Origin of the sequence: Lysobacter sp. M15 (assembly GCF_022662515.1) — a bacterium.
In the GTDB taxonomy this organism is placed as follows: domain Bacteria; phylum Pseudomonadota; class Gammaproteobacteria; order Xanthomonadales; family Xanthomonadaceae; genus JAKPBU01.
Genome location: NZ_JAKPBV010000009.1, coordinates 1 through 113,987, shown reverse-complemented (window position 1 = coordinate 113,987; position 113,987 = coordinate 1). Strand labels below are relative to the sequence as shown.

Sequence of the window (113,987 nt, the reverse complement as noted above, 5' to 3'; positions counted from 1 at the left end):
ATTCGACAAGCTGCTGCTCGGGCACCTGCGCAGCCTGCGCGCGCTGCTGGGCGGCGAGTCGGTGACCTTGGTGGAAGACGTGGTGGAGGCGGCGCAACGCGTGCTCGACGCCGCCGAGCCGTCCGCGCCGCTGATGATGCTCGACATGAGCCAACGCACCCTCACTGCCACGTTGCAACGTATGGCGACCACGCAGCTGCAATCGAGCGCGGCCTGAGGCCGCCGGCACCGGGAACCGCGCGCCTAGCGTTCGTCCGGCTCCGCGCCGACCGATCTCAGATACGCCTCCAGCCCCCGCGTCCTGTCGTCCTCGAAGCTCTGCCCGGTCTCGGCCAGGGTCGCGATGCGGTCGGGCCGAAAACTGCGGAAGTCCGCGCGCAGGCGGCACCAGGCGCCCAGGGTCCAGCTGCCGCCCCAGAACGCGAGGCATAGCGGCTCGACCTCGCGGCGCGTGACCGCCTCGTGCTGGTCGCGATAGTCGAGCAGCAGCACTGTGCGCGCCTGGATCGCGCCATGCAGCCGGTCGATCAGGCCGGTCGCTTCGATGCGATTGGGCAGTTCCGGCGCGAAGATCCGCGTGCGCCGGCCGCGCTCGCGCAGGTCCGGCGGTAGCACCGCATTGATCTTCAGCAGGGCCGCGCGGGCCCCCCTGCCCAATCGCTCGCCGCCGAACGCGCGCACGAAGCGCGTGCCCACGACCAGCGCTTCGAGTTCATCGGCGTTGAACATCAGCGGCGGGATGTCCGCGCCCTTGCGCAACACGTAGCCCACGCCGGCCTCGCCCTCGATCGGCACGCCCGACAGCTGCAGGTCGGCGATGTCGCGGTACACCGTTCGCAGCGACACGCCCAACGTCTCGGCGATCCGGCGCGCGGGCTGTGCGGACCGGCGTCCACGCAGTGCGTGGATGATCAGGAATAGGCGGTCGGCTCGGCGCATGCGGCATGATCGGATGGCTCCGCTGCAGGTTCAATCGACTTTCGCATTGCCGCCAGCCGGTCATGCCTGCTCCAATCATGCCTGTTCCGATCATGCCGGCTCAACGCAGTTCCGAGCGCGCGGTCGGCACCAGCCGCAACATCTGTGGTGGCGCGGTCAGGCCATCGCCCAGCGCCTGGGCCCAGGCCGGGCTCGCACGCAGCGCCTGCAGATGCGTATCCATCTGCGCCACGTCGTCGAAGCGTGCGATCCAGACGAACACGCGCACGTCTTCGCGCACCGGCAGGCGGGGGAACGTATTGGCGCTTGCGTCGGTGACGTAGCGGGCGATGAGGTTGGCGCCATGCTGCTGCAGCAGCGGTGCGAGCTGGCGATCGAACCGCAGGGCGAAGCCCAGTTCCGCCGACGCGTCCAGCGAGCATATCCCCAGGCACAGCGCGCCGGCCGACGCGGCAGCACCGATGGCAGGGCGAGGCGCCGCCGTCGGCATCAGGCCCGCGTCGGCAGCGGCCGCGCGCAACAGCAGCACATTGTCGCTGTCGATCATCGTGGCATTGGCCTGCTCGCGATGGCGTTGCCACACCGGGCCGAAGTAGAACGCCTGCAGCGCTTCGCGCCGCGCGTCCATCGATGCAAAGCCGCGCAGCCAGACAAACCGGTCCGGATCGTCCAGGTCACGGAACTGGCCGATGACGTGCATTCCGACCGCTTCCTGGGTCTCGACGAATTCGCGCTCGAACAGCTCGATCAACACCTCGCGCTGGCCCGGCTGGAGCGCGTACTGGCGCAGCTCGATCACGTTGTCCTCGTGCACCAGGCGCCCGTCGTCGCCCAGGAGCCGGAACCACATATGCCAGTTGGTTTCCCAGGTGGCGCCGTCATCCACCGAGAACGCCTGTTGCCAGTGCGCACCGTGGGTGCTCGCGTGGCTCCACTCGAAGCGCACGCGCACCGGCTGTCCCTGGTGCACATCGTTTCCATAAAACGTGCCCACGCCGTTCTCGAAGCGTCCGGCGACCGGTGGATCGAGCCTGCCGCTGCGGTTGCTGGCCCAGTGGATGCGCCATTCGGACGCGGCGGGGTCGTACAGCCGCAGGGCCAATCCTTCGTAGCCGCCGTCCCAGTCCGTGTGGAACTCCTCCAGGTTGCCGACCCCGCCCAGCAGCGGGCGGCATTCGTCCTGCGCCTCGAACAGCTCCCAGTCGCTGCTGCCGGCCAACCGTTGCCGCAGGCGCTGGTTGTGGACCTGCCAGCGGCCATGGATGAAATCGAAGTCGTGGCGTCCGTCGCGTGCGGGCATGGATCGGTTCCGGAATTGATTGGGGACGGGGCCGGCCAGGGCCGGGATCGCAGCGTGCGCCCGGGCTGCTGCCAACCTGCTGTCAGCAGCCGGCTGGCTTCGGCGAGAATGTCCGCTTTCCCGCACAGGAGTGCCGATGCCCACGCCGGCGCCGAGTTCCCCGAGCCGCGATCCCAGCCCGAGCCTGGCGGACTTCATCGAGGTCTATCCGCGTGCGCTGGATGCGCAGACCTGCGCGGCGATCGTGGCGCGCATGCGCCAACGCAGTGACGCCCTGCAGCCGGGGCGCGTCGGAGGCGGCGTGTTTCCGGAACTCAAGCACAGCCGCGACGTGCAGATCACCGGCAATGCGGACTGGCGCGACGTGGACCAGTCGCTCAACGTGGCGGTGTATGCCGGCCTGCTGGCCTATCTGCGCAAGTATCCGCAGGCGCTGATCGCGCCGCTGATGCTGCAGAAGCCGGGCGTGGACGGCGCGCCCCGACGCCTGTCGGCCGAAGACGTGTCCGCGATGGACGACGCCGGCCTGGGCGAACTGGTGCGCACATGCCTGCGCCCGGGCGCGATCAATCTGCAGTGGTACCAGGCCGACGAAGGCGGCTATCCCTACTGGCACTGCGAGCTGTATCCCCGCGATGCCAGCGGCGAAACCCTGCATCGGCACCTGCTATGGACGATCTACCTCAACGACGCGTTCGACGCGGGCGAAACCGAATTCCTGTTCCAGCAGCGCAGGATCAAGCCGGCGGTGGGCGACCTGCTGATCGCGCCGACCGCCTTCACCCATACCCATCGCGGCAACCGTCCCGGCGGCGGAGACAAGTTCATCGCCACCAGCTGGATCCTGTTCCAGCGCGCCGAGCAGCTGTTCGCGCCGCCGCGCTGACCTCAGGCGGGGCGGGCTCGGCTTTTCGCCAGTGGCTACTCGGGCGGATGGTTCAGCACCAGCCAATACAGCCCCACCTGCTTGACCGCCCATACGAACTGTTCGAAATCGACCGGTTTGCGGATGTAGCTGTTGGCGCCGAGCGCGTAGCTGGCATCCACGTCGAAGGGTTCGGTGCTGGTGGTGAGCACCACCACCGGCAGGCTGCGCGTGGCTTCGTTGGCCCGGATCGCCTGCAGCACCTCGCGACCGTCGACCTTGGGCAGGTTGAGGTCGAGCAGCACGATCGAGGGCAGCTTGGCCGGATCCCGGCCGGCATGCGCACCGCGCGCGAACAGGTAGTCCAGTGCCTCGACGCCGTCGCGTACCACCTCCAGGCGCGAGTCCAGCTTGGCTTCGGAGAAAGCGATCCGGGTCAGTTCGACATCGTCCGGATTGTCTTCCACCAACAGAATGTCCTTATCCACCGCTGGGCGCTCCTTCCTGCATGACCGGCAGTTCGACATGGAACACGCTGCCCGCGTCAACCGCCGACTCGGCGCGGATGCGTCCGCCGTGCCGCTGCGCGATGCACTGGGCGATCACGAGACCGAGGCCCGCGCCGGACCCTTCATCGACCCCGTGCAGCCGCTGAAAGGGCTCGAACAGCTTGCCGGCGTACTGCATGTCGAAGCCGACGCCGCGGTCGCGCACCCGCAGCTGCACGATCTCGCCGATCCGTTCGCCCTCGACGTCGATCTCCACCCGCTCGCGTGGCGCAGAGAACTTCCATGCGTTATCCATCAGCTGGGCCAGCATGCGCTTGAGGTAGTGCTCGTCGCCCTGCACGGACAGGCCAGGGCGCACCTGGATCTGCGCGGCGCGTCCTGGGTGGGCGTCCTGCAGCTCGGCGCCGACCCAGTCGGCGAGCATGCTCAGGTCCACCTGCTCGAACCGGAGCGGTGCGCGACCGGCCGAGGAAAGTTCCTGCAGCGAGTCCAGCATCGCGCCCATGCGCGCGGCCGAATCGCGGATGCGCTTCAGGTAATCGCGCCCGGCATCGTCGATGCCGCTGGCGTGCTGCCCGGCCAGGACCGCGAAGCTGTCGATCGCGCGCAGCGGGGCGCGCAGATCGTGCGCCAGACCCTGCGAAAGCGCGTGCTGCTGATGGAGCTGCGCTTCGAGAGCGGCTTCGGCCGCGCTCGCACGCGCTTCGGCGTCCGGCAGCGTGCCGGCGGCGGCCTGGTTGTGGGTGGGGTTGCGCATGACTCGAGGGTCCGGGGTTACCCCGCGTGCCGGCCAGTGTCCAAAGCCATGTGTGTAGGTCAGGTGGACGCAGGGTCAAGCGCCTGCCCCCCTGTTCACGCACAATGCGGCGATGGACTGGCAGCAGCTCGCATTCTTGTTGATCCTCGCCGGCGGACTGTACCTGTTCGTCAGCGAGCGGCTGCGGGTGGACGTGACCGCGATGCTGATCCTGCTGGCGCTGGTGCTGACCCGGGTGCTGGACGCGAAACAGGCGCTGTCGGGCTTCGCCAGCGAGCCTGCGATCATCGTCGCGGCGGTGTTCGTGATCTCGGGGGCACTGGCCGCCACCGGTATCACCGAGCGGCTGGGCCTGTGGATCGGACGCGCGGCCGGGGCCAGCGAGGCGCGCGGGGTGGCGGTGGTGATGCCAGCGGTGGCGGCGCTGTCGGCCTTCACCCACCACGTGATGGTCACCGCGATGATGCTGCCGATCGTGCTGCGCCACGCGCGCGAGGCCGGCCTGCCGGCTTCGCGCCTGCTCATGCCGATGTCGCTCGCGGCCTCGCTCGGCACCACGCTGACCCTGGTGAGCGCGCCGGCGTTCCTGCTGGCCGACAATCTGATCGAGCGCACCGGGGCCGAGGGCCTGGGCATCTTTTCGATCACGCCCATCGGCATCGCCCTGGTGCTGGTCGGTATCGCCTACATGCTGCTGGCCAAGTGGGTCCTGCCCAAGCACAGCGGCGAGCACGACGACGGCGGCTACCTGCGCCTGGACCGCTACCGCACCGAGCTGCTGGTGGTGAGGGAATCGCGCTGGAACACGCGCACGCTGGGCGAGCTGCAGAAGGCGTTCGGCGATACCTTCCGCCTGATCGGCTGGGTACGCGAAGGCGAACTGCGCAAGGACCTGGGCGCGACCAGCCCGCTGCTGGCGGGCGACATCCTGCTGGTGGAAGCCGCCGCAGACGATCTGATGACCCTGCACAAGGATCCGGGCCTGGACCTCAATGCGGTCGCGCGCTTCGGCGATACCGTCACCGGCGAGGGCGAAGCCCAGCTGGTGCAGGCGGTGGTGGCGCCAGGTTCGGAATTCATCGGCCGCAGCGTACGTGAGCTGGACTTCTCGCGACGCTTCCACGCGGTGATCGCCGGCCTGTGGCGGCGCGACGGCTCGATGGGCCTGCGCCTGTCGGATGCGCGCCTGCGCGAAGGCGACCTGCTGGTGCTCTGGGGCAAGACCGCGCGCTTCGCCGAACTCGCCGCGCACCATGGGTTCCTGATGCTGGTGCCGTTTGCCGGCGAGGTGCAGCGGCGGGTGCGCGCACCGCTGGCGCTGGTGATCCTGGGCGCAACGATCCTGGCCGCGGCCACCGAATGGCTGTCGCCTCCGCTGGCCTTCCTGCTGGGCGCGGTGGCGATGGTGGCCACGCGCTGTCTCGACATCGAGCAGGCGTATCGCGGAATCGATGTGCGCATTTTCGTGATGATCGCCGGCGTGATTCCGCTCGGCATCGCGATGGAGCAGACCGGCACCGCCGACCTGCTCGCGAGCGGGCTGCTGCAGGTCGTGGCGGGCTGGAGCCCGCTGGCGGTGTTGCTGGTGATGTTCAGCGTGGCCGCGCTGCTGACCCAGGTGATGTCGGATGCCGCCACCACGGTGCTGCTGGGGCCGATCGCGATCTCGCTGGCGCAGTCGCTGGGCCTGCCGCCCACGCCATTCGTGGTGTGCACGGCGCTGGGCGCGGTCGCGTCCTTCCTGACCCCGATCGGCCATCACGGCAACCTGCTCATCCTCGGGCCGGGGCAGTACCGCTTCGGCGATTTCCTGCGCATCGGCCTGCCGCTGACGGTCCTGATCGGCCTGGTCAGCGCCTGGATGGCGCGCTGGCTGTGGCTGGGCGAGTCGTTGCTGCCGACGCTGTGGGGTGGCGTCTAGCCGTTCGCGCGCAGCCGTCAGCTGCGCCCGACCTCGTAGAACGCCCGGTGACGCAGCAGCGCGCGCAGGGCCAGACCCGCGACCACGGTGCCGACCGGGAAGAGCAGCAGCATCGGCACGCTCGACACGATCGCGAGCTGCTGCGCCCAGGGGCGGCGCACGAATGCGTGCAGCGCGACGAACACCACCGCTGCAGCGGTGGCGTAGTAGCCGAGCGCGATCCGCGTTACGGCGCCCTGATCGAACCCGCGCTGCAACTCGCCGATCGCCAGCAACAGCAGCGCGAACAGCAGCCACAGCCCCGCCGTGGCCGCAACCCAGCCCCAGCCGGGATACGCGCGGCCGGGCACGATCCAGATCTGCCTGCGTGGCGCCGGTTGGCCGGACATGCCGCGCGTCAGCGGCCGGTCTGTGCCGCGTCCAATCGCCGCGGCACATCCGATGCAGGCAAGCCCAGCTGCAGGGCCAGGTTTACCCATCCGTCCCCGCTGGCGACATACAGATAGGCGAGGTCGACGGGCGCGTCGTTGAGATAGACCTGCCAATAGGTCTTGCCATCCGACGCCTGGTAAGGCTCGGCACTCTGGCCTTCCCAGATCCGCCCGATCTCCACCCGTTCAACGCGCGAGGGTTGCGAAGCCTGGTCTCCGCACGGCGCACAGAACCCATGCACGACCTGGTTGCGCGCCAGCACCTGCATGGCCTGCGCCGCCTGCTGCACCGTGACGTACGAGTACTGATCTGCCCGTGCCGGCAGCGCGAGACATGCCGTGGCGAACACCATCGTCGGCAGGGCCTTGCGCATGGCGCCGCTCCACGTGAAGTCGGCGGCCATCATGCCAAGCGCGTGTCGCCGGAGCCACCGCTTTCGGCCACCGCGCCGCGCGGGTGCGGTCAGGGTTGTGGGCGCTTGCGGTAGACCACGATGATCACTAGATCCTCCTCGCCTCGCTGGAACAGCGCGTGCGTGCTGCCATCACGGGTCAGCACAGCGTCGCCCACCGCGACTTCGCGGCGCTGGCCATCGAGCAGCAGCTCGCCGCGTCCGGACAGGACGTAGTAGATCTCGTCCTTGTCGTTGCGGTGCTCGCCGATGCTGGCCCCGGGATGCAGCGCGCGCTGGCGGAAGACGATGTCGAAGCCGCTGGCGTTCTCGAAGAACGGATACGCGGTGGTGGTGCCACTGCCTTCGTGCGGGCCAGGTTGTTCGATGGCGATGTCGCGCGCCTGCTGCACGTACGAATCGCTGCGCTCGCCGCTTGGCGGAACAGCGGGCGCCTGCGCCGCCGATGCGGCCGAGCCTACGGAAAACGCCGCGATCGCGAGGATCGTGGCTGCGAGAAACGGCCGACTCCGGGAAGGGTTCATCGTCCACATCTCTGCGATCTGCCGGCAGGTCAGCGCGCGAGCCAGCCGCCGTCGACCGGGATGATCGCGCCGTTGACGTAGTCCGACGCGGGCGAGGCGAGAAACACCGCTGCGCCGCCGAGGTCGCGTGGCTCACCCCAGCGTCCGGCGGGGATGCGGTCGAGGATGGCCTGGTTGCGCGCCTCGTCGGCGCGCAGCTGCGCGGTGTTGTCGGTGCTCATATAGCCCGGCGCAATGGCGTTGACATTGACGCCCTTCGATGCCCATTCGTTGGCCAGCAGGCGGGTGATGCCGGCGAGCCCGCTCTTGCTGGCCGTATACGACGGCACGCGGATGCCGCCCTGGAACGAGAGCATCGAGGCGATGTTGATGATCTTGCCGCGACCGGCCGCGATCATCTTCCGGCCTGCCGCCTGGGCCAGGAAAAACGCGCTCTTGAGGTTGACGTCGATGACCTCGTCCCAGTCCTGCTCGGTGAAGTCCACCGCATCTGCGCGCCGGATCAGACCGGCGTTGTTGACCAGGATGTCGATCGCGCCGAGTTCGGCGACGGCATCCTCGACGATGCGCGCGATCGGCTCGAGGGTCGACAGATCGGCCCGCAGTGCGAGGAAACGACGGCCCAGCGCCCGCACCTGTTCGGCGGTGGCGGCGGACTCGCCGGTGCTGACCGCGGCAATGTCGGCGCCCGCTTCGGCCAGCGCGAGCGCGATCGCCTGGCCGAGGCCGCGGCTGGCGCCGGTGACGAGGGCGACCGTGCCGTCGAGATTGAACGGATTGTCGGTCATGGCGTCACTTCAGCTGGCAGATGTCGAGCACGTGCATGTCGGTGTAATCGAGGTTCTCGCCGCCCATCGCCCAGATGAAGCAGTAGTTGCGCGTCCCCGAGCCCATGTGGATCGACCATGGCGGCGACACCACCGCCTCGCCGTCGGCGACGACGATATGGCGCTGCGCATCGGGCTGGCCCATGAAGTGGTAGACGCGGTCGTTTTCGCCCAGGTCGAAGTAGAAATAAACCTCGGAGCGGCGGTCGTGCAGGTGCGGCGGCATCGTGTTCCAGACGCTGCCCGGCTTGAGGATGGTCAGCCCGAGCAGCAGCTGCGAGGACTGGCAGGTCGCGGGCACGATGTACTGGTAGATCGTGCGCTCGTTGCTGGTTTCCAGCGCGCCGCGTTCCAGCGGCACGGCGCTGTCGATCGAGATGTGCTTGACCTCGAAGCGCGCGTGCGCGGGCGTCGACGCGAGGTAGAACTTCGCGGGAGTGCCGGCATCGTCGGAAGCGAAGCTCACTTCCTCGCTGCCCATCGGCACGTACAGGCCGTCCTTCGGTGCCAGCGCGTGCGCGGTGCCGTCGACCGTCACGGTGCCGCGGCCGGCGCCGACGTTGACGATGCCCAGTTCGCGACGCTCCAGGAACGGACGGCCCTTGGCCGATTCCGGCTCGCTCTGGCGCGGCAACGCCACCGCCTTGGTCACCGGCGCGACCCCGCCGATCACGAACCGCTCGTAATGGGTATAGCTGAGGCGGATGGCGTCTTCGGCGAACAGCCCGTCAAGCAGATACAGGTCGCGCAGCTCGTCGTTGCTGATGTCCTGCATCACACCGGGGTGGGTGGCGTGGTAGGTCTTCTGGTACACGCAGGGGTCTCCCGATCGCTGCCGCACCGACGCGCTGTCGGGCCGCTTTTCGTTGTCGATGCCGGCCATTCTACGCGCGCTGGTAACCGGTGTCATTTCGCACTGCGCAATACCCGCGGCACCCCGCTCCTGATCGCATTTCAAGGCCGTCCCAGCCGTCCGGCTCAGCTGGCCGGCGGCTGGCACGAGTCGCGGATGACCAGATGCGGACGCACGCTCGCCGCCGGGCGCGAAGCGGCGCCCTCGGCCGACTGGATCAGCATCGCAGCCGCGATCCGGCCGGTATCGCGGGTGTCGCGGCGCACCGAGGTCAGCGGCGGCCACAGCCGGGACGCCAGCGGACTGTCGTCGTAGCCGATTACCGACAGCTCGCGCGGGATGCTGATGCCGTCGCGCAGCGCGACCCGGTACACCCCGGCGGCCATTTCGTCGTTGCCGCAGAAAATCGCACTGGGACGGCGTTTGCCGCCGAGCAGCTTTTCCGCGGCGGCAACGCCGGACTCGAAGGTGTAGCCGGCCTCGACGATGCGCGCCTTCGGCAGTTCGATGCCGCGCCTGGACAGGGCGTCGATGAAGCCGCCGGTGCGCTCGATCGCGGAGCGGTAGCTGGCCGGCCCGGTGATCAGGGCGATGTCGCGGTGGCCGAGCGTCTGCAGGTAGTCGGCGGCTTCGGCCGCGCCGTCGCGGTCGTGGGTGATGACCATGCGCGAAGGCTCGTCCAGCGCCACCGCGGCGATCCGCGTGTAGCGGCAGCCGATCTCCTGCAACATGTCCGCCAGCGCCTGGTCCTCGGACACGCGCGGCACCAGCATCACCCCGTGCAGCTTCTGCTGCTGGACGAAGCGGCGCACACCGTCGATATAGCCGGGGCTACGGCTGTCGCAGGGATGCACCACCAGTTCGAAGCCGGAATCGCGCAGCGCATCGAGCGCGCCGTATTGCATGTTGACGATGAACTGCGCGGTCGGGTTGTCGTAGACCATGCCGATCAGGAACGAGCGCCGGAACGCCAGCCCGCGCGCCATCGGATCGGGCACGTAGCCGAGCTCGCGCATCAACAGCTCGACCTTGTCGCGCGTATCCGGCCGCACCAGCGGCGAATGGTTGATGATCCGCGAAACGGTCTTCTTCGACACGCCGGCGAGCCGGGCGATGTCGTTGATGGTGGCGACCTTGCCATCGGGCATGCGGCCCGACGCGACGCGGGCGCGGGGGCTGGAAGAAACAGGCTTCTTGCGTGCGGCCATGGCGATCGTGGCGACCGGTGTCAGGCGCCGATTCTACCGGTCCGGCGGCGGGAAACCGGCATCGAAGCGCGCGCGCACTCGAAGCGCGCAGGCCACGTCAGTCCAGCGCCCGGTAGCGGAAGTCCAGGAAGCGCACCCGGCCCCGGCCGCTGGCGTACAGGCCAGGGCGCAGCGACAGGAACTTGCCGGCGACGTTGTGGTGGTAGCCGGAGACTTCCATCTGCACGCCGTACTTTTCCCAGTGGCGCCCATCGCGGCTGTGATGGAGGGTGACGATGTGGCGATCGTTGCGCAGCCGCAGCCACAGTTTGCCGCCCTTGCCCGGCGCCAGTCCTTCCGCCGGACGCTCCTCGCCGTAGCGGTGCATCACAAACGCCTCGCCGTTGGATCCCAGGCCGGCATAGAGGCGGTCGCTGTAGAACAGCACCAGGCCGCCGATGGCACCTGCGCCGATCTCCATTTCGACCTCGACCTCATAGGCGCGGTCGCCGGGGATCAGCGTCAGCGGCGAACTGTCGCGCGGCGCGCTGCCCTTGCCCTGCAGCACCAGCGCCTCGCCATCCAGCGTGGCCCTCTGCATTTCCCCGGGTGCCGGATCGAAAAACGCCCATTGCGCGCCCAGCTGGCGGCCGTCGAAGCGGTCGGACAAGGCCATGCCATGCGCGCCTGTCGCCTCGCCCGCCGGCTTGCGCAGAGGCCGGCTCAGGTCGCCGCCCTTGGCCGCGAACCAGCCGTCGTCGGTCCATTCCACGGGATCCAGCAGCGCCTGTCGGCCCAGGGTCCAGAAATTCTTCTCGTAGCCGTGATACATCACCCACCATTGGCCGGCCACGTCCTCGACCAGGGTGGCATGGCCACGCGACCACCAGTGCTCGTCGGCCGAGCGGGTGCGCACCACGGGATTGTTGGGTGCGTTCTGCCAAGGCCCGTGGATCGAGCGCGAGCGCGCCACGATCACCATGTGTCCGGTCGGGGGACCGGCGGTGCCGCCGACCGCGGTGATCATGTAGTACCAGTCGCCGCGGCGGGTGATCTTGGGCCCTTCCTGCGAATAGCTCTCGACCACCCAGTCCTCGGGATAGCGCCAGCCGTCGTAGGCATGCTTCACCGCGCCGATCGTGCGCAGGCCGTCGTCGCTGAGCTGTACGTAGTCGCCATCGGACAGGAACAGGTAGCGCTTGCCGTCCTCGCCGACCGCATGCCCGGGGTCGATGTGATCGGGCAGCTTCAGATCGACCGGCTCGCTCCACGGCCCGCGGATGTCGTCGGCCCAGACCACGTAATTGCTGCGGCCGGCATCGGTCCGCCCGGGAAAGTAGATGTAGTAGCGGCCGCCGTGGTGGACCAGATCCGGCGCCCAGATCGAACCGACGCTGGTGGTTATGGCATGGCCGATCGGCTGCCAGTTGACCAGGTCGCGCGAGTGCCACAGCGGCAGCCCGGGATAGGCATCGAACGACGACAGCGTGAGGTAGTAGTCCTCGCCCACGCGCAGCACCGATGGGTCGGGGTGGTCGCCGGCCAGGATCGGATTGAGGAAGCTGCCATCGCCCAGGTCGGCCTGGCGCTGGCCTTCGATGCCGCGCGCCCAGCCGCCCGCATCGCGCGGCGGCGCGGCGCTGGCGGTGAGCATCGACCCGAGCAGCCAAATCCCGATCGCGGGAAGCAATCCTTGCAATGCTCTTGTTTGCATAAGCGTCCTACGCCTTCAACAGTGCCGGCAGCCACAGCGACAGCTCCGGCACGCCCGCGACCACCAGCAACACCGCCACCGCCGCCAGCCAGAACGGCCAGATCGACTTCAGGCTCTCACCGATGCCGATTCCGCCGATGGCGGTGCCGACGAACAGCACCGAGCCCACCGGCGGCGTGACCAGGCCGATGCCGCCGGCCAGCACCAGCACCGTGCCGAACTGCAGCGGATCGACACCGAACGCCTTCGCCACCGGCAGGAAGATCGGCGTGCAGATCAGGATCATCGGCGCCAGATCCATGAAGGTGCCCAGCAGCAGCAGGATCAGCACGATCAGGAGCAAGACCGTATAGCGGCTGTCGGCGACCGCGCTGAGCAGCTCCACCGCCGCCGCTGGAACTTCCAGGTAGGCGAGCAGCCATCCGAACAGCGCCGCGGTCGCGATCACGAACAGGATCACGCCGGTGGTGCGTGTCGCGTGCGCCACGGCCTGCACGAACCCACGCAGGTCGAGCGCGCGGTACACCGCCACGGTCACCAGCAGCGCGTACACCACCGCAACCGCGGCGCTCTCCACCGCGGTGAATACGCCGGCGCGGATGCCGACGAAGATCAGCGCCACCAGGCCGAGCCCGGGCAGCGCCGACAGCAGCCGCAGCAGGACCGCGCGCAGGCCGGGGAACGGCTCGACGCCATAGCCGCGGCGGCGCGCGACCACATAGCCGGTGACCATCAGTGCGAATGTCATCAGCAGCGCCGGAACGATGCCTGCGGCGAACAGGTCGGCAATCGAGATGCCACCGCCGACCGCGGCCGAGTACAGGATCAGGTTGTGCGAAGGCGGCACCAGCAGCGCCACCAGCGCAGCGGTGATGCTGACGTTGACCGCGAAGTCGCGGTCGTAGCCGCGGCGGACCATCTGCGGAATCATGGTGCCACCGACCGCGGACACATCGGCGATCGCCGAGCCGGACACACCGCCGAAGAACAGCGACGAGAGGATGCTGACCTGGCCGAGCCCGCCGCGGACCCGCCCGACCAGCGCCGCGGCAAGACTGATCAATCGCTCCGAGATCCCGCCGCGCATCATGATTTCGCCGGCGAAGATGAACAGCGGGATCGCGATCAGCGACGCGCTGCCGATACCGGCGCCGACCTGCTGCACCAGCACCACCGAAGGCAGGTCGAGGAAGAACAGGAGCAGCAGCGAGGACGCGGCCAGCGAAAAGGCGACCGGTACGCCCAACAGCAGCAGCAGAACGAAGACTCCGAACAGCAGCACGATCGCCATCCTCAGCTCCCGTCCTGGGTGCGCTCGCCGGTGCATGCGAGTACGCAGTGCAGCAGCGCGAACACCACCATCAGCAGCCCGCCCAGCGCCAGCGGCAGGTAGCCGATGCTCTGCGGCAGCGCGGCGCCGGCCATGCGCACATCCAGGCCGTCGAGCAGCAGACGCGTGCCCCACCATGCCAGGGTGGCACCGATCGCCGCGATCACCGCGGCGCCCAGCACATCGCAGGCGCGATGCAGCGCGGGCGGCAGTCTTCGTGCGAGCAGATCGAAGCGGAAATGGCGCTGCTCGAGCACGCCGGCTGCGGCACCGAAGCTCATCGCGGTACTCAACAGCAGCAGGGTCACCGGTTCGGTCCAGCTCGGCGAATCATTGAGCACGTAGCGGGCGATGACCTGCCAGGCCTGCACCGCGACCAGGCCGAGCAGGGCGATGCCGGCGATGGCCACGGCGAACGACGCCAGGCGTGTCAGCGCGCGCTGACATCGTGTCAGGTTGGATTCGCGTGCTTCTGGGCTCATGTCTCTCTCAGGCGAATGCGCGGATGCGGCGATACAACGGGGCGATCTCCGGCCGGCGCAGGTAATCCTCAAGCAGCGGTGCCGCCGCGCTGCGGAAGGCGGGGACGTCGACGTTGTTGAATGCGACGCCATGCGCGGCCACCGCCGCGCGCGCGCTGCGCTCCGAGGCATCCCACAACCGCCGCATCACCGCCACCGAGCCGCGTGCGATGTCCAGTAGCAGCGCGCGATCGGCCGGCGTCATTGCATCCAGGCAGCGGCGCGAGATCAGCAGCACGTCGGGGGCGTATGAATGCTCACTCTGCGACCAGTAGCCCGCGGCTTCGAAGTGACGGCTGGAATGAAAGCTGCGCATGTTGTTCTCCGCGCCGTCGATCAGGCGGGTTTCCAGCGCCGAGAAAACCTCGCCATAGGCCAATGGCGTCGGGTTGGCGCCGAACTGGCGCAGCAGTTGGAGGAAGATGTCCGACGGCGGCACCCGGAACTTCAGCCCCCGCAGGTCGGCGGGCGTATGCAGTGGCCGTCGGGTGTTGTAGAAGCAGCGCGCACCACTGTCGTAGATCGCCAGCCCGACCAGGCCACGCGCCTCGAACCCGCGCAACACCGCCGCGCCGACATTGCCATCGAGCGCACGGCGCTGGTGCGCGACGGACTCGAACACGTACGGCAGGCACAGCGCTTGGGTGAGCGGAAATGCATTGTTGAGCGCGCCGCTGTAGACGCGGGTGATGTCGATGGCGCCGAAACGCGCCATGTCGATGGCTTCCGATTCCCGCCCGAGCTGACCGGAGTGGTACAGGCGGATGCGCAGGCGGCCACCAGTCTCGCGCGCGAGCGTTTCGCCGATCCACTGCACTGCTTCGACCGTGGGGTATCCGTCGACATGCACGTCGGTGGCGGTGAGCACGCCGGTGCCGCGCGCCAGCGCCGCAGGTAGCGGGGCGGCGCAGGCCAGGCCGAACCCGGCGGCGAAGAGGCGGCGGCGATCAATCACCCGGAGCCACCCACAGCCGCGGCCGCGACTGCCCGGCCTTCGATCTCGCCATGCCCGTCGAAACGCACCAGCGCGGTCTGGCCCACGGCGATATCGTGGATACCGGTGGCATTCCCGGTCGCGACCAGATCGCCGGCGCGCAGCGGCCGGCCGCGCTGGGCTGAGCGCGCCAACGCGAAGGCATAGGCAGCGCGCAGGCCGCCCGGCAGGATCGTGGCCCCGCCGATACCGACGCGCTCGCCGTCGATCCAGGTTTCCGCGCGCAGACCATGCTCGTCCAGGCGCGTCCATTCGGGGATCTCGCTGCCGATGAGCAGGCCGTTGTTGTTGCCGAAGTCCGACACCACGACGCACGGTCCCAGCGCGTTGATCGTCGCCAACGGGCTGCTCGCAATCTCGATGCCGATGTGCAACGCAGCCGGAAGCGCTTCGGCTTCCTGCGCGCTCCACTCGGACTTGTCCCCGGGCGCATCGGCCAGCAGGCGCAATACGTACTCTGCCTCGACCGCGCCGAAACCGCCGGCGAACACCGGCAGCTCGACGCGACCGTCGGCCTGCCATACCTGACGGCGGAAGATCGGCCCGAGCAGGCGCTCGTCGCCGGAGGCATCGCGCCGCTGCGGCTGGATATAGCCAACCTTCCATCCGACGACCTGGTCGGGCCAGCGCGCGATCGCATGGTCCTGGACCCGGTAGGCGGCGACCAGGTCGGCAGGAATCGCGCCGGGAAATTCCGCCAGCGCGCGGCCTTGCAGGCGCGCGGCAACGAAATGCGCAGCGATCGCGGCTTCCTCCGCGTCCATCGCGTCGACGCCCCTGTCCTGGTTGTTGCTCAAGCTGGCACCTCCTGATCGCCCGGCCAGATGCTGCGGTGCACATCGCGGCACCGCCGGTGTTTCGTATATGGTAAACCGGTGTCATTTTCAATGTGCAGTGCGGCATGCCGGCGCCTGCATCACGCTTTGCGGATGCCAATCAGGAGAAACCATCGATGATGCGCAGGGCGCCATTCCCGACGGCGATATGCCGGCTTGTCGTCTGCCTGCTGGCCCTGCTGTCAGGGGTGGGTCTCGCGTTGGCCGCATCCCCCGCCGCGACCCCGGCGTTCCCCAGCGCCCAGGGCTGGGCCGCGCACACGCCCGGCGGCCGCGGCGGTAGGCTGATTCGGGTGACCACGCTGGCGGCCGAGGGGCCGGGCTCGTTCGCCGAAGCGGTGAAAGCATCCGGGCCGCGCATCATCGTGTTCGAGGTCGGCGGCGTCATCGACCTGGGGCTCAAGGAGCTGCGCATCGCCGAGCCGTACCTGACCATCGCCGGCCAGACCGCGCCACAACCCGGGATCACCCTGATCAAGGGCGGGCTGACCATCGCCACCCACGACGTGATCGTTCGCCACATCCGGGTGCGTCCGGGCGACGGCGGCCTGGCGAAGATGTCCGGCCACGACATCGATGCGATCACCACCGTGCGCGGCGCGCGCGATGTGATCGTCGACCATTGCTCGCTGAGCTGGGCGACCGACGAGAATCTGTCGGCTTCGAGCACCCGCTTTGCCGGTGAGGACGAGCGGCAGTGGATGGAGGCCGCATCGCGCCGCATCACCTTCAGCAACAACATCATCGCCGAAGGCCTGGCCCACGCGACCCACGCCAAGGGCGAGCACTCCAAGGGCTCGTTGATCCACGACCACGTCAACGACATCCTGATCGTCGGCAACCTGTATGCGCACAACTACGAGCGCAATCCGCTGTTCAAGGGCGGCGCACGCGGCCAGGTGATCAACAACCTGATCTACAACCCGGGACAGCGCGCGATGCACTACAACCTGATCGCGGAGGAATGGGTCGGCCATCCGTACTCGCGCGGACAGGTGACCGCGCGCGGCAACGTGATGCGCGCCGGCATTTCCACCGGCGATCTGGCGTTGTTCACCGTCGGCGGTTCCGGCGATCTGGACCTGTTCCTGGATGACAACCTCGCCGTCGACCGCATCGGCCGGCCGCTGCCGCAGCAGGGCCGCTATACCACCGCCCCGATCGAGGTCGATGCGCCGCAACGCGCGCCGGCGCTGCCGTTCGGCGTGACGCTGCGGCCGGCGGTTGAAGTACAGGACGCGGTGATCGCAGAAGCCGGCGCCACGCCATGGGCGCGCGACGCCGTCGACCGCCGCCTCGTCGCCGACACGATCGAAGGCCGCGGCGTGATCATCGACAGCCAGGACCAGGTTGGCGGTTACCCCAAACCCGAGCCGACCCGACGGCCGTTCGTCGAATCGGAATGGAACCTGGACACGATGGAGCCGCTGCAGCCCTACGAGCGCGGCGAGCCGCTGCGCTGAGGACCGGTATCGTGGATTCGGGAATGCGCAACCGGATGTGCGCGGCCGCGGAAAAACGATGGCGGCCACTGATGTACGCGGCGGCCCTGGGCCTGATGCTCGTTGGCACTGCCGACGCCGCGACGCCTTCGTCCGACACGCCAGAGGAAGTGGCTTCGCGTGTCTGGCTGTGGCCGGGCCGGGTCGCACCGGGGTCCGAACGGGTCGCGGCCCAGCAAGCCATCGTCGAACGCAGCAGCGACCCCGCGTTGCCCGATCGCATCATCACCGGTGTGACCCAGCCATACCTGGTCGTCCATCGGCCCAGGCGTCCCAACGGCGCCGCGCTGCTGGTCGTACCGGGCGGCAGCTATCGGCGCGTGGTGCTCGACAAGGAAGGCTCGGCGCTGGTGCCGGCGTTCGCCGACGCCGGCGGCGTAACCCTGTTCGTGCTGCGCTACCGGCTGCCCGGCGATGGCCATGCGCTCGCGCGCGAAGCATCGCTCGCGGACGCGCAGCGCGCGCTGCGATTGATCCGCGCGCGCGCCAGTGAGTGGGGCGTGGATGCGCATCGGATCGGCGTGATGGGCTTTTCCGCCGGTGGCCACGTGGCCGCCAGCCTCGGTACGCGCCATGCCGAGGCGGCGTACGCGCCGTTGGATGCCATCGACCGCGCCAGCGCGCGGCCGGACTACATGCTGCTGGTCTATCCCGTGATCGACATGGGCACGCATGCGCATCCCGAATCGCGCGCACGGCTGCTCGGCACGGCGCCGACGCCTGCGCAGATCGCGGCGTACTCGCTGCAGCATCGGGTCGGCGCGGATACCCCACCCACCTTTCTCCTGCATGCCGCGGACGATCCATCGGTGACGGTGGACAACGGCCTGCTGTTCTTCGATGCGCTGCGCCGCGCCGGCGTGCCCGCCGAACTGCATGTGTATCCACACGGGGGCCACGGCTTCGGCACCCGCGGGATCGCCGGCACGCCGCTGGCGGCATGGCCGCGACTGGCACTGGACTGGATCCGGTCACAACCCGGGAAGATGCGATGACGCCCGCCGATCACGTTGCCAATCGTCGACGCCGCGCACTGCTGCAGGGCGCTGCCGCGCTGGGCGCGAGCATCGTCTTGCCGCGCTGGGCACACGCCGCCGTCGAAGCGGAAAGTCCCGTCGCGGCGACTCGCAGCGGCCGCGTGCGCGGTTATATCGACCGCGGGGTGCGGGTGTTCAAGGGTCTTCCTTACGGTGCCGATACCGCACCACGCCGCTTCCTGCCGGCATTGCCGGAACCCGCCTGGAAGGGAATGCGTGACGCTGTGGCGTACGGCGCGGCATCGCCACAGACGGGCGCCGGCGAACCCACGTCGGAGGACTGCCTGTATCTGAATGTCTGGACCCCGGCCCTGCGCGACGGCGGCAAGCGGCCGGTCCTGGTCTACATCCACGGCGGCGGTTACAACAACGGGTCCGGCAGCGACCCGCTCTACGACGGCGGCAATCTGTGCCGCCGCGGCGGTGTGGTGGTGATCACCGTCAATCATCGCCTCAATGCCTTCGGCTATCTGTACCTGGGCAGGCTCGGCGGCGCGAAGTTCGCGGCCTCGGGCAACGTCGGCCAGCTCGATCTGGTGCAGGCGCTGCAATGGGTGCGCGAGCACGCAGCCGAGTTCGGTGGCGATGCCGGCAACGTGACCGTGTTCGGCCAATCCGGAGGCGGGGCCAAGATCGCGACCCTAATGGCGATGCCCACGGCGAAGAGCCTGTTCCACCGCGCATGGACAATGAGCGGCCAGCAGGTCACCGCCGCCGGCCCCCGTGCCGCCACCCAGCGCGCCGAACGCTTCATCGAAGCCGCGGGTCTTGCGCCGGGCGACATCGATGGCCTGTTGCGGCTACCGGTCGGGCGTCTGCTGGAAGCCACACGGGTGCGCGACTTGTCCCGGGTCGAGGAAACCAGCCTGTACTTCGGTCCGGTGATGGACAGCGGCGGCCTGCCGGTGCATCCGTTCTGGCCGCAGGCGCCGGCGCAATCAGCCCACATCCCGATGGTGATCGGCAATACCCGCGACGAAACCCGCGCGTTCCTCGGCTACGATCCACGACACTTCGAACTGAGTTGGGAGGAGCTGCCGGCAAACATCGAACGGCATCAGTTTGTCGACATCGATCCGCGCACGGTCGTGGCCGAGTACCGGCGCATGTATCCGCAGTACACGCCGTCGGAGGTGTTCTTCGCCGCCACGACCGCAGGCCGCTCCTGGCGCGGCGCGGTGGAGGAGGCCGAGGCGCGGGCCCGTCAGGCTGCTCCGGGTCGCGCGTCGACCTGGACCTACCAGCTTGACTGGTATCCGCGCGGTGGCGACGGCGAAAAATTGCGAGCCTCCCATACCCTCGACATTCCGCTGGTATTCGACAACATCGATCAGCCGGGCGGGCGCACCGGCTCGGGCGACGGCGCGCAACGCATGGCGCGCTGGATGAGCGATGCCCTGCTGGCCTTCGCCCGCACCGGCAATCCGAACCACGCCGCGCTGCCCGCGTGGAAGCCGTACTCGCTGGAGCGTCGCGAAACCATGGTGTTCGACGATCCCAGCCGGCTCGAGAACGATCCGCGCGGCGACGAGCGCCGGCTGTACCAGCGCGTGCCGTTCGTACAGCGCGGAACGATGTGAACCCATGACTGTGAGGAAACTCGATCGATGAGGTTGGTAAGCGCAACTCTCGCCGCCGCCCTGCTTGCTGCCGCCGGCCTTGCGTCTGCGCAGCAGACGCCACCTGCTGCCGCGCCCATTCGCGCCGACAAGATCATCCTGGTTGGCGACTCGACCACTGCGGTGCAGAGCGGCTGGGGATCGTCGTTCTGCTCGCACCACGTCAGCTCCTTCATCGCCTGCGTGAATCTTGCACGCGGCGGGCGCAGCACGCTGAGCTACCGCGCCGAGGGTTCGTGGGACATCGCGCTGGCGGAGATGAAGGTCGGCCGCTACGACGGTGTCTGGGTGCTGGTGCAGCTGGGGCACAACGACCAGCCCGGCAAGCCGGGCCGCTCGACCGACATCGCCACCGAGTTCCCGGCCAACCTGCGACGCTATGTCGAGGAGATCCGTGCTGCCGGCGCGCATCCGGTCCTGCTCACTCCGCTGACCCGGCGCGCTTTCAAGGACGGCCGCCTGCTCGACGACCTCAGGCCCTGGGCCGACGTGATCCGCGGAATTGCGAACGACATGCAGGTACCACTGGTCGACCTGCACGCCCGAAGCGTCGCTGCCGTGCAGGCGCTCGGACCTGCGCAGTCGATGCGCTTCGCGCAGGCCCCAGCTTGGTCCTGGATGTACGCCGCCGCGCAGACCGGCACCACCGTGGATCACGATGCGCCTGCGCTGCCCGTAGCTTCGCCGGACCCCACTGGCCGGCCTCTGCTCGGCCAGCCGAAGCGGCAATTCGACTACACCCACCTCGGTCCGGAAGGCGCGGATTTCTTCGCGGCGATCGTCGCCGACGAGCTCAGCCACGCCGTCCCCGAACTGCGTGAGCGGATCTATCCGTAATACCGGAGCCGATCATCCACTAAAGCGGCAGCCACGAATGCAACTGCAGATTCCTCGCTGCTGGCCCCGCGCCGTCTGCACGCCGGGCCAGCACGCGCAGACGGATCAGAACTTGTAGCGGAATCCGAGCTTGTACACGCGACCGGTGTGATCCCACTCGTACCGGCGCATGGCGTCGATATCGGTCCACCGATCCTGGTAATCGTCGGTCAGGTTGAGCGCTTCGAAGGTCACATCGAAATTGTCGGTGAGCTTGTAGCCCATCGACATGTCGACGTTGAAGGTGTCGCCGAATCCTTCGAAGCGGTTGCGCGTGCCGCTGGTCCCGGTCAGATAGTCGTCGCGATAGGCCACCGAGACGCGTGCGTCGAAGCGGTCGTTTTCGTAGTACGCCGTGAAGTTGTACGAACGCTTCGACAGGCCGAACAGGCGTTCGGTGACGATTTCGTCGCCGAAGGTGTAGTCCACTTCCGAATCGACCCAGGTGTAGTTGCCGGTGAATCCCAGGTTGCGGAGGAACGGTGTGTCCGGCGCAAACACCGACATTGGCAGCTGGAATCCCAACTCGGCACCGCGCAGGCTGCCACCGGGGCCGTTGTCGATCGTGCGGATCTCCCAGAGCCGGCCTTCCGGATCCTGTCCGGCCGGCGAGGTCGGATTCAACAGCGACAGCGGCAGGCCGGTGGAGGCATAGGTGCCCTCGCGCTCGGTGGCGATCGGGCGCGATTCGATGTCCTTGTGGAACAGCGCCAGCGACAGCAGCGCGCCATCGGCGAAATACCACTCCAGCGAGGTGTCCAGCGCGGTGGCGCGGGTCGGATCCAGGAACGGGTTCTGGTAGGAAATGCGGTAGTTGAATGCATCGACGGCGCCGCCGGGCGACAGATTGCCCAGCCCCGGACGGGTCATCACTTTGGCCGCCGAGAAGCGCCAGGTCAGCTCGGGCGTGATCGAGAACGCGACGTTCAGCGACGGCAGGAAGTCGGAGTACGACGGACGTCGCACGGTCACGAACTCGCCGGAGTTGTAGCCGCGCGAGGTCTGCTTGGTCTCGACGTAGCGCGCACCGATGTTCCAGCGCAGGTCGTGTCCACCGAGCTCGTTGTAACCGTTGAGCTGCACGAAAGCGCCGGTATCGGCTTCGGCCACGCTGCGGATGTTGCCCTGGTCCTGGCTCAGCGGCTGGCCGGCCAGGTCGATGAAGTCGGCCCAGGCATCGAGGTCCGGGATGGTCCAGGTGGTGGTGGAGCCTCCGCCGACATCGTCGTCGAAGTGATAGCTCTCCGAAAGATCACCCGTGGCGGGGATCCCATAGAAGTCGTCAACGCCATCTCCGTCCGGGTCGCAGTCGTAGAGCCCCGCCGCGCAAACGCCCGCATCGCGGATGCCGCCAGAGGTCTCGAAGGTGAACTTGCGGTAGCTCAGGCCCGCTTCGAGCGAGTAGTTGGTGTTGAAGGTCCACTCGATGTCGGCATTGAGGGTGCCGAGCTTGTGGCTGGTGTCGGTCGGCCGGTCGCGGAACTCCGACATCTGGAAGTTGGCGGGATCGTTCACGTCGGGGCCTTTGTAGGCCAGCAGCGGCTGCTTGTCGTCGCTGTAGTCGTAGACGAAACCGTCGTAATCGCGATCGTCGTACATGAAGGTGATCTCGTGCGGAAACTCCAGCCGCGACGACGCACTGCCGGCGAGCACATGGCCGACGACCGAGTCGTTGAAGTTGTGCTCGACATCGAGCGTCCACTGGTTGAACGTGGTCGTCCAGACCTTCTCGAAGTTCTCGGTGCGCACCCAGGCGTTGTCCACCGTCATGCCGGTGATGTTGTTGGTGGCCGGGTCGTAGGTGTAGTCGACCACGTCCATGTCGTCTTCGTTGCCGCGAAACAGTACTTCCAGATACTTCTCGCCGCGCGCGGCCTCGAGCCTGGAATGCAGCACGTCCAGCTTCATGCGGGTGTCGGCGCTTGGACGGAACTCCAGGCTCCCGGTCACGCCGATACGCTCGCGATCCACCTTGATCTCACCGTAACGGGGAATGCGCGGATGAAAGCCGTCAGCGACCTGGACGCATCCCGCGTCGGTCGGGTTGGTGCCGCAGTCGACGCCACGCACGGAGCGGAAGTCCGCTGCCTGCCAGCGCACCGTGTTCTGGCCCAGTTCCAGGGTCGTGTCGTCCGAGTACGCCGCGGACAGCGACACTGCCCAGACATCTTCAGGATCATGATAGGCGTACAGCGCGGCCACGCGTGGAGCGACCTCGTCGACCAGATCGTTGTACTGCGCCTGCCCCGAGACCACGAACGTGGAGCCGCGCTTGTAACCGAACGGCTGCCCGGTGTTGAGGTCGACCACGGCGCCGAGCGAGCCTTCGTCGAGGTTCGCCTGCGCGGTCTTCTGCACTACGACCGAGTTGAACAGCTCCGAGGCGAATACGTTGTAGTCGAAGTCGCGCCCGCGATTCGGCCCGCCCTCGCCACCGGTCGCGGCGATCGCTTCGATGCCGTTGATGCGCACGCGGGTGAATTCGCCCGACAGACCGCGCACCGAGATGTTGCGGCCCTCGCCCGACTCGCGCGTGATCGTGATCCCGGGGATGCGCTGCAGGGACTCGGCGATGTTCTGGTCGGGAAAGTCGGCGATATCTTCCGCAACGATCGCGTCGATCGCGTTCACGGCATCGCGCTTGAGTTCCACTGCCTTGTTGAGGCTCGCCCGGAAACCGGTGACCACCACTGTGTCCAGCTTGGTGGGGTCTTGCGGCTGTGTGCCCGCCTGCGCGGCAGCCGGAGCGGCGTCTTGTGCGGCCGGTTGGCTGGGGGCGGCCGGGTCCTGGGCCAACCCGGCGAATGCCGTCATCTGCAAGGCCAGGCCGATCGCGGCGGCCAGCAAGGTAACCGGTGTCTTTTTTGCTGAGAGCTGGTGATGCATCAGGATCCCCTCCCGTATGAACAGCTGCTTGTATCGTGCGGTGTTGACTGACCCGCGGCGCTTGCTATCGTGTCAGAACGCTCAATGACACCGATGGTCAAAACCCTAGCAAAAGGAATGCGCGAAGGCATGCTGCGCTGCGCCATCAGCCCCTGGCGCACTCTGGCGCGGGGTCAGGGCCGCGGTGGCCGCGGGTCGCCAGGTGAGGAGATGCTGTGAAGCTACGGGTCGTATGTTTCGGAGAACTGCTGCTGCGCCTCTCGGCGCCCGGACGCGAGCGCTTGCTGCAGACGCCCGGGCTTGAGGTCCACGTCGGCGGCGCGGAAGCCAATGTCGCGGTTTCGCTCGCCCGCTTCGGCCACGAGGCGGCGATGGTGAGCACCGTCCCCGGCAATGCGCTGGGCGAAGCTGCGGTAGGCGAACTGCGCCGCCATGGCGTGGATACCGGCCACGTGCGCGCCGGCGCGGGTCGCATGGGCCTGTACTTCCTCTCGCACGGTGCGCTGCACCGTCCCAGTGAAGTCCTGTACGACCGTGCCGACTCGGCATTCGGCCGCTCGGCCGACTACGACTGGGAGCGCCTGCTCGAAGGCGCGCACTGGCTGCATCTGTCCGGCGTCACTCCCGCGCTGGGCGAGGCCACGGCGCAGGCGACCCTGGCTGCGGCGCGCGCCGCGCGCCGGCGCGGGGTCATGGTGTCGTTCGACGGCAACTTCCGCCGCAAGCTATGGCAGGCCTGGGACGGCGACGCAGCCACGCTCCTGCGCCAGATCTTTGCCGAATGCGATCTGCTGTTCGCCGATCACCGCGACATCGCGGTCGTGCTCGGGACGCACGCGGGCAGTGAAGGCGAAGCCGCCGTCGCCGAAGCGGCCGCCCAGGCGTTTTCCGCGTTTCCGCATCTGCACTGGCTGGCCAGCACGCTGCGCACCCAGCACAGCGTGGACTGGCATTCGCTGTCGGCACTGATGTTCGGACGCGGAGGTGAGCGATATCGCGGCCCGGATTACGAATTGCGCGCGATCGTCGACCGCATCGGCACCGGCGACGCGTTCGCGGCCGGCGTTCTGCACGGCCTGTTGAGCGAGATGGAGCCGCTCGGGGGGCTCCGCTTCGGCCTGGGCGCGGCCTGCCTCAAGCATTCGCTGCCGGGCGACTTCAATCTGTCGACGCGCGAGGACGTGGAGGCATTCGTCGCCGAGGCCGGGTTCCACGTGCGACGCTGAAACCCGTTGCTTACGCCTCAGCCGCCGAACAGATCCGCCTGCGGCGATGGCATGCGCGGGGCGATAAAACGGCCCGCATCCAACGGCGGCAGCCGCGCGTAGGCAAGTTTGCGATAGACCCGCGCAAAACGTGCCGCGATCAGATCGGCGAACGGACCTTCTCCGCGCATGCGCGTGCCGAAGCGGCTGTCGTAATCCTTGCCGCCGCGCATCTGCCGGATCAGGCTCATCACGTGCGCGGCGCGCTCGGGGAAGTGCAGCTGCAGCCACTCGCGCCAGACCTCCTTGAGTTCGTGCGGCAGGCGCAGCAGCACGTAGCCGGCATCGCGCGCACCCGCCTCGCGTGCGGCCTCGAGGATGTGTTCCAGGTGCCGGTCGCTGATCATCGGGATCACCGGCGCCACCAGCACGCCGACTGGAACCCCGGCTTCATGCAGCGTGCGGATCGTCTTGAGCCGGGTATGCGGCGCGGCGGCGCGCGGCTCCAGCTTGGACGAAAGGCCGTTGTCGAGGGTGGTCACCGACACATGCACGCTGACCAGGTTCTGCGCGGCCATCAGCGCGAGCAGGTCGAGATCGCGGGTGATCAGTGCCGACTTGGTGACGAAGGACACCGGATGCCGGCACTCGGCCAGCACCTCCAGGCACTCGCGAGTGACCCGGTAGCGGCGCTCGATCGGCTGGTAGGCGTCGGTATTGATGCCCAGGGTGATGGTGCTGGGTACGTAGCCGGGCTTGGCCAGCTCATGCCGCAGGCGCTCGGCGGCATTGGTCTTGGCGAACAGACGCGTCTCGAAATCCAGCCCCGGCGACAGGTCCAGGTAAGCGTGCGACGGACGCGCGAAGCAATAGACGCAGCCATGTTCGCAGCCGCGATAGGGATTGACCGATTGCGAGAAGCCGATATCCGGCGAATCGTTGCGGCTGATGATGCTGCGTGCGCGTTCCTCGGTAACCTGGGTGGCGAGCGGCGGCAGCAGATCGGTCTCGTCATGCGCGTACAGCGAGCCCCAGCCGTCGTCCTCGCCGCGACTCACGGTTTTCTCGAAGCGCCCGCTGACATGCGACGCGGCGCCGCGCCCCTTGATCGCGGACGCACCAGGCATCCGCACCCGGCGAGCGCCGAATTTGCTTTCCCCGGCCATCGGGCTAGCCTACGCCGGCCGCGTCGCAAACAGCGCGACGACGACAGGACCGACGCACATGCTGGAAACGATCCGGGAGCTGTGGGGCGCGTTCTGGACGATCCCCCACATTCGTCTTTACCTCACCGCTGGCTGGCTCAGCTACCTGATCGGCCTGGGGTTCTGGATCGTGCTGCAGAAGCGCGAGCCGGCCGCGACCCTGAGCTGGCTGATCAGCCTGGCGGCCCTGCCCTATCTGGGCTTCCTGATCTATTACGTGTTCGGCCCGCAGAAGATCACCCGGCATCGCGCCCGGCGTCGCCGGCACCGCGTCGCGCTGCCGCGATACGCCGGTGCGGAGGGAAATGACGAGGCCCAGGAACTGCGCAGCCTCGCCCAGGCCACGACCGGGATCGCACCCACCACCGCGCGCGCCGTGCGCCTGCTGGTGGACGGCGGCGCGAAGTATCCGGCGTTGCTGGGCGACATTGCCCAGGCGCAGGATCACGTGCACCTGGAGTACTACATCTACAACCCCGACCGCAGCGGCATCGCGCTGCGCGACGCACTGATCGATCGCGCGCGTGCCGGCGTGCGGGTGCGGCTGCTGCTGGACGCGATGGGCTCGAAACAGGCCAGCCGCCGGTTCTTCGCCCCGCTGCAGGAGGCCGGCGGCGAGATCGCGTGGTTCCATCCGGCGCGTCCATGGCTGCTGTGGAAGCGTCCGTGGTTGAACCTGCGCACGCATCGCAAGATCGTGGTGATCGACGGTCGCATCGCCTACACCGGCGGCATCAACATCACCGACGAGCAGGACGAGCGTCTGCGCAAGGATGCGTATCGGGACCTGCATCTGCGCATCGAAGGCGACGCGGTGCGCGCGCTGCAGGAAGTGTTCGTCGAGGACTGGGCCTACGCCACGGAGCGGCGCGATTTCGTCGGAGATGTCGCACGTGCGACGCCCGAGCCGCAGGGCGGGCCGATCGATACCCAGGTGCTCACCTCCGGCCCGGATTCGTCGTGGGAAGCGATCCATCGCCTGCACGTGGGCGCGATCCACGCCGCCAGCCAGCGGATATGGCTGGTGACGCCCTATTTCGTGCCGGGCGAGGCGGCGATGATGGCCCTTACCTCGGCGGCCCTATCCGGACTGGACGTGCGCCTGCTGGTGCCAAAGATGAGCGACAGCAGACTGGTCACCTGGTGCGTGCGTTCCTACTACGACGACCTGCTGGCGGCCGGCGTCAAGGTTTACGAGTACGGCCCGCGCATGCTGCACAGCAAGGCCCTGCTGGTCGACGACAGGATCGCGTTGATCGGCAGCGCCAATTTCGACCATCGCAGCTTCCGCCTGAATTTCGAGGTGTCCTTGCTGTTCGACGATCCAGGCATCGCCGCGGAGCTGGCGCAGCTGATCGAAACCGAATTCGCGCACGCCCCGCGCGTGCGCGAGGACCGCAACCGCCCGCTGCTGACGGCGCGCCTGCCCGAGGCGCTGGCCCGGCTGATGTCGCCTCTGCTCTAGGGGCGCCGCGAGCAGCCTGCCCGCCGCAACTTTCCTTCGCGCCGCCGCGGCGGCGGAGGACCTCCGTTCGGTTGCAGCCCCACGCTCATTCCATGGCGCGTCCACCCTGCGTCTCGCGCTAGACTTCGCCTACCCGACCCGGAGCCCGTGCCATGCCCTGGCTGCTGATCCTGCTGGCGGCCGCCGCGTTCGCGGTCGCCTTCGTGACCACGTCGATGGCGCTGGCCGTCGTCTGCCTGCTCGCCTCGCTGATACTGGTCGTGGCCGGGGTCATGGCACTGCTGGCCCAGCGCCTGGGCAGCCGCTCGCGCGACGAGGTGGCGATGATCGATCCGGCCGAACTGCGGCGCCTTCGCGAGCAAGCCGACGCACGCCGCAATGCCGCGCAATCCGGTGGCGATGCGCCATCGGCGTGATGCCGGTGCGATGACCCGGCTCAGCGTCAACGTCAACAAGATCGCCGTGCTGCGCAACTCGCGCGGCGGCGCGCTGCCCGACGTGGTCGAAGCCGCACGCGCCTGCCTCGATGCCGGTGCGCACGGGATCACCGTGCATCCGCGGCCCGACGCGCGCCACATCCGCGCCGACGACGTGCTGGCGCTGGCGCAGCTCACCCGTGCGTACGGCGTGGAATTCAACCTCGAAGGCAATCCGTTCGCGCCGCCGCGCGCGGGCTACCCGGGCTTTCTGGCCCTGTGCGAACAGGCGCGGCCGGCGCAGGCGACCCTGGTACCGGACGGCGATGGACAGCTGACCTCGGACCACGGTTTCGACTTCGCCCGCGATGCCGATGCGCTGCAACCGCTGGTCGACGCGCTCAAGGCGCTCGACTGCCGGGTCAGCCTGTTCGCCGATGCCGGAAGCGCGGTGGAGCGCGCGGCGCAGATCGGCGCGGATCGCATCGAGTTGTACACCGGTCCGTATGCCGAGGCCTTTGCGCAGGGGGATGCCGGCGCCGTGATCGCCGCATGCGCCGACACCGCGCGCCGGGCCCAGGCGGTCGGGCTCGGCGTCAACGCCGGGCACGATCTCGACCAGCACAACCTCGCTGCCTTCCTAGCCGGCGTGCCGGAGGTGCTGGAGGTCTCGATCGGTCATGCCCTGATCGGCGAAGCGCTCTACGCCGGACTCGATGCCACCGTGCGCGCCTACCTGCGGATCGTCAGCGGTGCTTTGAGTTCCTGACCCAGCGGGCGATTGCGCCGCTCGAACGCCGGAGACGCGTCGCTAGTGGCGCAGGAAACCGATGCGCTCGACCTCGGCATTGCGTGCCGCCGCCAACACCTTGGCCACGATTCCGTAATCGGTCTCGTCGCTGGCGTCGATCTGCAGCGTTATGCGTGCCTGCGCATCGCGCGCGACCTCGGCCTGCAGCATCGCGCGCAGCGTCGGCAGTGGCGTCGCATCGCCGTTCCAGTACACCTGCCCGGCAGCGTCGATGCGCAGCACGATGGGCGCGTCCGTTTTGATCGGCTGCGGCGGTGACATGCCGGGCAGATCCAGGCGGATCGGCTGGCTGACCACCGGTGCGGCGATCATGAAGATCACTAGCAGGACCAGCATCACATCGACCAGCGGGGTGATGTTGATCTGGGCGACGCTGTGCTGTGTGGACGGCATCGAATAAGCGGCCATATCGTTCCCCTGGCGAGGCGGGACCGTCTCCCGCAGCCATGGCGATACCCCCGCGCACGTGTGCGGCGCGTGAGGGCGGCGCTCCTCACAAAGCGGACAAAAGAAAACGCCGCCCGGACGGGCGGCGCAAAGGACTTGCTGGTCAGGTAAGCGTCGGTCCGGCGCGCTGCAGTGCGCTGGACCATGCCTGTCTTGCGGGTCTACTTCTTGACGAAACCGATCTTCTGCATCTGCGCATTGCGCGCGCTGGCCAGGACTTTGGCCAGGATGCCGTAGTCGGCGTCGTCCGCGGTATCGATCTCCAGCGTGGGCTGGTTGTTCGGATCGCGTTCGACCTCGGCTTCCATCATGTTGCGCAGGGCGGACAGCGGCGTCGGGCTGTCGTTCCAGAACACCTGCCCCGCGCTGTCGATGCGCAGCCGGATCGGGTCGGGCGGATCCTGGGTGGTCGGAGGCGGGTTGAGTGAGCGCTGCGGAAGGTCGATGTCGATCGGGTACGACATGATCGGCGCCGTCACCATGAAGATGATCAGCAGCACCAACATCACGTCCACCAGGGGCGTGACGTTGATGTCAGCCATCGGCCCGCCGCCACCACCTGTTGAGAATGCCATCTTCTATCTCTCCTCAGTTGGGACGTTCGCGGGTGGCGACGTAGCCGACCTTGCGCATGCCCTGGGCCTGGGCGATGTCGACCACCTCACGGATCGTGCGGTACTTGGTGGTCTGGTCGCCGCGCAGGTTGATCGCCGGTTGCGGCGTCTTCTGCGCTTCCACCGACAGCTGGCTTTCCAGCAGGCCCTTGTCGATCGGCTGGTCGTTCCAGTAGATCTTCCCGTCGTCGGTCACGGCGATGGTGATCGGCGGCACCGGCGGCACCGTGTCGTCCTTCTTGTCCAGGTTGGCCTGCGGAAGCTCCACCTTGACCTTATGCGACATCAGCGGTGCCGTGATCATGAAGATGATGAGCAGCACCAACATCACGTCCACGAGGGGCGTGACGTTGATCTCGGACATCGGTGCACCGCTTTCGGTGCCGCTACTGAAGGCCATGTCGGGACTCCGTCAGTTCGTCAGGCTCAGCGCTTGACCGCGACTTCGCCCACGCGTGCACCGGTGGCGAAGAAGTCGTGCAGGTCGTGCGCGAAGGTGTCGAACTTGTTGTTGGTGACGCGGTTCAGGCGCACGAAGAAGTTGTACGCCAGCACCGCCGGGATCGCCACGAACAGACCGAGCGCGGTCATGATCAGGGCCTCGCCCACCGGTCCTGCAACCGCATCGATCGAAGCCTGGCCGGTGGCGCCGATGCGGATCAGCGCGCCGTAAATGCCCCACACGGTACCGAGCAGGCCGACGAACGGCGCGGTCGAACCCACGGTGGCGAGCACGGTCAGGCCGCTTTCCAGGTTCATCGATTCGCGGGTCACGGCCTGGCGCAGGGCGCGGTCCACGAATTCCGAGCGGTTCAGCGACTCGACCAGGCGCGAGCCTTCATGACGCTGATGGTGCGCGGCGGCCTGGGCGGCATCGAGCGCGATCTTCGAGAACGGTTCGCGACGCGGCTGCTCTTCCATGTAGCGGATCGCGTCCTGCGCGTTCGGCGTCTCCCAGAACGTGCTGACCACGCGGTCGGCACTCCGGCGCAAGGCCAGGTTCTTGAAGAAATTGATCACGATCCAGTAGATCGAGGAGGCGGACATGATCAGCAGCGTGATCAGCACCGCCCAGGACACCGCATAGGCACCTGGGTCGGCGGTCATCTCCGCCAGCAGATGGTCGACACCCATCTGCGTCAGAGCCTGTGCGGCATTGCCTCCGGCCGGGGCCGCGGCGTTAGTGGTTTCCTGCAGCATGACGCTTACCTTTGATGTTGTGGTGTGGAGAAGACAGCTGATGCGATGGAACGTGGAGCGAGGTGAAATCCGCAGAACCCGGCACGCGCCGGTGCGGCGTTACTGAAGCCGGTCTACTGCAACTTGAAGTCCACCGGAACGCGGACGCGACCGGCAGCCTTCTGGCCATTCTTGATCGACGGGTTGAATCGCCATTTGCGCGCGGCGTCCATCGCGGCGCGATCCAGATCGCGGTTGCGGCTGGATTTCTCCACCGACACGTTGGTGACGTTGCCGTTGGCGTCCACGTCGACGATCAGGATGACGGTGCCTTCCACGCCCTGCTGGTAGGCGCGCGGCGGGTACTTGGGCGGATTCATGTTCTTGGACGAAATGTCCACGCTCGCGCCGATGTCCGGCTGCGGCGCCGGGGGTGCCGGCGGTGCGGGCGGCGGCGCCTGGATGTCCACGGCGGCTGGCTCGTCGAACACCACCGGCGGCTCCTCCGGCGGCGGCGGGATCGGCGAAGGCTGCGGCGGCGCCAGCTGCTTGATTTCCTGCGGCTTGGGCGGTTCCGGCGGCGGCGGGGGCGGCGGGGGCGGCGGCGGCGGCGGCTCGATGATCACCACGCGGGTGACATCTTCTTCCTGCTGTTGCTGTCCCGGTGGCGCCACCGGTGCGAGCAGCAGCAGCAGCGCGGCAAGGTGCACGGCGACCACGAAGGAATAGCCAGCGATGCGCGGCCAGTTCAGGCCGACATCGTCATCATTTTTATCGGTCGTCCGCAGGCGTTGGGTCATGCGAGGGAAGCTCGGGTGGGGCCCGGTGCCGAGGCGCCGGAGGAGGTGAAGGTCCCGTCACGTGGAGGCGGCGGGAACCTCGAAGCTTATAACAAACCTGTAATCGGTTACCAATGCCGCAACCGAGTAATTACTTGGTACCGATGATCCGTTTGGCGTCTTCGGGCTTCTTCACGCCCTTGGCGAGCGCCTGTTTCGCGGCCTCCCTGGCCTCGGCGGTGTGGCCCTCGTTGCTGAGCGCGCGCGCCAGGTTGAGATAGGCCTCACCGTTGGGCGCAATCGGCGCCGCTTTCTTGAAGGCCTCGATCGCGGGGCCGGCCTGGTCGGAAAACCAATAGGCCTGTGCCAACGCGGTATAGACCTGGTGATCCGGCTTCAGGATGCCCTTGGACATGCCTTCGTTGATGACGGCGATGACCTCCTTGTCCTTGCCACCTGCATTGCTGTACATGGCGAACAGGTTGCGGTAGTCCTGTTCCTCGGTCAGCTGTCCGCTGCTGCGCAGCTTTTCCAGGATCGCCGCGGCCTTGTCGTCCTGTCCGGACTGCATGTAGGTCGCGGCCAAGTTCAGCTGTGCCTGCTTGTCGTCAGGGTTGCCGGCCCCCAGCTGTTCGGCGAGCTTGCTGGCCTCCTCGGGCTGGCCCATGTCGGCGTACGCGCCCATAAGCAGCTGGGTCCAGTCCGCGCGCGGCTGCGGCGCCCCGGCCAGCGCCAGCTTCAGTGCTTCGACCGCTTCGGGATAGCGCTTGAGGCGGTACAGGGCATTGCCCTTGAGCGCCAATGCGTCGGGCGTCTGGCTCTTGGTCTGGGTCAGGAACTGATCGACCGTCGCCAGGCTCTGCGCGTACTGCTTTTCCTGCATCTGCAGTTGCGCGATCAGGAACATCGCTTCGAAATGCTCGTTGTTGTTCAATCCGTTGAACTCGATCGCCTTTTGCAGGTAGGCCATCGCCTTGGCGTTATCCGCATTGAGCTGGCTCGCGCCTGCCAGGCGCGCCGCCACCGACTTCTCGTAGGGGTTGGTTTCCGGATCGGCGATCAGTTCATCGGCCAGTGTCAGTACTGTGGTGTTGTCCTTGGAGTTGAAGGCGTCGAACTGCTGCTTCAGCTTGGGCACGTGTTTCGGTGTGGCCTTGCCTTCTGGCTCGATGCGATCGGCTTGGGGGTAGCGCGCGGCGACTTCCGCCTGCTCCGGCGTCTTTTCCGTGGAATCGGACTCTTTCTGGGCCTCGCGCTCCTTCTGTGCTCGCTGTTCCTCAAGCGAGCGAGGCGCTTGCGGAGCGGCGGTTGCCACCCCGCACAGGGACAGGGCGGCGAGCAGAGCGAGGACCAATTGACGGGTTTGCGGTTGGGACATTGTTCACCTGTGGAGACGTACGCCGCCGGGCAGGCCCGGTTGGGGGCGTGCACGCTAGCAGATTGGCGCGGATCGATTGCTAGACCCGCGTTATGTGAAACGTTTTCAGCCGCATTTCGGGCGCCGGCCTGCCGCCTGTGCCTGCTGGTAGGCCGGGACCAGGCTCGCGGCACGCGACTGCAGTTCGCCGATGCGCGCCTGAGGGTCGGGGTGGGTGGACAGCCATTGCGGTGGGCGGCTGCCGCCGGCCGCGATCATGTTCTGCCACAGGCTGACCGCGCCGCGCGGATCGAAACCAGCCCGTGCCATGAGCTGCTGGCCGACCACGTCGGCTTCGCTCTCCTGGGCGCGTGAGCCGGGCAGCAGGAAGCCGGTCTGCGCCAGCACGCCGCCGCCCTGCATCGCCGCATTGCCGACGCCTTCGCCATAGCGGGATCCGAGGATCGCGCCGACTACCTGCAGCGCCCCGGAGGCGCCCGCCTGGCGGGTTAGGCGCTCATCATGATGGCGGGAGACGACGTGGCCGATCTCGTGCGCGATCACGCCGGCGAGCTGGTCCTGGTTCTTCGCGACACTGAAGATGCCCGTGTAAATGCCCACCTTGCCGCCGGGCAGGGCGAACGCGTTGGGGTCGTTGTCGACGAACACTGCACTTTCCCAACCGCCGCTGCGCCACTCGGCAGGCAGCTGGCTGACGATAGCGTTGGTTACGCAGGACACGTAGCTGCGCTGGGCGCTGTTGCTGGTCTGCGGCTTTTGCGACTTGAGCTGCGCGAAGGCCTGCGCGCCGAGTTGGTTGAGCTGCTGCTGGGAGACGGCGCCGACGTACTGCTTGCGCCCGGTCGGCGAGGTCGTGGTGGCGCAGCCGGCGACGGTGGCTGAAACGGCGGCGGCCAGGACTAGGGCCGGTAGCTGCGGCTTCATGGGCATTCCTCGGCGAATCGGGGCCGCTAGGCTAGTCCCGCATGCGGTGAAGTCCGCGTTGGCGCGCGGGCGGGCGTTCAGCCACCCGCCACGATCGGCGCTGAAACGCGCCGTCGCACGCCGCCAACGCGGCCGCGTTCTACACGTCCAGATTCGCGACCTTGAGCGCGTTGTCCTCGATGAACTCGCGCCGCGGCTCGACGACATCGCCCATCAACGTGCTGAATATCTGGTCGGCCGCGACCGCATCCTCGATCCGCACCTGCAACAGACGGCGGGTATCCGGGTTCACCGTGGTGTCCCAGAGCTGCTCGGGGTTCATTTCGCCCAGGCCCTTGAAGCGCTGGATCTGGCGGCCCTTGCGGGCTTCGTCCAGCAGCCAGGCCTGGGCCTGGGCGAAGCTGGCGACGGGCTGGGTCTTGTTGCCGCGCACGATCTGCGCGCCTTCGCGGACCAGGCCATGCAGGGCCGCGGCGGCATCGCGCAGCGGGCGCAGTTCGCCATGTTCGAAAATCGACAGCGGCAGCACCTGCGTCAGTTCCTCGCCCATGTGCCGACGGATGATCAGCAGCGCGACCGGGCGCGATTCGTTGGCCGCCTGCAGCACCAGCCGGTACCGGGGCTGGCCCAGGCCGCCGCGATTGAGCCTGGCCTCCAGCGCGGTGAGTTCATGCGCCTCGTCGGTGTTGAGCGCCAGGCTTTGCGCGTCGAGCGGAGTGAAGTCGATCAGCGATTCGAGCACGATCGGGTCGAAGCGGTGCGCATTGCGGGCGATCGCGGCGCGCGCGCCGGCATAGGCCAGCAGCAGCTGCTCCAGGGCCATGCCTTCGATCGCAGGCTCGTCCGTCGCCGGGATCAACCCGGCCCCTTCGACCGCGTTGCCGGCCAGGTAGGCGTCCAGCGCCGCATCGTCCTTCAGGTAGAGCTCCTGCTTGCCCTGCTTGAGCTTGTACAGCGGCGGCAGGCCGATATAGATGTGGCCGCGCTCGATCAGGTCGGGCATCTGCCGGTAGAAGAAGGTCAGCAGCAGGGTGCGGATGTGCGAACCGTCCACGTCCGCGTCGGTCATGATGATGATGCGGTGGTAGCGCAGCTTGTCGGGGTTGTATTCGTCGCGGCCGATGCCGGTGCCCAGTGCGGTGATCAGGGTGCCGACCTCGGCGCTGGCGAGCATGCGGTCGAAGCGCGCGCGCTCGACGTTGAGGATCTTGCCGCGCAGCGGCAACACCGCCTGGTTCTTGCGATTGCGGCCCTGCTTGGCCGAACCGCCGGCCGAGTCGCCCTCGACGATGAACAGTTCCGACAGCGCCGGATCCTTTTCCTGGCAGTCGGCGAGCTTGCCCGGGAGCCCTGCGATGTCCAGCGCGCCCTTGCGCCGGGTAAGGTCGCGCGCCTTGCGCGCGGCTTCGCGCGCACGCGCGGCGTCGACGATCTTGCCGGCGATCGCGCGCGCTTCGTTGGGATGCTCCTGCAGGAACTCCTCGAGCCGTTGGCCGAAGGTGGATTCCACCACCGGGCGCACGTCGGAGGAGACCAGCTTTTCCTTGGTCTGCGACGAGAAGCTGGGGTCGGGCACCTTCACCGACAGCACGGCGATCATGCCCTCGCGCATGTCGTCGCCTGACAGCGAGACCTTGGCCTGCTTGGCGATCCCGTTCTGTTCGATGTAGTTGCTCAGGGTACGGGTGAGCGCGGCGCGGAAGCCGATCAGGTGGGTACCGCCGTCCTTCTGCGGAATGTTGTTGGTGAAGCAGAACATCGTTTCCTGGTAGGCGTCGGTCCATTGCAGGGCGACGTCCACGGTGATCCCGTTCTGCTCGCCGGTCACCGAGATCACGTTGGGATGCAGCGGCGTCTTCAGCTGCGCCAGATGCTCGACGAAGGAGCGGATGCCGCCTTCGTACTGGAACACGTCGCGTTCGCCCTCGCCGCGCTCGTCGAGCAGCGTGATCTTGACGCCGGAGTTGAGGAACGAGAGTTCGCGCAGGCGGCGCGCGAGGATGTCGTAGTGGAATAGGGTGTCGGTAAAGATCGCGTTCGAGGGCCAGAAGCGCAGCAGCGTGCCGCGCTTGTCGGAAGCCTCGAGCTGGCGCAGCGGATACACCGGCTCGCCGAGCGCGTATTCCTGCTGGTGGTGGAAGCCGTCGCGCCAGATGTCCAGGGTGAGCTTTTCGCTGAGCGCATTGACCACCGACACGCCAACGCCGTGCAGGCCGCCGGAGACCTTGTAGCTGTTGTCGTCGAACTTTCCGCCGGCATGCAGCACGGTCATGATGACCTCGGCCGCGGATACGCCCTCTTCCTTGTGGGTGTCCACCGGAATGCCGCGTCCGTTGTCCCAGACCGATACCGAGCCGTCCTCGTGGATGGTCACCACGATGTCATCGGCATGACCAGCCAAGGCTTCATCGATGGCGTTGTCGACCACCTCGAAGACCATGTGGTGCAGGCCGGTGCCGTCGTGCACGTCGCCGATGTACATGCCCGGGCGCTTGCGCACGGCCTCCAGGCCGCGCAGCACGGTGATCTTGCTGGAGTCGTAACCGGTCTGGCCCGCAGTGGTCTGGCCAGGATTTTCGGGTGTGTTGTTTTCCGTCATGCGCTCTGTTCGGCGCGGAACCGCGCTGCAGCGGGCCGCGACACATTAGCTATAGGGATTGAAGCGGAAAATTATACCAGTGGGGCCGGCTCGGCGGGCCCAACCTCCTGGATATTTCGCATAAAACGTTAATGCTGTAGCGAGCCGCCCTCGGCGTGTAACACTTTTCCTTGTTCCACGTGGAACAAATCGAACCCGGTGCCGGCGAGCGCGGGCGGGACTTCGGTGCCGGTGATGAACACCTGCGCATCGCTGGCGCGTAACCGCTGCAGCAGGCGCCGCTGGTGTGGCAGATCCAGCTCCGAGGCAAGGTCGTCCAGCAGGACCAGGGGCCATTGTCCACGACGGGCGGCGAAATCCTCCGCCTGCGCCAGCAGCGCCGCCAACGCAGTGAGCTTGCCCTGCCCTCGCGAAAGCGCTTCCTGATCGGGACGCTGCGCGTGCGTAATCCGCCAGTCGGCCCGGTGCGGCCCGACCGATGTGAAACCGGTGACGAGGTCGCGCTCCCGCGCGAGCAGCAGAGCATCGGCGAGGGACAGCTGCTCGCGCCGCCACCCCGGCTGGAACGCGAATGCCGCCTTCCCCAGCCCAGGCGCCAATTCACCCGACGCCGCCCGCAGCCGGGGTTGCAGACCATCCAGGTAGAGCTCACGCCGCGCTGTCAGCACTTCGCCCATTTCGGCCAGCTCCTGATCCCAGACCTGGAACTGATCCACCCCGGCGCGCAGCTTCAGCAGCGCGTTGCGCTGCTTGAGGGCCCGGCTATAGCGCCGCCAGAGCCCCAGAAAGTCCGGTTCCACGTGGAACAAACCCCAATCCAGATACCGGCGTCGGGTTTCGCCGCCCCCGCTGATCAGCGCATGGCTGCCGGGTTCGAAGGTGAGCGCCGCCAGCGCCGCGCATAGCTCTCCAAGCTGGCTCACCGACGCGCCGTCGAGTCGGCCGCTCCAGGTCTGTCCCGCATGCCGCAGCCCGGCCCGACGGATACGTCCTCCGGGCTCGTCCCATTCGGCAAAGACCTCCAGCGCGTCGCGGCCGGTCCGCACCAGCCCGTCCCGAACCCGCCCCCGGAAACTGCGTCCATAGGCCAGCAGGTGCAGGGCTTCGAGCACGCTGGTCTTGCCTGCGCCGTTTGGTCCGACCAGCACGTTGAGCCCTGGTCCCGGCCGCAGATCGGTCGGTTGTAGGTTCCGCAAGCCCGCTATCGTCAGGCGAGTGATTCGCATCAGGCTACAGCCGGTCCATCGCTAACCGCCCATACCCGGTGCGCTTGGCTCCGGCATGGAGCCGAGGGTGGGCTCCAAACGACTTCGCCCGGCGCGGACCGGGCGAAGCAGGTTGGTTCCACGTGGAACGCGGTGCGCATCAGAGCCGCAGCGGCATCACCACATGCCGGCTGCGCTCATTGCCGGCTTCCCGGACCAGCGCCGAGGAATTGGCGTCGCGCAGCTGCAGGATCACGTGCTCGTCGCGCAGGGCAGTGAGGGCATCGAGCAGGTAATTGACGTTGAAGCCGATCGCTAGCCCGTCGACCTTGGTTTCGGCCTCGACCTCTTCCTGCGCTTCTTCCTGCTCGGGATTGTGGGCGCTGATCTTCAGCTGCCCGGGCGAGACCTCGATCCGCACCCCACGATACTTTTCGTTGGACAGGATCGCCGCGCGTTGCAGGGCCGCACGCAGGGTTTCGCGGTCGATCTTGACCTCGCGGTCGGCGCCGATCGGAATCACCGCCTCGTAATCGGGGAACTTGCCGTCGATCAGCTTGCTGGTGAAAGTCACATCGTCGCGCTTCACCCGCAGGTGGTTGCGGCCGACTTCCAGCTCTAGGCTGCGATCGCCGCCCTCGAGCAGGCGTTGCAGCTCCTGCACGCCCTTGCGCGGCAGGATGATCTGGCGCTTGCCGGCGCCTTCCAGCGCGGCCTCGCACAGCGCAAGCCGGTGTCCGTCGGTGGCCACGCAGCGCAACGAGCTGTCACGCAGATCGAACAGCAGGCCGTTGAGGTAATAGCGCACATCCTGCTGGGCCATGGCGAAGGCGGTGCGTTCGATCAATTCCTTGAGCGCAGCCTCGGGCACGGAAACGCGTTCGGTGGCCTCGACTTCGTCGATCGAAGGAAAATCGTTGGCCGGCAGGCTGGCCAGGCTGAAGCGCGAGCGCCCGGTCTGGACCGTGATCTTGTCGCCCACCTGGTTGACCGCGATCTTGCTGCCGTCGGGCAGGGCCCGGACGATGTCGAACAGCTTGCGCGCCGGAATCGTGGTCTCGCCATCCTGCGCATCGTCGACCGGGCTGCGCGCCACCATCTCCACCTCCAGGTCGGTGCCGGTCAGCGAGAGCTGGCCGCCCTTGACCTGGACCAACAGATTCGCCAGCACCGGCAGAGTCTGTCGCCGCTCAACGACATTGACGACCTGGGCCAGGGGCTTGAGCAAGGCTTCGCGCTGCAGGCTGAAACGCATCGGATGGATCCCCGGCTGTTGCTGTTGGGAAGAGTGAAAATCAAAGACAGTGGTAGTGCTTGGGCCGGTCCGCAGCCGGTATAACTCTGTTAACTCGTTGATTATTATGCATTAATTCTACCGGCAACCATGCGGATAAGGGGCTGCGCGGGGCCTGCACAAGCTGTGGATGGTTTTCGGCAGCGGGGCCAGGACCCGACTTGTCCACAACTTGTCCCGCTGCGCAACCCGGGACTGTCCACAAGATCTGCCGACGCGCCCGCAATGGCGCACAGCATCTTGAGATCGACCGCGGGAAACCCGTCGCCATGCTAGTGCAAGGGCAGGGCGGTGGCTAGCCGATGGCGGGGGCAGGGATGCCTCTGGACGGGCGCAGACGCGGGCATCCGATCGGCACGTTATTCGCTCAATTTGCGATTGAGCTTTTCCCAGTCTTCCTTGAGCTTGCCGTCGGTCTCCATCAGCGTGCGGATCGTGCGGCAGGCATGCAGTACGGTGGTGTGGTCGCGACCGCCGAAGGCATCGCCGATCTCGGGCAGCGAATGCTCGGTCAGGTCCTTGGCCAGGGCCATGGCCATCTGTCGCGGACGCGCCAGCGAGCGGGTGCGCTTGGCGCCGAGCATTTCCTTGATCTGCAGCCCGTAGTAATCGGCCACGACCTTCTGGATGTTGCCGATGCCGATCGCCTGCTGCTGCGCGCGCAGCAGATCGCGCAGGGTTTCCTGGGCGAAGTCGGGGGTGATCGCGCGGCCGGTGAAGTTAGCGCGCGCGGCCAGGGTATTGAGCGCGCCTTCCAGGTCGCGCACGTTGCTGCGCATCTTCTTCGCGATCAGGTGGGCGACGTCCTCGGGAATCTGCGCGCCGCGCTCGCGCGCCTTGGACAGCACGATCTGGGCGCGGGTCTCGAAATCGGGCGGGTCGATCGCCACCGACAGACCCCAGCCCAGGCGCGACTTCAGGCGCGGCTCGAGCCCCTCTACCTCGCGCGGGTAACGATCGCAGGTGAGGATGATCTGCTGGCGTCCGTCGAACAGCGCGTTGAAGGTGTGGAAGAATTCTTCCTGGGTGCGGTCCTTGCCGGCGAAGAACTGGATGTCGTCGATCAGCAGGGCTTCGATCCCCTGGAACTGGCGCTTGAACGCCTCCATGCCGCCGCTGGACTTGTCGTACAGCGCCTTGGTGAAGGCATTCATGAACTGCTCGCTGCGCAGGTACATCACCCGCATCGCCGGATTGGCCGCACGCATGGCGTTGCCGGCGGCGAACATCAGATGGGTCTTGCCCAGGCCCGTGCCGCCGTAAAGCAGCAATGGGTTGTGGGCGCGATCGCCGGGGGTCTGCGCCGCCTGCCACGCAGCTGCGCGCCCGAGCTGGTTGCTGCGGCCTTCCACGAAGTTGTCGAAGGTGTAGTGGCTGTCGAGATTGCCGTGGAACGCGGGGTCGGCCACCCGCGGCTGCGGGACCATGCTCGCCACGATGGGCGCCACGGCACGCCGCAGCGACCCGATTTCCAGGCTCACGTCCGGCGAACCGGAGAAATGGGCCAGCAGCTCGCGAATCCGCGCCAGATAGCGGGTGCGGACTTCCTCCATGACGAAGGCATTGGGCGCGTACAGGACGAAGCCGTCATCGCGGCGACCGGGCTGCAGCGGCTTGAGCCAGGTGTGCACATCCTCGGTCGGGAATTCGGCTTCCAGGCGTTCGAGGCAACGGGGCCAGGCATCCATCAGGCGAGCAATACCGAAAAGAAGGCCGCGCGATGCGGGCATCGCGGAGCGGAAACTAGGGATGCGGCAGGGTAGCACCGGGGCGGGCGGAGTGGGAAGTTATCCACAGGACGGACAAGGGTGCAGGGCGCCCCGCACCTTGACCGCCCACGTATCGGAGCCTAAACTTTCTGGTTCTCTACGTCCGCATTACCTAAAGAGTCGCCGCCATGGCCACCAAGCGCACCTATCAGCCGAGCAACCTCAAGCGCAAGCGCGACCACGGCTTCCGTGCCCGCATGAAGACCGCCGATGGGCGCAAGATTCTTGCGCGTCGCCGCGCCAAGGGCCGCAAGCGCCTCACTGCCTGACGGCAGCATCGCGCCGGCCCGGACGCGGCCGTCGATTTCGTGAGCCCCGGTTTGCAAGGCACTCGGCAAGACAGCCCGCAAGCCACCCCGACCCGCGCCGCAAACGCGGGTTTTTCTGCGTCCGCGCGCGTGCGCGCCAAGACCGAGTTCGCTCGCACCTTCGCCCAGGGCCGGCGCATCGCGCATCCGCTGCTGGTGCTGCACGTCCTGCATGACGCGGAGCACCCCGGTCCCGGCGCGCGCCTGGGCCTGGCGGTGTCGCGCAAAGTCGACCCGCACGCCACCGGACGCAACCGGATCAAGCGGGTCCTGCGCGATGAATTCCGCCGTAGTCGCGGCGCGCTGCCGCCGGGAGCCTATGTCGTGGTGGCGCGCGCGGCGGCGCGTGCAGTGGACAATGCTGTGCTGCGCGAGGCGTTCGCTTCGCTCCTGCAACGCGCCGCCGCGTTGCCGCTTTCCGCCGTGACCGGCACAATGCCGGCCCAATCCCCGAGCGCGGACTGATCGCGTGTCCTACGTGATCGCGTTGGCCTGTCCGTCCGCCACCCCTTCGGCGTCTTCCGTTGCGACGCGCCCCCCGCCTTTCCCGACCCCTTTCGCATGAACCAGACCCGCACGTTCCTGATCTTCGCCTGGCTGATGGTGGCCGCCATGCTGTGGATGGCGTGGGGACAGGACAAGGCGGCGCAGCGCGCGACCACGTCCGCCGCTCCGGCACCTACCGCTTCCGCCACCGGCTCGGTGCCGCAGGCGCCCAGCGCAGCGCAGATACCGCAGGCCCCAGGCGCACCGACCCCGCAACCGGGAGCGCGCGCCGCGACCACCGCGCAGACCGTCACGGTCACGACCGATGCCCTGCGCCTGACGATCGACGGCGGCCGAGTGCGCAGCGCCGAACTGCTGCGATATCCGCAGACGACCGAGAAGAACAGCCCGCCGGTGAAGCTGTTCGACGACAACCCCGCGAGCCACTTCGCCGCCGAGAGCGGCTGGGTCAGCAGTGCCAACGCCGCGCCCTCGCACGAGCGCGGCTTCGTGCCCGAGCAGCACCGTACCAATTACGTATTGCCGCGCGGCGTCGACAGCATCGCCGTGCCGTTCGTCTGGCATGGTCCGAACGGCGTGACGATCCGCCGCGTGTACACGCTCCAGCGCAACGATTTCGCGATCCGCGTACGCGACGAGGTCGTCAACGCCGGCGACGCGCCATGGCAGGGTTATGTCTACCGCCAGCTGGTACGCGTGCCGCCGGTGGTGAAGTCTGGCTTCACCCATCCGGAGTCCTACAGCTTCCACGGCGCGGCCTGGTACAGCAATGCGGACAAACTTGAGAAGCGTAAGTTCGACGACTTCGGCGACGGGGTCCTGAGCAAGGAAGTCACCGGCGGCTGGGTGGCGATGCTGCAGCACCATTTCTTCAGCGCCTGGATTCCGGCGGCGAACGATGTCGCTACCTACTCCCTGGATACCACGCGCGCAACCGACGGCACCCAGTATCTGATCCGCGAAGTCGGTCCAGGCGTGAGCGTCGCGCCGGGCGCCAGGGCCGCGACCGAGGCGCGTCTGTGGGTCGGGCCGAAGCTGGTCAAGGGGATCCAGGCGCAGGACGTGCCGGGGCTGGAGCGCGCGGTCGACTTCAGCAGCTACGGCTGGCTGGCCTGGATCGCGGAACTGCTGTTCTCGGTGTTGTCCTGGCTGCACGGCATCTTCGGCAACTGGGGCTGGGCGATCGTCGGTCTGGTGGTGATCGTCAAGGCGCTGCTGTTCCCTCTCTCGGCGGCGCAGTACAAGTCGGCGGCGAAGATGCGCAAGTTCCAGCCGCGCGTGCAGCAACTGAAAGAGCGCTACGGCGACGACAAGCAGAAATTCCAGCTGGCGCTGATGGAGCTGTACAAGAAGGAGAAGATCAACCCGGTCGGCGGCTGCCTGCCGGTGCTGATCCAGATGCCGATCTTCCTGGCGCTGTACTGGACCCTGCTCGAGGCGGTCGAGCTGCGGCATGCGCCGTGGATCGGCTGGATCCAGAACCTCACCGCACCCGATCCGTATTTCATCCTGCCGGTGATCAACATCAGCGTGATGTGGCTCACCCAGAAGCTCACGCCGATGGTCGGCATGGACCCGATGCAGCAGCGCATGATGCAGCTGATGCCGCTGGTGTTCGGGGTGATGATGATCTTCTTCCCGGCCGGCCTGGTGCTGTACTGGGTCACCAACGGATCGCTCGGCCTGCTGCAGCAGTGGTGGATGCTGCGCAAGTACGGCGACAAGTCCGGACCGGCGCCCGAGGGTGGCAAGGCCAAGGCCGCCGCCACGAAGTGATGCAAACGAACCGCCGCAAGGCGGCTTCGTCGTCCCGGCCCGGCTCTGCGACCATGGCGCCATGAGCACCACCATCAGCCCGGTCACCGACACCATCGTGGCCATCGCCACGCCGGCAGGCAGCGGCGGCGTCGGCATCGTGCGCCTGTCGGGGCCGCGCGCGGTGCAGATTGGCGAAACCGTGTGCGCACGAGCGCTGACGCCGCGTCGCGCGTATCACGCGCGGTTTCGTGGTGCGCAGGCCGAAACGATCGACGACGGCATCGCCCTGTATTTCGCCGCACCAGCCAGCTACACCGGCGAGGACGTGGTCGAGCTGCAGGCGCATGGCAGTCCGGCGGTGCTGCGGGCGCTGATCGCAGCCTGCTGCGCGCTCGGCGCGCGGATGGCGCGGCCAGGCGAATTCAGCGAACGCGCCTACCTCAACGGCAAGCTCGACCTTGCCCAGGCCGAGGCGGTCGCCGACCTGATTGCGGCGGGCGATGCACGCGCCGCGCGCGCGGCGCGGCGCGCACTCGACGGCGAGTTCTCCCGACGCGTCGATACGCTCGCCGACAGCCTGCTCGCGATCCGGGTGCACGTGGAGGCGGCGATCGACTTCGCCGACGAGCCGCTCGACACCCTAGGCGGCCAGGCCCTGCATGGTCGTCTGGAGGACGCGAGCCATCAGCTCGATGCCCTGTTGCAGGCCGCCGAGCGCGGGCAGAAGCTGCGCGACGGCCTGCATGCGGTGATCGTCGGCCCGCCCAATGCGGGCAAGAGCTCGGTGCTCAATGCATTGGCCGGCAGTGAGCGCGCGATCGTCACCGACATCGCCGGGACCACCCGCGACCTGTTGCGCGAAACCGTGCGGGTGGACGGGGTGGAGCTGACCTTGGTGGACACCGCAGGGCTGCGCGAAGGCGGCGATGCGATCGAACGCGAAGGCATGCGCCGGGCCCGGGACGAGCTGCAGCGCGCGGATCTGGCAGTGGTCGTTCTGGATGCGTGCGATCCCGAGGCCGGATGGGAAGCGGTGCGCGCGGCCGTCGCCGATGTGCCGCGTCTGCTCGTGGTGCACAACAAGGCGGATCTCGTGCCCGCGGCGGCTACGGCGGACTCCGGCATCCGGGTCTCGGCGCTGACCGGATTCGGACTCGAAGCGCTGCACGCGCAGCTGCGCGAAGCGTCGACGGGCAGTGGCGAGTCGGCAGAGGAGGGCGCATTCACCGCGCGCGCGCGCCACGTCGAGGCCTTGCGCGCCGCCGCGCTCGCGCTCGTCCAGGCGCGGACCGCACTCGCCACCGAGACGCTCGACCTCGCGGCCGAGGCGCTGCGCAGCGCCCACGATGCGCTCGGCGACATCACCGGCCGGACCCTGCCGGACGACCTGCTCGGCCGGATCTTCGCCACGTTCTGCATCGGCAAATAGGTTGGACATCCTGTAACGCGAGCTTGCGTCGCAAGCACCCAGGCATCCGCAGACGGCGAGCGATCCGTTCCCACGCGGGCCGGCAAGGCACCGGGATGTGCGATCGAACAACCGCAACGGAAGAATGGCGAGGAAGCTAACGCGCCAGCGGCGACGCGCCATACCAGTGCAGGCGCTGGGCGTTAGCGGCCGTCGGACCGAGGATCAGCAGCGCCGGCGATTGCACCGCGTGTCGTGCAGCCAGTTCCGGTAGCTCCGACAGCACGCCGCAGATCGTGCGTTGCTGTGGCAGGCTGCCATTCTCGACCAGGGCAAACGAGGTATCCGGCGGCATGCCGTGAGTCAGCAGCTGCTCGCGCAACGTGGGCAGCTCACGCACACCCATGTAGATCGCAAGCGTCTGCCGGCCGGCGGCGAGCGCAGTCCACTCTTCATCGCTGAAGCGGATCTTGCAGTGCGCGGTGAGCAGCCGCAGAGACTGCGCGTGATCGCGATGGGTCAGGGGGATGCCGGCATAGGCGGCGCAGGCCAGCGCGGCGGTGATGCCCGGAACCACGCGGTACGGCACACCGTGCCCGCGCAGGAACTCGATTTCCTCGCCCCCGCGGCCGAATACGAACGGGTCGCCGCCCTTGAGCCGCACCACGTGCGAACCGTTGCGTGCGTGTTCGAGCAACAGTTCGTGCGTGCGCTCCTGCGGCACGTGCAGGCCGCCGCCCTGCTTGCCGACGTCGATCATCTCCGCGTCGCGTCGCGCCATGGCCAGAACACCGGGAGACACCAGGCGATCGAACAGGATCACGTCGGCCGTGTTCAGCGCGCGCAGCGCGGCCAACGTCAGCAATTCCGGATTGCCTGGGCCGGCCCCGACCAGGGTCACGCTGCCGACACCGGAAGCAATGGTGTCGGCAGCCTCCAGCGCATCGCTCAATACCTGGCCGGCGTCGGTGACCCGCGCCTGTTCGACCAGGCGCGGGACCTCGCCGCCCAGTATCTCCTCGTAGAAGCGGCGTCGCCGCGACAGAGTGGGGAAGCGCTCGCGGATCCGCGAACGAAACCCTTCCAGCAGCCGGGCCAGCGGCCCCAGGGACTGTTCCAGCGACGCTTCCAGCCGCTCGCGTACCCGCCGCGCAAGCATCGGCGCCGCGCCGCCCGAGGAAATCGCAATCACCAACGGTGTGCGGTGGACCGTCGCCGGAACCTGGAAGCTGGAAAGCTCCACGCTGTCGACGACATTGACGAAGACGTTGTGCGCTTCGGCAGCGGCGGCCACCTGCCGGTTGACGGCGACATCATCCGTGGCGGCAATCACCAGGCGCTGGCCCGACATCCAGCCGGGTTGAAACGGACCGGGCAGATGCGCGATGCGTCCGGCGCTGCACCATGCCTGCAGCGTCGCGGTGAGCGTCGGCGCACCCACGCTGAGTCGCGCTCCCGCGTCCAGCAACAGCTGCGCCTTGCGTTCGGCGATCGCCCCGCCACCGACCAGCAGGACCGGACGGTCGTGCAGGTCGGCGAAGAGCGGAAACAACGTCCTGCTCATCGGGCGCTAGGCCGTTTCGGTCGCGCCGCCCAGGGACAGGGCCGTGTCGTCTTCCACCTCTTCTTCCTCGGGCAGCGCCCAGGCCAGCCATTCCCGGCGCAGCGCGGCCAGCATCAGCCACGCAGCGGCCGAAATGCCGCCGAAGACCGCGAAGCCGACCCAGTAGCTGCCCAGATTCTCCTTGGCGGTGCCCAGCGCCATCGGCAGATAGAAACCGCCGATGCCGCCCGCGGCGCCGATCACGCCCGACATCAATCCGGCCTTGCCGACCCAGCGCTGCGACACCAGCTGGAACGATGCGCCATTGCCCAGGCCGAAGGCCACGTACAGGGCCACCAGCAGCGCAATGCCGCCCTGGACGCCGGGCTTGAACACGGCGAAACCCACATCGCACACGGCGATCGCTGCCAGCAGCACCAGCAAGGCGCGCACACCGGACACCTTGTCGGCGATCCAGCCGCCGACCGGCCGCAGCATCGCCCCGGTGAATGCCAGCGCTGCCATCCACAGTCCGGCGTGCACCTGCGAAAGGCCGTACATGTCGATCAGCAGCGGGCTGACGTAGGACGACATACCGACAAAGCCGCCGAACGTGATCGAGTAGATCAACATCATCGCCCAGGTGTCGCGTTCGGCGAACACGCTCCGGTAGCGCCGCGGCAGCACCGCGACCACGAACAGGGAACCGATCACCGGCAACAGCAGCATGCCGGGCTTGCCGCCCAATCCGAACAGACCGGCATTGACGATCAATACCAGCACGACCAGTACCCCCAGCGTGGCGGCGAACCCCGTGGCGGCACGCGGCACGCTACCGGATTTGGGCGCACGATCCTGCGCCCATAGCAGCAAGGCCCCGGCGGAAAGCGCCAGCAGCGGCAACGCCGCCGCCATCGAGTGTTGCCAACCCACACGCTCGGCCAGGGTCGGAAACAGGAAGCCATCGACCACTGCGCCGATATTGCCGGCCGCGGCCAGGCCCAGCACCAGTCCCTGCACATTCGGCGGATAGCCGCTGCCGGCCATCGGCAAGGCCACGGCGAAACTGGCCCCACCCATGCCCAGCAGCACGCCCAGCACCAGCAGCAGGGTCAACGAAGGCATCGTTGGCAGAAACAGCAGCACCGCCGACGGAATCGCGGACAGCACGATGCCGAGCAACGCCAGTCGCCGGCCATCCATGGCCTGGTACAGGTTGCCGAAGGTCACCCGCAACAACGCGGCCGACAGCACCGGCACCGCGGTCAGGAACGCCTTCTGCGACGGCGACAGTCCCAGGTCGCCGCTGATCGATTGCGCCAGCGGGCCGTACATCACCCACACGGTGAAACCGGTATCGAAATACAGGAAGCAGGCAAGCAGCGACTTCCAGTCGCCACCGCGCACATGGCTCAGTACATGTTTCATTTAACGACCTCCTCACCCAGTGATTCCGCGCCAATGCGACCCGTCCGCTTCACGGTGGCGGATGCCGTGAAGCGCGCTCCCACTGCCGGGTGCGTAGCCGCGATGTCCCGCCTGGTGTCATCGACACCGGGACGTCGACTGCAGGCGACGATGACCTCGATCTGCCGTAGCAACGTCGCGGGCATGGCGGCTTCGCCGGCGAGCACGCGCGCGGTCCAGGCTGCAGTGCCGAGGGCGTCTGGTGCCGGGAGCGCAACGGTGCCGCAGGCTTCGCCGTTGGAAGCGATTACGGTTTGCGCCGAACCATCGGCCAGCCATTCGACCGCGACCTGGCGCCGGGGGTCCGCCGCGGCTTCCCCCTCGGTGCCGCGCGCGAGCAGCACGCCGGGCGCGGGCGGCGGCGCAACCGCGTTGAACAGCTCGAACAAGGTGTCGCGATACGGCGGATGCGTGTAATTGACCAGGCGTAATGCGGGCGCTGTGAACGGGTTGAGCAGCTTGACCACCGTATGCGCCGAGTTGCGCTGGGCGATGCGTTCGCGCAGGGCGAGCAGGCGGGCCAGTGGCGGCGACAGCACCTCGATCGGGACGAATGCGGGCCGCTGCGAGACGAGCGCCGCTGCCACCTCCGCCTGCGATGCGCAGGCGCCGATGCCGAGTTCGGCAAATACCGAGGCGCTGCTGACGCGGCCATAGCCGTCCGCCCCGTCGCCATGCACCAGCACCGGCACGCCGCGCGCGGCCAGCGACATGGCCAGCAGCGGCACCAGGTTCGGCAACCGGCGCGCGCCGTTGTAGCTGGCGATCACGACGGGCGTGCTGGTCGTCGCGGCAGGCGGCGCAAGCCGCATCGGCGCCAGGGTGGCGTGCGCGGCGTCGAGCATGCCGCTAAGTTCTTCGGCGGTTTCGCCCTTGATGCGATACGCGATCAGCAACGCGCCCAGGCGCAGCGGATCGATTTCGCCGGCCAGCATGGCGGCGAACACGCCGCGCGCCTGTTCGCGCGACAGCGCACGCGCTGCGCGCGCGCCACGGCCGAGTTCGCGCAGCATGGCGGTGATGTCCAAAGCGGCGCCGGTCATGTGACGGGCTCCGCGTGCTCGCGGATCATCCGCCTGAGCTCGGGCACGCACGAACCGCATTGGGTTCCGCAGCGCAATGCGGCCTGCAATCCCGGGAGCATGTCGGCGACCCGGCCGCGGGGCGCGGCCAGCCACTCATGGATGGCCTGCTCGGTGACGCCGATGCAGTTGCAGATCGTGCGGCCACGCGGTCGGTGCGCCGCCGGAGCGGACCGCGAGGGCAGCAGCAGCAGGCGGCCAAGCGCGGAAATCGGCTCGCCGCTGGCCAGCATGTCCCTCAGCCAGCCATAGGCCGAGACGTCGCCGGCGAGCGACACGGCGGTCAGGCGCCCGTCGTCGATGCGCAGGCGGCGCGTCGAGCCGCGCCGCGCATCGTTGTAGCTGAGTACCCGTGCACGATCGTCGAGGCCGAACAGACGCTCCACTTCCTGCATCTGCACCGCGGAGGCAGGTTCGTGCGCAGCCACGCGCCACACCAGCCCATTGCGTTCGCGTCCGAACGGAACGCAGCTGGCGTAGGCGTAGTCCGCATAGCCGGCGCGCAGACGCTGCTGCGATGTCAGCCAATCCTCGTCGGGAAGATAGCCCGCCACCACCCATTGCCACGGCAGATCGGCCTTCAGCAGCTTCACCGCGGCGTGCTTGAGTTCTGGCTGCCTGGACGTCGGATCGAGCGCGGGCGTCGTCAGCCCGTTGACGCCCAGCGCCGAGGCGCGGCTGGAGCGGCCCCCCACCCATTCGCCGCCCCAATGCATCGCGACGAACGTGCTCCCCGGTTGCAGGCTGTCGTCCAGGCGCACGCGCATGACCTGGCTGGCACGGCGCGAGGTGACATAGACGAAATCGTGTTCGCCGACGCCGATGCGTGCGGCATCGTCCGGATGCACGTCGATCGCCGGTTCCGGCGCATGTCCGAACGATTGCGTCACCGTGCCGGTGCGGCTCATGCCGTGCCATTGATCGCGCAGGCGGCCGCTGCCCAGGGCAAAGGGATAGCGACGATCGGCCGGCTCGGCCAGCGCGCGCGGGCCCGCAGCGACGAAGCGCGCGCGGCCGTCGGGCGTGGCGAAGACGCCGTCGCCGTACAGGCGCGGCTTGCCGGTGGTCTCGCCCTGCGGCAACGGCCACTGCTGCGGGCCTTGCGTGTCCAGCATCGCGTACGACAGGCCGGTGATGTCGAGATCGCGGCCGCGGGTACTCTCGCGGTGTTCGTTCCAGACGTCTTCGGGCGTGTCGTACGCAAACAGGCTCGGTCGTCCCGGGCGCAACCGCGGCTCCAGTCGCTGCGCGATGTCGCGTGCGATCTGCCAGTCCGCACGCGACTGCGCATACGCGGGCACCGCGGCGCGTACGCGCGAGATGCGGCGTTCCGAATTCGTCACCGAGCCGTCCTTCTCGCCCCAGGTGCTGGCCGGCAGCAGCACATCGGCGTAGGGCGCGGTGGCGGTGCTGGCATAGGCGTCCTGCAGCACGACGAACTCTGCCCGCTCCAGCGCACGACGGACCATACGCTGGTCCGGCAGCGACTGGGCCGGATTGGTGCAGGCAATCCACAGCGCACGGATCGCGCCGTCTGCGGCCGCTTCGAACATTTCCACGGCGGTCCTGCCCGGCAGTTCCGGAACCGAGGGCACGCCCCACAGCGCCGCGACTTCCGCGCGATGCACCGGATTGGCCAGGTCGCGATGGCCGCCGAGCAGATTGGCCATGCCGCCGACCTCGCGCCCGCCCATCGCATTGGGCTGGCCGGTAAGCGAGAACGGACCGGCGCCGGGCTTGCCGATCTGGCCGGTGGCCAGGTGCAGCTGGATCAACGCGGCGTTCTTGTCCGTACCGGAAGTGGATTGGTTCAGGCCTTGGCAGTAGAGCGACAGCGACGGGCCATCGGCGAACCAGCGCGCGGCGGTCACGATGTCCGCCTGCGGCAATGCGCAGGCGGACGCCGCGCGCGCCGGCGTCCATTCGCGCGCCAGCGATTCCAGGTCGGCAAAGCCGTGGGTGTGCGCGGCGATGTAGTCGCGATCGATCAACGATTCGTCGATCAGCACGTGCAGCATGCCGAGGAACAGGGCCACGTCGCTGCCCGGCGCCAGCGGCAAGTGCAGGTCGGCGGCTTCGGCGGTATCGGTGCGGCGCGGATCGGCCACGATCAGCCGCACCGCTGGATTGCGCGCGCGCGCATCTTCGAACCGGCGGAACAGGATCGGGTGCGCGAATGCGGGATTGGCGCCGGCGACGAACACCGTGCGGGCGTGGTCGAGATCCTCGTAACTGCACGGCGGCGCATCCGCACCCAGCGTGCGCTTGTAGCCGGCGACGGCCGAGCTCATGCACAGCCGCGAATTGGTATCGATGTTGTTGGTGCCGACCAGCCCCTTCGCCAGCTTGTTGAAGACGTAATAGTCCTCGGTCAGCAGCTGGCCGGAGATGTAGAAGCCCAACGCGTCCGGGCCGTGCGTTTGGACGATGTCGCCGAGCCGCGCGGCGACGTAATCGAGCGTGTCGTCCCAGCTTGCCGCGATGCGCGGCTGGCCGCGCTGGCGGCGGAACTCGGGCCGCAGCGCGCGCACCTGCGCGTAGACCTCGGGCACGGCGGTGAGATGCAGCGTCGATCCCTTGGAGCACAGGCGGCCGAAGTTGGCCGGGTGCGTTTCGTCGCCACGCACGCCGACGATGCGCGCATGGCCGTCGACGCCGGTTTCGCTTTCGATCACCACCCCGCAACCGACCCCGCAGTAGCAGCAGGTCGAGCGCGTCTCGCGTCGCGGCGGCGGGATGTAGGAGGCCGCGACGTTCATACTCAGGCGCTACAGGCCAGCGCCACGGGCGAGTCCTGCGCGAACAGCTCGTCGCGCCGCAGATACACATCGCCATCGTGTTCGCGCACCTGGAACACCTGCGCGCAGCCGACGTCGGGCGCGACCGCCTGGCCATCGTCCAGGCCGATGTTCCAGCCATGCAGGGGACAGGTCACGCTGCGGCCGTGCACGATGCCTTGCGACAACGGCCCGCCGCGATGCGGGCAGCGGTCGACGACCGCGAACACATGATCGTCCTGGGTCCGGAACAGGGCGACATCGTCGCGGCCTTCGCGCCTCACGATACGCGCGCCGAGCACGGGGATATCCTCGCGTGCGCACACGCGCAGCCAGTCGTGGCGGTCAGTCATGGCAAGCCTTGCACAGGCAGCTAGTCCGCATAAGCCAGGTCCTCGAGGCGGATGGGAATCGGCTTGAACTGGCGCAGGTCGACCTGCGCCTTGGCCGGCTCGTGCCAGGGGTCCGGCTCGTCGCGCAGGGCGTCGCGCAGGCGCGCGTACAGCGCTCGGCGGCCTTCGGCGTCCTCGAGCACGCGGCGCTTGCAGTAGTCCAGTCCGACGCGGCCGATGTAGTGCACCGTGCGCTCGAGGTAGAACCCTTCCTCGCGGTACAGCTGCAGGAACGCGCCGGCGTACTCGAGCACCTCCTCGTGCGTCTTGAGCTTGCAGAAGAACTGCGCGACCTCGGTCTTGATGCCGCCGTTGCCGCCGACATAGATCTCCCAGCCGGAATCCACGCCGATCACGCCGACGTCCTTGATTCCGGATTCGGCACAGTTGCGCGGACAGCCCGACACCGCCAGCTTGACCTTGTGCGGCGCGTACATGCGCCACAACGCCCGCTCCAGCTCGATGCCCATGCGGGTGGAATCCTGGGTGCCGAAGCGGCACCACTCCGAACCCACGCAGGTCTTCACCGTGCGCAGCGCCTTGGCGTAGGCATGGCCGCTGGGCATGTCCAGGTCGCGCCAGACGCCCTGCAGATCCTCTTTCCTGACCCCGAGCAGGTCGATGCGCTGGCCGCCGGTGACCTTGACCGTGGGGATCTGGTACTTGTCGACGACATCGGCGATGCGGCGCAGCTCGCTCGCGCTGGTGATGCCGCCCCACATGCGCGGCACCACCGAATAGGTGCCATCGCGCTGGATGTTGGCATGCGCGCGTTCGTTGATGAAGCGCGACTGCGGCTGGTCGCGCGCCTCGTGCGGCCAGGTACTGGTCAGGTAGTAGTTGAGCGCGGGGCGGCAGCTCGCGCAGCCGTTGGGCGTCTTCCAGCCTAGGTACTGCATCGTCGCCGTCATTTCGGTGAGATGTTCCTCACGGATCGCAGCGCGCACTTCCTCGTGGCTGTGCTCGGTGCACGGGCACATCGGCTTCTTCTTCGGCGCGGCCGAATATTCCCCGCCCAGCGTGCTGGCCAGGATCTGTTCGACCAGGCCGGTGCACGAACCGCACGAACTCGACGCCTTCGTGTGCTTGCGCACGTCGTCGACGGTGAACAGGCCCTTGCTCCTGACCGCCGAAACGATCGTGCCCTTGCACACGCCGTTGCAGCCGCAGACCTCGGCATCGTCCGCCATCGCCATGGCGCGGTCTGCGCCGCCGTGTCCGGTGTCGCCGAGATTGTTTTCCCCGAACATCAGCGAATCGCGGATGTCGGCAACGTTGCGGCCATCGCGCAACAGCTTGAAATACCACGAGCTGTCGGCCGTATCGCCATACAGGCAGGCGCCGATGAGCTTGTCTTCCTTCAGGACGAGTTTCCGGTACACGCCGCCGATCGGGTCCGAGAGGATGATTTCCTCGGTTCCTTCGCCGCCCATGAAATCGCCGGCGGAGAACAGGTCGATGCCGGTGACCTTGAGCTTGGTCGACAGGATCGATCCCGCGTAACGGCCGATGCCGAAGCGTGCCAGGTGGTTGGCGCAGACCTTGGCCTGCTCGAACAGCGGCGCCACCAGTCCGTAGGCGACGCCGCGATGGCTGGCGCACTCACCGATGGCGTAGACGCGCGGATCGTAGGTCATCATCGTGTCGTCGACGACGATGCCGCGATTGCAGTGCAGCCCGCACTGCTCGGCCAGTTCGGCATTGGGGCGGATGCCGATCGCCATGACCACCAGCTCGGCGGGGATCTCCTCTCCATCGGCGAAGCGCACGGCACGCACGCGGTTGTTTTCGTCGCCGAGCAGGGCCTCGGTCTTGCGCGCCATCGCAAAGGCGATGCCGCGTTGTTCCAGCGAAATCCTGAGCAGGCTGGCTGCAGTCGGGTCGAGTTGCCGCTCCATCAGGTGATCGAGCAGATGCACCACGGTGACGTCCATGCCGCGATGCTTGAGCCCGTTGGCCGCCTCCAGCCCCAGCAGGCCGCCGCCGATCACGACCGCGCGTTGATGTTTCGCCGCCGCGGCGATCATCGCCTCGGTGTCGGCGATGTCTCGATAGGCGAGCACGCCGCCCAGCTCGCGCCCCGGGATCGGCAGGATGAAAGGCGTCGAACCGGTGGCCAGCAACAGGCGGTCGTACTCGGCCTCGGTGCCGTCCTCCGCGATGACACGACGCGTCGCCCGATCGATGCGGGCGACTTTCTTTCCGGCGTGCAGGGTGATGCCGTGCTCCCGGTACCAGGCCCAGTCGTTGAGGACGATCTGTTCCAGCGTCTGTTCGCCAGCCAGCACTGGCGAAAGCAGGATCCGGTTGTAGTTGGGATGCGGTTCTGCACCAAAGACGGTGATGTCGTAAAGATCTGGCGCGAGTTTCAGCAACTCTTCCAGCGCGCGGACGCCGGCCATGCCGTTGCCGACCAGCACCAATCTTGGCTTTTTCTGGGTATTCATTCGCTATGCCCCGTTTGCCGAAACCCGCCCCGTGACCTGAAGGGCAAGCCCGACGATGGCTTCAGTAAGACCACTCGACCTGCAACCACGTCTTGCGCGTGTCGGTAGCGAATTGGTCGGCCCGGTAATCGGCGTACTTGGCCAGCAGGTTGAACTTGCCGACCTTGGCGGTTGCGATCAAATCCAGTTCATCACCGTAATCCTGCGACAGGCGATCGCTGTCGAACTGGTGCCAGACGGCGTTCACGCCGACGTTGCTGAGCTTTCCGAGCTGCTTGCGATTCCAGCCGAGCGAAAAATACGCATCGTGCAACCCATCGGGAGGCGTGGTCAGGAACTGGTCGGCCCAGCCGTGGAATTTGTGCCCGGTGGCCAGCGGCGTCTGGAAGCTGGTCAGTGCCAGACCCGTGTCCGCTCCCAGCACCTCGTAGCCGGCACCCAGCCGGACCATGCCGATATCCACCCCGCCATCGGCCAGCCAGTACTCTGCGGAATAATGGTTTGGGTTGTTGTGATAGTCGCTTTGCGCGGCGTAACTGAGCGCGTAGTTCAGTTTGACGGCGGCGAACGGACGCACGCCCGCAAAGCGCAGGCCATAGGTCTGGCTGGACAATCGCCGCCCGGACACCGCGACTTCGTCCTGGTCGATCAGATAGGTGAACGTGCTCAGCGTTCCCCACGGCGTCGGGTAGGAAAGGTTGGCCAGAAAGTTGTCGCCATCGACCGCCTGCTGGCGCGCTCCGGTCCCATCTTTCCCCCAGATCGTGCGCACGCTCCAGACGTAGCTGGCATCCAGCTTCAACTTGCCCGGGCCGATCCATTCCACCCGAGCCGCGTCGAACGTCTGCTCGTTGTCGCGCCAGCCAACCGCGCCGACAAAACGCTGGTCATCCAGATTGATGCGCTGACGGCCCACGGTCAGCACGGTGTTGCTGAATCCCTTGTACTGGACCTGCACCCGGTTCAATTCAACATTCTCGGGGTCGGCCACCAGCGGGTAGGCCGTCTTGCCGTTGAGCCCGCTGTTGTAGTGCTCGTCGATCGCTATTGTCCCTTCGGCTTCGGCCAGGAACGCGAATGCCCCGTTGCTGATCTCCGCGCCTACGCGTCCACGCAAGGTGATCGCCTCCGCATCGTGGGCAAGACCCGCCTGCTCCACGCCCTCCTGGCGCAGACGCAGATCGACGATGGGCACGATCGTGGTTTCGGCCGCGACTGCGGGGGTGGACAGCAGCAGACCACTGGCGATGAAGACGAATTTGCTGCGCATGAAACCCTCGCGTCGTGAAGAACGTCTGCTGGAAACAAAAAAACGGCGTGCCCCCAGCTTTCGCTGGAAAGACGCCGTTGTCTGTGCAGTAAGCAGGCCGCCGTTGGCCGCGCTACGAGATTCGGATTGTGGCGGGCACGCCGTTGCGCCCACACGGAACTACAGAGCAATCAACGTGCCAATTGCCCGCTGCGCCGGACGCACCGATGCATCCGCAAGGAATTCAAGCACTTGCGCGTCAAACGTGGGGTGGCTGCCAGGCGCAGAATCGGCCTGCGCATTGCCTTTTGCACCATCTAGGCGCCTGCGATGCACTGCTATTGTGCACTGCAGCATCCGCTGTTCTCCGAAACGAAGGAAGAAAGCGCGGCGCACTGCACTCGTAATCCCCTGACCCCAACCCCTCTCCCGTTGGGAGAGGGGCTTCAAAACCGGCTGCGGCAAAGATCAACTCCAGCGCGCCCCGTCGAACAATGCGCTGTGCCGCGTGTCGCCGGTCGGAACCGGCACCTCCAGCCACGTTGCCGCCTGGCGATAGGTCTCGACGCGGCGGACATTGTCCAGCAGTGCGGCGTCGGTCTCGTGGCTGGCGGCCGGCAGCCAGCCCCAGCGGCGAAACTGGTGCAAGAACCAGCGGCCGTCCGAGCGCCAGGGGAAATTGACCTCGCCGTCTGCATGGAAGCGCAGCGATTGCGCCGGGTCGTCGCGATCCGAAGGCAACAGGCAGGCTGCGATGCGTTCGGCCGGCAGGCCGATCACCTCCGGGTCGGCGAGCCAGTCCACCGCCTGCTGCCTGTTTGCCGGTACGTCCAGCCAGCGGCAGGCCTCCAGCAGCGTGGCGGTCAAGGCGGCCGCCGTCTCCGGCTGCAGGGCCGCGAACTCGCGGCGGCAGGCCAGCACCTTTTCCGGATGCCCCGGCCAGAGCTGTCCGCTGCGAATCACCCGTCGACCGGCGCCGAGCACCTCGGCCTGCGCTGCCCAGGGCTCGCCCGCGCAGTAACCATCCAGTTCGCCGCGTGCCAGCGCTGCGGGCATCTGCGGCGGCGGCAGGGTCACGCTTTGAATGGATGCCATCGGGTCCACGCCTTGCGCGGCCAGCCAGTAGTACAGCCACATGGCATGGGTGCCGGTGGGGAAGGTTTGCGCGAATACCGGCCGCCGCGGCAGCGCGGCCAGCAGTTCGTGCAGCGGCGCGCCTTGTTCCAGCCCCTGCGCCAGCGACGGCGACAGGGTGATGGCCTGGCCGTTCTGATTGAGGGTGAGCAGGATGGCCAGGTCGGCGCGCGGACCGCCGATGCCGGTCTCGACGCCGTAGACCAGGCCCGTCAGTGCGTGCACCGCGTCCAGCTCTCCCGACAGCAGCTTGTCGCGGATGGCCGCCCATGAGGCCTGCCGCTGCAGTTGCAGCCGCAGGCCGTACTTGCGATCCAGTTCCAGCCGCACGGCCGCGACCAGCGGCGCGCAATCGATCAGCGGGATGTAACCCACCTGCAGGATCCGCGATCCGGTGTCGTCGTGAACAGTCATGCGTGCCTCATCCCAACAAATCGGCCAAGGCGATGATCCGGCGGGCCACGTCCGCCAGCTTCAGACCGTGCTTCATCGCCTGCTGGCGCAGCGCGGCGTACGCCTCGCTCTCGCTCATGCCGCGCTTGTCCATCAGCAGACCCTTGGCGCGCTCGATCAGCTTGCGGTCGCCAAGCTGCTGCTGCACTTCATCCAGCCTGCGGCGCACCTGCGACTGCTGCTCGAAGCGCGCCAGCGCCACCTGGATGATCGGTGTCAGCCGCGCCGGCGCCAGTCCGTCCACGACATAGGCGGTGACCCCGGCTCCGACTACCGCGCGGATCAACTGGTCGTCGCCGTCGGCCGAGAACATCACCACCGGCCGCGGCGCGTGGTGGTGCACCACTGCCAGCTGTTCCAGCGTGTCGCGCGAAGGCGAATCGACGTCGATGATGATCACGTCCGGCTGCTGCAATTCCACCGCCTTGAGCAGCGCCCCGGCCGCTGCCACTTCTTCCAATACTTCGTAGCCTGCAGCCAGCAGCGCGTCGCGCAACTCGCCAATCGGCTTCTCGGTATCGTTGACCAGCAGAATGCGCAGCATCGCAGGCGAGGTCGGGGTCGGGAATCGACCCCATGTTGCCATGCAGCATAAGCGCTCGCGAGCCCTCTTTTCCGGCGGGAGATCCCATGCCGCTGTTCCCGCTGTTCGCCGATCTTTCGGACCGCGAGGTGCTGGTGGTGGGCGGCGGCGAGGTCGCCACGCACTAGGTGGAGGCGCTGCTGTAGGCCAGGGCGCAGGTGCAGCCACGCCTATGTGCTCGACGTTGCGCTGTCGCAGTGGCTGGCGCAGATCCCGCCGCGGCGCCGCGAGGGCGATTTCGCGCCGGCCTGGCTGGACGAGGTCTGGCTGGTCGTGGCCGCCACCGACGACCGCGCCTTCAATGCCCGGCGGGCGGCCGAAGCCGGCCGGCGCCGGCGCCTGGCCAATCTCGTCGATGATGCGGAGCTGTCGACGTTCCAGGCCCCGCGATCATGGATCGCGCGCGCGTGCTGAGCGCGTTTTGCATCGGCAAGTGGCGAAGTGCCCGTGGCTGCCAGACACGGATCGGCACTTCCGGACGCGCGCCGTCACGCCAACGCGAACAGAAATGGCGTGACCTTCGTCACGTATTTTGCCCTCTACAGAGCGCTGAAGGGCCGCAACACCGGGCAGTCGGGGCGAAGAGTTGACAAACGCCGCGGCCTGTCGCGTCCTTGGCACACATGCGCGCAGATGCATGGATTTGGGGGAGACACCATATGTCGTGGGTAATGAATTCCGGTTCCCGGCGCGCAGTACGCGCCTCGGTGCTGGTGCTGGCCTTGTGCGCGATCGGTGCGTGCAAGAAGGAACAGGCGGCAGATCAGCCCGGTGCCGAGCAGGCGCCTGCCGCGCAACAGCAACAGGCGCCGCCACAGCAGGCGGTTTCCTCGCAGGTGGCGGCGATGGGCGTCGATCAGCTGCGCGAGGCGGCCAACAAGGCGCTCAGCGAGCAGCGCCTGTACGCGCCGGCCGGCGACAACGCCATGGAGTACTACGTGGCCCTGCGTGACAAGGCGCCCACGGATGCCGCGGTCGCCAGCGCCCTGACCGATCTGATGCCCTACGCGCTGATTGCAGCCGAGCAGAGCATCGCCCGGGACGATCTCGGCGAAGCCCAGCGCCTGCATGCGCTGATGGAGAAGGTCGATCCGCAGGCCCCGGCCCTGCCGCGCCTGAAGCAGGGCATCGCCGACGCCCAGACGACGCTGGCCCAGCGCACCGCCGCAGCCGAAGCTCAAACCGAGGAGGAGGCCAAGCGCCAGGCCGACCTCGAACGCGAACGCCTGGCCGAGCAGCAGCGGGCGCAGCAGCAGGCCGCGCAGCAGCTCGCCGCGCAGCAGGCTGCCGAGCAGACCGCTGCCACCCAGCGTGCCGCCGAACAGCGCGCGGCCGAGCAACGTGCCGCCGAACAGCGCGCGGCCGAACAGCGCCAGGCGCAGCAGCCTGCCGCTCCGGCAAGCCCGCCACCCGCGGCATCGGCGCCGGCATCCACGTCGACCGCATTGCGCGCCATCAGTACCCCCGCGCCCGTGTACCCGCCCAGCGCCCTGAGGCTGGAGCAGTCCGGCGAGGTGCTGGTGGAGTTCACGGTGGATACCGACGGCACCGTCACCAATGCCCGCGTCGTGCGCGCGACGCCGCCGCGTGTTTTCGATCGCGCTGCGATCAGCGCCGTGAACAAGTGGCGATTCCAGCCGGTCGCCAGTTCGGTGACCACGCGCCGGACGATCGCGTTCAACCCTGGCGGCTGACAGACTCGTCGGTGAGCAAGAGCCCGACAACGCCGGGCTCTTGCTTTCTGCCGTCCTTCAGGCGGAGATCGCCAGTTTCTCCTGCCGGTAACGCCATACCGCCGCCAGCCACAGCAGTGCGGCCAGCGCCAACGAGGCGGCCAGGTACACCGCCCACTGCTCCGGTACCGCCGATTCGCCGCGGGTGACCTTCTGGATCAGCTGGTTCTGCGACAGGAACGGCACCGCGTACTGCCACAGCGCCGTGTCCTTGATCGGGTAGGCCATCAGCGCGTAGGCCGGCAGCATCGGCAGCATCATCAGCCAGATGATGTGGCTCTGTGCCTCCTTCATGCTTTTGGCCGCCGCGGCCAGGCAGGTCAGCAGGGCGGTGCCGATCAGCACCAGCGGCAGCAGGATCAGCAGCAGCTTGCCCATCGCTGCGAAGCTCACGTCCAGCGAGACCGTCGCGCCGGTGGCCAGGCTGGCACTGGCCTTGAACGAGAGCAGGATCAGCAGCATCGAGACGACGCCCAGCAGCACCGCCGCGGCCATCTTGCCGCTGACCAGCGCGCCGCGCGATGCCGGGGTGGCCAGCAGCGGCTCCAGCGACTGCCGCTCGCGCTCGCCCGCGGTGGTGTCCATCGCCAGGTGCGAGCCGCCGATGAAGGCGAAGATGGTCAGGATCATCGGCAGCAGGATGGTCATGAACATGCCGCTCTTGGCTTCGGGCGTGGCCAGGTCGCGGGTGCCGGTATTGAGCGGCGCAGCGACCATCGGGTTGATCCCCCGCGCCAGCAGGCGCAGCGAGCCCACGGTTTGCCCGTACTGGTTCAACGCCTCGCGCACGCGTGCGGCGGGCACGTCGGCATTGCGACGGGTGGTGTCGGTCACGATCTCGACCTTGGCCGGCTTGCCGGCGCGCCAGTCGCGGGCGAACTCCGGATCGATCGCCAGTGCCACGTCTTCCTGCTGCGAACGGATGCGGGCCTCGATGTCGGTAGGCGCGGCTTTGGCATTGATGCCGTTGCCGGCGAGGTAGGCGATCAGATTGGGTGCGCGTTCGATGCCGACCACGGGAAGCTCCAGCGGCTTGTCCAGCTGGGTTTCCTTGCGCAGTTCCGAGAGCTTGCCCATGCCCAGGAAGATCACCGGGTACAGCAGCGGCGCCACCAGCAGGGTGAGCAGCAAGGTGCGCCGATCGCGGGTGAAGTCGCGCAGTTCCTTGCGCATCACCGTCAGCATGGTGCCGAGGAAGGAAACCTTGTTCATGCGTGCAGTCCCTCTTCGCTGCCGATCAGTTTGACGAAGGCGTCCTCGAGGTTGTCCTCGCCGGCGGCGGCGCGCAGTTCGTCGGTGCTGCCCTGGGCCACGACCCGGCCGTGCGCGATCACCACGATGCGATCGCATAGCGCGGCGACCTCCTGCATGATGTGGCTGGAGAAGATCACGCAGCGCCCTTCGGCGCGCAGTTCCTTCAGGAATCCACGCAGGCCGCGCGTGGTCATCACGTCCAGGCCGTTGGTGGGCTCGTCCAGGATCACGTTCTTCGGGTCGTGCACCAGCGCGCGCGCGATCGCGGTCTTGGTGCGCTGGCCCTGACTGAAGCCTTCCGTGGCGCGATCGAGAAAGTCCTCCATCTGCAATGCGCTGGCCAGCTTCGTTGTGCGTTGCGCAATCTCGCTCGCCGACATGCCGTGCAATTCGCCGAAGTAGGTGATGTTCTCGCGCGCGCTCAGGCGCTTGTACACGCCGCGCGCATCCGGCAATACGCCCAGGTTGCGGCGCACCGTGTTTGGATCGGCAGCCACGTCCACGCCATCCACCAGCACGCGTCCATGCTCGGGCGTCATCAGCGTGTAGAGCATGCGCAAGGTGGTGGTCTTGCCGGCGCCGTTGGGACCGAGCAGGCCGGTGATCTGGCCGTCGAATGCGGTGAAGCCGACGTCGTCCACCGCGACGACCCTGTGTTTGTCCTTGCCCCGGCCGGGGAAGGTCTTGCGTAGAGATTCTGCGACGATCATCGGATCAGTCCTGTTCGTATGGGGTGGCAGTCCCGCGGCGCGGCGCGCTCACGGTTCCCAGCCGTTGAAGCTGGTGAACGGCGCCACGTAATTGAGTTGCTCCAGGCATTTGCCATCCAGTGCCCTGGCATCGGCCTTTTCGACGAACTGCGCGAACAACTTGGGCATGCAGCCGGCGCCGATCACGTTATGACCCTGGCCGCGGAGCACGAACAGGCGCCCGTTCGGCAGGGTCTTCACCACTTCCCGGCCATAGCGCGGCGGGGTGACCGGGTCGAATTCGCCGGCCAGCACCAGGGCCGGCACCTTGGTCGCCAGCGCGGAATGGAAATCGCTAGGCATATCGCCCCTGGGCCAGGGCTTGCACATCGCCGCCATGACGACCGGCATCTGGTTGCCGAGCACGGTATTGGCGTCTTCGGCACGCACGACCATGCTCTCGCCATCTTCGCTGCAGATCACCGATAGCTGCATGCCTGCGGCGATGCTTTCCTGCATATCCCCCTGCATCAGCTGGGCCAGTGCCATCAGCCCCGCGTGGCGCCCGTTGTTGGCCTCGTGGATCAGCTTGGGCAACAGCGCGCCCGCCGCCGGCATGTAGGCGTACATCCGGACCAGGCCGGCCACGGTCTCGGCACGCAGCACGCCCTCGACCTGTTCACCGCTGGATGCGTCGCGATACTGCACGGTCACGGGCGCGGCGCGCAGCTGGGCGAGCAGCGCATCGAGTTCGGCGCGCGGGTCGCCGAGCCGGCCCTTGCACGCCGGTGCCTTGCTGCACAGCGCGAACTGCAGGGCCAGCGCGTCGTCCAGGTTGCGGGCGAAGATGTTGCCCAGCTGCAGCGTGTTGGGCACGGGCGCATCCAGCACGATGCTGCGGATGGCCTGCGGATGCCGCATCGCATACTGCTGCGCCACGCGGGTGCCGTAACTCACGCCGACCAGGTTGACCTGGTCAACGCCGATGGCCGTGCGCACGGTTTCCAGATCGGCCACTGCGTCGGTCGTGGTGTAGCGGCGCAGGTCGGCCTTTGCGGACAGCTTGGCCACGCACGCCGAGGCCAGGGCCTCCAGTCTCGCGGGCGAGGTGTCTGCATCGTCGTCCACGGCGCACTCGAGCGGATTGGACTGGCCGGTGCCGCGCTGGTCGACCAGGATCACGTGCCGGTGCTTGCGCACTTCGGCGAATGCGCGGTCGAGCATGGGATAGCTCTCCACCGCCGACTGGCCGGGCCCGCCCGCGAGGAAGAACACCGGGTCAGGGGCCATGTCGGTTTCGCTGCTGGGCGGCAGCCAGGCGATGTTGAGCGCGATCTTGCGGCCATCAGGCCGGCGCGGATCCTCGGGCACGGTCAGGCGGGTGCACTGGGCTTCCAGCGCGTTCCGGGTCCAAGGCGAGCTGAGGCTGCACGGCTGGAAGGCGAGCCGGCCCAGCGTGCGCGGCTTGACGGGCGCCGCGACAGGCACTGCCGGTTCGGACTCCGGAGCCGCGCGGCTCGCGTCGGCGTCCGGTTTCCACATCCTGTAGCCGATCACCGCGGCCACCGCGGTCAGGGCGAGGAATGTTCTGGTCTTGCGCGACATCATGGAGCGGGCCTCTTCGGGTTCGAACAATGGTGGTAGAGGACAATAGTCGTCCGGTGTTCGGACGGGTGGGTCAGCCCTCGTCGGGCAGGAACAGGTCCTCGATGCGCTTGCGGAACAGGCGTGCGATCCGGAACGCCAGCGGCAGGCTCGGGTCGTACTTGCCCGTTTCCAGGGCGTTGATGGTCTGCCGCGACACGTCCAGCCGCTCGGCCAGCTCGCCCTGCGACCAGCCATGCAGTTCGCGCAGTTCGCGCAGGCGGTTGTTCATCCGTAGCGGCGCCGCAGCCACAACCGCGCCAGCATGTAGCTGCCGACCTGCACCAGCAGGACTGCGACCAGCGACGTTTCCGCGCGCGGCGCGATGCCGGATTCCTCACCCAACAACAGTGCGCCGAGCCCGACCAGCATCGTGGCGATTGCCGACAGCGCCAGCGCCTCGACTTCCACCTTGCGCTCGAGTTCGTCGGATTCGCGCAGGTAGCGCAGGTACAACAGATAGATGAAGGCCATCGGCACCAGCGGCAGCAGGCGCAAGGCGATGCGTACCGCGTCGGGCCCTCCGGTCGGCAGCCAGCGTGGCAACAGCATCAGCACGATCACCAGCAACAGCGGCGGGACGGAACGCAGGTGATAGCGAACGTTGGCGGGACGCATACGGGACCTCAGCGATAACGCCGCGCCACCAGCACCTTGGCGATGCCGTAGCACAGGCAGATCAGCGGAAACACCCAGATCATGGCGATGTCGGCGGGCACGGCGATGAGCTTGGCCAACTGCAGGAAACCTGCGGCCAGGTAGGCCAGGGACACCAGTGCGGTCGCGATCGACACCGCTTCCAGTTCGATCCGCTGCTGCAGCTCGTCGATCTCGCGGATGTAGCGCACGACCGCGCGCAGGGCCAGGACGATCGGCACCACTGGCGTCAGTGCGATCAGCGCACGCAGCCAGACCGGGTCGTCGATCCGCCTGAGCAGCCAGACGGAGGCGATCAACACCACCACATAGGCCGCCATGGCCGGCAGGAAGGCGCGTAGATAACGCTGGCGTTGCGCCGGCGTCGCACTGTCGCAGGCTTCGGGCGACCACCATGCCAGCAGTCCAGCCAGAACGCAGGCTGCCCCGGCGCCGCTCACCACCCCCAACACAGTCGCACCGATCGGCGCTCCCAGGCCACGGGCGGCCCAGGCGCCCGCAACCAGGGCGAGGCCGGTCAGGCACAGGGCGAGGGCGATACGGCGCTGGCGGGTCATGGGACAGGGCTGTCAAGCGTGCTTGACAGGAAGCCTAGAGGGCCGGCCACGGCCTTGTCAAGCACCCTTGACAGGGCTGGTGGCGGAGCGCTGTCCTGCTGTTGACGTAATTTCTGGCGGTGGGCGAGTCCGGCGGTGCTTGCGAAGCACGGGTTCGCCCGCTGGTGAGCGCCACGCGCGCTGCGCATGGCGGGAGATCCGCTGCGAATCCTATTTGCTGCTGACGTATTTCTCGCGGCGGATCTGCGGCACCGGCAGGCCGCGGCCCTTGAGGTGCTCGAAACAGGCATCGACCATGTTCGGGTTGCCGCACAGGTAGGCGATGTCGCCTTCCGCATTCGGTGCGAATTCGTCGAGGAAGTTCTGCACGTAGCCGTGGCGTACATCCGGGTGCGCCTGCGGAGAGCCTGGCGCCGGCAATTCGCGCGAGAAACAGGGAACGAAGCGGAAGCCCGGGTGGGCCTGGGCGAAGGCGCGGAACTCGTCGCCGTACAGCAGCTCGCCCGGATTGCGGGCGCCGAACAACAGGACCACTTCCACGCCGCGCTCGCCGATCAGCTTCTCAATCGAAGGCAGCATCGCGCGATACGGCGTGACGCCGGTGCCGGTGCCGACCAGCAGGTAGCGGCGGTTGGTATCGGCGGGCATCAGGCAGAAGCGCCCATAGGGCCCGCTGGCATCGACGGTTCCGCCGAACTCGAGCCCTTCGAACAGGGCGGTCGCCGCCCCGCCGGCAACGTAACTCACCGCGATCTCCACCGACTCGCCCGGTCCCAGGGCGTGATCGTGTACGGTCGCCAGCGAGTAGGACCGCTTGGTCGGGGTGCCGTCGGCATAGTGGAAATGCACCTGGACGAACTGGCCGGGAATGAAATCCAGCGGCAGGCCGTCGGCGCGGACGAATCCAAGATGGGCCACGCTCGGGGCCAGCATGCGCCGCGACACCAGCTGCAACGGGAAATGGACAATAGCCAAATGCGGTTTCCGCTTCGGGGCCTGCAACAGGCAGGCGGTGCAACGCACCGTGGCCGGAGCGTCGCGAACGAGCCGCCTATACTACCGGCCCCGCCGCACGTGCTGCGGCCCAGGTGATACATGAGCTCCGGAAATTCCATGGAAACGGCGCCCGCGGCGCTGCCGGTGCCAGCTCTTCGGGTGCATGAGCTGCGCAAGACCTACGACAACGGCGTCCACGCGCTCAAGGGCGTCTCGCTCGAAGTGGCCCCCGGCGACTTCTACGCCCTGCTCGGGCCCAACGGCGCGGGCAAGTCGACCCTGATCGGGATCGTCTCCTCGCTGGTCAACAAGAGCTCGGGCGATGTGTCGGTGTTCGGCGTGGACATCGCCCGCCAGCGCGATGCGGCCATGCGCCTGCTCGGCCTGGTGCCGCAGGAACTGAACTTCAACATGTTCGAAAAGCCGCGCGACATCCTGGTCAACTACGCCGGCTTCTACGGCATCCCGCGCGCCCAGGCGCTGGTGCGCGCGGAGGAAGAGCTCAAGCGCGCGCAGCTGTGGGACAAGGCCGACAAGATGAGCCGCACGCTTTCTGGGGGAATGAAACGGCGGCTGATGATCGCGCGCGCCATGATGACCCGGCCCCGGCTGCTGATCCTCGACGAGCCCACTGCCGGCGTGGATATCGAGATCCGGCGCGGCATGTGGAAGACCCTGCGCGAGATCAACGCCGCCGGCACCACCATCATCCTCACCACCCATTACCTGGAGGAGGCCGAAAGCCTCTGCCGCAACCTGGCGATCATCGACAAGGGCGTGATCGTGGACCAGGGGCCGATGAAGTCGCTGCTGGCCAAGCTCGATGTGGAGGGCTTCCTGTTCGACATCGAAGGCGCACTGCCGCAGACATTGCCGGCGATCGACGGTGCCACGCTGGTGGCGGTGGACGACCACACGCTGGACCTGGACATGCCGCGGGCCATGGACCTCAACCGTGTGTTCGCCGCGCTCAACGAAGCCGGCATCCGCGTGCGCTCGATGCGGACCAAGTCCAACCGGCTGGAAGAGCTGTTCGTGCGCCTGACCGGCCAGCACGTCGATGCGGAGGCCGCGGCGTGAACGCATCGCAGGTTCCCGTGACCGAAGGCGGCAGCACCGCCAGCCGCAACTGGGTCGCGCTGCTCACCATCATGCGCCGCGAGGTGATGCGCATCCTGCGCATCTGGGGCCAGACCCTGGTGCCGCCGGCGATCACCATGACCCTGTACTTCCTGATCTTCGGCGGCCTGATCGGCTCGCGCGTAGGGGAGATGGACGGCATCCGCTACATGGATTTCATCGTCCCCGGGCTGGTGATGATGAGCGTGATCCAGAACAGCTACGGCAACATTTCCTCCAGCTTTTTCGGCGCCAAGTTCGGCCGCCACGTCGAGGAACTGCTGGTCAGCCCGATGCCCAGCTGGGTGGTGCTCGGTGGCTATGTCGCCGGTGCGGTGCTGCGCGGGCTGATGGTCGGGATCATCGTGCTGTGCATCGCCATGTTCTTCACCAAGGTGCGGCTGCCGCACCCGCTGGTGACCCTCTCGACGGTACTGCTCGGCGCCACCATCTTTTCGCTGGCCGGTTTCGTCAACGCGGTCTACGCCAAGAAGTTCGACGACGTGGCGATCGTGCCGATCTTCATCCTCACGCCGCTGACCTACCTGGGCGGCGTGTTCTACTCGGTCAAGCTGCTGCCCGACTGGGCTCAGACCCTGACCCTGGCCAACCCGATCTTCTACATGGTCAACGCCTTCCGCTACGGCCTGCTCGGCGTGTCCGACGTGCCGCTGTGGATCGCGTATGCGCTGATGCTGGGCTTCGTGGTCGGGCTGGCGACATTGGGACTTTGGTTGCTCAAGCGCGGGGTTGGTTTGCGGAGCTGAACGCGGCGCGGCACACTAATGCCCGGGCGTGGGGACGCCCGTCACTCCAAGGGGACACCGACATGACGTTGGCGAAGGGATGGCTGCTCGGCCTGTTGGCCGTCGGCCTGGGCGCGATCGCGCACGGCGCTGCCGCGCAGGGACAGGAAGAAGCACAAAAGCAGGCGCAGGCGCTGGTGGCCTCGCTGAAGTTCCGCGATGGCGAGGTCGCGGTGCCGGGTGCGGAGGCGCGCTTCCGGCTGGACCAGAATTTCCGCTATCTCGAGGCGGCCGATGCACGCAAGGTGCTGGAGCAGCTCTGGGGCAATCCGCCCGACGACACCGTGCTGGGCCTGGTGGTGCCGCGCGGACGCGGCGTGCTGGACGAGCAGGGCTGGGCGGTGGTGGTGACTTATTCCGACGACGGCTACGTTTCCGACGACGACGCGGCCGAGATCGACTACGCCGAGTTGCTGCAGGAGATGAAAGACGGCACCAGTGAAGAGAACGCTGCGCGCAAGGAGGCCGGCTATGGCGGCATCGAGCTAATCGGCTGGGCCGAGCCGCCGCACTACGATGCCACCACCAAGAAGCTGTACTGGGCCAAGGAGCTGGCATTCGAGGGCAGCGAAGGCCGCACGCTCAATTACGACATCCGCGTGCTCGGGCGCCGCGGTTACCTCAGCCTCAATGCCATTTCGGGCATGCAAGGCCTGAAGGACGTGCAGGCAGGCATGCAGCGGCTGTTGCCGCAGGTCGAGTTCGACCAGGGCGCGCGCTACGCCGACTACGACAGCAAGACCGACAAGGTGGCGGCCTATGGCATCGCCGCGCTGATCGGCGGCGGCCTGGCGGCGAAGGCAGGGCTGTTCGCCAAGCTGGGCGTGCTGCTGCTCGGGCTCAAGAAGCTGCTGATTCCGCTGGCGTTGGTCGCTGTGGCCTTCGGCAAGAAGATCTTCGGGCTGTTCAAACGCGACCGGACGAAAACCGCGACGGTCAGCTGAAGGCCAGTACTCGAGAAAGGAACGCTACGGCCCGCCATGCGCGGGCCGTTTGCGTTCAGGGCAGGCGGAAGAACGCGCGCGCGCTGGCCACGGTGGCCGATGCGGTGACCTCGAGATCCTCGTCGCGGTCGCGGGCCAGTTCCTCGACGATATGCGCCAGGTACATCGGTTCGTTGCGGCGGTGCGAAGGCTGCGGCTTGACGGTGCGCGGAAGCAGATAGGGCGCGTCGGTTTCGACCATCAGCCTGTTCGCCGGGATGTGCTTCACCAGCTCGCGCAGGTGCAGGCCGCGGCGCTCGTCGCACAGCCAGCCGGTGATGCCGACGTACCAGTCCTGGTCGAGGTAGTCGAACAGCTCTTTGCGGGTGCCGGTGAAGCAATGCACCACGGTTGGGCCCAGCCTGCCGTCGAAGTTCTTCATCACCGCCATGAAGTCGGCGTGCGCGTCGCGCTGGTGCAGGAACAGCGGCTTGCCGCGGCCGTTGGCGGACAGATCCGCGCCGATCTGCAGCTGGCGTTCGAAGGCCTTGCGCTGCGCCGGCCGCGGCGAGAAGTCGCGGAAATAATCCAGGCCGGTTTCGCCCACCGCGACCACCTGCGGATGCGCGAGCAGCGCGCGCATCTCGGCGTCGCATTCGTCGGTGTATTCGATCGCGTGGTGCGGATGCACGCCGGCGGTGGCAGACAGGAAGCCCGGGTGCTGCAGCGCCAGCGCCAACGCCTTGGGCGAGTGTTCGCGGCTCGCGCCGGTGACCACGATCCGGTCCACGCCCGCATCGCGGGCGCGTTGCAGCACCGCATCGCGGTCGTGATCGAAGCTGTCGTGGGTGAGGTTGGCGCCAATGTCGATCAGTTGCATCGGGCAAGTCTAGCAATGCAGTCAACGACTAAAACGAGATGAGAGCGACCCCGGATCGGGTCCGGGGCAGGCTCTCGGTCGCGAATGCTCCGTGCCTTCTCGCTCTAATCGGTGGAAGCATCGCGGCCGAGGCCGCTCCCACAGGCGTAAGCAGTCAGTTCAACTGACAGCTCGAAGGTTGGCTCGAAGTGAACAGCGCGCTGCTCGCCCATTCGGGATGATCGATGAAGGGATTGCGATTGCCCTGGAATTCGTAGATCACTTCGTTGCGCTCGCGTTCGGCTGCGTCGGGCGGATCGGTCTGGTGCCAGGCCAGCAGAGTCGAGAGCAGGCCCATGTAGGCAGGCGAGGCCGAGGTCATGACGATCCTGCTGCGGTCGTTGGTCAGCTCCAGATCGGGTTCGGATTGTCCGGTGTTCGAATCGTCGCCGCCTTCGTAGCGGATCGCCATGTACATCACCGCGCGTGCCATGTCGCCCTTGCGGTGGCCCCAGACCTCGAACGAGCCGCCGTTGCCGTCGGGGCCTTGCACCCAGTTGGAATTGCCCGGATACACGCCGCTACCGCCGCCGTAGCCGTTGTTGGCCTCGGTCGCGCGCTCGCCGCAGCCGCCGGACTGGGTGCATGCCGCATACGGCTTGTTGCCGCGGTCGGAGTTGAAGCTGGTGTCGCTCAGATACAGCATGTGGGTATCGGTATACGGCGCGTACGGCAGGCCCTTGTCGCCGGTGGCGCTGCCGAAGCCGAGCGAGTTCGGCCAGGTGTGCTCGCGGTTGTAGGTGATGCCGGTGCCGGTGCCCGCGCGCTCGCTGCCCTTGAGATAACTGCGGTTGCGGTAGACGTCGAGGATGCGGCCGGCGTTGTTCGGATCCTCGTCGGCGAGCTCCAGGATGTCCCAGGTGTCGGTGCTGCTGGCGCTGTAGGGGTAGACGGTGTGGTTGCGGATCGTCTCGTGCAGCGAGCAGCGCAGCTGCGAGGCGCTGGAGGTGTTGACCCGCGCGTAGTAGTCGCCGGGCGTGCTTCCAGACGCGATGTCGAAATCGATCGCGGTGTCCTGCACCGGATGCGTGCCACCGCTGTCGCTGACCTTGCTCGCGACCACGGTGAACAGACAGCCCTCGCCAGCCGTGAGCGTAGCTGCGGGATCAATCGAAAACGTGCTGCCGCTGCTGGCATGCGACAGCGCGACGTTCCCGGACGTGGCGCAGGCCAGGGTGAAGGCGCCGCTGACGAGCGACACGCTTTCGCTGAAGCTCACCGAGAGATTGCCCGTGGCCGGAAAATCGGTGGCGCCCTGGACGGGCGTGGTCGCGGTGACTGCCGGCGGCGTGTTGCTGGCGGAACTGAAGCTCTGGCCGTTGTTGCAGCGGCCGAAGGTCTGGATGGCCGAGCTGCGCCAGCTGAAGTTGCCGTAGCTGCTGCCGCTGCCGCCCAGCTGCAGCGAAGTGCCGGCGGCGGTGGAGCCGCTCTCGGCGACCGGCAGGTTGCTGCTGGTGCGGCCGGCGGCGGGGCCATTGCTGGCGGTGATCTGGCCCTCGTAGCTCAGGAACTGCACCACTTGCCCGCTGGCGTTGACCAGGGCGAAACCGTCGTTGGCCCCGTTCTGGATGCCGTTGCTGGGATAACTCAGCGTGGCGATGCGCACGCTGGCGCCGCAGGTCACGAGGCTGCCGGCCGGGACCGCATCGTTGTCGTAGGTGGTCGCGGCCGAAGGCGTGGAGCCGTTGTACAGATAGATGCGGTACCCGCTGAGCGACTCGCCTGCGGTAGCCACCACTTCGATGCGCTCGCCGGTGTCGCCGCTGGAGGTGGCGTCGTCGTAGTGGAATTCGTTGATGAACACGGCCGCGTGCGCGGGCTGGCCGATGAGCAGTGCGGCAAGCGCGCAACAGGCGAGAAAGGCATGCCGGTGGAAGGGCGCGGGACGGCGCATACGAAGTCCTTTTCGTCAGGGGAACCCGGAATCTAGCCGCGATGTATGACCATCGTCATCTTGCCCTGCAACAGAACTGCACGCGTCGGCGCGCATCCCGAGGCGACCGATTGCACAATGCGCTGCCCGGGAGCCGCCGTACGGCGCCGCAGATTCGTTCCAGCGCATATGGCGGCTTCCGCAGATCTCTTTCCCATCTCGTCACTGTTGCCGCAGGTCCGTGCATCGCTGGCCGCGCATCCGCGTCTGGTGCTGGAAGCGCCGCCCGGCGCCGGCAAGACCACGCAGGTGCCGCTGGCGCTGCTCGACGCGGATTGGCTGCAGGGCAGGAAGATCGTGATGCTGGAGCCGCGCCGCGTGGCCGCGCGCGCCGCGGCCGCGTTCATGGCCCGCCAGCTTGGTGAGGACATCGGTGACACGGTCGGCTACCGGATCCGTTTCGAGAACCGGATCTCGGCCCGCACCCGGATCGAGGTCGTGACCGAAGGCATCCTGACCCGGATGCTGCAGGACGATCCCGAGCTTGGCGGCACCGGTCCCGGCAGCATCGGCGCGCTGCTGTTCGACGAATTCCATGAGCGCCATCTCGCCGGCGACCTGGGGCTGGCGCTGGCCCTGGACGTGCAGGCAGGCTTGCGCGAAGACCTGCGCATCGTGGTGATGTCGGCCACGCTCGACGGCGAACGCATGGCGCGATGGCTGGACGCCCCGCGCCTGTCGAGCGCGGGACGCAGCTTTCCGGTCGAGATCGCCTCGTTTCCCGCGCGGCGCGAGGAAGCGCTGGAAGCGCAGACTGTTCGTGCCGTGGTGCACGCGCTCGCTGTCCATCCGGGCGACGTGCTGGTGTTCCTGCCCGGGCAGCGCGAGATCGCACGCGTGCAGGCGGCGCTGACCCAACGCGCGGCCGGAAGCGGTGAGCACCGGCAAGCGGACGTGCTTGCGCTGCATGGCGAACTGCCAGTGGAACAGCAGTCGCGCGTTCTGCAGCCCGCGCCCGACGGCGTGCGCCGCGTGGTGCTCGCGACCAACGTGGCCGAATCCAGCGTCACCCTGCCGGGCGTGCGCGTGGTCATCGATACGGGTCTTGCGCGTGAACCGCGCTTCGATCCGAACAGCGGCTTTTCGCGGCTCGACATGGTGACGATCTCGCAGGCCTCGGCCGACCAGCGCGCCGGCCGCGCCGGACGTGTCGCGGACGGCTGGGCGTACCGGCTGTGGCCCGCATCGCAGCGGCTGGAACCGCAGCGGCGCGCGGAAATCGCGCAGGTCGAACTCGCCGCTCTGGCGCTCGAACTCGCCGCCTGGGGTAGCGATGCCGTGCGCTTCCTTCATCCACCGCCGGCCGGCGCGCTGGCCGCGGCGCGCGACCTGCTGCTGCGGCTCGGTGCGCTGTCCCCGCATGGCGAGGACGAGGCACGGCGCTGGGACATCACTTCGGCCGGCCGGCGCATGCTGACGCTCGGTACGCATCCGCGGCTGGCGGCGATGCTGCTCGCGCCGGCAACGCCGGCGGAGTCCGCGCTGGCCTGCGATCTGGCCGCACTCATCGAGGCGCGCGATCCCCTGCTCTCGGGAAGCGGAGGTCCCCGATCCGACGCGCTGGCCCACCGTTGGCAGGCCCTGGCCGGGTATCGCGAATCTCGCGTCCCCGCCGGCGCCAGCCGCAGCGCCCTGGCCGCGATCGACGCGGCCGCCGGGCAATGGCGTCGCCGCTTGCGCATCGATGCGCGTTCGCCGCGCGATGTGCCCGCGCATGCGATCGGCGACCGCCTGCTGCACGCCTTCCCGGATCGCATCGCCCATCGGCACGCGGCTGATCCACTGCGCTACCAGCTCGCGAACGGACGCATGGCGCGCCTGTTCGAAGACAGCGCCCTGTATGGTGAAGCGTGGATCGTCGCCAGCGAGCTGCGCTTCGAGCGCAGCCGCGATGCGTTGATCCTGCGCGGCGCGCCGTTGGATGAAGCCGAACTGCGCCGCGCCTTCCCCGGGCGCTTCGTCGAACAGGACGTGGTGCGGTGGGACCCGGTGGCGCGCGCGCTGGTGGCGCAGCGCGAGCGGCGCTATGACGGGATCGTGCTCGATACCCGGCCCGCCGGGCAGGTCGATCCCGCGCAGGCCGCGCAGGCGCTGACCGATGCGGTCGTCGAACTGGGCCTTGAGGTGCTGCCATGGAGCCCGGAACTTGCGCAGTGGCGCGCGCGCATCCGCTGCCTGCGCGCATGGATGCCACAGCTTGGCCTGCCGGACCTGTCGGATGACGCGCTGCTGACGGCGCGCGACGCCTGGCTGCGTCCGGCCTTCGCCGGCAAGCGTCGCCTGGACGCGTTGAGCGAAGGCGAGCTGGCGCTGGCGTTGAAGGGACTGCTCGACGGGTTGCTCCGCAGGCAGGTGGATACGCTCGCACCCATCCAGATCGGCGTGCCTTCAGGTATGCAGCGGCGTATCGAATACGGGTGGCAAACGGCCGAGGAAGCGCCGGTGGCGCCGGTGCTGGCGGTCAAGCTGCAGGAGCTGTTCGGATGGACCGACACGCCGCGCATCGCCGAGGGTCGGATCCCGCTCACCCTGCACCTGCTTTCACCGGCCGGCCGGCCGCTGCAGGTCACGCAGGACCTGCGGGGTTTCTGGGAACGGACGTATCCGGAGGTGCGCAGGGAAATGAAGGGGCGCTATCCGAAGCATCCGTGGCCTGAGGATCCGTGGAACGCAGTGGCAACCCACCGCGCCAAACCACGATGAACAGGAAAAGCGTCGCTCCCAATGGGTTTTCTCCCCCGCTGCGGCGGGATGTGGAAAGCCGTTTCGGATGGTTTCTCGCGGCGCGGCATGTGAGCGCGTTGCGTGCATTCAGGCTGCCGAATGCATCGCGGCCGTGCGCTCACGTCGCTTGAACGGCGATCCGACGAGACTGAACCCCGGTATGGACTCGCGGGAACCCAAGTCATGAGCATGATGAACGATCTGCCCGGCCGTGCGCTGGAACTGGCGACGCAAGTCGGCGAAACCATCCGCGACCGGGTGCCAGACAAGGCGATCAAGTGGGTCGAAACCGGTGCGGCACTCGGTGCGCTGAGAACCGGTACGCGCGTGGCCACGAAGTTCGTGCGCCGCAATCCGGTGATCGCAGTGGCCGCCGCCGCAGGTGCAGGCCTGCTGTGGTATGCCGCGCGCCGTCGCGCGAAGCAGGCACAGGAAGGCCCGATCGAGGGCAGCGCCACACGCATCGAGGCCAAGCGCGCGAATGGCGCTGCGCGCAAGCGGCGCACCAGCGCAGGCAAGCGCACTACGCGACCTGCTTCGACCTGAGCGCCAGCCGATGCGAACGACGCCGGTCGCAAGGCCGGCGTCTTGCTGTGCTTCGGACAGACACGGTGCGCGGTTAGCGAAGTGGCGCGCACCCCGCGTCGCGGAGCCGCCATGCCGGGCATCCGCGCCGTGTTAGCCAACCGCCCGGATGGAAGTCTCGGATGCGGCCGGTACTTCGACCACGAACCGGGCGCCGCCGCCATCGCGATCCTCGTACCACAGGCTGCCGCCCGCACCCTCCAGGATCTGTCGGGCCAGCGACAGACCCAGGCCGCTCGAGAGCGGGTCGTCGCCTTCCTGCAGCCGCATGAAGGGCATGAACAGCTGGGTGCGGTGCGCGGCCGGGATCCCCGGGCCGCGGTCCTCGACATGCAATTGCCAGTACCCCGGCGAGCCGTTGCGCAGGCTCAGGTCGACATCGCTGCCTGGCGCGTACTTCATCGCATTGGTGACCAGGTTCTCCACGACTTGACGCAGCACCACGCCGTCCATGGCGGCGCTCGCGTCCGTCTCGGGCGCGGCGATATTGAGCTGCAGGCCGCGCGCTTCGAGCTGCAGCGCGTAACGGTCATGAAGCCAGTCGAGCAGTTCCCGCCAGGCCACGCACGTGCCGTCATCCTGGCGGCCGTCGGTGCCGCGTGCCTGCGCCGCCTGGGTTTCCAGATAACGGCGGATATAGCCCAGCGCATCCTGGGCGCTCTCGTGGATCATCTGCAGGTAGCGCGGCACGCGCTCGGGACGCGCACCGCCGCTGCGCAGTACGTCGCTGGCGAACAGCACGCTGGTCAGGGGATTCTTCAGGTCGTGCGCGACCAGGGTGACCAGCTCCTGGCGTTCGCGCGCGACGCGCTCAAGGCGGTCGCGGGTCTGCTTGAGTCCGACCTGCGCCGACACCCGCGCGAGCAGCTCCTCCGGCATGAACGGCTTGGTGACATAGTCCACCGCCCCGGCGTCGAACGCGCGCACCAGCAGCTCGCGATCGTGTGCGGCGGTCAGGAACACGACGGGCAGGCGTCGCAACGCGGCGTCCTGCTTGATCTGCGCCAGCAGCGCGAAGCCGTCCATGCCCGGCATCACCATGTCCAGCAGCATCAGGTCGGCCTGGCATTCACGCGCCAGCGCCATCGCCTGCGCGCCGGAGTCGGCGGTGCGGACGTCATAGCCGTGGCGGGCGAGCAGGGTGCTCACCGCGCGCAGATTGGCCGCCTGGTCGTCGACGACCAGGATCCTTCCCAGGGTTGTGGACGGCTTGGCCGTCATCGGGAAACTCCGGGAGCGTGCATGGCTACCCCACCGTGCCGCGGGCCGAAACGGTAGCAGGATAGCAACGCCAGATGCGAGCCCATCCGGACATCGCGCCTGCATTTACCCCGATTCTGCGCTTAACGATTCAGCGTCGCCGGATGCGACCCGGCGCCACTGCCCCGGTGTGAGTTCGCCCAGGCGCTGTGTGCCCACCGCCACCCGCACCAGCCGCAGGGTGGGCAGACCGACCGCTGCGGTCATGCGCCGCACTTGGCGATTGCGGCCTTCGCGCAGCACCAGTTCGATCCAGGCATCGGGGACGGTCTTGCGGAAGCGTACCGGCGGATTACGCGGCCACAGCTCCGGTGGCGCGATGCGGCGTGCGCCCGCCGGCAGAGTCTTCCCGTCGCCGAGCTCGAGGCCCGCCCGCAAGGCGCGCAGCTGGTCCTCTTCCGGTTGGCCCTCGACCTGGACCCAATAGGTCTTGGGTAGCTTGTGGCGCGGCGCGGTCAGCCGGTGCGCCAGCGCGCCGTCATCGGTCAGCAGCAACAAGCCTTCGCTGTCGTGGTCCAAGCGGCCCGCAGGATAGACGTCCGGCGGCAGCCCGAACCCGGCCAGCGTCGGCCGGGGCGGGATACTGCGGTCGGTGAATTGGCACAGCACGCCATAGGGTTTGTTGAAGGCGATGAGCATGCGGGTGCTGTCCGCCGCTGCGGCGGCACACTTGGTTTCGCGCGTGCGGTTACTCGCGGCGCGGTTTCACGAACCGCAGCGTCATCCGGTCGCTCTCGCCGATGGCCTTGTACTTGGGGTCGTCTTCGGGGTCATGACGGTTCGCCGGCGGCAGGGTCCACACGCCGTTGGGATGGTCTTTGGTGTCCTTCGGATTGGCGTTGATCTCGCTCTTCTCCTCGAGCTGGAAGCCCGCCGCCTGGGCCAGCGCGATCACCTGCGCTTCGCTCACGTAGCCGCTGTCATCGTCCGCGGGAACATCGGCTGCGGCGCGATGCTCGACCACGCCCAGCACGCCGCCTGGCTTGAGCACCTGGAAGAAGCCCCGGAACATGGCTTCGGCCACGCCGTCCATGCGCCAGTTGTGGACGTTGCGGAAGGTCAGCACGCGATCGGCCGAATCCGGCGCGCCGAACGCGGGCGCCTTCGGGTCGTAAGCCACGACCTGCGCCTTGTCGAACTGCGCGGGGGCGGCGGCGAACTTGGCTTCCAGCCCGGTCTTGCTTCTGTTCTGGTAGTCGCGGTCCTTGCCTTCGGCGACCGCCATGGGGTCGACCACGGCGGCGACATAGGTGCCCGAGTCGCGCAGATAGGGCGCCAGGATCTCGGCATACCAGCCACCGCCCGGGGTGATTTCCACCACGGTCTGGTCGGGCTGCAGACCGAAGAACTGCAGGGTCTCGCGCGGGTGGCGGTAGACGTCGCGGGCCACATTGGCCGGAGTGCGCCAGCTGCCGGCGACGGCCGCGAGCAATGGATCGCTCTGGCGTGCGCTGTCCGCGGCGGGCTCGGGCGCGGTCGCGGCAGCAGGTTCCGGGCCGGCAGTTTCAGCGGTCTGGGCGCAGGCGACGAGGGCGAGGCTGGCGGCAAGCGCGGCAATGCGAAGCATGTCTGGACACCGGTTTGGGGAAGAACCCCGATTCTCGGCGATGCGCATGCCCACCGCCATCGCTGCCTCAGCGCACCGGCCGCGACGCCGCCTCGGCATGTTCACGCGCCTGCTCCAGCAGCCAGGTGCGGAACCGCTGCAGCCCGCCATGCGCCGCCGAGCGCGGCGGGTAGACCAGGTAGTGACCGTAGCTGGCCGGCGTGGGTTGTGCGGCCAACGCGACCAGCTGCCCGGACTCGAGCAGCAGCCGCGCCCGGGTCAGCCGTCCCAGCGCCACACCCACCCCGTCGCGGGCGGCGCGATTCTGGGCCTCGGAGTCGTTGAACGTCGCCACGTAGCGCTTCGCCGGCGGCAGGCCGTGCTGGGCGAACCAGTGATCCCATTCGTCGTCCGGATCGCCCAGCAGCGGCCAGTCGCGCAGACCCTCGAGCGTGGGCAGGCCGCCCTGGCGTTCGATCAGGGCAGGACTGGCCACCGGCAGCAGCCACTCGTCGAACAGCAGCTCCACCTGCAGGCCGGCCCAGTCGCCCAGGCCGATGCGCAGGGCCGCATCGATATGGGTGTCGCGGGCGAAGTCGACCAAGGCGGTATCGGAGAGCACGCTGACTTCGATTTCCGGGTGCGCGGCCAGGAAGCCGCCCAGTCGCGGCACCAGCCAGGCCGAGGCCACCGACGGCGTCACGCTGATCGTGAGCACGTCGTCGCGGCGCGCGGCATAGGGGCGCAGCGCGTCTTCGATGGCGTCGAAGTGCGGGCCGATCCTCTCCAGCAGCCGGCGCCCGTCCTCGGTCAGCGCGATCCCGCGCGCCCCGCGCACGAACAAGGTGCGATTGAGCCGTTCCTCCAGGGCCTTGATCTGATGGCTTAGGGCGCTGACGGTCAGATGCATCGATTCGGCCGCGCGCGAAAGGTTGCCGGCACGGGCGGCGGCGACAAAACCGGGCAGGGCGTGCAGGGGCAGGCGGCTCATGACTTGAATTCCATTCAAATCTTCCTTGCAAAAGCATCGCTTTAAGGGCCGACGGGATGGGTTTACCTTCTACTACGTTCAAGAAACAGAGGCAATCCCGCATCTGCGAACGCCCAAGGAGCGCACCATGAATCTGTTCAAGGGCCTGATGTTCCTGGAAGGCCATTTCACCCGTCCGGACGACCTGGACGCCGATTTCGCACCGCTCGGCAACCGCACCGCCGGCGAACGCTGGCACGCGCGGGCCGCGTCCGCCTCTGAGCCAGCCGGTTCCGGCCTTGGCCTGCTGCAGCATCTGCAGTTCCTCGGCGGACGGCCGATGCACGCGGGCCACAACCTGGACCTGGAAGAGCCGTTCGAACAACTCGCCGCGAACGACGAACTGCAGCTGCGCGACTGCGTGGCCTGCGGTTAGGCCCACCGCGATGATCGCCAGGCTCTGGCGCGGCGAGACCCGCACCGAGGATGCGGACGCCTACGAACAGCTGCTGCAGGCCACCGGCGTGCGCGACTATCGCGCCACGCCCGGCAACCTGGGCGTGTGGCTGCTGCGTCAGAGGCATAACGGCCGCACCGAGTTCGCATTGCTGACCCTGTGGGACCGGCGTGAATCGATCGAAGCCTTCGCCGGCAAGCAGATCGAACTGGCGCGTTATTACGACGAGGATAAGGACTACCTGCTCGACTTCCGCAAGACCGTCGAGCATTTCGACGTCGCCGGCGTATGGGACGCGGCGTCCAAGCCTGCGCAGGCGCTGTGAACGCGCCGACGCCCGAGGTCCGGCCCTGGCAATACACCTGGAGGCTGACATGAATGCATGCATCCAACCGCTGTCGGGCCTGGCTCGCAATTGCGACCCGCGCTCACCGAGCCCGGCGATGGGCGCGCACAGGCGGAATCCATCGAAGTCCAGCCGGTATCACGCCGACCACGCACAGGCCGTGGACCGAGCACAGCACGGACCAGGGTGGGTCGCAGTCGATTCGATCGCACTCTCGGCGTTCCGCTGATCCGCTAGGGCAGATCGCGTCGTGCTATCCCGGGAATGGAAGCGGATGAAGCAAGGGGCGCCCGCGCGCCCCTTCGAGGATGGCGTCGCAGCCTATGGACGCTGCGCTAGCGCGACCCCAGCGTGGCCAACGCCGTATTGAGCGTCGGGCTCGGCCGCATCGCCTGCGACAGCTTGTCCATGTCGGGTCGGTAGTAGCCCCCGATGTCCACGGGCGTGCCCTGCACGGCGATCAGTTCGGCGACGATCTGCGCTTCGTTTTCGGCGAGTGCCTTCGCAACAGGCTGGAAGCGCGCCTTCAGTTCCGCGTCGGCATCCTGCGCCGCCAGCGCCTGCGCCCAGTACAGGGCGAGGTAGTAGTGGCTGCCGCGATTGTCGATGCCGCCGAGCTTGCGGCTGGGCGACTTGTCGTTGTCGAGGAATTGCGCGTTGGCGGCATCCAGCGCGTCGGCCAGCACTTTTGCGCGGGCGTTGCCGGTGGTGTCGGCCAGGTGTTCCAGCGATGCGGCCAGGGCCAGGAATTCGCCCAGCGAATCCCAGCGCAGATAGTTTTCGGCGATGAACTGCTGCACATGCTTGGGCGCACTGCCGCCGGCGCCGGTCTCGAACAGACCGCCACCGGCCATCAACGGCACCACCGACAGCATCTTGGCGCTGGTACCCAGCTCCATGATCGGGAACAGATCGGTGAGGTAGTCGCGCAGCACGTTGCCGGTGACCGAGATCGTGTCCTTGCCGGCGCGGATGCGCGCGAGCGAAAGCGCCATCGCGTCGAACGGCGCGAGGATGCGGATATCCAAGCCCGAGGTGTCGTGTTCGCCGAGGTAGGTCTCGACCTTGGCGATCAGGTTGGCATCGTGCGCGCGCGCCTTGTCCAGCCAGAACACCGCGGGTGTGTTGCTCAGGCGCGCGCGGGTCACCGCCAGCTTGACCCAGTCGCGGATCGGCGCGTCCTTGGTCTGGCACATGCGCCAGATGTCGCCGGCACCCACGCGGTGTTCCATCAGCACCTTGCCCGCCTCGTCGACCACGCGCACGGTGCCCGCGCCGGGCATCTGGAAGGTCTTGTCGTGGCTGCCGTATTCCTCGGCCTTCTGCGCCATCAGGCCGACATTGGGCACGCTGCCCATGGTGGCCGGGTCGAAGGCGCCGTGCGCCTTGCAGTCGTCGATCACCGCCTGGTAGATCAATGCGTAGCAGCGGTCGGGCAGCACCGCCTTGGTGTCCTGCAGTTCGCCTTGCGCGTTCCACATGCGGCCGCCGTCGCGGATCATCGCCGGCATCGACGCGTCCACGATCACGTCGCTGGGCACGTGCAGGTTGGTGATGCCCTTGTCCGAATTGACCATCGCCAGACCCGGGCGCTGCGTGTACACCGCGGCGAGGTCGGCCTCGATCTGCGCGCGCGCGGCTTCGGGTAGCCCGGGCAGGCGCGCGTACAGGTCGCCGATGCCGTTGCCCGGATCGAAGCCCAACTGTTCGAGCGCGTCGGCATGCTTTTCCAGCGCTTCGCGGTAGAAGCGCGAGACCACGATCCCGAACATGATCGGGTCGCTGATCTTCATCATCGTCGCCTTCAGGTGCAGCGAAAACAGCACGCCCTGCGCCTTGGCGTCCTGGAGCTGCGCATCGATGAAACCAGCGAGCCCGGCCGCGCTCATCGACGCCGCGTCGATCACCTCACCGGCCTGCAGCTGCAGCGGCGCGCGCAGCGGGAAGCAGCTGCCGTTGTCGGCGGTGAATTCGATCCGCACGCTGCAGGCCTGCGGCACGACGACCGACTGTTCGCTGCCGAAGAAATCGCCGGCTTCCATATGCGCGACGTGGGTCCTGCTGTCGGCGCTCCACTTGCCCATGCGGTGCGGATGCTTGCGCGCGTAGGCCTTGACCGAGGCCGGCGCGCGACGGTCGGAATTGCCCTCGCGCAGCACCGGATTGACCGCGCTGCCCTTGACCCGGTCGTAGCGGGCCTTGATGTCCTTGTCGTGGTCGGTCTTCGCGTCTTCGGGATAGTCCGGGATCGCGTAACCCTGCTGCTGCAGTTCGGCGATCGCAGCCTTGAGCTGCGGCTCGGACGCGCTGATGTTGGGCAGCTTGATGATGTTGGCCTCCGGCGTGGTGGCCAGTTGGCCGAGTTCGGCCAGGTCGTCGGTGGCGCGTTGTGCGTCGCCGAGCACATCGCCGAATTGCGCCAGGATCCGCGCCGCCAGGGATATGTCGCGCGATTCCACCGTGATGCCCGCCGGGGCGGTGAAGGCCTGCACGATCGGCAGCAGCGAGGCGGTGGCCAGGAACGGCGCCTCGTCGGTCAGTGTGTACAGGATCTTGGGCGTCTCGGTCATCGGGATATGTGTCCGGGGGAAAGGAAGCGGATTCGAGCGCAAGGCGCCGGGCCGGCCATTTTCGCGTTTTGCGGGGTCGGCCGAAAGCGTCGTCGCCACGCTTACTGCGCCGCGCCCTGGCGTAGGCTAGGCGCAGGCCTTCCACAAGGGTCGCACCATGCAGCGTTTTTCGCGCCTGTTCCTGTTCCCCAGCATGTTCATGGTCTCGTCCGCCGCAGCCCAGGCGCCCGCGGCAGCGCCGGCGCCGTGTGCGACGCCCGCGCACCGCCAGTTCGATTTCTGGGTTGGCGAGTGGGACGTCCACAAACGCGATGGGACCAAGGCGGGGCAGAGCCGGGTGGAACGGATCCTCGAGGCCTGCGTGATCTTCGAGAACTGGACCGGCGCCACCGGCTTCGCGGGCAAGAGCTTCAACCTCTACAACGCGACCACCGGTCGTTGGGAGCAATTCTGGGTCGACCAGTCCGGCGTCCGCCTGCATCTGCAAGGTGGCCTGGAAGGCGAGCGCATGGTCCTGGCTGGCACCCGCGAAAAGACGGACCCATCAACCGGCCCGGCCCAACGTGAGCGCATCAGCTGGACGCCCAATGCCGATGGCAGCGTGCGTCAGCTGTGGGAAACCTCCAAGGACGACGGCCAGACCTGGACCACGAGCTTCGACGGTCTCTACCGGCGTGCGGGAAAATAAAAAAAGGGCGCGACTCGCGTCGCGCCCGGCTTGCCGCCTTCGCGGAAAATTGTTCGAAGCTTGATCCCTGCCCCCGCTTTTGCTGGGGGCAGGCTCTGCGCGGGGATGGTCGCGCCTGGTTCTGGATCCCCGCCTGCGCGGGGATGACCTCACGCTTTGCGCGAGGTCACTTGACCTCGTATTCGCGGGTCTGGACCACGGCGCCGTCCAGCGAGACTTCCAGCTTGTACTTGCCGGCCGGCCAGCCGTCCGGCTTGCTGATTTCGAACTGGGTCACCTGCGGACCGGCGGGAATGTCCTTGCTTTCCTCGTGTACCGTCTGGTTGCTGTCGATATGGGTCCACTTGGCCGAGAGCTTGCCGGCATTGGGGCCGTCGCTGGCGACCGAGGCATAGATCTTGTCGCTGGTGGCGAATGTGCTGATCGGCGAGGCGATCTTGTTGTCCGCGCCGATGGCATTGCCCAGGTCGACGCTGCTCACGGTGGTGGTCGCTGCCGGAGCAGGCGCCGGTTCGGTCGGCGCGGGCGCCGGAGTCTCGGCGGCCGGCGGGGTAATGACCGGCTCTTCCTTCTTCTTGCAGCCGACCAGGGCGATGCTGCCCGCCAGTGCGGTGGCCAGGACCAGGGAAAGGCGATTGCGGTTCATGCGGAAAACTCCTTTGAGAGGGGTGGAATGCGGATGCAGCCGGCCGATTCAGTCGCCGCTGTCGCCATCGCCGTCGGTATCGATCGCCGGCAGCTTGATCGTCTGGCCCGGATAGATCAGGTCGGGATTCTCGATGGTGTCGCGGTTGGCCTCGTAGATCTGCTTCCAGTATTTCGATTTGCCGTAGAACCGCTTGGAGATGGCGGACAAGTTGTCGCCTTTCTCCACGGTGTAGCTTTGCTGGCCGCCACCGCCGCCGGTATCGGCCACGGTGTCGGAGCCGCCCTGCACGTTGGAAAAATCGGGCTTGCCGCTACCGCCGCCGCCGCTGGTGTCGCGCACGGTGTCGGAGCCGCCCTTCACGTTGGAGAAGTCCGGCTTGTTGCGGGGGGCGCTGCTGCCGGCGAGCGACAGCGACTCGGGATCTTTCGGGTTTGCCATGGGGGACTCCTCGTGCCTCGAAATCGGCACGGAAGCGTCCCATGGCGGATGTTAAGAAAGCATAGGTATGGCGTGAGCTTCGCGGGCGCGATTCATTGCCGCGAGTCGCGCTGCGATGCGGGCGCGGGGACGTCCGGCGTGGCCCGCCACGGATTGATGTCCAATCCGCCGCGACGGGTGTAGCGCGCTTCCACCGACAGCGACCGCGGCGCGCAGCGGGTCAGGAGGTCGCTGAAGATGCGCTCCACGCACTGTTCGTGGAAGTCGGCGTGATCGCGGAAGCTCACCAGGTAGCGCAGCAGCCCTGCGCGATCGATGCATGGACCGCGGTAGGCGATGCGTACGCTGGCCCAGTCCGGCTGTCCGGTCACCGGGCAGTTCGACTTGAGCAGGCCGGACACCAGCACTTCGGTCACCTCCTCGCCCCCGCTGTGCAGCTGAGACGGATCGGGTGGGCCGTAACGATCGATGTCGAGTTCGATCGCGTCGATCGACCGGTCGTCGCCGGAGCCTGTGTCGACAGGTGGCAGGCCGAAGTCGAACCGCACCGGCGCGCCGGCCGCGCGCGACAGGTCGGCGACGATGAGGTCGCGCAGCCCCAGCTCGTTGGCCACGCGGTGTGCATTGAACGAGTTGAGATAGAGCTTGAGCGACTTGGATTCGATCAGGCTGGGCGAATCGAACGGCACGGTGAACGTCGCGGTCGCCACCCGTGGCTTGCCGCGCGCATCCAGCCACGACAGTTCGTAGGCATGCCAGCGGTCCACACCGATGAACGGCAGCGAGCCTGCGAGGCCCAGGGCGCTTCGACCGATGCTGCGCGCGATCGGAAACAGCAGGCCAGGGTCGTAGTGGGTCGGGTACGCGACGTCGCGGCCGAGCGGGAGTTCTGCGGCGGTCATGCCGCGATTATCCAGCCTTTCGTGGGGAGGCTTCAGTCGCGCACTGGTGATCGAAAGCCAGGATGCGCAAAGTGCTCGCGGCTGACGCCGCTCCTATAGGGGCAGCATGTCAGCCAGCGGGGGGCGGGTTGGTGCCGTGCAGGTAGTCCAGGCTCACCTGCAGCAGCGCGCGCAGGCCCAGATCCAGCGCCGACTCGTCGAGGAAGAACTCGGGCGAGTGGTTGCTCGGTGCCTTCATCGGATCCTGGCCCTTGGGTGTGGCGCCCACAAAGAAGAACAGCCCCGGCACTTCCTTGGCGTAGAACGAGAAATCCTCCGCGCCCATGGTCAGGCCGGGATCGACGACATTGCCCTGGCCTGCCACCTTCTCCAGGCTCGGCAGCATGCGCGCGGTCAGTGCGGGGTCGTTGACCGTGACCGGATTGCCCTTGGTGTCGGGCACCTTGGCGTCGACCGTGGCCCCGTGCGCGGCCGAGACGTGTTCGGCCACGTTTTTCAGGTCGGCGAACACCGCCTGGCGCATGCCCTCGTCGAAGCTGCGGATGGTGCCGACCAGCTCGACGCTGTCGGGAATGATGTTGTAGCGGATGCCGCCCTTGATCGCGCCGAAGCTCACCACCACCGGCAGCTTGGAGATGTTCTGGCGCCGGCTGACGATGCTTTGCGCGCTGCCGATCAGGTCGGCGGCGGCCACCACCGGATCGATCCCGCCCCAGGGGCGCGAGCCGTGGGTCTGGCGGCCCTTGACCACGATGTTGAAGCGGTCCGACGCGGCCATGGTCGGGCCGCTGTGCACCGCGATCTGACCGGCCTGCACGGTGCTGAACACATGCAGGCCGAACACCGCCTCGGGCCTGAAGTCGCGGAAGATGCCCTCCACGAGCATCTGCTCGGCGCCGCCTTCCTCGCCGTCGGGCGGGCCTTCCTCGGCCGGCTGGAACACGAACAGCACCTCGCCCGGCAGTTCGTCCTTCATCGCCACCAGCGCCTCGGCCACGCCCATCAGGATGCTGGTATGCGCATCGTGGCCGCAGGCATGCATCACGCCGGTGGTCTCGCCGCGGAACGTGGCGGTGGCCTTGGAAGCGAACGGCACATCGGTGCGCTCGGTCACCGGCAGCGCATCCATGTCCGCGCGCAGCGCGATGCGCGGGCCGGGCTTGCCACCCTTGAGTATCGCGGTGACGCCGGTGGTGGCGATGCCGGTCTTCGGCTCCAGGCCGAGCTCGCGCAAATGGTCGGCGACGAGCCTGGACGTGCGCACCTCGCGGTTGCCGAGTTCCGGATGCTGGTGGATGTCGCGACGCCAGGCCAGGACTTCGGGCTGGAGCTTCTGCGCGGCGCTGGCGACTTCAGCGCGTTCCTGGGCGAAGACGGGCGTGCTCAGCAGCGCGGCGACGAGGGCGACAACACGGAGACGATGCATGCGGATTCCTTTGGGCGGACCACCGCATCCTAATCGAGGCACGTGCGTTCCCGCGCGCGCAGCGGCTTCAGGGCGTGTTTTCGACCAGCTGCTGCAGCCGCAGCAGCGCATCGTCCCATTGCCCTGCGATGCGTTCGAGCGAGGCGCGCGCCAGTTGCAGCTGCGTGGGTTCGAGCCGCCAGCGGCGTTCGCGCCCGACTTTCACGTCATGCACCAGGCCCGCATTTGCCAGGACCTGCAGATGTTTGGTCACGCCCTGGCGGGTCAGGTCAGTGGCGGCGGTGAGCTGGGCGATCGACAGCGCGCCGCCGGCGCACAGCAGCGCCACCAGCTTTAGCCGGGTGGCATCGCCGAGCGCGGCGAAGACCGGCGCGTGTTCGGCGAGTCCGGACGCCGCGCTCAGTTCAGGTTGAGTTGCCATGACACGCCGTAGCGGTCGTTGCACCAGCCGAAGCGCTGGCTGAAGCCGTAGTTATCCACGGACATCAGTACCTGGCCGCCGTCGGCCAGCTGCGCGAACACGCGGTCGAGCTCGTCGGCGCCGTCGCAGTCGATGAACAGCGAGAGCGCAGGCGTGAAGCCGAAGGCGTGCCGTACCGGACTGTCGCTGCACAGCAGGCGGTGGCCGGCCAGTTCGAATTCGGCCAGCTTGATCGTGCCTTCGGCGCCGGGTTCGCCCGCAACCCAGCGTTCGAGCCGGTTGATGCGCGCACCCTCGAACAGCGACACGTAGAACCGCATCGCCGTTTCGGAGTCGCCGTTCTGGAACATCAGGAAAGTGGCGGCGCGGCGGGCCATCCTTACGCCTCCTCGTGCAAGTGGGACGCGATGTTGCGCATCTGTTCCTCCCAGCCGCCGCTGTTCATGCGATAGGCCTCGTCGCGGCGATGGGATGGGATGGCATCGAAGCCGGATTCGACTACGGTCAGCAGGGTGCCGCCGGCATCGGTGTCCTGCAGCCTGAACTCGACCAGGGTCGTGGGTTCGGCCGAGTAATCCACGCCGGGCTCCACCGCATAGGGATGCCAGCGAAACGAGAACAGATGCTCGGGCTCCATCTTCTCGACGGTCACCTCCATGGTGAGGTGCTCGTAGCCGGGATAGGCGATCGCGCCGCGTGCTTGGCGGCCGGGCACGAACACCTGGTCGTCCAGATGGGCACGGAACCAGGTCCCGAATTCCGGCGCGTGGGTCAGGGCCTGCCAGACCCGGCTGCGCGGGGCCTTGAGCACGATGCTGCGTTCGATGCGGTCGGTCGCGGTCATGTGCCGCCTCCAGGTTGGGTACCGACAGCCTAGGCGGGACGCCGAAAAATGCAACCATACGGTTGCAGTTAACCGTCGATCTCGCCCGCCCCGGCGGCCTCCACGCGCAGCCAATCGATGAAGGCGACCACCCGCGGCAGCTCGCGCGCCGCATCCGCATAGTGCAGCCGATAGCCATAGCCGGCCGGCAACGCCCGCGAGGGCACCCGCTGCAACCGTCCCTGCGCGATGTCCTCACCCGCCAGCGCCAGTGGCACCAGCGCCAGCCCCAGACCGGCCACGGCGGCCTGCACCAGCAGCCCGCCGTGGCTGTAGCCGCGGGCGAAGTCGTAGCGCCTCACCGGCAGGTGATTGGCCTGCAGCCATGCCAGCCAGCGGGCTGGGGTTTCCTCGTACAGCAGCGGCAGCTGCAGCAGCGTGGCCAACCCGACCGTGCCGCCGTCCGGTGCCCGGGTCCCCGGCAATCCGGGCGCATGGACCAGCACCAACTGTTCGCGCAGCAGCAATTCCGCGGGGTCGTGCGCATCGAGGCGCGCATAGCGGATCGCCAGATCGCAGCGCCCCGGTTCCAGCGGCACCACCGCGTCAGTGGCTTCCAGGCGCAGGTCCAGCGCGGGATGCCGCGCCGAAAACCGGTGCAGACGCGGCACCAGCCACTTCATCGCGAACGAGTGGGTGGTCGACACCCGCAGCACCGCTTCGGCCCCGACTTCCTGCAGCGCCCCGACCCGACCGCGCAGCTCGCCGAGCAGGCGCGCGACGGTCGCGGCCAGCTCGCGGCCCTTGTCGGTCAGCTCGATCTGACGCGGATGACGCTGGAACAGGGCGAAGCCCAGCGCCTGCTCGAGTTGTCGCACCTGCTGGCTGACCGCGGCCGCGGTCTTGTGCAGTTCCACCGCAGCCAGCCGGAAGCTGCCCCAGCGGGCCGCGGCATCGAAATCGATCAGGCCGGAGAGCGAACGAAGCGGGGTCGGCATGGCCTGAGCATAAGTAATTCTTAGCCTTATAGCTCGAAATTCTGGTTTGTCGCGCCCTGAAAGCACCCGGATCATGCCACCAGCGCAAACGGAGATTTCTCATGAGCAAGCGGATTCTGGTCATCGGGGGCACCCGGTTCTTTGGCCTGCGACTGGCCGAGGGCCTGCTCGAGGCGGGTCATGCGGTCACCCTGGCCACCCGTGGCCGGGCCGCCGATCCGTTCGGCGATCGGGTCCAGCGGATCCGGATCGACCGGCGCGACCGGAAGGCGATGGCGGCCGCATTCGAGCGCACCACCTGGGATCTGGTCTACGACCAGATGTGCTACAGCCCGCGCGATGCCGCGATTTCCACTGCCGTGTTCGCCGGCCGGGTGGGTCGTTATCTGATGGCCTCGACGATCGAGGTCTACCGCCCGCTGCGCGCCGCCGGGCGCGCTGCCTTCGGCGAGGACGACCTGGACCTGTCGACGGTGGAGATCGGCCTCGATCATCCCTGGGACGACCCGGCGCGGGCCGAGGTCGATTACGACCTGGGCAAACGCCAGGCCGAGGCCTGGTTCCACCGCCATCCGGCGCTGCCCGTGGTTGCGGTACGGATCGGGCATGTGCTGTCCGGGCTGGACGATTTCACCGGCCGCCTGGCCGGCTACGTGGCGCGGGTGCGGCGCGGCGAGGTGCTGCGGCATTCGCAGCCGCCCGGGGCCAGTTCCTTCATCCACGCCCAGGGCATTGCCGATTTCCTGCGCTGGGCGGGCGAAGCCGGATTCACCGGGCCGATCAATGCCGCGGATACGGGAGCGCTGTCTGCGCTGGACCTGCATCGGCGCGTTGGCGCCGTGATCGGCCGGCCGGTGCGTTGCGAACCGGTTCCCGGCGCGCATCCGCCAGCGGCGCTCAGCGCATTCGACTTCGCAACACCCTATGTGCTGGACACCACGCGCGCCCTCGCGCTGGGCTATCGCTTCGCACATACCGACGATTGGCTGGACGCGCAGATCCGTCTGCATGCAGATGCCGCCAATCAGACGCAGTCCGCGGCATGAGCGGCGCGGCGCAGTTCGCCTCGTTCCTGTTCGCCTCGGCGCTGGTGATCGTGGTGCCCGGACCGGCGACGCTGTTCGTGGCCGGCCGGGCCCATGCCTCGACCCGCGCGGCCGTCGCCGCGGTGGCGGGGATCGTGGCCGGCGACGTGGTGCTGATCGTGCTCTCCGGTCTGGGCGTGGCTGTGTTGGTGGAGCGCTGGCCGAACCTGCTCGATGCGGTCCGGATCGTCGGCGCGCTCTACGTGGCCTGGCTCGGCATCGGCCTGCTGCGCGCGGCCGGCGCGCCCGCCGCCGCCGCGACCGCCGCGCAGCGGGCGCATGCCGGCGACGCGCTGCGCGGCCTGTTGCTGACCCTGTCCAACCCCAAGCCAATCCTGTTCTTCGCTGCGTTCTTTCCGCTGTTCCTCGATCCGGCCGCAGTCCCGGCGATGCAGGGCTATTACCGGCTGGGCGCATGGTTCGAGCTGCTCAACCTGACCTGGTTCGCCCTGCTGGTGCTGGCCGTGCGACGGTTGCGTCACAGCGACGCACTGGCTGGATTACCGCGCGGCCTCGTGCACCGGCTCGCTGGTGGCGGCTTGCTGTTGTGCGCGGCGCTGGTATGGGTTCGCGGCGCCGGCTAGCGTTGCGCTCCCTCGCGGCGATCCGCTCGCCGCCTATGGCCGGTGCTCGCGCGCCAGGTACTCGGCCGACTGCATCTCGATCAGGCGCGAGGCAGTGCGCTCGAAGGCGGCCGCCAGCTTCGACCCCGCATACAGCTGCATAGGCGCGGCTTCGGCGGTGCACACCAGGTTGACGTGGCGGTCGTACAGCTCGTCGACCAGGGTGACGAAGCGGCGGGTGGCGTCGTTGCGGGTGTCGTCCAGCACCGGAATGCCACCAAGCAGCACGGTATGGAACTCCTGCGCGATCTCGATGTAGTCGCTGGCCGAGCGCGGGCCTTCGCACAGCGCCTGGAAATCGAACCAGGTCAAGCCGCGGCTGCGCGCCCGCACCGGGATGCGCCGACCCTCGATCAGGATGCCGGCGTCGCGATGCTCCGCCCCGGTGAGGCTGTCGCCGCCGAGATCGTGCCAGCGCTGCTCCAGCCAGGCCTCCGACTGCGGATCCAGCGGCGCGCGGTACACCGGCGAGCGGGTCAGCGCGCGCAGGCGGTAGTCGGTATCGCTGATGAGTTCGAGCACCCGACAATGGCGTTCGATCAGGGCGATCGCCGGCTCGAAGCGGGCGCGCTGCAGGCCGTCCCGGTACAACTCGCGCGGCGGCGTGTTGGAGGTCGTCACCAGCACCACGCCCTGCTCGAACAGCTTGTCCAGCAATCGCCCCAGCAGCATCGCATCGCCGATGTCGCTGACGAAGAATTCGTCCAGCACCAGGACGCGCAGGCGCTGGCGCCATTCCTTGGCGATGCGCGCCAGCGGATCGCGCTCGCCCGCATGCGCGCGCAGGCGCTCGTGCACCTCGCGCATGAAACGGTGGAAATGGGTGCGCTGTTTCTCCGCCATCGTCAGGCTGGCGTAGAACAGGTCGACCAGGAAGGTCTTGCCGCGGCCCACACCGCCCCAGAGATACAGCCCCTGGATCGCATCGTCATCCGACGCCGATCCGAACAGGCGCCCGAACAGGCCGCCACGCATCGGCCCGCCCTGGAGCGCGGCATGGATGCGGTCGAGGTCGGCGAGCGCCAGGTGCTGCGCGGGGTCGTCCTGCCAGTCGCCGCGGGCTACGCCGGCGGCGTACGCGGCCGAAGGGCTTTGGACGGGCGCGCGTGCAGGCGCCGGTTCAGTCGCCATGCGCACCCGTTTTCAGGATCGGCATTCCCCGGCTCTGCACCGGGTGCAGCGATGGGCGATACACAGCCCGCGTCATGCGCCGTTTCGCGATGGCAGGGGCAGGTAGGGCTTGACCCCGTGCTTGATCGCGCCGCGCAGGTCCATCAGCTTGCGATGGAAGAAATGCGATGTGTCGGGCATGCGCACCAGCTGGGCATCCGATTTCAGCGCTGCCAGCCAGGCGTAGACGGCTTCCGGATCCACGATCTCGTCGGCCTCGCCCTGGATCACCAGCCAGGGCATGGTCGGCACCGCGATCCCGTCGAAGTCCCAGCGTCCCGCGGGCGGGGCAATCGAGATCAGCAGGTCGGGCCGCAGCTCCGCGGCCGCGAGCAGCGAGATGTAGGCGCCGAAGCTGAAACCGGCCAGCCACAGCGCATCGTCCGGGCGCCGGCTGCGCACCCATGCGGCCACGGCCTTGAGATCCTCCACCTCGCCCGCGCCTTCATCGAAGCGGCCTTCGGAGGCGCCGGTGCCGCGGAAGTTGAACCGCACCGTGGTCGCGCCGAGCTCGCGCAGCGAGCGCGCGACCATGGTCACGACCTTGTTGTGCATCGTGCCGCCCTCGGTCGGCAGCGGATGGCAGACGATCGCCACCAGCGGCAGGGTGGCGACGTCGGGCTCGGGCAGGTCGACCGCAGCCTCCAGCGCGCCGGCGGGGCCGGCGAGCGTGATGGCGCTCGACGAGTCGGGAAAGACGGGGAGGGACATGCGCGCCGGATCATACCCGGCGTGGTGACGAAGTCGTTCGCGATCCAGCCGCGGCGCGCCGGGAGCGCGGTCGCGGACGTGTGCGACATCGCATCGTGCGGCGATCAGGCGTCCCGGCTGCGGGGCGGCGGAGATGCCGGCCGCAAGCGACAACGCCGCCCGGAGGCGGCGTTGCGGAGCCAATGCGGTCGAAAACCGGACTACTTCAGGTTCTCGAGCATCCAGTCGACCGTGGCGATCACCTGCTCGTCGGTCAGCGCCGGATTACCGCCCTTGGGCGGCATCACGCCTGCGCTGCCGGTGTAACCCTCGATGGCGTGCTTGTGCAGCGTGTCCTTGCCCTGGGCGATGCGGCTGGCCCACTGTGCCGCCGCCATGGTCGGCGCACCGCCGGCCCCCGAGGTATGGCAGCCGGTGCACAGGTTGCCGAAGATGACCGAACCGTCGGTGGTGCCGCCGTAGGCCACCTGGGCGGCTGCCTTGGCGGCGGACGCGGCCACCGCGGCCGCCTGCTGCGCCGCACCGGTGGCACCGGCATAGACCGCGCCGACCGGCGCGATCCGCTCCTGCTGGCGCTTGGCCGCCGCCGCCGACACTTCCTGCGGCAGCACGCCTTGCAGCTGGTGCGCTAGCAGGATCAGGCCCAGCGTCACCGCCGACAGGAAGGCGATGACCAGCGAGAATTTCTTCAGGAAGTCCAGGTCGTAGTTCCGCACGATCCACCTTGGACGGCCGTGGGGCCGCTTTCATTGAGGTTTGGCCACGAAGACCGTTGGCGCGCCCGGAGGGATTCGAACCCCCGACCAATGGCTTCGGAAGCCACTACTCTATCCGGCTGAGCTACGGGCGCGGACCGCGCATTCTAGCGAAAACCGCGCGCCCGGCGTGGGCCGGTGCGCGGAGCTCGGCGAATGTTGCCCGACGCAATCACGGCGTGGGCTGCAGCAGTTCGACCTCCGCAAGCGCCATCGACCCTGATTCCAGCGGACGCAGGCGGTACTCGCGCCAGCTGCCGGGCTGCGCGATCCGGAACGGGCGCAGCTGGCGAGGCCAGTGGAAGCGCTCGTTCTGGCGGCGATCCAGTTCGGTCCACGCGCCTTCGCCGCTGCGCGCTTCCAGTACCCAGCTCGCCGACGGCAGCGCGGTCTCGCCCGAAGTCAGGGAGTAGTAGATGGGCCGCGCCTCGGCCCCGGGCTTGAGCCGGACCGATGCGTCCGGCCCTGCCAGCACGGACGTGGTCATCGCATCGTCGTCCACCAGCGCCGGCATCGCCTTGCCGCCGGCGTCCACCGCCGATGCCGTGCGGGCGAGCGTGTCGACCAGGCCGGACGGAGCTTGGCCGTCTGCGGTCAGCGAACCGGGCAGGTCAGCCGCAGCGCTGCCCCAGTCCGACGGCTGCGGGCCCATCTGGAATTCCAGCGTGCCACCGCCCGCGATTTCCGCATGCGGCAGCCATGCACGCGTCCACTCCCTGCCGTTGACCTTGAGCGATTGCACGTACACGTTCTGCGGACCGTTGTCGCGCGCGATCACGGTCAGTCGCCTGCCGTTGTCCATGGTCACGCTGGCGCGTTCGAACAGCGGCGAGCCGATCGCGTATTCCGGCGCGCCCATGCGCAGCGGGTACAGGCCGAGCATCGCGAACAGGTACCAGGCCGACATCTCGCCGTTGTCTTCGTCGCCCGGATAGCCCTGACCGATCTCGCTGCCCAGGTACAGCCGCTGCAGGATCTCGCGGGTGAGCGCCTGGGTCTTCCACGGCTGCCCGGCGTCGACATAGAGCCAGGGGATGTGGTGCGAAGGCTGGTTGCTGTGCGCATACATGCCCATGCGCACGTCGCGCGCCTCGGTCATCTCATGGATCACCTGCCCGTAGCTGCCGGCATAGGCGGGCAGGGCGGTTTCCGGCGTGGCGAAGAACGCGTCGAGCTTGCGCGCCAGGCCGTCGCGGCCGCCGTACAGCGACGCCAGCCCGGCGCCGTCGTGGGCGGCGGTGAAGGCGAACGTCCAGGCGTTGGCTTCGGTGTAGTCGCCGCCCCACACGCGCGGGTCGAACTTCGCGGCTGGCCCGCTCCACGCCCCGTCGGGATTGCGGCCCCGGAAGAAGCCGGTGGCCGGGTCGAACATGACCGCGTAGCCGGCGGCGCGGGCGCGGAAGTAGCCGGCTTCGTCGCGGTAACGCTGTGCCTGCGCCGGATCCTGGCTTTCGGCCGCCAGCGCCTCGCCCAGCTGCGCCAGGCCGAAGTCGTTGAGCGCGCCCTCCAGCGTCCACGACAGGCCTTCGTGCACGTCGGTGTCGGCATAGCCGCGATACATCGAACGCGCCAGGCCCTTGCGGCCGACGTTGTCGACCGGCGGCACCGCGGTCGCGTTGCGCAGCGCCGCGGTGTAGGCCTGGTGCGGATCGAAACCGCGCACGCCCTTGAGCCAGGCATCGGCGAAGGCCACGTCCGAACTGGTGCCCACCATCAGGTCGGCATAGCCGGGCGAGGACCAGCGCGCGACCCAGCCGCCGTCGCGGTACTGCTGCACGAAGCCATCCACCATTTCGCCGGCACGCTCGGGCACGAACAGCGCGTATGCCGGCCAGGTGGTGCGGAAGGTGTCCCAGAAACCGTTGTTGACGTAGACCTTGCCGGGCTTCACCTGCGCCGAGGTGCGCTGCGCATCGCCGCCGGCGGCCTCCTTCGACCAGCTGTTCTGGTCGGCGTGGCGCCAGTCGGGCTGCTCCGACGTGCCGACGTTCTCGTGCGCGATGTTCGGATACAGGAACAGGCGATAGAGGTTGGAATAGACGGTGGTGAGCTGGTCCTCGCTGGCACTGTCGATCCGCACCCGTCCGAGCAGCGTGTCCCAGGCGGCCTGCGCGCGTTCGCGCACGGCGTCGAAGCCGGTATCGCCGACCTCCATCTCCAGGTTGCGCCGCGCCTGTTCCACCGAGATCAGCGAGGTGGCGATGCGCATGCGCACCTCGCCATCGGCGCCGGGCTTGAACTTGACGTAGCCGGTGGGCCGGCCAGTGTCGATCGCGCCGCTCGCGGCCCAGGGCTGGTCGAAACGCGCGTACACGAACATCCGGGTCGCGCCGTTGGACAGGCCGCTGCGGGTGTCGCTATAGCCGGACAGGGTCTGGGTCGCCGCGTCCAGGGTCAGGCCGCCGCGTTCGTCCACGTTGTCGAACAGCAGGTTGGCTTCGGCGTCCGCGGGGAAACGGAAGCGGAAGATCGCCGCCCGTTCGCTGGGCGCGATCTCGGCGCGGATACCGTTGTCGAAATCGACGCGATAGGTATGCGGGCGCGCCAACTCGTTGGCGTGCGAGAACGCCAGCGCCCTGCGTTCCCGGTCGGCATCGGGGACGCCGCGCATCGCCGAGGGCATCACCTGGAACGTCTGGCGGTCGCCCATCCACGGGCTGGGCTGGTGGCTGATCGCCAGCGCCTGCAGCCGCGGCCGGTTGTCGGGGCTGTTGTGCTCGTTCCAGCGGTACAGCCAGTTCAGCACGCCCGCATCGGTGACCGGCACCCAGAAGTTGAAGCCATGCGGCATCGCCGTGGCGGCGATGTTGTTGCCGCGCGAGAACGTGCCGTTGGCCTGGGTGCCGCGTGTGGTCAGCACGTAATCGGAGGGGCGTTGCGCCTGCGCGCGCGGCTGCGCGGCGATGGCGATGTCGTCGATCCAGCCGGACGCCGGTTGCGCCCCCACCGGCGTCACTTCCAGTTCGACCGCGCGGACCCGCCGGCCGCGCAGGGCGGCGATGTCGCCCAGGCGCACCGATTTGCGCGCCCATTGCTGCGGGTACAGGGTCTTCGACGCCGCCTGCGCCGCGGCACCGAGCCGCACGCCGTGCTGGTCGTGCGCGTCCAGCTGCGACAGGCGCTGGCCATCGTCGAACAGCAGGTCGAGCGAGACCCCGGTGGATGCGGCGACGTCGCCTTCGACGATCTCGGGCAGCACCAGCCACGACAGCGTGGTGTCGGCCTGGACCGGAATGTCCACTTCGAACAGTCGCTGCCGGCCGCCGGTGCGCTCCGTGCGATACCGCAGCGCGTGCAGGCCGCTGTAGCCCACGCCTTTCTTCGCCGCGTACGGCGCCGCGGGGCCGTTGCCGGTCTCCACCTGCACGCCGCCGCTGGCGCCAATGGCGGCAGGGCGTGGGTCGCCGCCTTCGAACGAGGTCGTGAAGTCGGCTTCGCCGGCATGCGCTGCGCCTGCCGCCGCCGCGCATAGCACCAGCAGCGCGATCGGGCGCCGATACAGGAACTCAGACATGGGAGCGCAGCACCGCCAGCACGTCGTGGCAGGCGCCCATGGTGTGGTAGTCGGTCTTGCCGGCCGGGCTCTTCTCGTCGCTGTACTTGCGGTTCTGGCGGTCGAGGAGGCGATACCAGGCGCCGTATCGGTGATCGATCATGTGTTTCCAGGCGTACTCCCACAGACGTGCATACCACTGCCAGTAGCTGTCGTCGCCGGTGGCCTTGGCCAGGCGCGCAGCGGTGGCGATGGACTCGGCCTGCACCCAGAAGTACTTGTCCTCGTCGCAGACGAAGGTCTCGCCGTCGGCGAGCGTGCGCCCTTCCACGCCGGGCGCGCGCAGGCGTTCGGGCGCGAAGCCGTAGACCATGCCGCCGAACTCTTCGTCCCAGGACTTGGCCAGGGCTTCGTCGAACAGGGCACGCGCTTTGGGCACCAGCCAGTCCCGCGGTTCGCCAGCCGCGCGCAGATGGCCGTCGAGGATCAGCAGCAGCTTGGCCCATTCGGTCTGGTGGCCGGGCTGGTAGCCCCAGGGCTTGAACAGGTGCCGCGGATCGTCGCGATGGAAATCCCAATCCACGTTCCAGTCGCGGTCGTAGTGCTCCCAGACCAGGCCGTCGGCGAGGTCGGCCTGGCGCCGGGTCATGTGGTCGGCCAGCAGCAGCGCGCGGTCCAGGTAGCGGCGCTCGCCGCTGGCCTCGTACGCGGCCAGCATCGCCTCGCACATGTGCATGTTGGCGTTCTGGCCGCGATAATCTGAGAACACCCAGTCGCGCGTGGCTTCGTCGCGGTACAGGCCGTGCGGCGGTTCCCAGTAGCGTGCTTCCAGCAGGTCCCAGACTTCACCCATCCACGCGCGCGCCTGCTGGATGCCTGCCTTCAGTCCGGTGGAATAGGCCAACAGCACGAAGGCGGCGCCATAGCATTGCTGGCTGGTGTCTTCCGGTACGCCGTCGCGGATCGTCCACACATAGCCGCCGCTGACCGGGTCGTAATGCTTCTCGCGCAGATAGGCCAGGCCGTGGCGGGCCGCTTGCAGGTACTCGTTGCGCAGCGCGGGGTCGTCGGCGAACTCGCTGGCTGCCATCGCATAGTTGAAGACGAAGCGCGTGCTGCTGACCAGGTGCCGGTGGCTGGCGTCGTAGACCGTGCCGTCGTCCTTGAAGTAGTGGAAGAACCCGCCGGCCGGATCGATGCAGCGCGGATGGTAAAAGGCCATGGTCCGGCGGATGTGCGCGCGCAGGGTCTCGGGGTTGCGGAAATCGGGGAGGGCGGGGGTATCGGTCATCGGTGCAGCACCTGTGGGCGGAGTTGGACCGTAGGAGCGGCGTGAGCCGCGAGTTCTTTTGCTAAACCGCTTGGGTTCAAAGGCTCGCGGCTCACGCCGCTCCTACAGGGGTTCATTGGTCGCGGGACAGCGTGTCGGCGAGCGAGCGCACGCGCAGCGCCTTGCGCAGGTCGGCAAGCGAAGCGCTCGCGTCGACGCGCAGCGACACGGTTTCGCCCGGCACCAGGCTCAGGGCGTTGTCCTGCAGGGCCGCGTCGAGCTCGCCGAAGTCGATCCACACCGCGCGCGCGAACGCCTTCGCCGACAGATCGAGGCGGTAATGGTCGTCCCCCGCCTGCGCGGGGGCAGGCTCGCGGCGCAATGCGGTTTGCAGCTGCGGATCCGGCCAGGCGATGTCCTTGGCGGCGGCGAAATAGACGACATCGCGCGAGGCCGGTTCGCCCGCAACGGTCAGGTCGAACACGGCTACGGTGCGCCTGGGATCGGCATCGCCGAGCAGCTCGGCATCGCCCTGCTGCAGCACCGCGGTGGCGGCGAGCGCCGGCAGGTCGACCGGCGTGCGGCGTTCGCGCAGCAGCCTCCCGTCGAGGTCGAAGATCCGCATGCGCAGTTCGCCGCGGGTGGCCTGGGTGCGGTCGGAGAGCAGCGATACCGTCGTCTTCCCGTCCTTGCGCAGCGCGGCCACCGCCACCGGTGCGAAGAAGCGCCGTGCATGGAACTGCAGCGCCTTGGGCCGCCCGTACCAGTCGATGCCCGACCACGACGCGCCTGGCCAGACATCGTTGAGCTGCCAGTACAGCGAACCCATCGTCACCGGCCGGCTGGCGCGGTGGTGCAGCGCGGCCAGCTCAATGCCTTCGGCCTGCATCACCTGGCTCAGGTAGACGAAGTCGTCGAAGTCGCGCGCTTCCTGCAATGACCGGTCGCCGTACTGCATGCGGATGTAATCGAGGATCCGTTCGTTGCCCTTGCCGGCCAGGAACTTCTGGTGCGCGACTACCACCGCGCTGTCCACCGCCAACGGCGCATCGCCCGCGTAGTCGCGGACCGTACGTAGCGACGGCCAGGCCTGCAGGCCGAACTCGGACATGAAGCGCGGGGTCACGTTGAGGTATTCCTCGACCGGCTGCTTCTCAACCCACACGCTCCAGTAGTGCATGTCGCCGGCTTCGGGCGTGTTGGCCTGCTCGGCCAGGTCGTTGCCGGGCGAACTGGCCCAGTACGCGATGCCGCCGGCTTCCTGCGCCACCATCTTGCGCAGGTCGCGACCGAACAGCTGCACATAGCCGTCCCACACGCGCCTGGCGAAGTCCGGGTCGGCTTCGATCAGCTGCTTGCCCTGGCCCCAATTCTTCCAGGCGATCTCTTCCTCGTTGTTGCCGCACCACAGCACGATGCTCGGATGGTCGCGCAGGCGCCGAACCTGGTCGCGCGCTTCGGCCACCACGCTGGCGCGGAACGCCGGCTCGTAGGCCGGCTGCATGCCGCCGCCGAACATGAAGTCCTGCCAGATCATCAGCCCGAGTTCGTCGGCGATGGCGTAGAACGCGTCGCGTTCGTAGTGGCCGCCGCCCCAGACGCGCAGCATGTTCATGTTGGCGTCGCGCGCGGCGGTCAGGATCCGGCGGATCTGCGCGTCGCTGGTGCGCGCCGGGAACATGTCGAACGGAATGGAGTTCGCGCCCTTGGCGAACACCGGCACGCCGTTGATCACGAAGCCGAAGCCTTGCCCGTTCGCATCCTGGTCGCGCCGCAGTTCGACGCTGCGCAAGCCGGTGCGTTCGCTGGCCTGGGCCAGGATCTCACCGTCGCCCACGATCTGCGCATCGAAGCGATAGAGCGGCTGCGCGCCATAGCCGGCCGGATACCAGCGCCGCGGATTGGCGATGCGCAGCGCCGCTTCCAGCGTGCGCTGCCCCGGCTTCGCATCGAAGGCCTGCTCGGCCGCCTGCGTACGTGTGCCATCGGGCGCGATCTGCCACAGGCGCAGGGCATAGCGGCCGGCGCGTGCGACATCGATCGCGATCCGTGCCTGCACGTGGGCGAGTTTCGCGGTCACGCTGTCCTGGCGCAGCTGCATGTCGTCGATCCGGACCGCGTCCCAGCTCTCCAGCCGGACCGGTTTCCAGATGCCGGCGGTGACGTAGCGCGGACCCCAGTCCCAGCCGTAGTGATAACCGGGCTTGCGCACGAAGTTGCCGGTCATCGCGTCTTTCGGCTCGTCGCCCCAGGGGGAAGGGTAGTTGCCGGCGATCTTGTGCGGCATCGCCAGTACCTGCGGCAGCACCCGCCGGATCGGCGAATGCAGCACCACCCGCAGTTCGTTGCCCTGCGCTTTCAACCGGCCCTGCACCGGTACGCGCCAGGTGCGGTGGAAATTGTCGGCTTCGAGCAGTTTCTCGCCGTTGAGGTACACGCCGGCGAACGTATCCAGGCCCTCGAACACCAGATCGCTACGCGCGTCGTCAAGCCTCTCGGACGTGACATCGAACGTGCGCCGGTATTCCCAGTCGGCCAGGCCGATCCACTGCAGGCCGCCTTCGGCCATGCCCGTGTACGGATCCGGGATCGCGCCTAGCGCCAGCAGGTCGGTATGCACTGTGCCGGGCACACTCGCCGTGCGCCACGCGCGCGCGCGTGGATCCTTGCCGTGCTGGTCGCTGGAATCGGCCTGGCGGAACTGCCAGCCGCCATCGAGCTCGAGGCCGACGGACGCCTGGGCGGCTGCCGGCAGCGCTACCGCGGCAAGCATCAGGCCGGCGAGCGTAAGCAGCGGCCGTCTGCGGCGGATAGAAGAAGCCATGCCGGTCATCGTGGACTGTCGTTGGAAGAGATCGCGATTGTGGTGGGCTTGCGGGAATGCGGGGATAGGGGCCTTGGTCACGGGCCGCGTGGCGAGCACGGCGCGCGGAGCAGACGGAATGTGGAGATGCCGTGCTACATCTTTGCTGCCTTGCAGTATCGGTCGATATAGGCCTGGTGCGTGGGCATCGCGTCGGCACTGGCCGCGAGCACCCGGCGCACGCGATCGACGAACTCGACCAGCTCGGCCTCGGGCATCCGGTCCACGATCGGGTGGTAGGCGCGCGGAACGATGCCCTGGCCGAGCATCACCTGGACCCAGCTCGGTAATGCGAAGAATTCCTCCGCATCGCGGAAGAAGCGCCCGCTGCTGCGGAACAGGTCGATACTCTCCTGCAGCGACTCCGGAATCGACATCGTGCGGCAGTCATTCCAGAACGGCGTGTCGTCGCGCTGCGTCGCCTTGTAGTGCAGGATCAGGAAATCGCGGGTCTTTTCCCATTCGAACGCCGACTGCCGGTTGAAGCGTTCGGCCAGGATCGGGTCGAAGTCGCGATCGGGGAACAGGCCCAGCAGCCGCTGGATGCCCGACTGGATCAGATGGATGCTGGTGGATTCGAGCGGCTCCATGAAGCCGCTGGCCAGGCCCAGCGCAACGACATTCCGGTTCCAGAATTTCCTGCGCACGCCGGTGGTGAAGCGCAACGGGCGCGGGTCGGCGAGCGCGCGGCCGTCCAGGTTCGCGAGCAGGGTTGCGGCCGCTTCGTCGTCGCCGATGTGCCTGCTCGCATACACGTAACCGTTGCCGGTGCGGTGCTGCAGCGGAATCCGCCACTGCCAGCCCGCCGTACGTGCGGTCGAGCGTGTGTACGGCGTCGGCGGACCCACGTTTTCGCAGGGCACCGCCATCGCCCGGTCGCAGGGCAGCCAGTAGGTCCAGTCTTCGTAGCCGGTTTCCAGCGCCTGCTCGATCAGCAGACCGCGGAAACCCGAGCAGTCGACGAACAGTTCCCCCTCGATGCGCTCGCCGTTCTCCATCACGATCGCCTCGATGAACCCGTCTTCGCTGCGCTGGCTGACTTCGACGACCTTGCCTTCGATGCGCCGCACGCCCTTGCGTTCGGAAAGGTCGCGTAGATAGCGCGCGTACAGGCCCGCATCGAAGTGATAGGCGTAGGCGATGTCGGCGAGCGGCGAACCCGCGGGCGCATCGCTGGCGCTCGGCATGAATTTGCCCAGCGGGGCCGCCACGGTCTGCAGTGAATAGGCGCCGATCTCCGGCGCGCGCCCTGCCAGGAACAGCTTCAGCCAGAACTGGTGGAACGGCAGCGGCCCGAGTGCGCGACCGATCTTGCCGAAGCCGTGGATGTAGCTGTCGCCGATGCGGCCCCAGTCGTTGAACTGGATCCCGAGCTTGAAGGTGCCCTGGGTCCGGACGACGAACTCGGTTTCGTCGATGCCCAGCACATCCCGGTTGAAGAGCTTCATGTGCGGGACGCTGGCTTCGCCCACGCCGACGATGCCGATTTCCTCGGACTCGACCAGGCGGATGGAAACGGCCGCGTCGAGATAGGTGGACAGCGCCGCCGCCGCCATCCAGCCGGCGCTGCCGCCGCCGACGATGACGACGCTCCTGATCCGGTTGTCGTGAGACGTCACTGCAAAACCCTCACTGGCGAGAGCCGCCCATCAAACGATCGGCAGCTGCCTGGGCAGCTGCCGTCGAAAGGCCCATCGCGCCGCCATCGCACGAAGGGGCCGCGGTTCAGAACTTGTAGGTCAGCCCCAGGTAGAGCTGTCGACCGGAGTAGGAGTTCGTGTACAGGCGATCCTTGGTGTCGTTGCCCAGGTGCTGCCTTTGTTCCGACTCGGTCAGGTTCAGCACCGAACCGGTCAGCGTCAGCTGGTCGGTGAAGTTGTAGGACGCATTCAGGTCGATCTGTTCGTAGGGTTCCTCGTACACGCTCAGGCCGGATACCAGGCCGTGCACCACTTCGCCGCGGCGGTTGTACGAGGCGCGCGCCAGGAATCGGTCGTTCTCGTAGAACACGGTGAAATTGGCCTGGTTCTCCGCACTGCCGACCAGCGGCGACTCGCCGATTTGCTCACCGTTGAGCACGACGGCGGCCAGGTTGGTGTCGTTGTAGGTGTAGTTGGCCTGGATGCCGATGCCGAAGTCGAACGTGTGCTGCGCATACAGCTCCACGCCCTGCGACACGCCGTCCTGGCCGTTGGCCCGGGTCGAGAAGCCGTTGACCGTGACCGTCTCGCCGTTGAGGGTCAACTCCGTATCCTGGACCACGGGCAGGATGAAGTTCTTGACGTTCTTGCGGAACAGGCCGACGCCCACGACCGAGCCGGGGTGGAAGTACCACTCCAGCCCGAGGTCGAACTGGGTCGCCTCGTACGGCTCCAGCTCCTTGTTGCCGCCGCTGCCATACCAGCCGGGCACGGGCGCGCCGAACTGGCCGCGGTCGTCGTAGTACTCCTGGGTGTAAAAATCGAGGCTGCCGAGCTGGCCCAGGTCGCCATAGCCGGTGCGGGCGATGACCTTGGAGGCCGCGCCGCGCAGCACCAGGTCCTCGGTCAGGTCGTAGGCGATGTTGAAGCTCGGGAGGATATCGGTGAAGGTCTTGTCCTCCACGTTGAGCACGAAGATCTCCTCGCGCGACAGGTCGTCGGGCAGGTACACGGCATCGCCGGGCGTGCAGTTGATCCCGTCGTAGACGCCGCTCGCCGGGCAGCGCACCGGGTTGCCGTTGGCGTCGTCCGGATGGGCGTCGATCCAGCGCGTGACCCGATCGGTGGTGTCGATGTGCTGCGAGGTGTGGGCGATGCGCACGCCGACATTGCCGCGCAGACGATCGGTCCTGAAATTGGCCTGGATGTAGCCGGACCAGAGGTCTTCGTCGACGTTGTAGACAAAGTTTTCCTCCTCGCGGCGGCGCGAACCGTCGAAGCGCTGGTTCAGATAGTCGACATAAGCCGGGAAATCGATGCCCGGGAAGAGGTTGGCGCCGAAGCCGCCGGGAAGGTTGCCGATCGGCTCGTCCAGGAAGAAGTCCGGCTGCGCGGCGCCCGCCTGCTGGTCGCAGATCTGGTACCGGTTCTCGTAGTCCTCCTCCATCCCCGGGCACAGCCAGTAGGTGTTGCCGGTCTTGCGGTGGGCGCTACCGCCACGGTATTTCACCCCGAACTGGAGCGTGTCGAGCCAGCCGGCGTTCTCGAAGTACTTGGTGAAATCGCCTTGCACGAAGGTCTGTTCGATGCGGGTCTCGACCCAGGACGAGTCGGTCGAGCCGACGTCGATCTCGGCGTTGCCCGCCATCAGCATGTCCTGCAGGTCGGGCGAGAACGTCATCGACGGCGTTCCGGTCAGGTCCCATTCGCTCAGGTGGTTGCCGTTCTGGTACTGGTTCGTCGCCGGATTGAACCAGCGCGGCTTGGCCGACATGCGGAAATTCATCGAAGGTCCACCCTCCGACCAGGTGCGGCCGCCCTTGAACGAGGCGTCGAAGCTGTCGCTGATGAACTCGATCGCGAAGTCGGCGGTCTGCGACAGCGCCTTCTCCTTGCTGTAGTAGCCCGACAGCTGCGGGGTCTCCATTGCGCAAGGCGTCCTGGGCTCGCCGGTCACCGGGTTCACCGGCAGCGAGCAGCCGCCGGTGGGGACCTCGAACCGCGCCCCGGTCACGATCGTGCCGCTGGGATCGAAGGTCAGGCCGTTCGGGGCCAGCAGCCGGCCTTGGTCGTTCGCCCAGTTGTCGCTGTATCCCCATTCCGGGATCTTGTTGAGGTTGAGCGTGTAGTCGCCGTTGAGCTCGAAGCGGAAGTAGTTGGCCGTTAACGTGATCTGGTCGGTCGGCCGGAACTGCAGGGTCAGCTGGGCGCCCTTGCGCTCGCGCTCCTCGTCGCGGACGCCGAAGTTGACCGACTGCGGCACCCAGTAGCCCGAGTAGTGGTTGCCGGCCTGGTCGTCCACGCCGCGGCCCCACCAGTAGGCGATGGCGTCGTCGTTGGCGAAGGGCTCGCCGTTGACGTCGGTGGCCGGCTGCGCGGCGGTGTCGTCGGCCCACCAGCGCCAGCTCTCGGTGCTGACCTCCATGCTGCGGTTGGTGCGCTTCTGCGAACTCGCGCCGACGAGGACGCCGAAGCGGTCGTCATCGCTATGCCAGGAATACATGCCCGATAGCTGCGGGTCGGTCGTCTCGCTGGTATCGGAATAGGTACCTTCGATCGAGCCGTAGCCGGTGTTGGCCGGCAGATCCAGCGGGCGGCGGGTGTGCAGGATCACGGTGCCGCCGATGCCGCCTTCGTCGATCCGCGCTTCCGGCGATTTGAACAGCTCCGCGCTGGACAGCATGTTGGCCGGCAGCAGCGTGTAGTTGAACGAGCGCGAGGGATCGGCATTGGTCTCCGAGGTCGCGACGTAGTTGCCGTTCAACTGGGTCAGGGTCAGGTCCGACGCCAGGCCGCGGACGCTGACGGTTTTGCCCTCGCCGCCGCTGCGATCGATGATCACGCCCGGCACGCGCTGCAGCGCATCGGCCACGTTCTTGTCGGGGAACTTGCTGACGTCCTCGGCGGTGATGACTTCGACGATCGCGTTGGCGTTGCGCTTCTGGTCCAGGCTCTTCTCGATCGAATAGCGATAGCCGGTGACCGTGACCGCATCGAGGTTGGTGGCGTCGCTGGACGCGCCCGGATCCGTGGACGTGTCCGCGTCCTGGGCGGGCGTCGCCTCCGCCGGCGCGGCTTCGGCAGGCGCCTGCTGCGGATCGGCGGAAGTGTCGGCCTGCTGGGCGAGGGCGGGCGCCTGGTACAGAAGCAGACTGAGCGAAGCGGCCAGGAGCGAGGGCGTCAGCGGGCGGGGACGGGTCATGGCGGGTCTCGGTCGGGTTGGGCGGGAGGGTGAAGCGGTTTGGATCGATCCAATTTCGGTATGCGGGGGAACCGACAGCGTCGGCGGAGCGGTTACGGGTTATGGGTGCAGGAGGCGACGTCGGCGCCGGACGAGGGCGCGCCTGCGATTTCGGGCTGATCGTGGCGAGAGATGCAGGTCCGGCGGCCAGTGACTGCGGGCCGTTGCTGGGGTGGCCGAGGCCGGTGCATCTCGCTGTGTGGAACCAAGACGTGATTCCCTTCCATATCGCCCCTCCTCGACGAAGCACGCGTACCAGCTGGATACGGGGCGCCCCTGCCACGCCGGATCGCATCCGCCCCGGCGATCGAATTAGATCGATCTAAACCGGAACCGGTCGCTGTTTAACACACCCGCTACACGAAGGCATGCTGCTGCGCAGCATGCCGGCCGGAGTGACGGGCGCTCACGGCTGGTGATGAAGCCAGGTGCCGGGAAGCGCAGTCGGCGGTGCGCCGTCGATGCCGACCTCCAACCGCAGCAGCTTGTCGCCGCCGCCCTGGAAGTAGCGCAGCTCGAAGGCGTGCAGTCCCTTCGCCAGCCCGAGGCTGCCCACGCTGCCGCCCGGCGACTGCGGGCCGTCGCGGTCGATCACCAGGACGTCGTCGACATACAGGCGTGCGCCGTCGTCGGAGCCGAGCGCGAAGCGGTACACGCCATCGGCCGGCACGTCGAGCCAGCCGCGCCAGCGCAGGCCGAAGCCTTCGGGACGCGCGTCGTCGGGAATCCCGATGCGGTCGGATACGTCGCTGCGGGTGGGCGTCGCCTCGAGCAGGTCGTCGGTCTTCTGCGGCGAGGTCTCGAAGTAGTCGCGCCGCAGCCCGGGCCGCAGCGCGGCGCGATCCATCGCGCGCGCCGGCTGCAGCCGGCCCTGGGTGTAGCGCGCGCGGGACACCGAGCCCAGCCGGCCGTCCGCCAGCTGCAGGCGCGCGGACAGCACCACCGGGCCATCGTCGAGCGCGATCGGGACCGGACCGGTGGCATGCGGCGAACCCGCCTGCGGGGTGCTGCCATTGGTGGTGTAGACGACCCTGGCCCCGGGCAGGGGCGATGCCAGGCGCGCTTCGGCACGCGGCTGCAGCGAGAGCACGTCGCCATCGATGCCCTGGACCTCGGGAATGCGGAAATTCACGTGCATGCTTTCGAGTGCGGCCAGCTGCGGGCCGAGACGTTCACCGAAGCCTTGCCAGTCGCGTGCCGCCTGCGGCGACCACAGCGCTTCGGCCATGGCCAGCGCACGCGGCCACAGCATGTATTCCGCGGCCTCGGGCGTGCGGATGTGCTCGGTCCACAGATTGGCCTGGCCGCCAATGACATGCCGCGCCTGTTGCGCGGTGAGTTGCGGCGGTACCGGATCGAACGCGTAGACCTGCTGCAGCGTCAGCAGGCCGGGGCACCAGGGCTCCTCGCTGCTGCGCGACTGGCAGTAGTCGAAATAGGCGTACGACACCGGCGTCATCACCACGTCGTGTCCGCGCTGCGCGGCCTTGATGCCTTCGTCCACGCTGCGCCAGGCCATGATCGTGGTGCTCTGCGCCGGATCCCCGGCCAGCATCTCGTCCCACGCCAGCATGCGTCGCCCGTGCTGCTGCAGGTAGGCTTCGATCCGGCGCATGAACCAGCCTTGCAGCGCGTGTTCGTCCTTCAGGCCCTCGCGCTTGATGATGGCCTGCGCCAACGGGCTCTGCTGCCAGCGCACGATCGGCGCCTCGTCGCCGCCGACGTGGATGTAGGTGGAAGGGAAGATCTCCAGCACCTCGTCGAGCACGTTCTCGATGAAGTCGAAGCTCTCCTCGCTGGGGCAGAGCACGTTCTCGTCCACGCCCCAGTCCACCCGCACTTCGAACGGACCGGGCGTGCACGCAAGCTGCGGGTACGCCGCCAGCGCGGCGACGGTGTGGCCGGGCATCTCGATCTCCGGCACCACCGTGATGTGCAGCTTGCGGGCGTACTCGACGATTTCGCGCGCCTGCGCCTGCGTGTAGTAGCCGCCATAGCGCTTGCCGTCGTAGCGGGTGGTCCCGTCGTGCTGGAAGATCGCGGTCTGCTTGCGCCAGGCGCCGACCTCGGTCAGCTTCGGATAGCGCTTGATCTGCAGCCGCCATCCCTGGTCCTCGGTCAGATGCCAGTGCAGGGTGTTGAATTTGTAACGCGCCATCAGATCGAGCTGGCGCTTGATGTATTCGACCGGAAACAGGTGCCGGCCCACGTCGAGGTGGACGCCGCGCCAGGCGAAGCGCGGCGCGTCCTCGATGGTGACGAAGCCGATGCCCTCGCCACCGGATTGCTCGAGCAGCTGGCGCAGCGTCTGCAGCCCGTAGAACAGGCCGGCCGCGGACGCCGCCTGCAGGCGGATGCCTTGCGCATCCACGCGCAGGGTGTACGCCTCTGGGCCGGTCGTCGCGATCTCTGGCGCAAGTCGCAGGGTGAGGTCGGCGCGCGCGCCATCGCCCACCATCTCCGATGGCGTCCGCCACGTCGCCTGCACGATGTCCGCGGCCAGGGCCGCGAGCGCTTCGAGTTCGCGCGCGTCGCCTTCCAGCGCGATCCGCACTGCGGCCGTGGGCTGGTAGCGTCCGGCTTGCGTTTCGATCTTGGCCGGAAGCGGCATCAGGCCGGGTGTCGCGGGCTGCGGCGTCTGCGCCGCCTGCGTTGCCGATGCCCAGGCCAGCAGCACGGAGCATGCCAGGGCGTGAAGCGGGGACAGGGGTCGTGCGGTCTTGATCATGAAGCGCCTCTGCTTGCGGTTCCGGGAGTCTTGCCCCTGGCTGGCCTCGCGGTGAAATCGAATCCAGCGTGTTGATGGAATCTGTCTGGCATTCGGATCGGACAGCAATCGAGCGCCGCGCGGCTACGAACGCTGCTCGCGGTCGCCCAGCGTCCGGAGTTCCACCCGGTCCAGCCATTGCGCCGCGACGCCGGGCGGCACATAGCCCGGTTCCTCGCGCGCGGCGTTGGCCGCGCCACAGGCGACCGCCAGACGCAGCGCCTGGCCGTCATCCATGCCGCGCTGGAGCGCGGTCGCGAATCCCGCGAGCAGGCAATCGCCCGATCCGATGGTATGGACCGGTGCGGCGACAGGCGCATGCGCATGCCAGGTGCCATGGTCGGTCGCCAACAGCGCGCCCGCGTCGCCAAGCGACAGCAACGGCGCGGCGATGCCGGCATTGCGCAGCACCGCGAGCGCATCGACGCCGTCCTCCAGGGTTGCGATATGCATTCCGGTCAGCCCTTCGAGTTCGTCGCGGTTGGGCTTGAGCGCGTAGGGTCTCGCGGCCATGCCGTGTCGTAGTGCTGCGCCGCTCGCATCCAGCAGGCAGCGCATGCCGCGCGCCTGCAGGCGCTCCACGAGTCCGGCATACAGGTCATCGTCGCAGCCAGGCGGCAGCGAACCGGAGAGCACCACCAGCGTTGCGTCCTGCGTGGCCCGCAACAGCGCTTCGCACAGCGCCTGCACCTGGGTGCGATCCAGGATCGGCCCGGGTTGGAGCAATTCGGTGGTGCGCCCGTCGCATTCGCGGATCGCCCAGCACTCGCGCAAGGGGCCGGCTTCGATGGCGTGGAAATCGACGTCGCGCTCGCGCAGCGCCTGCCCGAGCCGGGCGCGATGCGTGGCATCGGTCAGTCCCACCAGCCGCACCGGTTCACCCAGCGCGGCGATCGTCTGGGCCACGTGCAGGCCCTTGCCGCCGAACGCGCGCCGCGCGGCCGAGCTGCGCTGGACTCGGCCGGGCTGCAAGATGTCGACGTCGATCTGCACGTCGATCGCCGTATTGAAGCCGGCCACGACGATCACGCCGGCATGGGCTCGGGATGGATGCGGAACGGCTGCACCACGCGGGTGAGCACGCCCTGGGAGGGAGCGTCGGGCTGCTGGCCCAGGGCGAGGCAGCCGAACAGGGCGAGCAGCTGGCCGGCCACGACATCGATCAGGGTGGCGTCGTCGTCGTCCAGGCCGCAGCCGATGCGCACGTCGCTTTCGCCCGCGGTAACGTCCGGACCGGCGCCGATCAGGATCCGACGCATCCCCAGCCCCTTGGCGGTCAATTCCGCGAGCAGGTCCAGTTCGTATGCGCGCACCCGCGGATCGCGCGCGAGCATCGCCACCAGCACCGTATCCGCGCGCAGCGCCGACATCGGCCCATGGCGTAGGCCGAGGAAGGTCTCGGCCATCACCTGCACCCGGCCGCCGCTCATTTCCAGCATCTTCAGCGCGCTTTCGCGCGCGCCGCCGTAGCGGCCGCCGCTGGCCAGATACAGCACCGAATCGAAGCCTGCGTCGGCCAGGTCCGCCAGCGCCTGGGCCGGACCGGCGAACAGTTCCCGCGCCTCGCCGCCAGCCTGCAGGGCCAGCGCCTGCCAGCGCGCGCGGTTCGCGGGCCCCGCCAGCATCCGTCCCGCTAGAAACAGGCTGGTGAAGCTGCTGGTCATCACCAGGCTGCGGTCGTTGCTGCGCGGATCGAGCAGCGCCACCGCGGCGCGGGGCGCGGCGTGATATCGCGTCGCCAGCCCGCCCTGCGTATTGCAGGTCACGAACAGATGCCTGCACCGCGGCGCCAGCGCCAGCAGCGCATCCACCACACCGAGGCTTTCCGGGCTGTCGCCCGAGCGCGCAAACGACAGCAGCAAGGTGTCGCCCGGCGGCAGGGTCTGGCGCCAGTGGGTGAGCAGGGTGCCGGCCGGAATGGCGGTCACCGGCACGCCGAGGGCGGCCTGCAGGCCGGGCGCCAGGGCTTCGCCGATGTAGCCGGAACTGCCCGAGCCGGTCAGCACCACGGCCTGCGGCTTCGGCTCGAGCGCGCCGGCCAGCGCGGCGCTCAAGGCCCCGTTGCCCGCCGTCATCGCCCAGAGCAACGGCTGCTGCAGGATCTCGGCCACGGTATGGGCGAAGCCGCGCTGTTCCTGTTCAACCGGGGTAGCTTCGGCCAGCGCCTGCAGGGCGGGGGCGAGGGGAAATGCACTTTGCATGGGCAGGCGTGCCTTGACAGGCGTGCTCCGAAGCCGAAAATGAAAGAAATCGCAAGTTTTCGAAGGCTAACGAAATGACCGCGCCGGTACAACCCGCCACCTCTGCCCCCGTGCTGTCACGCCTGCGCCTGCCGCAGGGCAAGCGCGCACGGCTGCACCGGCTGCTCTACGGCAATGGGCCCGGCAACGGCACGCTGGTGGTCCTGCCCCTGGACCAGGGGCTCGAGCATGGCCCGACCGACTTCTTCCCGCATCCGCCGGCGGCCGATCCCCAGTACCAGTTCAATCTTGCGATCGAAGGCAGGTATTCGGCGATCGCGCTCGGCATCGGCCTGGCCGAGAAATACATGGACGATCACGCCGGGCGGCTCCCGCTAATCCTCAAGCTCAACGGCAAGACCAATATCCCCGACGATGGTGAAGCCACCTCGGCGCTGTTCGCCTCGGTCGAGGATGCGGTGCGGATCGGCGCCGATGCGGTGGGCTACACGATGTACGTGGGCTCGCCGCGCCAGGACCAGGAGATCCGCCAGTACGCCCAGGTCCGCCAGGACTGCGAACGCTACGGCATGCCGCTGGTGCTGTGGTCGTACCCACGTGGTGCGGCGATCGACGCCAGGGGCGGCAGGAACACGCTGTACGCGCAGGACTACGCCGCGCGCGCAGCGCTGGAGTTCGGCGCCGACATCGTCAAGCTGCACGAGCCGCAGCCCGACACGGCGGCATCGCCCGAACCCTATCGCTCGCTGCAGGAAGATCCCGCCCAGCGCAGCGCGCGCGTGGTGCGCTCGGCCGGCCGCACCATGGTCCTGTTTTCCGGCGGCGAAAAGAACGACGACGACGATGCGGTACTGCGCAAGGTGCGCCTGTACATGCAGTCGGGTGCGACGGGGGTGATGTTCGGCCGCAACATGTGGCTGCGCGGCTTCGACGACGCGGTCAGGCTCTCGCGCGACGTGCACGCGATCATGGCGGAGTACCCACGTTGAATCCGGCCCCTTCCGCGCCCTCCGCAGCGCCCATGCAGCGCCGCTTCGGCCAGGCGCGACGCCGCGGCATCGCCGACTACGTGCGCGCGCAGGGCAGCGCCAGCGTGGACGAACTGGCCGGGCATTTCGGCGTATCCGCGGTGACCGTCCGCACCGACCTGGACGCGCTGGCGCGCACCGGCGCGATCGAGCGCACCCATGGCGGCGCGCTGGCTCCGCGCGAGGGCGACGCCGCCGCGATTCCGTTCGCGTTGCGCGCGGGCCAGCGGCACGAAGAGAAGGTCCGTATCGCGCGCGCCGCAGCGGCGATGATTCGCGACGGCGATACCGTACTGCTCGATTCGGGCACCACCACGGCCGAACTGGCGCGCGAGATCCGGCAACTGCCGCTGTCCTCGCTCACCGTGATCAGCAATGCGATCAACGTCGCAGCCGAGCTGGCCGACAGCGCGCACGTGCGCGTGATCATGCTCGGCGGCGTGCTCCAGTCGCTGTCGCAGTCGCTGGTGGGCCCGCAGGCGGAGGCGGCGCTGTCGCGGGTGCGCGCGGACCTGTGTTTCATCGGTGCGGACGGGATCGACCTGGAATTCGGGATCAGCACCTGCGATCCGCTGGAAGCGCAGTTGAACCGGCGCATGCTCGACGTGGCGGCGCGCACGGTGGCATTGGCCGACGCCAGCAAGCTCGAGCGCCGCAGCCTGGCGCGGATCGCGCCGGTCGCGGAGCTGGACTGCATCCTGACCGATATCTCGGCGCCGCCCGATACGTTGGCGCGCTATCGCGCCGCCGGCGTCGATGTGCGCCTCGTCTGAAGCGTACCGGCCCAAGGCGCCCGCGCCACACGGCCCCGCCACGACCACACCCGCCAGAGGAATGATGCGATGAAGCCGATCACACGGGCACGGCTCCTACTCTGGGTGGCGTTGGCCGCCGGCGCGGCGCAAGCAGCGCCGCCGCATGCACCGAACGTGGTGCTGGTCACGCTCGACGGGGTCCGGATCGAAGAGATCTTCGGCGGGCTCGATGCGGCAGTGCTGCAGAGCCAGTTGCAGGCGGCGACGGGGCCAGACGCGGAGCTGCCTTACCAGCGTTACCGTGCGGATACCGCGCAGGCGCGCCGCGAACGGCTGATGCCGTTCTTCTGGGGCACGCTGATGCGCGAGCACGGCTGGGTCGCCGGCAACCCTGCGCTCGGTAGCCGGGTGCAGTTGGGCAACGGGCTGCGTTTTTCCTATCCCGGCTATGCCGAGATGCTCACCGGACGCGCGCGCGACGCCACGGTGACCAGCAACGACGCCTACCAGAGTCCGCACGTGACCGTGCTCGAATTCGTGCGCGAACAGTTGCGCCTGCCACGTGCGAAGGTCGCTGCGTTCGGTTCCTGGGATCGCTTCGAGCAGATCCCGGAGCACACGCCGGGCAGCATCACGGTGAATGCGGGATTCATGCCGTTCCACGACACCGATCCGGGCATCGCCCGGCTCAATGCGATCCAGGCCGACGCCCGAACCTGGCGGGAGGAACGTTTTGACGCCTTCACTGCCGCCTTTGCGCTGCGCTACCTGGAGCGCGAGCGGCCGCGCCTGCTCTACGTCGCCCTGGGCGATACCGACGAATGGGCGCACGCGCGGCGTTACGACGACATGCTCGATGGGATCGCGCTCGCCGACCGCTTCCTGCGGTCGCTGTGGAGCTGGCTGCAGGCACAGCCGGAGTATCGCGACAACACCCTGCTCATCGTCACCACCGATCATGGCCGCGGGCGCACGCCGGCGGACTGGACCGAGCACAGCAGCGATGTCGAAGGTGCGCAGGACATCTGGCTAGCGCTTGCCGGCCAGGGCCAGTCCGCTCGCGGCGAACTGCGCGATGCGCCGACGCTGCGCCAGGGACAGGTCGCCGCGACCATTGCCGCGGCGTTCGGCCTGGACTTCTCACGGCTCGAACCCGAAGCCGAAGCGCCGATCCGGGTCACCGCCGCGCGACCCTGAGTACGCGATCGGCTGTCCTATACTGGCCCGGTTCCCAGCGAGCCGGCCGTTCCGGCAACGCGCACGCATGCCGGTCAAGAGCATCCACAACCGCAGGCTGTACCAGCAGATCGCCGACCAGCTGCGCGGCATGATCAATCGTGGCGAATACCCGCCGGGCAGCTACCTGCCGCCGGAGCGCGAGCTCTCGCAGCAGTTCGGCGTCAGCCGCACCTCGCTGCGCGAAGCCCTCATCGCACTCGAAGTGATCGGTCTGGTCCGGGTGCGGGTGGGCGACGGCGTGAGCGTGGTCGGCCCCGAGCCGGTCGGCGACGATGCCGTCGCGGCTGGATCGGAGCGTGTGCTCGACCGCGCCAGGCACCGCAATCCGTGGGTGCTGGACCCCGAGCTCGGCATCGTGGCCGATTTCGACGCGGAGATCCCGCCGTATTCGCTGCTGCGCGCGCGGCGCCTGATCGAACCGGAAACCGCGGCGCTCGCGGCCAAGCACGCCACCGATGCGGAAATCGAAGGCATCGAGGAGGCCTTGCAGCGCAACATTGCCGACAACCGCAATGGATCGAGCACACACCCCGGCGACCGGCTGTTGCACATCCGCATCGCCGATGCGAGCGGCAATCCGGCCTATGCGCTGCTGATCCGGCACCTGCTCGGGCACAAGTACGGCGCGATGTTCCAGCGCGTGCAGGAGCTCTATACCATTGCCGACATGCCGCATCGCTCCGAGAGCGAGCACGCCGCCATCGTCGCCGCGATCCGCGCACGCGATCCCGACGACGCGCGCGCGACCATGGCCCAGCACATGGATTCGGTGATCCGGATCTTCTCCGGCGGAGAGCGCTGAGTCCGGTTGTAGGAGCGCCTCTCAGGCGCGACCTGCATCCGGCACGTCCAGGTCGCGCCTGAGAGGCGCTCC

General features: G+C 68.0%; 101 protein-coding genes, 1 tRNA gene and 1 pseudogene (1 of these 103 running past the window's edge). 32 read left to right on the top strand and 71 right to left on the bottom strand.

Translation table 11 applies throughout. The features are described from left to right. A protein-coding gene (locus tag MC380_RS08075; RefSeq protein ID WP_242102113.1) for a hypothetical protein crosses the window boundary here: on the top strand, positions 1–217 show its 3' portion. The gene continues 116 nt to the left of window position 1, outside the view; 217 of the gene's 333 nt are visible here — the last part of the coding sequence; the start codon falls outside the window, past its left edge; the stop codon is at positions 215–217. A gap of 26 nt (positions 218–243) precedes the next feature. Here the strand turns inward: MC380_RS08075 and MC380_RS08070 are convergent, their stop codons facing one another. Continuing rightward, a complete protein-coding gene (locus MC380_RS08070) occupies positions 244–939 on the bottom strand; it encodes a YafY family protein (RefSeq protein WP_242164052.1) in 696 nt (231 codons plus the stop codon). A gap of 100 nt (positions 940–1,039) precedes the next feature. Then, positions 1,040–2,239, bottom strand: coding sequence for an NIPSNAP family protein (locus tag MC380_RS08065; protein WP_242164050.1), 1,200 nt, complete (start codon positions 2,237–2,239; stop codon positions 1,040–1,042). A 136-nt stretch (positions 2,240–2,375) separates the two neighbouring features. Between MC380_RS08065 and MC380_RS08060 the strand changes: the two genes are divergently transcribed. Next, positions 2,376–3,125: a 2OG-Fe(II) oxygenase gene (locus MC380_RS08060; protein ID WP_242102116.1), complete on the top strand. Its 750-nt coding sequence runs from the start codon at positions 2,376–2,378 to the stop codon at positions 3,123–3,125. A 35-nt stretch (positions 3,126–3,160) separates the two neighbouring features. Here the strand turns inward: MC380_RS08060 and MC380_RS08055 are convergent, their stop codons facing one another. Further along, the gene (locus tag MC380_RS08055) at positions 3,161–3,592 is read right to left on the bottom strand and encodes a response regulator (RefSeq protein WP_242102117.1); all 432 of its coding nucleotides are present in this window, start codon (positions 3,590–3,592) and stop codon (positions 3,161–3,163) included. Beyond that, positions 3,585–4,370, bottom strand: a complete 786-nt coding sequence (locus tag MC380_RS08050; protein ID WP_242102118.1) for an ATP-binding protein — start codon at positions 4,368–4,370, stop codon at positions 3,585–3,587. Before MC380_RS08050 ends, MC380_RS08055 begins: the two co-directional genes overlap by 8 nt. Positions 4,371–4,482: 112 nt before the next feature. Between MC380_RS08050 and MC380_RS08045 the strand changes: the two genes are divergently transcribed. Continuing rightward, complete coding sequence (locus tag MC380_RS08045; RefSeq protein WP_242102119.1) at positions 4,483–6,291, top strand: SLC13 family permease; 1,809 nt, start codon at positions 4,483–4,485, stop codon at positions 6,289–6,291. Between the two features lie 17 nt (positions 6,292–6,308). Here the strand turns inward: MC380_RS08045 and MC380_RS08040 are convergent, their stop codons facing one another. The 11 genes from MC380_RS08040 to MC380_RS07990 form a co-directional block, all read right to left on the bottom strand. Beyond that, positions 6,309–6,680 carry a hypothetical protein gene (locus tag MC380_RS08040; RefSeq protein ID WP_242102120.1) on the bottom strand — a complete coding sequence of 124 codons (372 nt, stop codon included), beginning with the start codon at positions 6,678–6,680 and terminating at the stop codon, positions 6,309–6,311. 8 nt (positions 6,681–6,688) lie between these two features. Further along, positions 6,689–7,096 (bottom strand): hypothetical protein, encoded by a 408-nt coding sequence (locus MC380_RS08035; protein WP_242102121.1) that lies wholly within the window; start codon positions 7,094–7,096, stop codon positions 6,689–6,691. Positions 7,097–7,185: 89 nt separating this feature from the next. Beyond that, a complete protein-coding gene (locus MC380_RS08030; protein WP_343223558.1) occupies positions 7,186–7,659 on the bottom strand; it encodes a cupin domain-containing protein in 474 nt (157 codons plus the stop codon). A 29-nt stretch (positions 7,660–7,688) separates the two neighbouring features. After that, on the bottom strand, positions 7,689–8,447 hold the full coding sequence (gene kduD / locus MC380_RS08025) for a 2-dehydro-3-deoxy-D-gluconate 5-dehydrogenase KduD (RefSeq protein ID WP_242102122.1): 759 nt from the start codon (positions 8,445–8,447) through the stop codon (positions 7,689–7,691). Positions 8,448–8,451: 4 nt separating this feature from the next. Beyond that, the gene (gene kduI / locus MC380_RS08020) at positions 8,452–9,300 is read right to left on the bottom strand and encodes a 5-dehydro-4-deoxy-D-glucuronate isomerase (RefSeq protein ID WP_343223559.1); all 849 of its coding nucleotides are present in this window, start codon (positions 9,298–9,300) and stop codon (positions 8,452–8,454) included. A gap of 164 nt (positions 9,301–9,464) precedes the next feature. Beyond that, positions 9,465–10,487, bottom strand: a complete 1,023-nt coding sequence (locus MC380_RS08015; RefSeq protein WP_242102947.1) for a LacI family DNA-binding transcriptional regulator — start codon at positions 10,485–10,487, stop codon at positions 9,465–9,467. A gap of 157 nt (positions 10,488–10,644) precedes the next feature. Next, a complete protein-coding gene (locus tag MC380_RS08010) occupies positions 10,645–12,180 on the bottom strand; it encodes a family 43 glycosylhydrolase (RefSeq protein ID WP_242102123.1) in 1,536 nt (511 codons plus the stop codon). Between the two features lie 67 nt (positions 12,181–12,247). Then, positions 12,248–13,531, bottom strand: coding sequence for a TRAP transporter large permease (locus MC380_RS08005; protein ID WP_242164048.1), 1,284 nt, complete (start codon positions 13,529–13,531; stop codon positions 12,248–12,250). A gap of 2 nt (positions 13,532–13,533) precedes the next feature. Further along, complete coding sequence (locus tag MC380_RS08000; protein WP_242102125.1) at positions 13,534–14,052, bottom strand: TRAP transporter small permease; 519 nt, start codon at positions 14,050–14,052, stop codon at positions 13,534–13,536. Positions 14,053–14,059: 7 nt separating this feature from the next. After that, entirely contained in the window at positions 14,060–15,007 is a 948-nt protein-coding gene (locus MC380_RS07995; protein WP_242102948.1) for a TRAP transporter substrate-binding protein, read from the bottom strand. Positions 15,008–15,042: 35 nt separating this feature from the next. Further along, positions 15,043–15,849, bottom strand: a complete 807-nt coding sequence (locus tag MC380_RS07990) for a 2-keto-4-pentenoate hydratase (RefSeq protein WP_242164066.1) — start codon at positions 15,847–15,849, stop codon at positions 15,043–15,045. Between the two features lie 188 nt (positions 15,850–16,037). Between MC380_RS07990 and MC380_RS07985 the strand changes: the two genes are divergently transcribed. The 4 genes from MC380_RS07985 to MC380_RS07970 all read left to right on the top strand — a co-directional run bounded on the left by MC380_RS07985 (position 16,038) and on the right by MC380_RS07970 (position 20,916). Beyond that, complete coding sequence (locus MC380_RS07985; RefSeq protein ID WP_242102126.1) at positions 16,038–17,384, top strand: hypothetical protein; 1,347 nt, start codon at positions 16,038–16,040, stop codon at positions 17,382–17,384. 71 nt (positions 17,385–17,455) lie between these two features. Continuing rightward, positions 17,456–18,418 (top strand): alpha/beta hydrolase, encoded by a 963-nt coding sequence (locus MC380_RS07980; RefSeq protein WP_242102950.1) that lies wholly within the window; start codon positions 17,456–17,458, stop codon positions 18,416–18,418. Continuing rightward, a complete protein-coding gene (locus tag MC380_RS07975; RefSeq protein ID WP_242164046.1) occupies positions 18,415–20,040 on the top strand; it encodes a carboxylesterase family protein in 1,626 nt (541 codons plus the stop codon). The genes MC380_RS07980 and MC380_RS07975 overlap by 4 nt, the downstream gene beginning before the upstream one ends. A 27-nt stretch (positions 20,041–20,067) precedes the next feature. Beyond that, positions 20,068–20,916, top strand: a complete 849-nt coding sequence (locus MC380_RS07970) for a rhamnogalacturonan acetylesterase (RefSeq protein ID WP_242164043.1) — start codon at positions 20,068–20,070, stop codon at positions 20,914–20,916. Between the two features lie 105 nt (positions 20,917–21,021). Here MC380_RS07970 and MC380_RS07965 read toward each other — a convergent pair whose 3' ends face one another. Continuing rightward, positions 21,022–23,841 carry a TonB-dependent receptor gene (locus tag MC380_RS07965; RefSeq protein WP_242164042.1) on the bottom strand — a complete coding sequence of 940 codons (2,820 nt, stop codon included), beginning with the start codon at positions 23,839–23,841 and terminating at the stop codon, positions 21,022–21,024. A gap of 215 nt (positions 23,842–24,056) precedes the next feature. Here MC380_RS07965 and MC380_RS07960 point away from each other — a divergent pair, with 215 nt between their 5' ends. Next, complete coding sequence (locus tag MC380_RS07960) at positions 24,057–25,067, top strand: sugar kinase (RefSeq protein ID WP_242164040.1); 1,011 nt, start codon at positions 24,057–24,059, stop codon at positions 25,065–25,067. A 17-nt stretch (positions 25,068–25,084) separates the two neighbouring features. Here MC380_RS07960 and MC380_RS07955 read toward each other — a convergent pair whose 3' ends face one another. Next, entirely contained in the window at positions 25,085–26,212 is a 1,128-nt protein-coding gene (locus tag MC380_RS07955; protein WP_242164038.1) for a PA0069 family radical SAM protein, read from the bottom strand. A gap of 58 nt (positions 26,213–26,270) precedes the next feature. On the opposite strand from MC380_RS07955, the gene cls reads away from it, so the two are divergent. From cls to MC380_RS07940, 3 genes are all read left to right on the top strand, one after another. Beyond that, positions 26,271–27,716, top strand: a complete 1,446-nt coding sequence (gene cls / locus MC380_RS07950) for a cardiolipin synthase (RefSeq protein ID WP_242164036.1) — start codon at positions 26,271–26,273, stop codon at positions 27,714–27,716. Between the two features lie 152 nt (positions 27,717–27,868). Further along, a complete protein-coding gene (locus MC380_RS07945; RefSeq protein WP_242102133.1) occupies positions 27,869–28,132 on the top strand; it encodes a hypothetical protein in 264 nt (87 codons plus the stop codon). 10 nt (positions 28,133–28,142) lie between these two features. Continuing rightward, the gene (locus MC380_RS07940) at positions 28,143–28,901 is read left to right on the top strand and encodes a pyridoxine 5'-phosphate synthase (protein WP_242164065.1); all 759 of its coding nucleotides are present in this window, start codon (positions 28,143–28,145) and stop codon (positions 28,899–28,901) included. A 42-nt stretch (positions 28,902–28,943) separates the two neighbouring features. On the opposite strand, the gene MC380_RS07935 is transcribed toward MC380_RS07940, so the two are convergent. From MC380_RS07935 to dnaA, 11 genes are all read right to left on the bottom strand, one after another. Continuing rightward, complete coding sequence (locus MC380_RS07935) at positions 28,944–29,351, bottom strand: biopolymer transporter ExbD (RefSeq protein WP_242164034.1); 408 nt, start codon at positions 29,349–29,351, stop codon at positions 28,944–28,946. 200 nt (positions 29,352–29,551) lie between these two features. Beyond that, positions 29,552–29,965 (bottom strand): biopolymer transporter ExbD, encoded by a 414-nt coding sequence (locus MC380_RS07930; protein ID WP_242102136.1) that lies wholly within the window; start codon positions 29,963–29,965, stop codon positions 29,552–29,554. Between the two features lie 13 nt (positions 29,966–29,978). After that, positions 29,979–30,404, bottom strand: a complete 426-nt coding sequence (locus MC380_RS07925; protein WP_242102137.1) for a biopolymer transporter ExbD — start codon at positions 30,402–30,404, stop codon at positions 29,979–29,981. A gap of 26 nt (positions 30,405–30,430) precedes the next feature. Beyond that, entirely contained in the window at positions 30,431–31,204 is a 774-nt protein-coding gene (locus MC380_RS07920; RefSeq protein WP_242102138.1) for a MotA/TolQ/ExbB proton channel family protein, read from the bottom strand. Between the two features lie 113 nt (positions 31,205–31,317). Next, entirely contained in the window at positions 31,318–31,983 is a 666-nt protein-coding gene (locus tag MC380_RS07915) for an energy transducer TonB (RefSeq protein WP_242102139.1), read from the bottom strand. A 130-nt stretch (positions 31,984–32,113) separates the two neighbouring features. Then, on the bottom strand, positions 32,114–33,340 hold the full coding sequence (locus MC380_RS07910) for a tetratricopeptide repeat protein (RefSeq protein ID WP_242164031.1): 1,227 nt from the start codon (positions 33,338–33,340) through the stop codon (positions 32,114–32,116). A 105-nt stretch (positions 33,341–33,445) separates the two neighbouring features. Further along, complete coding sequence (locus tag MC380_RS07905; protein WP_242102141.1) at positions 33,446–34,264, bottom strand: M48 family metallopeptidase; 819 nt, start codon at positions 34,262–34,264, stop codon at positions 33,446–33,448. A gap of 139 nt (positions 34,265–34,403) precedes the next feature. Next, on the bottom strand, positions 34,404–36,863 hold the full coding sequence (gene gyrB / locus MC380_RS07900) for a DNA topoisomerase (ATP-hydrolyzing) subunit B (protein WP_242102142.1): 2,460 nt from the start codon (positions 36,861–36,863) through the stop codon (positions 34,404–34,406). A 128-nt stretch (positions 36,864–36,991) separates the two neighbouring features. Beyond that, positions 36,992–38,089 carry a DNA replication/repair protein RecF gene (gene recF / locus MC380_RS07895; RefSeq protein ID WP_242164029.1) on the bottom strand — a complete coding sequence of 366 codons (1,098 nt, stop codon included), beginning with the start codon at positions 38,087–38,089 and terminating at the stop codon, positions 36,992–36,994. 139 nt (positions 38,090–38,228) lie between these two features. Continuing rightward, positions 38,229–39,323 carry a DNA polymerase III subunit beta gene (gene dnaN, locus MC380_RS07890; protein WP_242102144.1) on the bottom strand — a complete coding sequence of 365 codons (1,095 nt, stop codon included), beginning with the start codon at positions 39,321–39,323 and terminating at the stop codon, positions 38,229–38,231. Positions 39,324–39,721: 398 nt separating this feature from the next. Beyond that, positions 39,722–41,050 carry a chromosomal replication initiator protein DnaA gene (dnaA, locus tag MC380_RS07885; protein WP_242164028.1) on the bottom strand — a complete coding sequence of 443 codons (1,329 nt, stop codon included), beginning with the start codon at positions 41,048–41,050 and terminating at the stop codon, positions 39,722–39,724. A 209-nt stretch (positions 41,051–41,259) separates the two neighbouring features. Here dnaA and rpmH point away from each other — a divergent pair, with 209 nt between their 5' ends. The 4 genes from rpmH (at position 41,260) to mnmE (ending at position 45,133) form a co-directional block, all read left to right on the top strand. Then, positions 41,260–41,400 carry a 50S ribosomal protein L34 gene (gene rpmH / locus MC380_RS07880; protein WP_013536759.1) on the top strand — a complete coding sequence of 47 codons (141 nt, stop codon included), beginning with the start codon at positions 41,260–41,262 and terminating at the stop codon, positions 41,398–41,400. A 39-nt stretch (positions 41,401–41,439) separates the two neighbouring features. Continuing rightward, positions 41,440–41,904, top strand: coding sequence for a ribonuclease P protein component (gene rnpA / locus MC380_RS07875; protein WP_343223557.1), 465 nt, complete (start codon positions 41,440–41,442; stop codon positions 41,902–41,904). 96 nt (positions 41,905–42,000) lie between these two features. Further along, the gene (gene yidC / locus MC380_RS07870) at positions 42,001–43,722 is read left to right on the top strand and encodes a membrane protein insertase YidC (RefSeq protein ID WP_242164026.1); all 1,722 of its coding nucleotides are present in this window, start codon (positions 42,001–42,003) and stop codon (positions 43,720–43,722) included. A gap of 61 nt (positions 43,723–43,783) precedes the next feature. Beyond that, on the top strand, positions 43,784–45,133 hold the full coding sequence (gene mnmE, locus MC380_RS07865; protein ID WP_242164024.1) for a tRNA uridine-5-carboxymethylaminomethyl(34) synthesis GTPase MnmE: 1,350 nt from the start codon (positions 43,784–43,786) through the stop codon (positions 45,131–45,133). 136 nt (positions 45,134–45,269) lie between these two features. Here the strand turns inward: mnmE and cysG are convergent, their stop codons facing one another. The 9 genes from cysG to MC380_RS07820 all read right to left on the bottom strand — a co-directional run bounded on the left by cysG (position 45,270) and on the right by MC380_RS07820 (position 58,197). Beyond that, positions 45,270–46,676 (bottom strand): siroheme synthase CysG, encoded by a 1,407-nt coding sequence (gene cysG / locus MC380_RS07860; RefSeq protein ID WP_242164022.1) that lies wholly within the window; start codon positions 46,674–46,676, stop codon positions 45,270–45,272. Positions 46,677–46,682: 6 nt separating this feature from the next. Continuing rightward, complete coding sequence (locus MC380_RS07855; RefSeq protein ID WP_242164020.1) at positions 46,683–48,083, bottom strand: MFS transporter; 1,401 nt, start codon at positions 48,081–48,083, stop codon at positions 46,683–46,685. Then, complete coding sequence (gene ybiB, locus MC380_RS07850; protein ID WP_242164018.1) at positions 48,080–49,165, bottom strand: DNA-binding protein YbiB; 1,086 nt, start codon at positions 49,163–49,165, stop codon at positions 48,080–48,082. The genes MC380_RS07855 and ybiB overlap by 4 nt, the downstream gene beginning before the upstream one ends. Next, positions 49,162–51,963, bottom strand: coding sequence for a nitrate reductase (locus MC380_RS07845; protein ID WP_242164017.1), 2,802 nt, complete (start codon positions 51,961–51,963; stop codon positions 49,162–49,164). The genes ybiB and MC380_RS07845 overlap by 4 nt, the downstream gene beginning before the upstream one ends. A 2-nt stretch (positions 51,964–51,965) precedes the next feature. Continuing rightward, a complete protein-coding gene (gene nirD / locus MC380_RS07840) occupies positions 51,966–52,334 on the bottom strand; it encodes a nitrite reductase small subunit NirD (RefSeq protein WP_242164015.1) in 369 nt (122 codons plus the stop codon). 20 nt (positions 52,335–52,354) lie between these two features. Beyond that, on the bottom strand, positions 52,355–54,820 hold the full coding sequence (nirB, locus tag MC380_RS07835) for a nitrite reductase large subunit NirB (protein ID WP_277929892.1): 2,466 nt from the start codon (positions 54,818–54,820) through the stop codon (positions 52,355–52,357). 61 nt (positions 54,821–54,881) lie between these two features. Beyond that, positions 54,882–56,090, bottom strand: coding sequence for an alginate export family protein (locus MC380_RS07830; protein ID WP_242164014.1), 1,209 nt, complete (start codon positions 56,088–56,090; stop codon positions 54,882–54,884). 447 nt (positions 56,091–56,537) lie between these two features. Continuing rightward, complete coding sequence (locus MC380_RS07825; protein WP_242164012.1) at positions 56,538–57,617, bottom strand: CmpA/NrtA family ABC transporter substrate-binding protein; 1,080 nt, start codon at positions 57,615–57,617, stop codon at positions 56,538–56,540. A 7-nt stretch (positions 57,618–57,624) separates the two neighbouring features. After that, positions 57,625–58,197 (bottom strand): ANTAR domain-containing protein, encoded by a 573-nt coding sequence (locus MC380_RS07820; RefSeq protein ID WP_242102952.1) that lies wholly within the window; start codon positions 58,195–58,197, stop codon positions 57,625–57,627. A gap of 35 nt (positions 58,198–58,232) precedes the next feature. Between MC380_RS07820 and MC380_RS17910 the strand changes: the two genes are divergently transcribed. The 3 genes from MC380_RS17910 (at position 58,233) to MC380_RS07810 (ending at position 59,933) form a co-directional block, all read left to right on the top strand. After that, positions 58,233–58,367, top strand: a complete 135-nt coding sequence (locus MC380_RS17910) for a hypothetical protein (protein WP_277929285.1) — start codon at positions 58,233–58,235, stop codon at positions 58,365–58,367. A 46-nt stretch (positions 58,368–58,413) separates the two neighbouring features. Further along, positions 58,414–58,653 (top strand): NAD(P)-dependent oxidoreductase, encoded by a 240-nt coding sequence (locus MC380_RS18010; RefSeq protein WP_242164010.1) that lies wholly within the window; start codon positions 58,414–58,416, stop codon positions 58,651–58,653. A gap of 257 nt (positions 58,654–58,910) precedes the next feature. After that, entirely contained in the window at positions 58,911–59,933 is a 1,023-nt protein-coding gene (locus tag MC380_RS07810) for an energy transducer TonB (RefSeq protein WP_242164008.1), read from the top strand. A 57-nt stretch (positions 59,934–59,990) separates the two neighbouring features. Here MC380_RS07810 and MC380_RS07805 read toward each other — a convergent pair whose 3' ends face one another. The 7 genes from MC380_RS07805 to MC380_RS07775 form a co-directional block, all read right to left on the bottom strand. Next, entirely contained in the window at positions 59,991–61,184 is a 1,194-nt protein-coding gene (locus MC380_RS07805) for an ABC transporter permease (protein ID WP_242164006.1), read from the bottom strand. Continuing rightward, positions 61,181–61,936 (bottom strand): ATP-binding cassette domain-containing protein, encoded by a 756-nt coding sequence (locus tag MC380_RS07800; protein ID WP_242102159.1) that lies wholly within the window; start codon positions 61,934–61,936, stop codon positions 61,181–61,183. The genes MC380_RS07805 and MC380_RS07800 overlap by 4 nt, the downstream gene beginning before the upstream one ends. Before the next feature lie 48 nt (positions 61,937–61,984). Further along, positions 61,985–63,523, bottom strand: coding sequence for an alpha/beta fold hydrolase (locus tag MC380_RS07795; RefSeq protein ID WP_242164004.1), 1,539 nt, complete (start codon positions 63,521–63,523; stop codon positions 61,985–61,987). A gap of 70 nt (positions 63,524–63,593) precedes the next feature. Then, complete coding sequence (locus MC380_RS07790; RefSeq protein WP_242102161.1) at positions 63,594–63,791, bottom strand: helix-turn-helix transcriptional regulator; 198 nt, start codon at positions 63,789–63,791, stop codon at positions 63,594–63,596. Then, entirely contained in the window at positions 63,788–64,177 is a 390-nt protein-coding gene (locus MC380_RS07785; RefSeq protein ID WP_242102162.1) for a hypothetical protein, read from the bottom strand. Before MC380_RS07785 ends, MC380_RS07790 begins: the two co-directional genes overlap by 4 nt. A gap of 8 nt (positions 64,178–64,185) precedes the next feature. Then, positions 64,186–64,773 carry a cytochrome P450 gene (locus MC380_RS07780; RefSeq protein ID WP_242164002.1) on the bottom strand — a complete coding sequence of 196 codons (588 nt, stop codon included), beginning with the start codon at positions 64,771–64,773 and terminating at the stop codon, positions 64,186–64,188. 210 nt (positions 64,774–64,983) lie between these two features. Next, complete coding sequence (locus MC380_RS07775; RefSeq protein ID WP_343223556.1) at positions 64,984–65,796, bottom strand: FAD-binding oxidoreductase; 813 nt, start codon at positions 65,794–65,796, stop codon at positions 64,984–64,986. Between the two features lie 90 nt (positions 65,797–65,886). On the opposite strand from MC380_RS07775, the gene MC380_RS07770 reads away from it, so the two are divergent. The 3 genes from MC380_RS07770 to MC380_RS07760 all read left to right on the top strand — a co-directional run bounded on the left by MC380_RS07770 (position 65,887) and on the right by MC380_RS07760 (position 68,638). After that, positions 65,887–66,849 carry an ABC transporter ATP-binding protein gene (locus MC380_RS07770; protein WP_242163999.1) on the top strand — a complete coding sequence of 321 codons (963 nt, stop codon included), beginning with the start codon at positions 65,887–65,889 and terminating at the stop codon, positions 66,847–66,849. Continuing rightward, positions 66,846–67,655 carry an ABC transporter permease gene (locus MC380_RS07765; RefSeq protein ID WP_343223555.1) on the top strand — a complete coding sequence of 270 codons (810 nt, stop codon included), beginning with the start codon at positions 66,846–66,848 and terminating at the stop codon, positions 67,653–67,655. Before MC380_RS07770 ends, MC380_RS07765 begins: the two co-directional genes overlap by 4 nt. A gap of 62 nt (positions 67,656–67,717) precedes the next feature. Beyond that, positions 67,718–68,638 (top strand): DUF2167 domain-containing protein, encoded by a 921-nt coding sequence (locus tag MC380_RS07760; RefSeq protein WP_242163997.1) that lies wholly within the window; start codon positions 67,718–67,720, stop codon positions 68,636–68,638. Positions 68,639–68,693: 55 nt separating this feature from the next. Here MC380_RS07760 and MC380_RS07755 read toward each other — a convergent pair whose 3' ends face one another. After that, positions 68,694–69,497, bottom strand: coding sequence for a TatD family hydrolase (locus MC380_RS07755; RefSeq protein ID WP_242163995.1), 804 nt, complete (start codon positions 69,495–69,497; stop codon positions 68,694–68,696). Between the two features lie 154 nt (positions 69,498–69,651). After that, positions 69,652–71,430, bottom strand: coding sequence for an endonuclease (locus tag MC380_RS07750; RefSeq protein ID WP_242163993.1), 1,779 nt, complete (start codon positions 71,428–71,430; stop codon positions 69,652–69,654). A 168-nt stretch (positions 71,431–71,598) separates the two neighbouring features. On the opposite strand from MC380_RS07750, the gene hrpB reads away from it, so the two are divergent. Both hrpB and MC380_RS07740 read left to right on the top strand, forming a co-directional pair. Next, positions 71,599–74,172 (top strand): ATP-dependent helicase HrpB, encoded by a 2,574-nt coding sequence (hrpB, locus tag MC380_RS07745; RefSeq protein WP_242163991.1) that lies wholly within the window; start codon positions 71,599–71,601, stop codon positions 74,170–74,172. 204 nt (positions 74,173–74,376) lie between these two features. Further along, positions 74,377–74,739 (top strand): hypothetical protein, encoded by a 363-nt coding sequence (locus tag MC380_RS07740; RefSeq protein WP_242102170.1) that lies wholly within the window; start codon positions 74,377–74,379, stop codon positions 74,737–74,739. Between the two features lie 132 nt (positions 74,740–74,871). On the opposite strand, the gene MC380_RS07735 is transcribed toward MC380_RS07740, so the two are convergent. The 4 genes and pseudogenes from MC380_RS07735 to MC380_RS07720 all read right to left on the bottom strand — a co-directional run bounded on the left by MC380_RS07735 (position 74,872) and on the right by MC380_RS07720 (position 78,575). Then, on the bottom strand, positions 74,872–75,999 hold the full coding sequence (locus tag MC380_RS07735) for a hybrid sensor histidine kinase/response regulator (RefSeq protein ID WP_242102171.1): 1,128 nt from the start codon (positions 75,997–75,999) through the stop codon (positions 74,872–74,874). A 105-nt stretch (positions 76,000–76,104) separates the two neighbouring features. After that, positions 76,105–76,677 (bottom strand): pseudouridine synthase, encoded by a 573-nt coding sequence (locus MC380_RS07730; RefSeq protein ID WP_242163989.1) that lies wholly within the window; start codon positions 76,675–76,677, stop codon positions 76,105–76,107. A gap of 49 nt (positions 76,678–76,726) precedes the next feature. After that, positions 76,727–77,521 (bottom strand): annotated as a pseudogene (locus MC380_RS07725) (methyltransferase); the annotation flags it as partial. Between the two features lie 151 nt (positions 77,522–77,672). After that, on the bottom strand, positions 77,673–78,575 hold the full coding sequence (locus MC380_RS07720; RefSeq protein WP_242102174.1) for a LysR substrate-binding domain-containing protein: 903 nt from the start codon (positions 78,573–78,575) through the stop codon (positions 77,673–77,675). Between the two features lie 127 nt (positions 78,576–78,702). Between MC380_RS07720 and MC380_RS07715 the strand changes: the two genes are divergently transcribed. Both MC380_RS07715 and MC380_RS07710 read left to right on the top strand, forming a co-directional pair. Then, positions 78,703–78,990, top strand: a complete 288-nt coding sequence (locus MC380_RS07715; protein ID WP_242102175.1) for a hypothetical protein — start codon at positions 78,703–78,705, stop codon at positions 78,988–78,990. 10 nt (positions 78,991–79,000) lie between these two features. Further along, positions 79,001–79,336, top strand: coding sequence for a hypothetical protein (locus tag MC380_RS07710; protein WP_242102176.1), 336 nt, complete (start codon positions 79,001–79,003; stop codon positions 79,334–79,336). Between the two features lie 356 nt (positions 79,337–79,692). Here the strand turns inward: MC380_RS07710 and MC380_RS07705 are convergent, their stop codons facing one another. Next, positions 79,693–81,927, bottom strand: coding sequence for an NADP-dependent isocitrate dehydrogenase (locus MC380_RS07705; RefSeq protein ID WP_242163987.1), 2,235 nt, complete (start codon positions 81,925–81,927; stop codon positions 79,693–79,695). A gap of 157 nt (positions 81,928–82,084) precedes the next feature. Here MC380_RS07705 and MC380_RS07700 point away from each other — a divergent pair, with 157 nt between their 5' ends. After that, positions 82,085–82,615: a hypothetical protein gene (locus tag MC380_RS07700; protein ID WP_242102178.1), complete on the top strand. Its 531-nt coding sequence runs from the start codon at positions 82,085–82,087 to the stop codon at positions 82,613–82,615. Between the two features lie 166 nt (positions 82,616–82,781). On the opposite strand, the gene MC380_RS07695 is transcribed toward MC380_RS07700, so the two are convergent. The 8 genes from MC380_RS07695 to MC380_RS07660 all read right to left on the bottom strand — a co-directional run bounded on the left by MC380_RS07695 (position 82,782) and on the right by MC380_RS07660 (position 88,272). After that, entirely contained in the window at positions 82,782–83,261 is a 480-nt protein-coding gene (locus tag MC380_RS07695; RefSeq protein ID WP_242102179.1) for a hypothetical protein, read from the bottom strand. 48 nt (positions 83,262–83,309) lie between these two features. Next, positions 83,310–83,702, bottom strand: a complete 393-nt coding sequence (locus MC380_RS07690; RefSeq protein ID WP_242102180.1) for a LysM peptidoglycan-binding domain-containing protein — start codon at positions 83,700–83,702, stop codon at positions 83,310–83,312. Between the two features lie 92 nt (positions 83,703–83,794). Further along, the gene (queF, locus tag MC380_RS07685; protein WP_242163985.1) at positions 83,795–84,604 is read right to left on the bottom strand and encodes an NADPH-dependent 7-cyano-7-deazaguanine reductase QueF; all 810 of its coding nucleotides are present in this window, start codon (positions 84,602–84,604) and stop codon (positions 83,795–83,797) included. A gap of 109 nt (positions 84,605–84,713) precedes the next feature. After that, positions 84,714–86,030 carry an amidohydrolase gene (locus MC380_RS07680; RefSeq protein ID WP_242163983.1) on the bottom strand — a complete coding sequence of 439 codons (1,317 nt, stop codon included), beginning with the start codon at positions 86,028–86,030 and terminating at the stop codon, positions 84,714–84,716. Positions 86,031–86,097: 67 nt separating this feature from the next. Continuing rightward, a complete protein-coding gene (locus MC380_RS07675; RefSeq protein ID WP_242102183.1) occupies positions 86,098–86,451 on the bottom strand; it encodes a metalloregulator ArsR/SmtB family transcription factor in 354 nt (117 codons plus the stop codon). Next, positions 86,430–86,828, bottom strand: a complete 399-nt coding sequence (locus MC380_RS07670) for a VOC family protein (RefSeq protein ID WP_242163981.1) — start codon at positions 86,826–86,828, stop codon at positions 86,430–86,432. Before MC380_RS07670 ends, MC380_RS07675 begins: the two co-directional genes overlap by 22 nt. Before the next feature lie 2 nt (positions 86,829–86,830). After that, positions 86,831–87,295, bottom strand: coding sequence for an SRPBCC family protein (locus MC380_RS07665; RefSeq protein WP_242102185.1), 465 nt, complete (start codon positions 87,293–87,295; stop codon positions 86,831–86,833). 68 nt (positions 87,296–87,363) lie between these two features. Beyond that, entirely contained in the window at positions 87,364–88,272 is a 909-nt protein-coding gene (locus MC380_RS07660) for a LysR substrate-binding domain-containing protein (protein WP_242163979.1), read from the bottom strand. Between the two features lie 101 nt (positions 88,273–88,373). On the opposite strand from MC380_RS07660, the gene MC380_RS07655 reads away from it, so the two are divergent. Both MC380_RS07655 and MC380_RS07650 read left to right on the top strand, forming a co-directional pair. Beyond that, complete coding sequence (locus tag MC380_RS07655; RefSeq protein WP_242163977.1) at positions 88,374–89,318, top strand: NAD-dependent epimerase/dehydratase family protein; 945 nt, start codon at positions 88,374–88,376, stop codon at positions 89,316–89,318. Next, positions 89,315–89,941 carry a LysE family transporter gene (locus tag MC380_RS07650; protein ID WP_242102188.1) on the top strand — a complete coding sequence of 209 codons (627 nt, stop codon included), beginning with the start codon at positions 89,315–89,317 and terminating at the stop codon, positions 89,939–89,941. The genes MC380_RS07655 and MC380_RS07650 overlap by 4 nt, the downstream gene beginning before the upstream one ends. A 33-nt stretch (positions 89,942–89,974) precedes the next feature. Here the strand turns inward: MC380_RS07650 and zapE are convergent, their stop codons facing one another. From zapE to MC380_RS07590, 12 genes are all read right to left on the bottom strand, one after another. Next, positions 89,975–91,111 (bottom strand): cell division protein ZapE, encoded by a 1,137-nt coding sequence (gene zapE / locus MC380_RS07645; RefSeq protein WP_242102189.1) that lies wholly within the window; start codon positions 91,109–91,111, stop codon positions 89,975–89,977. A gap of 72 nt (positions 91,112–91,183) precedes the next feature. Then, positions 91,184–91,861, bottom strand: a complete 678-nt coding sequence (locus tag MC380_RS07640; protein WP_242102190.1) for an alpha/beta fold hydrolase — start codon at positions 91,859–91,861, stop codon at positions 91,184–91,186. Positions 91,862–92,061: 200 nt separating this feature from the next. Next, positions 92,062–92,577, bottom strand: coding sequence for a c-type cytochrome (locus MC380_RS07635; protein ID WP_242102191.1), 516 nt, complete (start codon positions 92,575–92,577; stop codon positions 92,062–92,064). A gap of 57 nt (positions 92,578–92,634) precedes the next feature. Continuing rightward, positions 92,635–92,711 (bottom strand) — tRNA-Arg (locus MC380_RS07630). 77 nt (positions 92,712–92,788) lie between these two features. Continuing rightward, positions 92,789–96,130, bottom strand: coding sequence for a GH92 family glycosyl hydrolase (locus tag MC380_RS07625; RefSeq protein WP_242163975.1), 3,342 nt, complete (start codon positions 96,128–96,130; stop codon positions 92,789–92,791). Next, complete coding sequence (locus tag MC380_RS07620; RefSeq protein WP_242102193.1) at positions 96,123–97,400, bottom strand: AGE family epimerase/isomerase; 1,278 nt, start codon at positions 97,398–97,400, stop codon at positions 96,123–96,125. The genes MC380_RS07625 and MC380_RS07620 overlap by 8 nt, the downstream gene beginning before the upstream one ends. Positions 97,401–97,512: 112 nt before the next feature. Then, positions 97,513–100,203 (bottom strand): glycoside hydrolase family 2 protein, encoded by a 2,691-nt coding sequence (locus tag MC380_RS07615; RefSeq protein ID WP_242163973.1) that lies wholly within the window; start codon positions 100,201–100,203, stop codon positions 97,513–97,515. Between the two features lie 134 nt (positions 100,204–100,337). Then, positions 100,338–101,861: a tryptophan halogenase family protein gene (locus tag MC380_RS07610; RefSeq protein ID WP_343223553.1), complete on the bottom strand. Its 1,524-nt coding sequence runs from the start codon at positions 101,859–101,861 to the stop codon at positions 100,338–100,340. A gap of 106 nt (positions 101,862–101,967) precedes the next feature. Further along, a complete protein-coding gene (locus MC380_RS07605; protein WP_242163970.1) occupies positions 101,968–105,084 on the bottom strand; it encodes a TonB-dependent receptor in 3,117 nt (1,038 codons plus the stop codon). Between the two features lie 445 nt (positions 105,085–105,529). Next, on the bottom strand, positions 105,530–107,851 hold the full coding sequence (locus MC380_RS07600) for a family 20 glycosylhydrolase (RefSeq protein ID WP_242163968.1): 2,322 nt from the start codon (positions 107,849–107,851) through the stop codon (positions 105,530–105,532). Positions 107,852–107,974: 123 nt separating this feature from the next. After that, complete coding sequence (locus MC380_RS07595) at positions 107,975–108,919, bottom strand: 1-phosphofructokinase family hexose kinase (RefSeq protein ID WP_242102197.1); 945 nt, start codon at positions 108,917–108,919, stop codon at positions 107,975–107,977. After that, positions 108,916–110,091: a tagatose-6-phosphate ketose isomerase gene (locus MC380_RS07590; RefSeq protein ID WP_242102198.1), complete on the bottom strand. Its 1,176-nt coding sequence runs from the start codon at positions 110,089–110,091 to the stop codon at positions 108,916–108,918. The genes MC380_RS07595 and MC380_RS07590 overlap by 4 nt, the downstream gene beginning before the upstream one ends. Positions 110,092–110,165: 74 nt before the next feature. On the opposite strand from MC380_RS07590, the gene MC380_RS07585 reads away from it, so the two are divergent. The 4 genes from MC380_RS07585 (at position 110,166) to MC380_RS07570 (ending at position 113,915) form a co-directional block, all read left to right on the top strand. Further along, positions 110,166–111,080, top strand: a complete 915-nt coding sequence (locus MC380_RS07585) for a fructose-bisphosphate aldolase (RefSeq protein WP_242102199.1) — start codon at positions 110,166–110,168, stop codon at positions 111,078–111,080. A 32-nt stretch (positions 111,081–111,112) separates the two neighbouring features. After that, positions 111,113–111,892: a DeoR/GlpR family DNA-binding transcription regulator gene (locus tag MC380_RS07580; protein ID WP_242102200.1), complete on the top strand. Its 780-nt coding sequence runs from the start codon at positions 111,113–111,115 to the stop codon at positions 111,890–111,892. A gap of 69 nt (positions 111,893–111,961) precedes the next feature. Beyond that, complete coding sequence (locus MC380_RS07575; protein ID WP_242102201.1) at positions 111,962–113,071, top strand: alkaline phosphatase family protein; 1,110 nt, start codon at positions 111,962–111,964, stop codon at positions 113,069–113,071. Positions 113,072–113,138: 67 nt separating this feature from the next. After that, complete coding sequence (locus MC380_RS07570) at positions 113,139–113,915, top strand: FadR/GntR family transcriptional regulator (protein ID WP_242102202.1); 777 nt, start codon at positions 113,139–113,141, stop codon at positions 113,913–113,915. The last annotated feature ends 72 nt before the right edge of the window (positions 113,916–113,987 follow it).

What these genes read in the sequence shown, in the direction of transcription:
- MC380_RS08000 (WP_242102125.1), bottom strand. Translation starts at nt 14,052, where the DNA reads ATGAGCCCAGAAGCACGCGAATCCAACCTGACACGATGTCAGCGCGCG.
- MC380_RS07590 (WP_242102198.1), bottom strand. Translation starts at nt 110,091, where the DNA reads ATGCAAAGTGCATTTCCCCTCGCCCCCGCCCTGCAGGCGCTGGCCGAA.
- ybiB (WP_242164018.1), bottom strand. Translation starts at nt 49,165, where the DNA reads ATGACCGGCGCCGCTTTGGACATCACCGCCATGCTGCGCGAACTCGGC.
- dnaN (WP_242102144.1), bottom strand. Translation starts at nt 39,323, where the DNA reads ATGCGTTTCAGCCTGCAGCGCGAAGCCTTGCTCAAGCCCCTGGCCCAG.
- MC380_RS08065 (WP_242164050.1), bottom strand. Translation starts at nt 2,239, where the DNA reads ATGCCCGCACGCGACGGACGCCACGACTTCGATTTCATCCATGGCCGC.
- MC380_RS07715 (WP_242102175.1), top strand. Translation starts at nt 78,703, where the DNA reads ATGAATCTGTTCAAGGGCCTGATGTTCCTGGAAGGCCATTTCACCCGT.
- MC380_RS07585 (WP_242102199.1), top strand. Translation starts at nt 110,166, where the DNA reads ATGACCGCGCCGGTACAACCCGCCACCTCTGCCCCCGTGCTGTCACGC.
- MC380_RS07705 (WP_242163987.1), bottom strand. Translation starts at nt 81,927, where the DNA reads ATGACCGAGACGCCCAAGATCCTGTACACACTGACCGACGAGGCGCCG.
- MC380_RS07680 (WP_242163983.1), bottom strand. Translation starts at nt 86,030, where the DNA reads ATGCATCGTCTCCGTGTTGTCGCCCTCGTCGCCGCGCTGCTGAGCACG.
- MC380_RS07805 (WP_242164006.1), bottom strand. Translation starts at nt 61,184, where the DNA reads ATGAACAAGGTTTCCTTCCTCGGCACCATGCTGACGGTGATGCGCAAG.
- MC380_RS08010 (WP_242102123.1), bottom strand. Translation starts at nt 12,180, where the DNA reads ATGCTCACCGCCAGCGCCGCGCCGCCGCGCGATGCGGGCGGCTGGGCG.
- MC380_RS07675 (WP_242102183.1), bottom strand. Translation starts at nt 86,451, where the DNA reads ATGGCAACTCAACCTGAACTGAGCGCGGCGTCCGGACTCGCCGAACAC.
- MC380_RS07945 (WP_242102133.1), top strand. Translation starts at nt 27,869, where the DNA reads ATGCCCTGGCTGCTGATCCTGCTGGCGGCCGCCGCGTTCGCGGTCGCC.
- MC380_RS07965 (WP_242164042.1), bottom strand. Translation starts at nt 23,841, where the DNA reads ATGCATCACCAGCTCTCAGCAAAAAAGACACCGGTTACCTTGCTGGCC.
- MC380_RS07920 (WP_242102138.1), bottom strand. Translation starts at nt 31,204, where the DNA reads ATGCTGCAGGAAACCACTAACGCCGCGGCCCCGGCCGGAGGCAATGCC.
- MC380_RS07845 (WP_242164017.1), bottom strand. Translation starts at nt 51,963, where the DNA reads ATGAACGTCGCGGCCTCCTACATCCCGCCGCCGCGACGCGAGACGCGC.
- MC380_RS07570 (WP_242102202.1), top strand. Translation starts at nt 113,139, where the DNA reads ATGCCGGTCAAGAGCATCCACAACCGCAGGCTGTACCAGCAGATCGCC.
- MC380_RS07910 (WP_242164031.1), bottom strand. Translation starts at nt 33,340, where the DNA reads ATGTCCCAACCGCAAACCCGTCAATTGGTCCTCGCTCTGCTCGCCGCC.
- dnaA (WP_242164028.1), bottom strand. Translation starts at nt 41,050, where the DNA reads ATGGATGCCTGGCCCCGTTGCCTCGAACGCCTGGAAGCCGAATTCCCG.
- MC380_RS07785 (WP_242102162.1), bottom strand. Translation starts at nt 64,177, where the DNA reads ATGCGTCCCGCCAACGTTCGCTATCACCTGCGTTCCGTCCCGCCGCTG.
- MC380_RS07990 (WP_242164066.1), bottom strand. Translation starts at nt 15,849, where the DNA reads ATGGACGCGGAGGAAGCCGCGATCGCTGCGCATTTCGTTGCCGCGCGC.
- mnmE (WP_242164024.1), top strand. Translation starts at nt 43,784, where the DNA reads ATGAGCACCACCATCAGCCCGGTCACCGACACCATCGTGGCCATCGCC.
- MC380_RS07760 (WP_242163997.1), top strand. Translation starts at nt 67,718, where the DNA reads ATGACGTTGGCGAAGGGATGGCTGCTCGGCCTGTTGGCCGTCGGCCTG.
- MC380_RS07750 (WP_242163993.1), bottom strand. Translation starts at nt 71,430, where the DNA reads ATGCGCCGTCCCGCGCCCTTCCACCGGCATGCCTTTCTCGCCTGTTGC.
- recF (WP_242164029.1), bottom strand. Translation starts at nt 38,089, where the DNA reads ATGCGAATCACTCGCCTGACGATAGCGGGCTTGCGGAACCTACAACCG.
- MC380_RS07580 (WP_242102200.1), top strand. Translation starts at nt 111,113, where the DNA reads ATGCAGCGCCGCTTCGGCCAGGCGCGACGCCGCGGCATCGCCGACTAC.
- MC380_RS07935 (WP_242164034.1), bottom strand. Translation starts at nt 29,351, where the DNA reads ATGGCCGCTTATTCGATGCCGTCCACACAGCACAGCGTCGCCCAGATC.
- MC380_RS07650 (WP_242102188.1), top strand. Translation starts at nt 89,315, where the DNA reads ATGAGCGGCGCGGCGCAGTTCGCCTCGTTCCTGTTCGCCTCGGCGCTG.
- MC380_RS07905 (WP_242102141.1), bottom strand. Translation starts at nt 34,264, where the DNA reads ATGAAGCCGCAGCTACCGGCCCTAGTCCTGGCCGCCGCCGTTTCAGCC.
- nirD (WP_242164015.1), bottom strand. Translation starts at nt 52,334, where the DNA reads ATGACTGACCGCCACGACTGGCTGCGCGTGTGCGCACGCGAGGATATC.
- MC380_RS07830 (WP_242164014.1), bottom strand. Translation starts at nt 56,090, where the DNA reads ATGCGCAGCAAATTCGTCTTCATCGCCAGTGGTCTGCTGCTGTCCACC.
- nirB (WP_277929892.1), bottom strand. Translation starts at nt 54,820, where the DNA reads ATGAATACCCAGAAAAAGCCAAGATTGGTGCTGGTCGGCAACGGCATG.
- MC380_RS17910 (WP_277929285.1), top strand. Translation starts at nt 58,233, where the DNA reads ATGTTGCCATGCAGCATAAGCGCTCGCGAGCCCTCTTTTCCGGCGGGA.
- MC380_RS07600 (WP_242163968.1), bottom strand. Translation starts at nt 107,851, where the DNA reads ATGATCAAGACCGCACGACCCCTGTCCCCGCTTCACGCCCTGGCATGC.
- MC380_RS07825 (WP_242164012.1), bottom strand. Translation starts at nt 57,617, where the DNA reads ATGACTGTTCACGACGACACCGGATCGCGGATCCTGCAGGTGGGTTAC.
- MC380_RS07795 (WP_242164004.1), bottom strand. Translation starts at nt 63,523, where the DNA reads ATGATGTCGCGCAAGACCAGAACATTCCTCGCCCTGACCGCGGTGGCC.
- yidC (WP_242164026.1), top strand. Translation starts at nt 42,001, where the DNA reads ATGAACCAGACCCGCACGTTCCTGATCTTCGCCTGGCTGATGGTGGCC.
- MC380_RS07915 (WP_242102139.1), bottom strand. Translation starts at nt 31,983, where the DNA reads ATGACCCAACGCCTGCGGACGACCGATAAAAATGATGACGATGTCGGC.
- MC380_RS07755 (WP_242163995.1), bottom strand. Translation starts at nt 69,497, where the DNA reads ATGCAACTGATCGACATTGGCGCCAACCTCACCCACGACAGCTTCGAT.
- MC380_RS07955 (WP_242164038.1), bottom strand. Translation starts at nt 26,212, where the DNA reads ATGGCCGGGGAAAGCAAATTCGGCGCTCGCCGGGTGCGGATGCCTGGT.
- cls (WP_242164036.1), top strand. Translation starts at nt 26,271, where the DNA reads ATGCTGGAAACGATCCGGGAGCTGTGGGGCGCGTTCTGGACGATCCCC.
- kduD (WP_242102122.1), bottom strand. Translation starts at nt 8,447, where the DNA reads ATGACCGACAATCCGTTCAATCTCGACGGCACGGTCGCCCTCGTCACC.
- MC380_RS08070 (WP_242164052.1), bottom strand. Translation starts at nt 939, where the DNA reads ATGCGCCGAGCCGACCGCCTATTCCTGATCATCCACGCACTGCGTGGA.
- MC380_RS08040 (WP_242102120.1), bottom strand. Translation starts at nt 6,680, where the DNA reads ATGTCCGGCCAACCGGCGCCACGCAGGCAGATCTGGATCGTGCCCGGC.
- MC380_RS07810 (WP_242164008.1), top strand. Translation starts at nt 58,911, where the DNA reads ATGAATTCCGGTTCCCGGCGCGCAGTACGCGCCTCGGTGCTGGTGCTG.
- gyrB (WP_242102142.1), bottom strand. Translation starts at nt 36,863, where the DNA reads ATGACGGAAAACAACACACCCGAAAATCCTGGCCAGACCACTGCGGGC.
- MC380_RS07770 (WP_242163999.1), top strand. Translation starts at nt 65,887, where the DNA reads ATGGAAACGGCGCCCGCGGCGCTGCCGGTGCCAGCTCTTCGGGTGCAT.
- MC380_RS08050 (WP_242102118.1), bottom strand. Translation starts at nt 4,370, where the DNA reads ATGCGCAACCCCACCCACAACCAGGCCGCCGCCGGCACGCTGCCGGAC.
- MC380_RS07620 (WP_242102193.1), bottom strand. Translation starts at nt 97,400, where the DNA reads ATGACCGATACCCCCGCCCTCCCCGATTTCCGCAACCCCGAGACCCTG.
- MC380_RS07855 (WP_242164020.1), bottom strand. Translation starts at nt 48,083, where the DNA reads ATGAAACATGTACTGAGCCATGTGCGCGGTGGCGACTGGAAGTCGCTG.
- MC380_RS07695 (WP_242102179.1), bottom strand. Translation starts at nt 83,261, where the DNA reads ATGAACCGCAATCGCCTTTCCCTGGTCCTGGCCACCGCACTGGCGGGC.
- MC380_RS08015 (WP_242102947.1), bottom strand. Translation starts at nt 10,487, where the DNA reads ATGCCCGATGGCAAGGTCGCCACCATCAACGACATCGCCCGGCTCGCC.
- MC380_RS08045 (WP_242102119.1), top strand. Translation starts at nt 4,483, where the DNA reads ATGGACTGGCAGCAGCTCGCATTCTTGTTGATCCTCGCCGGCGGACTG.
- MC380_RS08060 (WP_242102116.1), top strand. Translation starts at nt 2,376, where the DNA reads ATGCCCACGCCGGCGCCGAGTTCCCCGAGCCGCGATCCCAGCCCGAGC.
- MC380_RS07980 (WP_242102950.1), top strand. Translation starts at nt 17,456, where the DNA reads ATGTACGCGGCGGCCCTGGGCCTGATGCTCGTTGGCACTGCCGACGCC.
- MC380_RS07925 (WP_242102137.1), bottom strand. Translation starts at nt 30,404, where the DNA reads ATGGCCTTCAGTAGCGGCACCGAAAGCGGTGCACCGATGTCCGAGATC.
- MC380_RS07690 (WP_242102180.1), bottom strand. Translation starts at nt 83,702, where the DNA reads ATGGCAAACCCGAAAGATCCCGAGTCGCTGTCGCTCGCCGGCAGCAGC.
- MC380_RS07670 (WP_242163981.1), bottom strand. Translation starts at nt 86,828, where the DNA reads ATGGCCCGCCGCGCCGCCACTTTCCTGATGTTCCAGAACGGCGACTCC.
- MC380_RS07640 (WP_242102190.1), bottom strand. Translation starts at nt 91,861, where the DNA reads ATGTCCCTCCCCGTCTTTCCCGACTCGTCGAGCGCCATCACGCTCGCC.
- MC380_RS07790 (WP_242102161.1), bottom strand. Translation starts at nt 63,791, where the DNA reads ATGAACAACCGCCTGCGCGAACTGCGCGAACTGCATGGCTGGTCGCAG.
- MC380_RS07780 (WP_242164002.1), bottom strand. Translation starts at nt 64,773, where the DNA reads ATGACCCGCCAGCGCCGTATCGCCCTCGCCCTGTGCCTGACCGGCCTC.
- MC380_RS07930 (WP_242102136.1), bottom strand. Translation starts at nt 29,965, where the DNA reads ATGGCATTCTCAACAGGTGGTGGCGGCGGGCCGATGGCTGACATCAAC.
- MC380_RS07615 (WP_242163973.1), bottom strand. Translation starts at nt 100,203, where the DNA reads ATGGCTTCTTCTATCCGCCGCAGACGGCCGCTGCTTACGCTCGCCGGC.
- MC380_RS08005 (WP_242164048.1), bottom strand. Translation starts at nt 13,531, where the DNA reads ATGGCGATCGTGCTGCTGTTCGGAGTCTTCGTTCTGCTGCTGCTGTTG.
- MC380_RS07975 (WP_242164046.1), top strand. Translation starts at nt 18,415, where the DNA reads ATGACGCCCGCCGATCACGTTGCCAATCGTCGACGCCGCGCACTGCTG.
- MC380_RS07655 (WP_242163977.1), top strand. Translation starts at nt 88,374, where the DNA reads ATGAGCAAGCGGATTCTGGTCATCGGGGGCACCCGGTTCTTTGGCCTG.
- MC380_RS07665 (WP_242102185.1), bottom strand. Translation starts at nt 87,295, where the DNA reads ATGACCGCGACCGACCGCATCGAACGCAGCATCGTGCTCAAGGCCCCG.
- MC380_RS07800 (WP_242102159.1), bottom strand. Translation starts at nt 61,936, where the DNA reads ATGATCGTCGCAGAATCTCTACGCAAGACCTTCCCCGGCCGGGGCAAG.
- cysG (WP_242164022.1), bottom strand. Translation starts at nt 46,676, where the DNA reads ATGAGCAGGACGTTGTTTCCGCTCTTCGCCGACCTGCACGACCGTCCG.
- MC380_RS07710 (WP_242102176.1), top strand. Translation starts at nt 79,001, where the DNA reads ATGATCGCCAGGCTCTGGCGCGGCGAGACCCGCACCGAGGATGCGGAC.
- MC380_RS07700 (WP_242102178.1), top strand. Translation starts at nt 82,085, where the DNA reads ATGCAGCGTTTTTCGCGCCTGTTCCTGTTCCCCAGCATGTTCATGGTC.
- MC380_RS07970 (WP_242164043.1), top strand. Translation starts at nt 20,068, where the DNA reads ATGAGGTTGGTAAGCGCAACTCTCGCCGCCGCCCTGCTTGCTGCCGCC.
- MC380_RS07940 (WP_242164065.1), top strand. Translation starts at nt 28,143, where the DNA reads ATGACCCGGCTCAGCGTCAACGTCAACAAGATCGCCGTGCTGCGCAAC.
- rpmH (WP_013536759.1), top strand. Translation starts at nt 41,260, where the DNA reads ATGGCCACCAAGCGCACCTATCAGCCGAGCAACCTCAAGCGCAAGCGC.
- MC380_RS07625 (WP_242163975.1), bottom strand. Translation starts at nt 96,130, where the DNA reads ATGTCTGAGTTCCTGTATCGGCGCCCGATCGCGCTGCTGGTGCTATGC.
- MC380_RS07660 (WP_242163979.1), bottom strand. Translation starts at nt 88,272, where the DNA reads ATGCCGACCCCGCTTCGTTCGCTCTCCGGCCTGATCGATTTCGATGCC.
- hrpB (WP_242163991.1), top strand. Translation starts at nt 71,599, where the DNA reads ATGGCGGCTTCCGCAGATCTCTTTCCCATCTCGTCACTGTTGCCGCAG.
- queF (WP_242163985.1), bottom strand. Translation starts at nt 84,604, where the DNA reads ATGACCGCCGCAGAACTCCCGCTCGGCCGCGACGTCGCGTACCCGACC.
- zapE (WP_242102189.1), bottom strand. Translation starts at nt 91,111, where the DNA reads ATGGCGACTGAACCGGCGCCTGCACGCGCGCCCGTCCAAAGCCCTTCG.
- MC380_RS07730 (WP_242163989.1), bottom strand. Translation starts at nt 76,677, where the DNA reads ATGCTCATCGCCTTCAACAAACCCTATGGCGTGCTGTGCCAATTCACC.
- MC380_RS08035 (WP_242102121.1), bottom strand. Translation starts at nt 7,096, where the DNA reads ATGCGCAAGGCCCTGCCGACGATGGTGTTCGCCACGGCATGTCTCGCG.
- MC380_RS07575 (WP_242102201.1), top strand. Translation starts at nt 111,962, where the DNA reads ATGAAGCCGATCACACGGGCACGGCTCCTACTCTGGGTGGCGTTGGCC.
- MC380_RS07605 (WP_242163970.1), bottom strand. Translation starts at nt 105,084, where the DNA reads ATGACCCGTCCCCGCCCGCTGACGCCCTCGCTCCTGGCCGCTTCGCTC.
- MC380_RS07720 (WP_242102174.1), bottom strand. Translation starts at nt 78,575, where the DNA reads ATGAGCCGCCTGCCCCTGCACGCCCTGCCCGGTTTTGTCGCCGCCGCC.
- MC380_RS07740 (WP_242102170.1), top strand. Translation starts at nt 74,377, where the DNA reads ATGAGCATGATGAACGATCTGCCCGGCCGTGCGCTGGAACTGGCGACG.
- MC380_RS07985 (WP_242102126.1), top strand. Translation starts at nt 16,038, where the DNA reads ATGATGCGCAGGGCGCCATTCCCGACGGCGATATGCCGGCTTGTCGTC.
- MC380_RS07735 (WP_242102171.1), bottom strand. Translation starts at nt 75,999, where the DNA reads ATGACGGCCAAGCCGTCCACAACCCTGGGAAGGATCCTGGTCGTCGAC.
- MC380_RS08030 (WP_343223558.1), bottom strand. Translation starts at nt 7,659, where the DNA reads ATGAACCCTTCCCGGAGTCGGCCGTTTCTCGCAGCCACGATCCTCGCG.